We start from the raw sequence: 115343 nt of genomic DNA, 5'->3' as shown, positions 1-115343 counted from the left end.
ATCCCCGCCCGATTTGCCCGGCGCAACGCCGTCGAGCTCGCCGGCAAGGCCGCCGTGGCGCTCGCCGGGCGTCCGGTCGGCGTGGTGGCCGGAACCGCCCATGAGGCCATGCTGAAAAGCCTCTTTCCGACCCTGAAGGCGACGCCCTTTCCATCGCAGGACGAGATGCTCGCCGTTCTCAAGGACGGGACAGTGGATGCCGTCTTCTCCGATGGCCTGAGCCTGCCCTTCTGGACGGCGAGTGCGGCCGCCGAAGGCTGTTGCCGGCTTTTCGACGGTCCCTACGTGTCCGAACATTTTCTCGGCGAGGGCCTGTCGCTGATGATCCGCCCGGATGCGCCGCAGCTCGTCGGCGCGGTCGATTACGCCCTGGCGCGGCTGGCGTTGGAGGGGCGGCTGCAGGAACTCTATCTGCGCTATTTCCCGAACGGTCTCTACTGACGACGCCTTTTTTGCCGCCGGCCGCGGCCGTTCACTGGCTGGCCCAGATGATCCGCGCCATCCACTCGATCTCCGCCATGTCGAAACTGCGGTTGGGGTGATCGGGGTTCAGAGACATCAGCTCGATGGTGCGCGCACTCTGGCGCATCAGCACCTTGGCCATCACCTCGCCCTCGCGCGTCTTGACGACGATGCGGTCGCCGCGGCGCACTTGGGCGCCGGGCTCAACGATCAGCCGGTCGCCGTCCCGGTAGAGTGGCATCATCGAATCGCCCTGCACCTCGAGCGCGTAGACGCCCGGCCGCCGCGAGGCGGCCACCGGAAAATCCACCACGTCCCAGCCCTGGCCGGCGGGAAAGCCGCCATCGTCGAAAAAGCCGCCGGCGCCCGCCTGCGCAAAACCGAGCAGCGGAATGGAGCCGCTCTGCGGCGGAAAGGAGCCTTCCGGCAGGCTGGTCTGTTTCGACATGGCCGGCAGATAACCGAGGAACTGTTCGACCGATGCGCCGGTCGCTTCCAGCACCTTGGAGATCGATTCCGTCGAGGGCCAGCGCAACCGGCCGTCCGGGCCCAGCCGTTTCGACTTGTTGAACGAGGTGGGGTCGAGCCCCGCCTTGCGGGCAAGCCCGGAGGCCGTCAGCTGGTGACGTTCGGCAAGGGTGTCGATCGCTTTCCAGATCGTCTCATGCGACAACATGACGGTACGTTCCCCGGCATAGGGCCGGCTTCGGATTTCCAATATCGGGCCCGACATGCCGATCCGACCGGTCTATTGCCTCTTGAAGGCACGGGGTCGATCGGCCACGGCCACGCTGCGGGAGATGGGCAGAGGTTTCCGCGACATCTCTGTCGATATTTCTAATGAAAGGTCGTGGCGGAGTAAAGCGGAAAAAGGAATAAAATCCTTGATCCCGCCTGCATCAGACCAGCATCAGGCCACCAGCGCCATGTTGACCTTGCCGAGTTTGATCACCGCCTGTGTCCGGCTGTCGACATTCAGCTTCAAGAGGATCGCCGAGACATGCGCCTTGATCGTTGCCTCGGACACGCCGAGTTCATAGGCGATCTGCTTGTTCAACAGCCCTTCCGCCAGCATGGACAGCACCCGGCTCTGCTGCGGGGTCAGCGTCTTCAGCCGCTCCATCAGTTCGGCGACGGCCGGATCTTCTTCCGCGTCGCGCTCCACGCCGTCCGGCACCCAGACACCGCCTTCGAGCACCGTCTCGATCGCCTGGCGGATTTCGTCTAGCCCGGAGGATTTGGAGATGAAGCCGGAGGCGCCGAGTTCCAGTGCGCGGCGGATGGTCGATCCGTCATCGGTGGCGGAGACGATCATGATCGGCAGGCTGGCGAACTCGGCCCGGAGCGACATGAGGCCGGAAAAGCCGCTGACGCCCGGCATGGCAAGGTCGAGCAGCATCAGATCGGCTTCCGGATGAGTGGCGGCTGCGCTGCGCGCGGCCTCGAAGCTGCCAGCCTCGATGATCTCCGCATGGCCGGCAATATCGCCCAGCGCCTGGCGAAGGGCGCCGCGAAACAGCGGATGGTCGTCTGCAATGATGATTGTGATGGAATGCATGGCCACGCCCCCTCCCAAGAGCATAGTACGCTTTCTTACCCTCCCTTAGTCTTAATACTGCAGCGCTTGCGAAACAAGCATAAGTTTCAAGGCGCTTTGTGCCGTCAAAGCCGGTTGGGCGCCGGTGGCTCCTCGGCGCGGAACTCGTTGATGATGCCCATGAAGCGGCGCATGACCTGTTCCATGATGGAGAGCGATTTTTCGATCTCCGCATCGCTGGGCACGGTTGCAGACGGCGCGCCGGTGCCGAGCTTTTGTTCCAGCGCCTCGACACGTTTGGCGAGAAGGTCCAGTTCCTGCTCGAAGGCCTGCCGTTCGTCGGCGGCCATGCGGCAGGTGAGGCCACCATGCTCTTCGCGGCAGAAGCTGACGGCACCGGTCTTCTGGTCGAGACGGAGATAGCCGCTTTCCGTCTTTTCCAGCCGGAAGCGGTTGTCCTCGGTTGCCGGTGTCTCGGCGATCGCCGCCCCGGCCAGCAGGGTGCCGACGCAGGCCATTGTATAAATTCCTATCCGCATGTTGGTCTTCCTCCTCGTCTGTCCGCAAGCGGGCATGCCCGCCATGGACAATCCCTCGGCTTTGCGGCAAAGGCTCCTGCAGACGACATCCTGATCACGGACTTGGCCCATGCCTCAAACCCTATATAAGATCGTGCCGGAAGATTTGTGGCAGGCGGCGCGCGAAACGGGAATTTTTGACGGCGCACCGGTCGACCGGGCCGATGGCTTCATCCATTTTTCCACCGCAGACCAGGTGCGGGAGACCGCGGCTCGCCATTTTGCCGGTCAGGCTGGCCTGCTTCTGGTCGCCGTCGAAGCGGATGATCTGGGAGAGGCGCTTCGTTTCGAGGTGTCGCGCGGCGGCGCGCTCTTCCCGCATCTTTACGCCGCCCTTCCGCTCTCTGCCGTCCTGTGGGAAAAGCCGCTGCCGCTGTCTGAGACCGGCACCCACATTTTTCCGGAGCTCTGATCATGCCGATCTTTGATTTTGCCCGCCAGGCGCTTTTCCTGCTCGATCCGGAGACGGCGCATGGCGCATCGATCGCAGCGCTGAAATCCGGCCTCGTTCCCGCCTGCCCGGTGCGCCCGGACAAGCGTTTGGCCGTGACGGTCGCCGGTCTCGATTTTCCCAATCCGATCGGTCTGGCGGCGGGTTATGACAAGAATGCCGAAGTGCCGGAAGCCATGTTGCGGCTGGGTTTCGGGTTCACCGAAGTCGGCACGCTCACACCGAAACCGCAGGCCGGCAACCCGAAACCGCGCATCTTCCGGCTGGTGGAAGACAATGCCGTCATCAACCGGCTCGGTTTCAACAATGAAGGTCATGAGGCGGCCTTCCGCCGCCTGTCGGCGCTGAAGACCAAGGGCATTGTCGGCGTCAATATTGGCGCCAACAAGGATGCGGAGGATCGGATTGCCGATTACGTCACCGGCATCCGCCGCTTCTATGGCTTGGCCCGTTATTTCACCGTCAACATCTCCTCGCCGAATACGCCGGGCCTGCGCGATCTGCAGGCGCGCGAAAGCCTCGCCGCCCTCCTGTCCGCCGTCCTCGATGCGCGCCGGCAGGAAGGTGAAAAGGCCGGCCGTATGGTTCCGGTCTTCCTCAAGATCGCGCCGGACCTGACGGAGGAGGGGATGGATGATATCGCCGCCGAAGTGCTGGCCCATGATCTCGACGGCCTCATCGTCTCCAACACCACCTTGTCGCGCGCGGGTCTGAAGGATCAGGTGCAGGCTAAGGAGGCGGGCGGCCTGTCGGGCGCCCCGCTCTTTGCCCGCTCCACCGCCGTGCTCGCCCGCATGCGCAAGCGTATCGGGCCGAAGATGCCGATCATTGGTGTCGGTGGCGTCTCCTCAGCGGAAACCGCGCTTGAAAAGATCCGCGCCGGTGCCGACCTCGTGCAACTCTATTCCTGCATGGTCTATCGCGGCCCGGGGCTTGCCGGCGAAATCCTGAAGGGGCTGTCGTCCTCGCTCGATCGCCTCGGTGTCTCCTCTGTCACGGAGTTGCGGGATAGCAGCGTCAAAAAATGGGCTGCCGAGACGCTCTGAATTTTCGCGTTCACGCAAATGTGCGGCATTGCGTTGATCATTTCGCCACCTTTCCTCACTATATGTTACGAGGTGTAACGAAAAAGGAAGTGCCGAGATGAACGCACATTTCCAGTCCCAGCAGTTCAGCCTCCCGGGTGTAACGATCGCCTGCCTGCTCGCCGGCGTGGTTGCGCTCCGGCTTGCCATCTGGATCTTCGCCCCCGGCATCTGAGGCGGATCAAAAAAGCCTAGAGGCCGAATGTCGAGGCGGTCTTGCGCGGCAGAAGCAGCGCCAGAAATCCGCCGCGCATCAGCAGGAACAGGTTGAGGCTGATCCACAAGCCGGTATTGCCGAAAGCCGGCACCAGAAGCGCCAGGGAGGCGCAATAACCGGCAAGCGAGGCCAGCATCATGTTGCGCATCTCGCGTGACCAGGTCGCACCGATGAAGATCCCGTCCATGTGAAAGGCAAGCGCCCCGGTGATGCCCGTCAGCGCCGCAAGCGGCAGATAAAGGGCTGCCGTTTCCCGCACCGCGACAGACGTGCTGAGAACCGCGATCACCAACGGACCGATCAGCAGGAAGAGTGCCACCAGCGCCGCGCCCATACCCAGCGACCAGCCGCCCGTCAGCCTGAGCGCCCTGGCAAAACTTGGCCTGTCATTTGCGCCCACGGCACGGCCGGACAGTTGTTCGGCCGCCCCCGCCAGTCCGTCCAGGAAGAAGGACGCGATCATGAAGAGGTTCATGAGAACCGCATTGGCGGCCAGCGTCACCGCGCCCTCGCTGGAGCCGATCCGCGTCATCAGGGCAAAGGCGCCGTTCAGCACCAGCGAACGAATGAGGATGTCGCCGTTCAGCCGGAACAGGGCCGAGAGCTTGCGGCGGTCGAAGAGCTCCGTCCGGCTTGGCCGGTTGCCCCCGCGCATTCTCGGCAGGATGATGGTCAGGCCGGCGATCATGGCGATGAGTTCCGCGCCGGCCGTGCCGAGCGCGACACCGGTGATGCCGAGACCGAGCCAAAGGCCAAGAATCAGCGTCAGGATGATATTCGCACCGTTCAGCAGGATCTGCAGCTTCAGGCCGAGCACGCCTTGCCCGCGCCCCAGCACATAACCCAGCACGGTGAAATTGGCGAAGGTGGCGGGGCTGGTCAGCACCCGGACAGCAAAATAAGTCTGTGTCGCGGCAATCACGGCCGGGTCATCGCTCATCAGCGCCGGTGCGTAACGCCAGATCAGCGGGGCGAAAAGCAGCATGATCGCCCCCAGCCCGAAGGCGCCGATCAGCGAACGCAGGAACACCGCCTGCTCCTCGCGCCTGTCCTGCCGGCCGAAAGCCTGCGCCACCAGGCCGGTCGTCGCGGTGCGCAAAAAGCTCAGGCTGCCATAGAGGAGATCGAAGAGGATCGCGCCGATCGCAAGTCCCGCCAGTGCTGCGGGATCCCCCAACTGGCCGACGACCGCGGTATCCGTCAGGCCGAGCAGCGGCGTCGTGAGATAACCGAGCGTCATCGGCAAAGCGATGGACAGCACCAGCCGGTGTGTCACCCGGAAGGCCAGCGGGTTGGAGGAGAGATCGGACATCAACACTTCCAGGCGGGGCCGATCGGGTGTCGGATCGGATCCCGGAAAGTTCAGGCCGACATCCTGATCAGGCAGACAGAACCATGGCCCAGTAGGGCCGCCCGGTGGAGGGTGACAATGCCATGGCAACCCCGACCGAACGGTAGGAACCTAACATGTTTTCCAGATGTTTTGGCGAGTCGATCCAGGCCTTCACCGCCTCTTCCACCGACTTCTGGCCGCTGGCGATGTTTTCTGCCGCCGGCAGCGGCACGCCGTTGCGTTTCATCCGGGCGCCAAAATCGTCGCCGAGCCCGATCAGATGGGTCATCTGGTCCGCTTTTGCCATGCGCACCGCCTGTTCGGCCGCGGCCCGTCCGGTCGGCTGAGAGGCAGAGAGGCTTGAAAGCCCGTGTTTGGCCCTGAGCGCATTGACCAGCGGCAGGGCAGCGCGTGTATCGTCGGTGGCGCCATTGACCGAAACCGGCGGACGGAAGGTGGAACAGCCGGCAAGGCTCAAAAGCGCACCACCGGTCACGAGGAGAAAACCGCGCCGGGCTGTCGGAGAAGAAGGCAGGGTCATTAGCGTCTGAAACTGAACAGTCGAAGCAGGATGAAGGCGGGAATGACGATCATGGCGCCGGCAATCAGGTAATCGCCGACGGCGCCGAGCGCATTGAAACCGCGATGCCACAGATCGAGAATGAAATCGCGCAGGCCGTAGACGATGTCGAACGGTCTCAGGCCAAACACGGCCATCACGAAGCCGACGATCAGCGAGACGACGATGAGCTTGACGATCGTGCGCCCGGGCGTGTCGCCAAGCAGCCTGTTCATCTGGTCCGACATGCGGGTCCTTCCGTGGTTGATATGTGCTGAGACATAGTTTCCGCAAACCATGGCCGCAAGCAGCGTGCGCCGCCCTTGCGATAGAACTTGAGTTTTTTTGTGGCTTCGGTCAGAAGCGCAGAGCTCTTTCACTATAGAAGCCCATCTCAATCAGATGCCACCCATCCAGTTTTCGTCCGGCGACGTGATCGCCGACCGCCGCGCCGATTATGCCCGCATGCTCTCGGAAGCCGGCGATCATGCGGCCGCTGCCGAATTGTTCGAACAGGCGCTGGAGATCGTGCCCGGCTGGACGGCGGGCTGGGTGCTGCTCGGCGAGGCGCACCAGAAGGCAGGCCAGGTCCAACAGGCGATCGAGGCTTTTCGCCGGGTGGACGAACTGGACAAGACCGGCATTTTTGGCGCGCAACTGAAGCTCGCGCTGCTGGGCGCCGCACCGACGCCCGACACGCCGCCGTCGGCTTACGTCGAGGGCCTCTTCGATGATTATGCCGACCGGTTTGAGACCGCGCTTCTGGACAAGCTGAACTACAGCGTGCCGGAAAAGCTGTTCGCCATGGTTGGCCCGCATGCACCCTTTGGCCTGACCGTCGATCTCGGCTGCGGCACCGGCCTGTTCGGGGTCGAGGTGGCCGGATCCACCGGACGCCTCGAAGGCTTCGACCTCTCGGCCAACATGCTGGCCAAGGCCGAAGAGAAGGGACTTTACCACCATCTCGCCCAGGCGGATCTCAGCAGCGCTCTCACCACCGAGGCGCTGTTTGCGGAAGGACTGGCGAAGGCCCGCGCCGACCTCGTGTCGGCCGCCGATGTGCTGATGTATCTCGGCAGCCTGGACACGACCTTTGCGCTCGTTAGAGACCTCCTGAAACCGGGCGGCCTGTTTGCTTTCTCCGTCGAGGATGCAGGGGCGGCGGAGGAGGGCTACACGCTGCTCGCCTCTCTGCGTTATGCCCACACCGAAACCTATGTGCGGACCCTCTCGGCGGGCTTCGGTTTCGAGCTTGTGGACATGCGGAAAACCGACATTCGCATGGATGGCGGAAAAGTCGTTTACGGCATTCTGTTTCTTGCCCGCCTCGGGGGCTGAGCGGCAGTATTCTTGCCTTTTCGGTCAGGCATGCTGTCCCATCTTGATGAGGTTTGTTTTGCAGTGCACAATTGCCGCACAACAACACCGGGAAACGCGCTTGTCACAGAAAAAGACGCTCGGCTTCTACAGTGCCGACCCTTCGCAGCATACGTGGATCGAAGACAGCCAGGGCCTGCTCACCGGCGCGCTCGTTTCGGCGCTCGGCTTTTATCTGCTGAACCGTGTCGGCCTTCTGACGGGCGGCACGGCGGGCGTCGCCTTCCTGGTCCATTACGCCTTCAACATCTCGTTCGGCCTGCTGTTCTTCCTCGTCAACCTGCCGTTCTATTACCTCTCCTTCAAGCGCCTTGGGCTCGCCTTTTCGGCCAAGACCTTCATTGCCATTGGCCTCGTCTCGGTGATGACCGAGCTGGAAAACCGCTTTCTGCTGATTAATTACCTGCATCCCTTCTGGGGTGCGCTGATGGGCGGCCTGCTGCTGGGCTACGGTCTGCTCGCGCTCTACCGGCATCGGGCAAGCCTCGGCGGTGTCGGCATTCTGGCGATCTACATCCAGGAACGCTTCGGCATCCAGGCGGGCCTCATCCAGCTTGCCTTTGATACCTGCGTCATGGCATCAGCCTTCCTGGTTCTCGATTGGCAGATCGTCATCTGGTCGATCCTCGGGGCCGTGATCCTCAACCTGTTCCTGGCGATCAACCACCGCTCGGACCGTTACATCGTGGTGCGCTAATGGCCGATGCAAGCCCGCAAAAGACGCCGGTCGGTTTCTGGGCCTCGAGCTCGGATCGTCATTCGGTCCTGGAGGACATCCAGGGCGTGGTGGCCGGCTCCATGCTGGCGGCGCTCGGCGTGACGCTGCTTTCCTCCGCCCATCTCCTGATCGGCGGCACGGCCGGCCTCGGTTTCCTGCTGCGCTATTCGACCGGCCTCAGTTTCGGCGTCGTCTTCTTCCTGGTGAACCTGCCCTTCTACTGGGTGGCCTACAGGCGCCTGGGCCTGGCCTTCACGCTGAAAACCTTCATCACGGTGGCGCTGACCTCCTTCTTCACGGACGTCCTGCCGGGCCTGATCCCGATCGGCGACATCAACCCGCTGGTGGCGGCCCTCTTCGGCGGCCTGCTGATCGGCACCGGCATGCTGGCGCTCTTCCGCCACCGGGCAAGCCTCGGCGGTTTCGGCATCCTCGCGCTTTATCTGCAGGACAAGTTCGGCTGGCGCGCCGGCCTCGTGCAGCTGGCGCTTGATGGCGTGGTGCTGACCGTCTCCTTCTTCGTCGCCACGCCCTTCGTGATCGCCTGCTCGATCCTCGCGGCAGTGACGCTCAACTTGACGCTCGCCATCAACCACCGCACCGATCGGTATATCGTGCGGTAGCCTCTTCTTTTTCCCGTGGCTGCCATTACCTTGGCAGACGTGGAAACAAGCCTCGCCGATCACCCGACCTCAGCCCTGGATCTCCTGCCGCGACCGTTTCAGACATGGTTCGCGGACAAGGGCTGGGCGCCGCGTGCGCACCAGATGGAACTGCTCGCCCGCGCCACATCCGGCGAGAACATGCTGCTGATCGCGCCGACCGGGGCCGGCAAGACGCTGGCCGGTTTCCTGCCCTCGCTGACGGATCTCACCCGGCGCGGCAAGCTGCCGCCCGGTTCCGCCTTTGTCGGGGTGCACACGCTCTACATCTCGCCCTTGAAGGCGCTCGCCGTCGATATCGAGCGCAACCTGATGAAACCGGTGGCGGAAATGGGGCTGCCGGTCACGATCGAGAACCGCACCGGCGATACGCCGCAATCCAAACGCCAGCGCCAGAAGCTGAACCCGCCGGACATTCTCCTGACGACGCCGGAGCAGGTGGCGCTGTTGCTCGCCAACAAGGAGGCGGAACGTTTTTTCAAGGACCTCAAATATGTGGTGCTGGACGAGCTGCATTCGCTCGTCACCTCGAAGCGCGGCCACCTCCTGTCGCTCGGTCTGGCGCGACTGCGCAAACACGCACCGGGTCTGCGCACCATCGGCCTGTCGGCGACGGTCTCCGATCCGATGGATCTGCAGCGCTGGCTGGTTCCTCAGGGCGAATACCCCGCACCGCCAGCAGGTCTCGTGCATGTCACGGGCGGCGCGGCTCCCAATATCTCGATCATGCAGACAGAGCAGCGGCTGCCCTGGGCCGGCCATGTCGCGACCTATGCCATCCCTGCGGTCTACGAGGAGATCCGCAACCACAAGACCACGCTGATCTTCGTCAACACACGGTTCCAGGCCGAACTGCTCTTCCAGGAGCTCTGGACGATCAATGACGACAGCCTGCCGATCGCACTCCACCACGGCTCTCTCGATGCCGGCCAGCGCCGCAAGGTGGAGGCGGCGATGAGCGCCAACAGGCTGCGTGCCGTCGTTGCCACCTCGACGCTCGACATGGGGCTCGACTGGGGTGATGTCGATCTCGTGGTGCATGTCGGTGCGCCAAAAGGCGCCTCGCGGCTTGCCCAGCGTATCGGCCGTTCCAACCACCGTATGGACGAGCCCTCGAAGGCGATCCTGGTGCCTGCCAACCGGTTCGAGGTGATGGAGTGCCAGGCAGCACTCGATGCCAATTATATCGGTGCCCAGGACACCCCGCCGGTCGGCGAAGGCGCGCTCGATGTCCTGGCCCAGCACGTGCTCGGTATGGCCTGCGCCGAACCCTTTGATGCCCTGGCACTTTACGACGAGGTGACCAGCGCCTCGCCCTATGCCGATCTCTCCTGGGAGATGTTCGAACGCATCGTCGATTTCGTCGCGACCGGTGGTTATGCGCTGCGCACCTATGAACGTTACGCAAAAATCCGCAAAACGAAGGAGGGCCGCTGGCGGGTCTCCAATCCGCAAGTGGCCCAGCAATACCGGATGAACCTCGGCACGATTGTCGAGGCGACCGAACTGAATGTGCGGCTGGTAAAGCGCAACCAGCTGGGCTCCGTCGGTCGTGGCGGGATGTCGCTCGGCAAGGTCGAGGAATATTTTCTCGAACAGCTGGTGCAGGGCGATACCTTCCTGTTTTCCGGCAAGGTGCTGCGCTTCGAGGGCATCCGCGAAAACGAATGCCTGGTCACCAATGCCATCTCGCTCGATCCGAAAATCCCCGCCTATGCGGGGGGCAAATTTCCGCTCTCCACCTATCTCGCGGACCAGGTGCGCGCCATGCTGGCCGATCCCTCGCGCTGGCATGTATTGCCGGATCAGGTGCGCGACTGGCTGGCGATCCAGAAAGAGAAGTCGATGCTGCCGAAGCGCGACGAACTGCTGATCGAAACCTTTCCGCGCGGCAACCGCTTTTTTATGGTCGCCTACTGTTTCGAAGGACGGCTCGCGCACCAGACCCTCGGCATGCTGCTCACGCGCCGGCTGGAGCGGGCAGGGGCCAGGCCGCTCGGTTTCGTCGCCAATGATTATGCGCTTGCCATCTGGTCGCTGAACGATATGGGCCAGATGATCGACCGCGACCATCTCTCGCTGGGTGACCTGTTCGACGAGGACATGCTGGGTGATGATCTGGAGGCCTGGCTGGGCGAAAGTTTCATGCTGAAGCGCACCTTCCGTCAGTGTGCAGTGATTTCCGGCCTGATCGAACGCCGGCACCCGGGCAAGGAAAAGACCGGCCGGCAGGTCACGGTCTCGACCGATCTCATCTACGACGTGCTGCGCAGCCACGAACCGGACCATATCCTGCTCGAAGCGACGCGGCGGGATGCCGCATCGGGCCTTTTGGACATTGGCCGCCTCGGCGCTATGCTCAGGCGAATCAGGGGCCATGTGATTCACCGGGCGCTCGATCGGGTCTCGCCGCTCGCGGTGCCGGTCATGCTGGAAATCGGCCGCGAACCGGTGGCCGGCGAAGCGCAGGAGTTTGTGCTGGAAGAAGCGGCGGAAGACCTGATCTCCGAGGCGATGGGCAACCTTCCTTGAGAGCTTCAGGCTTCTCTGATAAATGTGAACAATGGAAAATTCGGTCCATCATCAAGCGATCTGGCGGGCATTGACGACGGTCAACGCACCCTTGCCTTTGCCGATCGATGCGGAAACTCTGCTGTCCTGTCTTCGTCTGGAAAACAGGGACCGGGTCTGGCGCCCACATGTGCGAGCCTTCTTTCGAGAGGTTGGCCTGAACATCATCGTGGATCTGGTTTTGGAAGGCGCTGTGGATTTTGATAGTCTCGCGCAGGCGCTCCGATTCTGGGATGCCGACGAGGATGGTGAAAATGCGCGATGGATCCGGGAAATGGCTGCCGTCCCAATGGCAGAGGTTGATGGATCTGACGCTGCAGGCCTTCGACTCCGTCATGCCTGAGGGAGGGCCGGCTCCGTTATGGACCTTCGGGGGAGGCACCGCGCTCGCCATCGATCTGCAGCATCGTATCAGTTACGATCTGGATGCCTTCGTCGATTCGGCAGGTGTGATCCAAAGCCTGGTGCCTGTGCGAAATGAGACGACCAGACGCATATGCTGGAACCCGGAAACCGGTCGTCCAGATTACAATTATCCGGGCCACTACCTGAAACTCATCGTCAAGGATATCGGCGAAATCGATTTTCTGGGCGCTTCGCCCATTCTGGCGGATGCGACCGTTCCATTTGCATTCGACGGCAGGATCATCAGCCGCGAAAGATCGGCGGAAGTGATTGCGAAGAAAATCTATCATCGGGGGACAACCTTCAAAAGCCGTGATCTCTTTGATCTTGCCGGCACCTATCTCGTCCTTCGCGATGAACTGGCGCATGCGGCCGCCTCGCCCTTCCTCACACCTGATGTCTATTCTCGTTTGCGGTTGCGGATCGAAACGCGCAAAGACGCTTTGGAAGAAGCGATGCACGAGGAAGTCAATCCAACGCCATTTGGCGAAAGCTACATCCACCGCACCTATGACCTTGCCATCGAGGCTTTGGAATTCATGGAATCCGGTGGAACTTCCGGGACGATTGGTAAGCAATGATGAACCACAGACTGGCGCTCGCCGCCGCAGACATCACCAGCCCGGTTGCCGGCGCGGAGATCCTCGTCAATGGCGTTGCGGCTCTGTGTGATCCGCTGGGCGCGCTGTATCTGCCGGACCATGAGTGCCTTGTCGTCTCCGACTTGCACCTGGAAAAGGGCGCCGCCTTTGCCCGCCGCGGCATGATGCTGCCACCGTATGATACGCTGGCGACCCTCAACCTTCTGTCCGCCGTCATCACCCGTTACGACCCACGAATGGTCATTTCGCTCGGCGACAATTTCCACGACCGGCGCGGTTCGGAACTGATGCCGGAGGCCTTTCGCAGCGTGATTGCGGCTCTGGCGCGCGGGCGCGACTGGATCTGGATCAACGGAAACCACGATCCGGATGGCATTTTCGATCTGCCCGGCCAGTCGGCGGATGAACTGGTGTTTTCCGGTCTCGTTTTCCGCCATGAACCGAGCCTGCTGCTTGGCAAGGGGGAGATTGCAGGCCACCTGCATCCGTCCGCCACCGTCTGCCGGCGCGGCAAATATGTTCGCCGCGCCTGTTTTGCCAGCGATGGCTCGCGGCTCGTCATGCCGGCTTTCGGCGTGCTGACCGGCGGTCTCGATCTCAAGCACAAGGCCATGCACGGCCTCTTCGACCGCGCCGACCTGATCGCCCACCTGCTCGGCCGCGACCGCATCTATTCGGTGCGGTTCAACAGCCTCATTGGTTGAACCGCTATCGCGGCAGTTTTGCAAAACCCTTCGCCAGGATCGGTCCCGTCGGACGGCCGGTCGGTGAACCGCCTGCCGGCTCCAGCGTGATCTCGTAGAGCTGTGCGTCACGCGGGCGCGGCAGGCTCGGCGGATCGAGCCGTGTGGAGCTTGCGCCATCGATGAGGCCGAGCGAGACCGGTCCCATATCCTTGCTCGGCAGCGTCCAGACTTGAAGCGTGCGGTCGGCGGGAAGACCGACATCGGTCAGCAGTCGCACGACGGCGCGCTCCGAGCCGAAATCTTCCACCACCGCCTGCACCTCGCCCGCCTCGTTCACCAGCACGGCGACGACCAGCGGTTCCACGCTCCGCATCAGGCTCCAGCCAAGCCCGATCGCCAGGAGAAGGCTTGCGGCAAGACCGCCGAAAGCCGAACGCCGCCAGAAGCGCAGCCGGTTGTCGTTGGCCGCGGGCGGCGGCTCCTCCGCGCGGTTCACCTTGGCCGGTGAAAGACGGGCTTCGATCCGCGGCCACAGATCCGGTGGCACAGGCACGGGCGCGGCCGTCATGTCGAGCGGCAGGAAACGGTCCTGCGCCCGGCCGATCGCCTGCTGAAGGGCGGGGTTGCGGTTCGCTTCCGCCTCCACCGCGGCCTGCTCCGCCGGGTCGAGAAGGCCCAGAACATATTCGTCCGCGATGGCTTCGAGGTCGTCAAAGATCATGCCATGCACTCCCGAAGCGAAGCCAGCCCGCGCCGGATCCAGCTTTTGGCGGTACCGAGCGGCAGGCTGAGACGTCCGGCAATTTCGCCATGGCTATAGCCGCCCACATAGGCCATCAGAATACCCCGGCGCCGGGTCTCCTCCAGCGCTTCCAGACACCGTCTCAGTCGTTGGTGGCTGTCGAGGGCCGTCCAGGCGCTCATGACGACCTCGGTCTGGTCCGCTTCCTGCAGCGTTTCCAGTGCGTCGCCATCCATCAGGTCTTCGCGTTTTCCGTCGCGCAAGATGTTGAGCGCGCGGTTGCGCACGATGGCATGGAGCCAGCCGCGCGCCGAACCGCGATCGGGACTGTATTGATGCGCCTTCTGCCAGATGGCGACGAAGGCATCCTGCACCACGTCCTCGGCTAGGTCGCGGCGGCGCACGATGCGTTCGGCAATCGCGATCAGCCGCCCGGCTTCCGCGTCGAAAATCCGCTTCAGCGCCTGCCGGTCGCCCTGCGCGACAGCGGAGATATCCGCTGCAAGCTCTTCTGTCGTCCTGTCTGCCGCGGCCAAGCCTGTCCTCCGGGTGGCGGTTCCTGCTTCTACTATGCGCGAGAGCCCCGATTGGATGCACTGGCTGACGCAGGACGAGAAATATTTCGCGCGTCTGCATCCAGAGCTGCCCGCTGCCGTGTCTTCAGATCAGGAGAGGCGTCGACACCGCTGCCGATCGCCATCCTGGAACCAGAAACGGGAGATATGACATGAGACTGATCGCATCCGCCCTCATCGCGTCCACCGCTTTGGCCGCGTCCGTCGCAACGGCATCTGCCGCACCGGTCGTCGGCCTCGTCGGCGATCGCATGCTGGTGATGTTCGACACCGACAAACCGGCCGTCACCGAAACCATGGAAGTGCAGGGTGTCACGCGCCTTGTCGGCATCGACCTTCGGCCCGCAAACAACATGCTGGTCGGTGTAACCGCCGACAACGTCATCGTCACGATCGATCCGGAAACCGGCAAGGCCACCGAAGTTGCCAGGATGGACAAGCCTCTGATGATGACCGACGCTCCGGTCGTCGTCGATTTCAACCCCGCCGCCGACCGCCTGCGTTACATGACCGGCACGACCAACCATCGTGTTCATCCCGAGACCGGTGCCGTCACGGTGGATGGCAGCCTCGCCTTCGAGGAGGGCGACATGCACAAGGGCGAGAAACCCAACATCGTGGCGGCTGCCTATCTGAATTCCTTCGGCAAGCCGGAAAAGACCGCGATGTACAACATCGACGCGACCATCGGCGGCCTGATCCAGCAGACCAAGCCGAACGACGGAACGCTGAAGGCGATCGGCAAGCTGGGTGGGGAAAAGATGGCGAAGACCTATGCCTTCGACATTGAGACCACCGCCGATGGCAAGAACACTGCCTGGCTGGTCGCCGACAATGCGCTGCACAGCGTCGATATCATGAGCGGCAAGGCGACGAAGGTGGCCGAGGTGACGGGCGCCCAGGGCCCGATCCGCGACATCGCCGTCCTGCCCTCGATGTAACGCTTGCGATGCGGAGCCGCTGTCCGGCGGCTCCGTGCCCTCAGTCCTGTTGCTGGCGCAGGACGCTGCTCGCACCCCGGCCGGTCAGGACGGTTCCCGCGGCAGGTTCATTCGCCGCGTTGCGGGAACCCTCCGGACTCGTCAGTTGTAGGCGACCGGCGCTACCGCCGTCATGTCCATCTTCGACTTTGCGATGGAAACGAACGTGTCCAGCGGGCAGGCGCCGTCCTGCACCTGTGCCTCGCAGCCCGGCAGGCTGACCGGTGACTGCAGCGGCGGAGCGCTGTCGGTGATTGGCGAGGCATTGCGGATCTGGTCGAGGCTGGGCGCCACGAAACCGAGCTTCACATAGACCTTGCCGTTCTCATCATGCAGGCGCTCGAAGGTCAGGGCACCGGTCGGCGGTGTTTCGTCATCCAGGTAAGGCGGGATCGTCCAGTGCAGGCCGAGGATCGCGGCGATTTCGGCCTGCTGCGTGTCGCTGCCCATCAGCAGCAGGAAGTTTGCGTTCGGCGGTCCGCCTTCGGGCGCCTTGTCCCGCGGGCCGGTGGCAAGCGCCAGCAGCAACTGGTTCAGGAAATTGGAGGCATCACGCTTGGCCAGATACGGCACGCGGTTGCCCACGTCGTATTTGACCTGCCGGAGTTCCGAGAGGCGGATGATGTCGGCGGCGGTCGGCGCCTGGCCGAACGCGATCTGATCGGCCGGAAAGCCGTTGGCATATTGCAGCAGGAACACCTGAACGGCGGTGCCGGCCTGTGCCAAGGGGCCCTTCACGGAGACGCTGGCCGGTTTATCGCCTTTGGCCTCCTTCACCTCGATCGTCCAGTCGCGCTTCTGCATGGAGCAGGAACTGTCCGGCGCATCGCAGCCCAGGATCGTGTCCATCTCCTGCATTAGGGGCTGGACCTTGGCCTTCATCGCATCGAAGCTGCCGCCGGCCGCCTCCAAGATGGCCGCCTTGGCGGTTGCGACATCAACTGCGCCGAGCGCCGTGTCCGAGGCCGCATAAAGCGGATCGACGTCGCCCTTGGTAAAGCCCACGGTCAGCTGGCAGCCCGCAAACATGGTCGAGAGGATCACATTGCCGGTATCGATCGTGCGTTGAATGGGACCATTCGCCCAACCGAACACCTGGCCTGCGGCCGGGCAGCCGGAGGCCGCGACGAGGCCTTTGGCCCGCAGCATGCCGATTTCCCAACGGGCGAGCTGTGCCGCCGCCTCGGCGCCGTGCGGCGTCAGTTGCCCATCGGCCGTATCCCATTTGGCCCAGGCCTTGGGCGACATCTTCTCCAGCTCTTTCATGCTCGTCTGCGGGCGAACGCCGTGCCGCATCAGGGCGATGTATTTGTCGCTGATCAGCGTTTCAGCCGAACTCGCTCCGGCAAGGAGACACGCGACAATGGCCAGCAGAACAGTCTTGAAACGCATGGCGTTAACCCGTCCAGATAAATGATATAACATTTACTAGCTGAGTTTTTTTGCCGCAAATGTGACGATTGATCCGGATAGGCGTCAGTCCTTGCGGAAGACGATGCTGGCGCCCCAGCCGGTCAGCACGGCAATCAGCACGCAGAACAGGCCATAGGCGATGGGTTTTTCGTGCGCGGCATCGGTGATTGCCTGTTCGAGACCGGTCTTGACGACGCGCAATGGCAGATCTTTCTGCAGGATCAGCTCGCCGCTCTTGAACAGATAGGCATGCACCACATGCACGCCGTCCGGCACGTTGGCGGGCAGCTTCACCGTTGCGCGAAACAGGCTGGGGCTGACGAAACGCACGCCGGCGGAATCGCGCTGGTAGAGGCCGTTGGAGAGCTTCAGCCGGCGATAGGCCTCGCGGAAATCCGCCACCGCCAGCGCATTGCCCACGTAACCGATCGGCGCCAGCGCCAGATGATCGATGCCGATCCCCATGCGGTTGAGCGACGAGGTCGCCTGGATGTCATCGATCGGCCGGGTGCTCGCAACCGAATAGGATTCCGGCACCTGTTCGAAGGTGACCGATTGGGTGTTCATCCAGATGCCGAACACCCGGTCCTTGCGCCGTACCGTGGTTTCGTTGCGCGGCCCCTCCAGCGTCACCACCACGTCGTATTGCCCGATCGCGAGGAACAGTTCGTCGGCATTGGTCAGCGCGCCGAAAATCGTCAGGTCGGCGCCGCGGAAATCCGAGGTGATCGCGATTTCGCTGGTCGAGGTGCCGATTTCCAGACCTTCCCTGACAGTCGGCACATCGCCGCTCAGCAACTGGGCGGTCGCGGGCGTGACACCGGCACAGAGGCAGACGAGAAGGCCGAGGGCGCGCAGCATCGTCATCATCAGGGGCCAAAACCTTCGATCGACAGCGAATAGAGGTCGGCGGGCGTGAGAACGAGGTCGATTGCCAGGCGCAGGCCAACCGCCAGCACCAAGAGGCCGAGAAGGGCGCGCAGCTGTTCGCCGCGCAGTTTCTGGCCGACGCGCACACCGTATTGCGCGCCGATCACGCCGGCCACCATCAGGATCGTCGCCAGCACGATATCGACGGAATAGTTCGTCGCCGCCTGCACCATGGTCGTGTAGGCGGTGACGAAAATGATCTGGAACAGCGAGGTTCCAACGACGACATTGGTCGGGATGCGCAAAAGATAGATCATCGCCGGCACCATGATGAAGCCGCCGCCGACACCCATGACGGAGGTGAGGATGCCGATGCCGAAACCGAGCGCGACCACGGGAATGGCGGAGAGATAGATCTTCGATTTTTTGAACCGCATCTTCAGCGGCAGCCGGTGCACCCAGTTGTGCTGGCCGGGCCGTTTCAGCGGCAGCGGCTGGTTCTTCGCCGCCCGGCGCATGGCGCGAATGCTTTCCGCCAGCATCAGGCTGCCGATCGTGCCGAGAAAGGCGACATAAAGCAGCGAGATCATCAGGTCCAGCTGGCCGACGCGGCGCAGCCAGGAGAAGATCCACACCCCGAGTGTGGCCCCCGCAATGCCGCCCACCAGAAGCACGCTGCCGAGCTTGAGGTCGAGCGTTCCGCGGCGGAAATGGCTGATCGCACCGGAGATCGAGGAGGCAACCACCTGGTTGGCGCCGGTTGCGACGGCGACCACCGGCGGGATGTTGTAGAAGATCAGAAGCGGCGTGATCAGGAAGCCACCGCCCACCCCGAACATGCCGGACAGAAAGCCAACGGCAGCCCCCATGCCGAGAATGATGAAGATGTTCACCGAAAGCTCAGCGATCGGCAGATAGACAGTCACGGGCGCCTCACGATCAGCAACAAGCTTTGCCGTTCCGGGAGGCTGCGGGCGGGGCAGGGCGTCCGTTGCGGCACATGAAATCAGTCCGCGGCCGATGGCCTGGCAGGGCCTCCGCCGAGACTAACCTCATGCGATGCGAGGGGGCCGTAGTCAATTCGGAAACGGCGTTGCGGCCGCTTTTTTCGCCGCAACGTCAACGCTTTCAGGCGCCCTTCGCCTGATTCTCTTCGAGAAGCTTGCGCACCAGCGGTTCGGTGATGTTGCCGTCTTCCGGAAGGCCGTTCTTTTTCTGGAATTCCTTGATGGCGGTAATCGTCTTTTTGCCCATCATGCCATCCGGCTGGCCGGCATCGTAACCACGCTTGTTGAGGATGGCCTGGATGTTGCGGATCGCCTTTTCCATGTCGATGCTGGCGGTCGTCTGGCCCTTGCTGACCCATTCGTCCGGCAGGTTGACGCTGTTGGCGCGGTCGTCGAGCGGCTGCGGTTTCCACATCTCCGCCTTCGCCTTGGCGCTCTGCAGCTGTTCGGGTTTCAGCGCATTCGCCACTTCGTCCCGCTTCTGGGCGGCGTCCTTGTCACCTTCCTTGGCGGCAACGGCGAACCACTTGTAGGACTCTTCCAGATTCTGCGCGGTGCCATTGCCGCGCGCATAAAGGATCGCGAGGTTGAACTGGCTGTCGGTAATCCCGTGATCGGCCGCCTTGGTGAACCACTCGACGGCGGCCTTGTAATTGGCAGACCCCGTGGCGCCGGAGGCATAAAGCACGGCCAGATTGTGCATGGAGCTGGCATTGCCGGCGCGGGCGGCTTCTTCGTAAAGCGCCATGGCCTTTGCCATGTCGCGTTCGACGCCGGTCCCTTTTTCGTAAAGGCTGCCGAGACGGTATTGCGCCGGCGCGAAACCGCGCTCGGCTGCAAGCTCGTACCAGCGGGCCGCTTCCTTCGGATCGGCGGTCACGCCGCGGCCTTCGGTGAAACGAGCACCGATTTCGAACAGCGCCTGCGGATCGCCCTTGGCGGCCGCATCGGAGAGCGATTTCGGCGTGATCGTTGCAGGAACCTTGATCGCATCGGCCATGGCCGGAGCGGCGGCTGCCGTCTCGCTGCTCTCACTGGATGCCGGCGCCTTGGCCAGTTCTTCCGGAACCGGTTCTGCCTGCGGCGGTTCGGTCTGCGCCGTTTCGGGCGCGGCGACCGGCGCCTGTTCCGGTTCGGCAGGTGCCGAGGCGGTTGTGGCGGCAACAACCGGCGTTTCGGACGTCGCGGTCTGCGCGACCGCCGTCTTGGGGGCGTCCAGCTTGGAGGAGGTCTGGTTCGAGGTGGAGACGGTTGCCGGGACCGGCTTGTCGCCACGGGTCAGCGTGCTGACGAGCGGCATTGCCATCAGCGCCAGCAGGATCGCCCCGACCGCCATCAGGATCGGTCGACGATGCCGGCCAAGCGCACCCTTGAGGCCAGAGGCGGGCGGCGCAACCTTGCCCTTCGTCCGGGTAGTCGTCTTGTCCTTGACGAGCGTATGCAGCGGGTCCGTTTCCTGGGCCGCGGCCTTGGCGGCACGCCGGGCTGCGGCAATATAATCGACCCGTTCGCCATCGGCGCTCTGGGCTGCGGGATTGGCTGCCTGGGTTGCCCGCACGCGCTCCAGGATCTTGCGCACGTCGGGCATGCCCGAACCGGGCTCCAGCAGGTCGTTTTCGTGTTCGCTCGGAAGAACGTCCGTCGGATCGATCGAAGGGGCCGGCTCCACGACGGAACGCGATGGTCGGGGCGCTTCGGCCTTGGGCTTCGGACGCAGGCGGTGTTTCAGGCCGGCCAGCAGCCCGGATTTTTCGTCTGCCGTGTCCACGGGTTCGGCGAAGGCCGGCGACAGCAGGTCGATGTTCGCAGTCGATTCCGCCAGGATGTCCTCGGTCGTGCGGGACGCCGTCGCCCGTTCGACGGGCGCCGAAGGGGCAACGAGCGGCGGACGGATGTCGCCGGCGGCCACATGCGCTTTCGGTGCCGCGGCGGTGCTGCCCAGCAGCGAGCCGCCACGCACGGTCATGTGGTCTTCCATCTTGTCCAGCCGCTCGGCAATCTTGACGAGCGTGCGGTGTACGCCGTCGAACGCCGCATGGGTGCGCTCCTCGGAGGAACGTGCCAGCTCCTCCAGATGGCGCAGATCCTCGGCCAGCCCGACGAGTTGTGCCGTGTCCGGGCCTGCGGCGCCGGCCTCACGCGGCGAGCGCGCATAGTTCTCGATCACCGCTTCCGCGGCATGGCGCGCGGCTTCCAGGATATATTCGTCGCTCGTCGCCATGTAGCTTTCGATCGAGGCGATCCGCTGATCGAGGCCGCCGGGAAGTGCTGCGGCCATGTCCGGGCGCGGTTCGCTCAGCAGCCCGGACAGATGGGCGATCTGCCGTTCGAGATTGATGATCGCCTGGTTGTCGCCCTGCGGTCCGCGCGCAGCCTCATCCAGCCGGGCGGCAATTTCGTCCAGCCGAACCTCAAGGCGCTCGAGACCGGCGTCGTCCGCAGGGACGGACATGGAAGAATGGCGCCCCAGGTCGTCGATGCGCCGGTTCAGTTCGTCCAGTCGTTCCCCCAGCCCTTCGCTTGTCTGTTCGTGGGCAAGCGCATCGATCTTGCGCGACAGATCGGCGATGTAACCGGTGAGATCCGCAGAGGGCATCTGGCCCATATGCGCGGCCAGCTCGTCCAGCCGCTCTTCGAGACGTTGCGCATCCTGCATGTGCGCAAGGCTGGCAATGCGGTCGGTCAGCGAGGTGAGGCGGTCTTCCAGCCGGCGCAGGGCGGCCTGCTCCTCGCTGTCCATGCCACGCGTCCGCGCGCCGGCGGCAACCGCCCGCGAGATCTCGTCCAGCCGCTGGTCGAGATGGGAAAACTGGTCGGCGAAAAGATCGTCCTGCTGTTGCGGACGGGCATTCAGCTCTTCCACCAGACCGGCAAGCGTGAGGATCTTGTCTTCCAGGGCCCGGATCGCCGGGCTGTCGGCCATGGTCCCCAGTTCCGCCTTGACGCCGTCGATGCGGTAAGCGAGGGCAATCAGCTCCTTCTGGATGCCGGCGGTGTCGAGGTCCTGGAAACGGTCTTCCAGTTCGGACCAGCGGGCTTCCATGCGGTGCACCGAATCGGCCGTTGCAAGGCCATCGATCAGGCGGCGCAGATCGTCGAGTTCGGCGCGCACCTCGGAAGCCCCCGACGGAGCGCGGCGGCTGAGCCCGTCGACGCCATGCGCCAGGCGCACCAGCTCCTCGCGCAATTCATGGGTCAGGTCGCGGTTCTTCGACAGTTCGCCGAAGGATGTCAGTTCGCTTCGCAGCGTGTTCATCTCGTGCGCGATGCTGCTGGAAATGTCGTGCTTCAGTTCGCGGCGCAGATCCTGCAGGGCCTGGGCCACATCCCTCACATCCGGCTCGCGCTGAAGCGGCGCACGTCGCGGCGGTTCGGAATAGGTGTCGCGGCTGATGGCGGGTTCGACAGGCATCCGTCTCGGTTCGGCGATCCGCGGTGCCACGGGCGGCGGTTCCGGCAGCCTGCGGTCCTGCGGTGCCATCTCGGCCAGCGGACGGCGGGCATCGCGGTCGCGCCCTTCCAGCATGCGTTGGCGCTGGCGGATTTCGTTCAGCGCATCGAGATCGGGATTGCCACGGCGGGGAGCTGGCGCGGGAGCCTGCACCTCGACGCGATGGTTGGCATCCGCCAGACGATCGGCAGCGGTGCGCTTCTCACGGCCCGAGGCTTTCAACAGACCCTCGATCCGGGCTTCCAGTCCCTCGATGGTGCGGTTGAGCGCATCAAGCGAAGACCGTTCACCGCTAGGGTTGGAATTGAGGCGTGATCCATTCATCGTCTTTGCTCGCTTCGGCTGCGCGATCCCGTGGGATGGTCCAAAAGGCCTGTCGGTTGCGGGGCGCCGCCGGTGTGTCTTTCGACTGCGTTCAAGGCCAGGACGGTGTCCGGCTTCTCGCTGCGAAAGGCGTTCGTTCAGTTCCCCTTGTGCCGAAGCGCGACGCACCACGGCTCGGTATTCACCTTTCGCGAAACGTAGTTAATACAGTGTTAACGTAAGGGAAGGTTTCGCGTGCACGGTGGTTGAGACGGCAAGTTTCGCGGGACGGTTCCGCTCGCAAAGAATCTACCCGATGCGCCGTTTTGACGGATTGACGTTTACGCGCACGTCAATATTTTGTAAGACTATGGATGCCGGTCCATCCGGCCGCTGATTTGGAGGAGTTCGCGAATGCCTGTCTACAAGGCCCCGGTCACCGATACCCTGTTCATATTGAAGGACGTGCTTGGCATCGAGCGCTACAATAATCTTCCCGGTTTTGCCGATGCAACGCCGGAAATGATCGAGGCGATCGCCTCCGAAGCCGCCCGCCTGTCCGAGGAAGTTCTCTTCCCCGTCAACTATTCCGGCGATCAGGAAGGCTGCGTGCGCGCCGACGATGGCTCCGTGAAGACCCCCAAGGGTTTTAAGGAAGCCTATGACGCCTATTGTGAGGGTGGCTGGATCGGCCTTGCCGTGCCGGAGGAGTTTGGCGGTCAGGGCCTGCCCTACACGCTGCATGCCGCCGTCGGCGAATATACCTCCGCCGCCAACATGTCGCTGATGATGTATCCGGGCCTCACCCAGGGCGCGATTGCCGCGATCCTCGTGCATGGCAGCCAGGAACAGAAGCAGACCTATCTGCCGAAGATGGTCGAAGGCAAATGGTCGGGCACGATGAACCTGACGGAGCCGCATTGCGGCACCGATCTTGGCCTCCTGCGCACCAAGGCCGTGCCGAACGGTGACGGCACCTACAAGATCTCCGGCCAGAAGATCTTCATCTCCGCCGGCGAACACGACATGACGGACAACATCGTCCATCTGGTGCTTGCCCGCATCGAAGGCGCGCCCGCCGGCACCAAGGGTATCTCGCTCTTCATCGTGCCGAAATTCATGGTCAACGAGGACGGTTCGCTCGGCGAACGCAACACGGTCGTCTGTGGTGCCATCGAGCACAAGATGGGCATTCACGGAAATGCCACCTGCGTGATGAATTATGACGAGGCGACCGGTTACCTGATCGGCGCGGAGAACAAGGGCTTGAACGCCATGTTCGTCATGATGAACGAGGCCCGCCTCGGCGTCGGCCTGCAGGGTCTCGCGATTGCCGAAGTGGCCTACCAGAACGCCGTCGCCTATGCCAAGGACCGCATCCAGGGCCGCTCGCTTTCCGGTCCCAAGGCGCCGGAAAAGGCTGCCGACCCGATCATCGTGCATCCCGATATCCGCCGCACGCTGATGACGATCAAGGCCTTCAACGAAGCCGGCCGCGCCTTCATGCTGTGGACGGCGCTGAAGTCCGATATCGCCCACCGTTCGTCCGATGCCGCCGAACGCCAGTCGGCGGACGATCTGCTCGGTCTCGCCACGCCGATCCTCAAGGGCGTGATGACCGACAAGGGGTTTGACCATGCGGTCATGGCCCAGCAGGTCTATGGCGGCCACGGTTACATCGAAGAATGGGGCATGAGCCAGTATGTCCGCGATGCCCGCATCGCGATGATCTACGAAGGCGCCAACGGCATCCAGGCGCTCGATCTCGTCGGCCGCAAGCTGGCGCTGAACGGCGGCCGCGCCGTCATGGCAGCTTTCAAGGAGATCGGCGATTTCTGCGAGGAGAACCGCGCCAACGAGCAGATGGCGCCTTATACCAAGGCGCTCAAGAAGGGCTTGAACGATCTGCAGGCCTCCACCATGTGGTTCATGCAGAATGCCATGGCCAAACCCGACAATGCCGGCGCCGGCTCGACCGATTACATGCACCTCTTCGGCCTCGTCATGCTGGGTTACATGTGGGCCAAGATGGCGAAATCCGCCCAGGACCTCATCGCCGCCGGTGACGAGCGCGCCAATTTCTTGAACACCAAGCTTGTCACGGCGCGTTTCTACATGGACAAGATCATGCCCGAGACGGCACTGCGCAAGACCCGCATCGAAGCGGGCAGCGACACGCTGATGGAACTGGCCGCCGAGGCGTTTTGATTGCGGCATTGATCGACAAAAGTTATATGTATGTATAACTTTTTCGGAGGTGGAAATGGCAACGTCAACTTTGCGCAATGTCGGAGGGTCCGTGATGATGACCATCCCCAAGGCCGTTCTCGAAGAACTGGGCCTTTCGGCAAATACCAAGGTCGATGTGTCTGCGGAAGCGGGGCGGCTGATTGCCGTGCCGCGTGCGCGGCCGAAATACACGCTGGATGAGCTTCTGGCGCAGTGTGATCCCAATGCGCCTCTGTCCGACGAGGAGCTTGAATGGATGAATGATCCGCCCGTTGGCCGGGAGATCATCTGATGGAGCGGGGCGAGATCTGGCATGTCGATCTCGAACCGATCAAGGGCCGTGAACAGGCCGGATCGCGCTACGTACTGATTGTAACGCAGAAGGCCTTCAACGATCTCGGCACGCCCATCATCGTGCCGGTCACGACTGGCGGGCAATTTGCCCGTTTTCAGGGTTTTGCTGTTTCGTTGTCGGGTGCTGGCACACGAAGCTCCGGCGTCATCCTGTGCAACCAGCTACGGTCCCTCGATCTCAAGGCGCGCGGTGCGCGTTTTGTAGAGAGGGTACCCGATTTCATTCTCGACGAAGTTCTGGCACGGGTCAGTACATTCTTCGAGTAGCGAACGAGAGAAAGAGGGCGCCCTGTGCGCCCAAGGGAGAGAGACAATGACCGAAGTCTATATCTACGATCACGTGCGCACGCCGCGCGGGCGCGGCAAGAAGGATGGTTCCCTGCACGAGGTTCCCTCTGTCCGTCTGGCTGCGAAAACGCTGGAAGCCATCCGCGACCGCAACGGGCTCGACACCGCAACCGTCGATGACATCATCATGGGCTGCGTCGATCCGGTAATGGATGCCGGCGCGGTCATCCCGAAGGCCGCGGCCTTCGAGGCCGGTTACTCCACCAAGGCGCCCGGCATGCAGATCTCGCGCTTCTGCGCGTCCGGCCTCGATGCCGTGAATTTCGGCGCCGGCAAGGTCATGGCCGGCTCCGATGACATCGTCATTGCCGGTGGTGTCGAAAGCATGTCGCGCGTCGGCATGGGCATGTCCGGCGGCTCCTGGTACATGGACCCCTCCGTCAACTTCCCCGGTTATTTCATGCCGCAGGGTGTCTCGGCCGATCTCATCGCCACGAAATATGGCTTCTCCCGTGATGACGTGGATGCCTACGCCGTGGAAAGCCAGAAGCGCGCAGCCCATGCCTGGGAGAATGGTTATTTCTCCAAATCCGTCATTCCGGTGAAGGACCAGAACGGGCTCACCATCCTCGACCGCGACGAACACATGCGGCCCGAGACGAACATGCAGTCGCTGGCTTCCCTCAATCCCTCCTTCCAGATGCCGGGTGAAATGGGCGGTTTCGAAGCCGTCGGCCTGCAGGCGCATCCGGAGGTCGAGCGCATCACCTATGTCCACCATGCCGGCAATTCCTCCGGTATCGTCGATGGCGCCGCTGCCGTTCTCCTCGGCTCGAAGGCCGGTGGGGAAGCCATGGGGCTGAAACCCCGCGCCCGCATCAAGGCTTTCACCAATATCGGCTCGGATCCGGCCCTCATGCTCACCGGCCCGGTGGATGTCACCGAAAAGCTCCTGAAGCGCACCGGCATGTCGTTGAAGGACATCGATCTCTTCGAACTGAACGAAGCCTTCGCTGCCGTCGTCCTGCGCTACATGCAGGCCTTCGACATCGACCACGCCAAGATGAACGTCAATGGCGGCGCGATTGCCATGGGCCATCCGCTGGGCGCCACCGGTGCCATGATCCTCGGCACAGTTCTCGACGAGCTGGAGCGGCGTGATCTCAACACCGCGCTCGTCACCCTCTGCATCGGCGCCGGCATGGGCACGGCAACGGTCATCGAACGCGTTTGAGGGTTAAAGGATATGGGCCACTGGCAACGCCATCTTGAAAGCAATCGCGAGCATGTTCGGCGAGAGCAGCAGATGGCGGAAGATTATCAGGATAGCCTTCGCGTCACTCCGAAAGAGCATTCGCGAAAATTGCGAGCCGAAAATCGTCTTCTCTTGACGGGGCTTGCAGTTGTTCTGGTCGTCACTGCCTTGGCCCTAACCTTCTACTGACGCTCCAAGATTTTCAGGGAAGAGGAATCCCATCATGAGCACCTACAAGAATTTCACCGTCGAAACCGATGCAGACGGCATTGCGCTCGTCACCTGGGACATGCCCGACAAGTCGATGAACGTCTTCACCGTCGAGGTGATGCAGGAAATCGATGCCATCGTTGATGCGACCGTCAAGGACGAGGCCGTCAAGGGCGTTGTCTTCACCTCCGGCAAGGCCGCCTTTTCCGGCGGCGCCGATCTCACCATGATCCGCGGCATGTTCGATCTCCTGCAGCAGGAACAGGCGAAGAACCCGGACACGGCGATGCAGACGCTGTTTACCGAAGCCGGGCGTATGACCTGGCTGTGGCGCAAGATCGAGACCAACGGTAAGCCCTGGGTTGCCGCCATCAACGGCGTGTGCATGGGTGGCGCGCTGGAACTGTCGCTCGCCTGCCATGGTCGTGTTGTCTCGAATGCCAAGTCGGTCAAGCTCGCTTTGCCGGAAGTGAAAGTGGGCATCTTCCCCGGCGCCGGCGGCACACAGCGTGTGGCGCGCCTCGCCAACACGCAGGATGCCCTGCAGATGATGACGACGGGCCAGTCGCTGGCGCCTGCCCGCGCCAAGGCCATGAACCTCGTGCATCAGGTGGTGGAACCCGACCAGCTGATTCCAGCCGCCAAGCAGATGATCAAGGACGGGCTGAAACCCGTCGCGCCCTGGGATGAAAAGGGCTTCAAGGTGCCGGGCGGCGGCATCTGGACCCCGGCTGCCGCGCAATTGTGGCCGGCAGCGCCGGCGATCCTGCGCCGCGAAACCGCCGGCAATTATCCGGGCGCGCTTGCCATTCTGAAATGTGTCTATGAAGGCCTGCAGCTGCCGTTTGATACGGCCTTGAAGGTCGAGCAGCGTTATTTCACCCAGGTCCTGCGCACCACCGAAGCCTTCTCGATGATCCGCTCGCTGTTCATCTCCATGCAGGAACTCGGCAAGGGCGCCCGCCGCCCGGCCGGCGTCGAGAAAAAGAAGCTGACGAAGATCGGTGTCGTCGGTGCCGGTTTCATGGGTGCTTCCATCGCCTATGTCACGGCAGCCGCCGGCATTGCGGTCTCTCTCATTGACCGTGACGAAGAAGCCGCCGCCAAGGGCAAGGCCGTTTCGGAAAAGCTGGTGGCCGATAGTGTCGGTAAGGGACGGATGACCAAGGAAGACGGCGAGAAGCTGCTCTCCCTCATCACCCCGACCGCCGATTACTCCACGCTTTCGGATGTCTCGCTCGTTGTCGAAGCCGTCTTCGAAGACCGTCAGGTCAAGAAGGACGTGATCGAGAAGGTCGAGGCGGTACTGCCGGAAGGCGCAATCTTCGCCTCCAACACCTCGACCCTGCCGATCACCGGGCTGGCCAAGAACTCCAAGCGTCCGAAGCAGTTCATCGGCGTGCATTTCTTCTCGCCAGTCGAAAAGATGATGCTGACGGAGGTGATCCTGGGCGAAGAGACCGGTGATGAGGCGCTGGCCGTGGCACTCGATTACGTCGCCCAGATCAAGAAAACGCCGATCGTCGTCAACGATACGCGCGGTTTCTATGTCAACCGCTGCGTCTTCCGCTATATCAACGAAGCCTATGACATGCTGATCGAAGGCGTGCCGGCGGTGATGATTGAGAACGCCGCCAAGATGGCCGGCATGCCGGTCGGCCCGCTGTCGCTCAACGATGAAGTGGCCGTCGATCTGTCCCAGAAGATCATGAAGGCCTCGATTGCCGATCTCGGCGAAACCTCGGTCAAGCCGGAGCATATGGCGCTGGTCGACAAGCTCGTGAACGATCTGGATCGCCGCGGCCGCAAGAACGGCAAGGGCTTTTACGAATATCCGGCCAAACCCGCCAAGAAGTTCCTGTGGCCGGGCCTGAAAGACCTCTACCCGCAGAAGCCGGCAGCGGACGTGGATGTGAACGTGCTGAAACAGCGCCTTCTCGTCACCATTGCGCTGGAAGCCGCCCGCACCATGGAAGAGGGCATTGTCACCGATCCGCGCGAGGCCGATGTCGGCTCCATCCTCGGTTTCGGTTTCGCGCCTTATACCGGCGGCACGCTGTCTTACATCGACGGCATGGGGGTCAAGACCTTCGTGGCGCTCTGCGAGACGCTGGCCGCGCAGTATGGCGATCACTTCAAGCCGACGCCGCTGCTCCTCGACATGGCCGCCAAGGGCGATACCTTCTACACGCGGTTTGACCCCTACGGCGCAGCCCAGAAGGCCGCGTGAGCCTCTGGCTTCTGTCTGCTCAACACATCAACAGGTCCCTTTTCGGGGCCTGTTTTGTTTGTGCGGTCCGGGCCTCACGGGGGGTGTTGAAGCTTGCTGTCCATGGTGTCGTTTAAATCTAACAATAGATCGGATAATTTTTCTTTGATCCTGTAATCAAAGGACGAATTTCCACTTTCGTTCATCTTGGCGACAGCAGGATATGTGTAGAAATAGGGTCAACATCAGGCGCTTCGGGGAGAGGCGACGGATGTCCCGCCATTTCAACGACACCCGAGGGTACAATCTTGAAGAAGTTTATTGCTGCGGCTGCTTTGGCAGCCATGCTGTTTCCTGCTGCCTCCTTTGCCGCCATGAAGACGATTGCTTTCCCGAGCGATGCGCCGGTGGCCAGCATTGCCTTCCCGGAAAGCTGGGGCCCGGAAGAAACCGATACCGGCATCCAGGCAACCTCGGATGACGATGCGATCTACATCTCGATCGATGTCGCCGAGGGCGAAGGCACCGACAAGGCTGTCGACGAAGTCATCGCCTTCCTGGAGAAGAACGGCGTGTCTATCGATCCGGCCACCCAGAAGCAGTCGGAAGACACGATCAACGGCATGAAGATGGCCAATTTCGACTGGTCCGGCAAGGATAAGGACGGCCCGGTCAGCATCGGCCTCTCGCTGGTGTCGCCGAAGCCGAACAAGCTGCTCCTCATCACCTATTGGGGCACGAAGGGGGAACAGGAAAAGCATGCCGAAACGCTCGGCCAGATCATCACCTCGCTGAAGCCGGCCAACTGATTTCAGAGTGATCGCATGACGAGAGAGCCGCCGGCCGCCCCGGCGGCTCTTTTCGTTTCTTGTTTGTCCTATGACGACCAGTCTTGATGACTAGGCAGGGTCGATCATGCTGACGACTCTGGCGACAATTTCGTCGATGGTGGATGCGTCCAGCGTATCGACAAGTTTGGCAGATTTTTGTTTCACCCGTTCCACGATGTCGAGCGCTCTTACCTGATTGCAGAGAGCGACACCGGTCGTTTTGTGCCCTGAAATATTGACGGCGAGCCCAACATTCCGGGTGAAGGCGCCGCCAGTCGTAATGGGCACTGTCAGGCACATGCCGACCATGTTGATTTCACGAGGCGTGATCACGACGCAGCGGTGATGATCCCTCATTTCATGGCCCACAACGGGATTGAGATCGACGATGAAAACATCACCCCGGTTCGGAATGTTGCTCCTGACCATCAGAACACTTCGTTGCCGACCGGCGAGCTGACATTCCAGGAGGCCGCGTCCTTATTGAGGTCTGCCATTTCATCTGCTCCTTCAAGCAGTTCGGCCAGCGCGTACCTTTTCTTCCCCTGCTTCGGCGTCGCCACCAAAGACCCGTTACTCACAGCCAGCGTCAACTCCGCGCCGACTTCGACACCGAGCATCTTCAGAAGTGCGGGGGGAATGCTGAATACCGTCGCGCCGCCCTGGCGGCGAATTTTCACTGTATTGCTCATCGGCACGCCTCATGTTGTGCTACAAAAATAGCACGCCGTCCACGTGAAGCAAGAGGCCCTGGTCCGCTGAACGATGTTGCTGCGTGTCGAAGGGATCTGTCCGCTCATCCCCCAAGGTCGTCATCCTCGGGCTCGACCCGAGGATCCACCGCCAGCGCTCAAGGCGAAAGCTTCCACAGCGAGGACAATTTCCAGCCTCCCCCCTCGCAAAATCAAACCCTTGCCGCCTTTCTCATCCCCGCAGCCAAAACCTGTGCAGATAATCGTCTCGCCTCCGCTGCCGGAGTGTTTCGCGAGACGGTCGCGGGCAGGCGGGGCCGGTGCCTCATGGGCTGTCGTAACGTGCGGCGGGCGCATGAGGAGGTGAAGACCATGGCGGCGCGAATGCCTGGCCTATCAAGTCCTCCCCGGGCAGCCATGTCCGGTTCGGTTCAGCCGTGCAAGCATCGCAAAACCGGTGTGCAGCAGGACGAGGTTTTCATCTGTAGGGGCAGGGATGCCCCGAAAAGACACCGAAGGCCACGCAAGGGCGGAGCCATTTCTGTTTCCACTCACGGGCATTCGCCCTTGCGTGGCTTCTCCTTGCACCCGCGGCGGCGTGGCCGTTGGCGGAGTTTCGGCATGTCGAAAATGGGATCGAACCGGAAAGGAGACGATGACATGACCATGAGCAAAGCAGAGCGTGACGCCTATTTCTGGCTCTACGAAAACGCACCTTACATCAACGGCCTGAGCCAGGGCCAGTTTGACCGCCTGCCGGAGGACGAGAAGAACCGGCACACCCAGATCATCCTGCAGGTTCCGGCAACCGTGCTCGGTTACTGGAAGACCTGTGATCTTTCGGTCTGCCGCCGCGCCCGGCAATGCCGCGGTTTTCTGTCGAAGGCGCAGCAAGAGACGGGCAACTACAACCGCGCTTATCCGCCCTGCGCGGGTCTGCATGGCCGCAATCAGCCGGAGATGCTGGAGGCGCTGGAACAGTGCGACCATCTCCTCGATGCCGAGGCGCGCCCGCTCCTCGGCAAACACAAATCCCGTGCGTAAGCGCTTACGATCCGAGGAGCAGCCGCGCGGCCAGCGGCACGATGATCGAGGTGGCGATTGCGTTCAGGGCCATGGCCATGCCGGCAAACAGACCGGCGGTCGGGTCCACGTCATAGGCGCGTGCGGTGCCGATGCCGTGCGAGGTCAACCCCACGGCAAAACCGCGGGCGGCATAATCGCGAATGCCCATCCGGTTCATCATCGGGGTGACGATCAAAGCACCGGTAATCCCGGTCAGGATCACCAGCACGGCGGTCAGCGACGGGTTGCCGCCCAGCGAGGACGAGATCGCCATCGCAACGCCTGCGGTCGCCGATTTCGGCAGGAACGAAATCAGCACGTCGCGGGGCAGGCCGACAAGCCAGCCGAGCACCATGACCGACAGCACGGCGACGAGGGATCCGACGGCAAGCGCCACCCCGATCGGTGCCAGCACCTTCTTCACCTCGTCCCACTGCAGGTAAAGCGGAACCGCGATCGCCACCGTCGCCGGCCCAAGCAGGAAATGCACGAACTGTGCGCCGGCAAAGAATTTTTCGTAAGGGATGTGGAAGACCGTCATCACGATCGACAGGACAATGATCGAGGTCATGACCGGATTGACGAGCGGGTTGCGTTTCAGCCGGACGGAGAGTTCCACCGCACCGATCCAGGTGCAGACGGTCAGCGTCAGCCAGATCAGCGGCGAGGTGGAGAGATAGACCCAGAGATCGACGGGACTGCGCATCAGGCTCCCCACTTCTTGTCGAAATAACGACGGGCGGCGATGAAGGTCCACACCGTGATGGCAAGGGTAACGGCGGCCGACACAACAAGCACGATGGCAATCGGCGCTGCCTCGCTTTTGAGGACGCCCCAGAGCGATACGACGCCGACGCCGGCCGGCACGAACAGCAGGCCGAGATTGGTCAGCAAGGTATTGGCGGCGGCCTCCACCTGCGGGAACGGCGCATGCCCGGCGCGGCGGCCGATCTGCAGCACGACGAACAGAAGAACGAGCCCGACCACCGGCCCAGGAACAGGGATTTTGCTCAAAAAGACAAGGCTTTCGCCAATGAGCTGGAACATCAGAAGGGTCGCGATACCGCGCAACATGACAGAGTCTCCAAGGATTGTCTTGTCAGACCCTAGACCATGGTGGCGCGCCGGTCACGGCCCTTCCGCTTCATTGCGAACAGGCCGGTGTCAGGTGCATAAGAAGCTGCAAAGGTTGCAATTTTCGGATAAGCAGATGGCTTGTTGCTGCGGAAGGAAAGGTCTGCAATGCGGAACCACCGCGAGACGGCGCGAAAGAGACATGAAGCCGCCGAACGACGCTTGAGAGCCCCGCATCTGGCGGAGCGGGATAACCGTTTTGTGCAACTGCTCTCGCGGCTGCCGGCGTTCCGCTCAACGACCGAGATGCCGACGCGGCGCGAACTGACGGTGGCCTACCTGCTCTCGCTGCTGATCGAGGCCGTGGCGGTGGTCATCCGGTTCGTCATCGATGATTACCTTCCGCCGGGTTTCCCCTATCTGACGTTTTTCCCCGCCGTCATCCTGACCGGTTTCTGTTTCGGCATTTACCCCGCCCTGATGAACACCGTCATCTCGGCGCTGATCGCCTGGTGGTGGTTCATCACGCCGGGTGAAAATTTTGCCCTGACATTGCAATCCCTGACGGCGCTGCTGTTCTTTTTTCTCGTGATCGCGATCGATCTCGGGCTTCTGCAGCTTCTTCTGGCGGCCTATGCGGTCCAGGTGCGAGCGCGCAAGGAACTGGCGAGCACGCTCCAGCTCCAGCAGCTGGTTTCGGAGGAAGTGGACCATCGGATGAAGAACCTGCTGGCGACCACCAGCGGCCTCATTTCGCTCTCCCAGCGTCACGCGACGACACCGAAGGAACTGGGAAACCAGCTCCGCCAGCGAATCCAGGCAATGGGGCATTCGATCAATCTGCTGAGAGGCTCCTTGCACGGCGGCAAGGCCGATATGCGCGAGGCGATCCTCGCGGCCCTCGAGCCGCTGGGACTGGCCGAAGGCGAAAGGCTGTGTTTCGAAGGGCCGAAGCTGAACCTGAACGGGTCCACGATCATTTCGCTCAGCCTGATCTGCCATGAACTCGGCACCAATGCGCTGAAATACGGCGCCTTGTCGGTCGAAGGCGGTCGCATCAAGGTGTCCTGGCGCAAGTTCAGGCCCGCCTCCGAGGCCGGGGAAGAAGAGGACGAGCTTATCGAACTCGTCTGGCAGGAAATGAATGGGCCAAGGGTGGAACCGCCAAGCCGTCAGGGATTCGGCACGGAGCTCGTCACGCGCATGGCCTCGAGCTTCGGCGGTGGACCAAGTGAGCTCGATTATGCGCCCGATGGGCTCGTCGTGCGCCTCTTCATGCAAAGCGACAGCGTGCTCGCCAGTTGATCCGCCGCGGACCAGGAAACGGGAACGGCGCCCGCAGGCGCCGTTGAAGCATCATTGATCGGGCAAGATCACCGTTTGCCCGAGGCTGCAACCTTGACCGGTGTGGCCGTGCCCGTAGAGCCGCCGGTCAGCCACTTGTCCCGTTCGCGCCAGAGGGCGGGCAACGCCAGCAGCGCGATGCAGGATACCGCAATGGCGGTCTTGGCGACCTCCGACAGTTCCGGCGTACGGCCGTCGAGATAGTAGACCGCGTAGACGATGCCGACGTGCCAGACATAGACGTACAGCGAATGACGGCCAAGCAGCTGCAGGAATTTCAGCGACAGGACCCAGATGATGGCATTGGCAATCCGGCGCACCCAGAGCGCCTTGTGTTTCGGGCCGGCAATGATCATCCAGGTGAGCAGTGTGGCAGCCGCGACGAAGTTGATCAGATAGACCGGACCAAAATCCGCGCGGATTTCCATCGTCGCAAACTTGCCGATCAGCTCCGCCGGCATCAGCCCGTGCGCCGTCAGGATGCGCAGCGGCAGGAAGAAGGCGCAGATCAGCGCGCTGATCGTCGGGATGAAGGTATTCTGCGGCGAGAAGATACGGCCCCATTCGATCCGGTTGAGCGAGGTCATCGCACCCAGCACAAGGCCCGAATAGAAGACGATCTGCCAGCCGAGCAGGTTGAAGGAGACGCGGATGCCCTGGTCGTCCGGCCGCATGAAGAACTGGTTGATCGGCTCGGTCACCAGTTTCTGCAGGCCAAGCTGGCCGGCCATCCAGAGGATCAGCGATCCGGCCATCACATGCGCCCATTTGCCGTCGATCACCAGCTTCACCAGCATCGGCGCAAAGAGCATGTAGATGATGTATTGCGGCAGGATGTCCATGAAGGTCGGCTGGAAGACGAAACTCGCAATGGCGGCGAGCCTCAGCGGGTCGTCGAAGGTGGTGTAACCCAGCCAGTTGTACCAGATGTAATAGGCGCCCGGCAGCACCATTTGCGCCGCCAGAACGCACAGCACGATGCCGATCGCGTAACGATAGAGTTCGAAGGCGCGCGAATAGATGGCATTGCGCCCGGCCTCGTAGCCGCCTTTCGCCATCTTGCGCACATAGACCATACCGATCAGGAGACCGGACAGGAACACGAATCCCTGGGCATCTTCCACGAAAGCCAGCTGGTTGTGGTTGACTTGGACAAGCCAATAACCGCCGGCAAAGATCAGGTGGTTGATGAGCATGAAAACGAGGAAATAACCTCGCATCCCATCAATCAGATCATAGCGTTTCATCGGTCACGTCTCCATCGCTCGGACCGATGGCGTGACGCCGGTCCGTTCGTTCGCCTCGCGGGGCAGGATTTTCCTTGGCCATCAACGCGGCTTAAGCGGGGCGGTTCCCGCAGCGCAGGCTCTGTTAAAGCCTAGACATTGTCAGAAACTTGTCGTGAACGACGGATGAACGGAGCGCTCGTTTATTCGGCGGCGGCCCTACGCAGATTGGCGGTCTGGGTGATATAGGCCCGCAAGGCGGCCGGTTTGACTGGCTTGTGCTGCACGCCAAGGCCATATTTTTCCGCCTCGCCACGCACTTCGGCACTTCGGTCCGCGGTGATCAGCAGGCCCGGTATGCTGCCGCCAAGATTGGCTCTCAGCTTCAGGATGGCCTCGATGCCGTTGCCATCGTCCAGGTGATAATCGGCAATCACAATGTCGGGAGCGGAGGTGCCGGCAGCGGCCATCCTGTCGATTGCCGCAACCGAATCGGCGCGTTCGACGGAACAGCCCCATCCGGTCAGCAGCAGCGCCATGCCGTCGAGGATCTGTGGTTCGTTGTCGATGCACAGCACACGAAGTCCCGAGAGAGGCTGCGGAACCGCCGTGCCCTTGGCGTCTGGCGAGCGTGTGCGTGGCGCGCCGGCATCGCGCGGCATGCGCACCCTGAAGATCGTGCCGCGGCCGGGCGTGGAGGCCAGTTCGACCGGATGGGAGAGCACACGCGAAATGCGGTCGACGATCGAGAGACCAAGGCCGAGACCGGAGGCGGTGCGGGCACCTTCGTCCAGCCGCGTGAATTCCTTGAAGACCGTCTTGAACTTGGATGAGGGAATGCCGATGCCGGAATCCACCACGTCGATCACTACCTCGCCGCCGCGCCGCCGCGCGCCGACCAGCACCTTGCCGCTGATCGTGTATTTGATCGCGTTCGACACGAGGTTCTGGACAAGACGGCGCAGCAGGTTGGGGTCTGTCTTGACCGACAGCGAGGTGGGCATGACCTTGAACTTGAGGTTTTTTTCCCGGGCGATCGGGGCGAAATCCGTTTCCACTCGCTGCAACAGCTCGCCAAGCGGAACGGAAACGACACGCGGCTTCATGGCGCCCGTGTCCAGACGGGAGATGTCGAGCACGGCGCCCAGGATGCTTTCGACCGATTCCAGCGCGGAATCGATGTTGCGGACCAGCTGGCGATTGTCCGAATCCCCGAGCCGCTCCACCAGCGAGGAGGAATAAAGGCGGGCGGCATTCAGCGGCTGGAGAATGTCGTGGCCCGCCGCCGCAAAAAACCGCGTCTTGCCGAGATTGGCCTCGTCTGCCGCTGCCCGGGCTTCGGCCAGCGCGCGGTTGACCCGCATCAGTTCCGCAGTGCGTTCCTCGACGCGCTGCTCGAGTGTTTCGTTTGCCTGCTCCAGCGCGCGGGCCGCCGCGACCCGTTCCGTCATGTCGGTGAAGGTGGCGACGATGCCATCGTCCGGCATGGTGTTGGATCGCACTTCGATGATCCTTTCGCCGCCGCGCAGCGCCAGCGAGAAGGGTGCGTCGAGCGTCTTGATCCGCGCGATCATCGCCTCGCCATCCTCTTCGGCAAGGTCGCCGCGGTCGGTCAGGATGCCGACGATGTCGCTCAAGGGGTAACCGACCTGGCCGACCTGTTCCGGCAGGTCGAGGAGATTGCGGAAACGGCGGTTCCAGATGGCGAGCCGGTCGGAACTGTCGAACACCGCTACACCCTGGTCCATCTGGGAAAGCGCCGTCTGCAGCATGTCCTGATTGTATTGCAGGGCTTCGCTGGCCTGATCGAGCAGCCAGGCGGTATCGGAGCTCGCATCCTCCGCCTTCTGCAGGATCAGCGACAGCACGAGGCGGGCGGAGGACGAGCCGATCGCGCTGCCGAGCAGCTGTTCGGAGAAATGGATGAGCGCCATGTCCGCGGCTTCCTCGTCGGACAAAGTGCGGCCGGCATTCCGTTCGTAATTGGCAAACGAGCGGCGCATCCGCTCTTCGCCGAGATAGCGGGCAATCGCCGTCTTCATGTCGCCGACGCTGACACGGGTCTTCCACCCGCGAGTGGCAAATTGCGAGCGCAGGTGCCGTTTGACGAAGATACCCGCCTGGATGCGTTCCACCGGTCGCGGATTGCGCGACAGTGACCCGATGACGAAGGCGAGGCCGTTGATGATGAGGCTGAGCAGGACGGCGTTGACGAGGGGATCGGCCTGTTCGCCTGAAAAAATGCCGGTGCCTGGAATGAGGAAGTCGAGGATGGTGGCGGCAAGCGCCGAATTGTTGGTGCCCCCGAGGCTCGGCAGGAACAGCAGATAGGCCCAGGCAATGAAGCCGAGCGCCATGCCGGCAATCGCGCCCCGTGCATTCGCCCGTCGCCAGAACAGGCCGCCGAGAAGCGGCGGGGCGATCTGTGCCACGGCGGCAAAGGAGAGCAGCCCGATGGAGGCGAGCCCCGTTTCGCTGTCGGCGCTGCGATAATAACCGTAGCCCAGCATCAGGACGATGAAGATCGCCGCCCGGCGGATGCGCAGCAGGTGCCGGGCAAAATCCGCACGGTGTCCGCCGGAGGTTGCGAGTTTCCGGCGCAGGAAGATCGGCATGAAGATGTCGTTCGACACCATGATCGACAGCGCCACCGATTCCACGATGACCATCGCGGTCGCCGCGGAAAAGCCGCCGATGAAGGTGATCAGCGAAATCAACGGCAGTGCGTTGCTGAGCGGCAGCTGCAGCACGTAAAGGTCCGCATTGCCGCTACCGCCGAACAGGATCAGGCCGGCGACCGCGATCGGCAGCACGAACAGGTTGATGGCGACCAGATAGAGCGGGAAGAGCCAGGCCGCCTTTTTCTGCTCGCTCTGGGTCCGGTTCTCCACCACCGTCACATGGAACTGCCGCGGCAGCATGATGATGGCAAAACCGGAGAGAAAGATCAGCAGCAGCCAGCGCGCAACCGGTGTTTCGTAATTCAGCGCGGAGGCGACGAGAAGGCTGTCCGATGCCTTGGTCCAGAGGTCGGCCGGGCCGTCGAAGATGAGGAAGACCACGGCAAGGCCGACGGTCAGGAGCGCCAGCAGCTTGACGACGGATTCCATGGCGACGGCGAGGATCAGGCCGTCCTGGTGTTCGGTCGCATCCGTATGCCGCGTTCCGAAGATGACGGCGAAACAGGCCATCATCAGCGTCACGATCAGCGCCAGATCAAGGAAGTAGAGATTGCCGCTGCCGATCCCGTAGGCGGTCGGATCGACCATGGCGGCAACGGAATCGGAGACCGCCTTCAGCTGCAGCGCGATGTAGGGAATGGAGCCGACGAGCGAGATGATCGCGACAAGCAGCGCGACCGCCGAATTCTTGCCGTAGCGGGCGGCGATGAAATCGGCCGGCGACGTGAGTTTTTCGGCCTTGGCAAGCTCGATGATGCGCCGCAGAAGTGGCATGCCGATGGTAAAGGCCAGCACCGGACCGATGTAGATGCCGAGAAATTCCAGCCCATGCGCGGAGGCAAGACCAACCCCGCCGAAATAGGTCCAGGAGGTGCAGTAGACGGCAAGCGACAGTGCGTAGACGACGGGCCTGCCCGCTTTCGGCACGCCAAAGCGCTTGCTCCTGCGGTCTCCGTAGCTTGCCACTGCAAACAGGAGGAGAATGTAGGCGCATGCCGAGAGCAATATGATCCAGCCAGGCAGCATCGCCCCTCCGCATCTGATCAGCGCCAGCCATCGTCGTCAGTTGATATCATAGGCGAATTGCGCCCGAATGGAAATCAACGAGGTCTCGGCAATAAGTTCAATAGGCGGCGTGGCGCGGGAAGAGCGGCAAGAGAAGTACGCCTTTCCAAGTCGTGCATTCTGGCTATATTAGCTTCATCTATGTCTTGTTCAGATTTGAGAAAGGATTTCCATGTCGATGGTCGCTGAATTTCGTTCGTTCATAGCCAAGGGCAACGTGATTGATCTCGCGGTCGGCATTATCATCGGTGGGGCGTTTACCGGCATCGTCAACTCGCTCGTCAACGACATCGTCATGCCGGTCGTTGGCGTCATCATCGGCGGTATCGATTTCTCGAACTACTTCCTCGCGCTGAACGACAAGGTGACCGCAACCACCCTGGCGGCGGCCAAGGAACAGGGTGCCGTGTTTGCTTATGGCAGCTTCATCACCGTGATCATCAATTTCGTGATCCTCGCCTGGATCATTTTCCTGATGGTGAAGCTGGTGAACCGCATTCGCCTCGCCGAGGAAAATAAGCCGGCAGACGCAACACCGGCACCGCCGCCGGCCGATGTGCAGCTGTTGACCGAGATCCGCGACCTGCTGAAAAGCCGCTGACGCCTTCGCGCATCCATCACCAAATCCGATCCGTCGCTCACCGAATGTCATGAGATTTCGGTGAGCGCTTGCGTTATGAGACCTCCAGATGGAGATCCCTTGAATGACCCTGATGGAAAGTCTCAGCGCCCGCGCGCTCGCCGCACCCCAGAGCGGTATTGTCGAACTCGTCAACTATGCGCGTGGCCGCCCGGGCCTCATCCCGCTGTGGGCCGGCGAGGGTGATCTTCCGAGCCCCGCCTTCATCAACCAGGCCACCAAGGATTCGCTGGATGCCGGTGAGACCTTCTACACCTGGCAACGCGGCCTGCCGGAACTGCGCGATGCGCTGTCGCGCTACTACCAGCGTCATTTCGGTGTCAGCCTGCCGCGCGAGCATTTTTTTGCCACCAGCTCCGGCATGCACGCGATCACGCTGTCCGTCCAGGCGCTGACGGCGCCGGGTGACGAGATCATCTATCTGACACCAAGCTGGCCGAACATCGTGGCTGCCATCGGCATTGCCGGTGCAAAGGCCGTGCCGGTGCCGGTGGATTTCGTCGGAGGCGGCTGGTCTCTGGATGTGGCGAAGATCGAAAGCGCGATCACGCCGAAGACCAAAGCCCTGTTCATCAACACGCCCTCCAACCCGACGGGCTGGACAGCCACGCAGGATGACCTGAAGGCAATCCTGGCACTTGCCCGCAAACACGGGCTTTGGATCATCGCCGACGAGATCTACGCGCTCTATTATTTCAATGGGCAGCGCGCACCGTCCTTCCTCGACATTCAGGAAGAGGGTGAGCGGATCATCTATGCCAATTCGTTCTCGAAGAACTGGTCGATGACCGGCTGGCGCGTCGGCTGGCTGGTGGCGCCGCCGGAAATCGGCCAGGTGCTGGAAAACCTCATCCAGTATTCGAGTTCCGGCCTCACGCCCTTCATGCAGCGCGGCGCGATTGCGGCGCTCGATCAGGGCGATGATTTCCTGCGATCCAATATCGAGCGTGCCCGCACCTCGCGTGATGTGCTGTGCGATGCGCTGATCGCCACCAACCGGGTGCAGACGCTGAAGCCGGATGGGGCGATCTATGCCTTCCTGAAGATCGACGGCATCGACGATCCCCGCAAGGCGGCCTTCGATATCGTCGACAAGACGCTGGTGGGGCTTGCACCCGGAAGTGCCTTCGGTCCGGGCGGCGGCGCCTTCCTCAGGGCCTGCTTCCTGCGCGATCCCGTCCAGATCAAGGAAGCGGCCGACCGGCTTTGCGACTACATCCTGAAGCTCTGAATGTGCTGACCTGCTCCAGGTTCGCTAAAATTCGACAGAAATCCGAAATTCTTTGTTTTCCTAAGGAACAACAATAGTTTAGCTAAAAGGCCCGCGGTAATTACTGGTGAAGGGGCTGCGTGTTTCGATCCTGCCAAGCAAGAATGGCAGGGAGCATGGACATGGCAGTTCTGGTGACGGGAGGCGCGGGCTATATCGGTAGCCACATGGTGTGGGCATTGCTGGATGCGGGCGAAGACGTCGTCGTGCTCGACCGGCTGTCCACCGGATTTCGCTGGGCGGTGCCGGATGCCGCCCGCTTCTATCTCGGCGATGTCGGCGATCTCGCCATGCTCGAGAAGATTTTTTCCGAAAACCACATCGACGCGATCCTGCATTTTGCCGGCTCGATCGTCGTTCCCCAGTCGGTCGCCAATCCGCTCGAATATTACGACAACAACACGGCAAAGACCGGTCTCCTGGCGGATGCCGCCATCAAGGCGGGCATCGAGCATTTCGTATTTTCCTCGACGGCCGCCGTTTATGGCGACCAGCCGGACGACGCGCCCGTGCGCGAAAATGCCCCGACCGTGCCGAAGAACCCCTATGGTCGCTCCAAGCTGATGTCGGAAATGATGCTGCGCGATGCGGCACGCGCGCACAAGTTCCGTTTCGTGGCGCTGCGTTATTTCAACGTGGCCGGTGCCGATCCCAAGGGCCGGACGGGTCTGTCGACGGAAGGCGCCACTCATCTGATCAAGATCGCCTGCGAGGCGGCTCTCGGAAAGCGTCCGTCGGTGGATGTCTTCGGCACCGATTATCCGACACCGGACGGCACCGGTATCCGCGACTACATCCATGTGAGCGATCTGGTGGAGGCGCATTTGATGGCGCTGTCCTATCTGCGCCGCGGCGGCGAACCGCTGATCGCCAATTGCGGTTATGGCCGGGGTTATTCGGTGCTGCAGGTGCTGCAGTCGGTCAAGCGCATCGAAGGCGGTGAGTTCGACATTCATTACGGCCCCCGGCGGCCGGGCGATGCGGCGGCGGTGATTGCCGATTCCACATTGGCGCGCCGGCTTCTCGGCTGGACCCCGAAACACGACAACCTCGATCACATCGTCTCGACGGCGCTGTCCTGGGAGCGGTCGCTGTCCGTGCGCGAGCATGGCGATCTCAGGGCGATCCACCGCAAGCTCGCCGCAAATTTCTGACGGCAGATATGAGACAAGAAAAGGGCGCCGGCTTGGTTCAGCCGGCGCCCTTGCGTCTGTTCAGCGATGATGTTCGAGGGGCCTCAGGCGACCATGCCCCAGTCGTCGGCGCCGCCGGTGCCGAACATCCGCTCGAGGTTCAGGAAGCAGATCATGCCGCTGTCATGGGCGATGAGGCCATCGGAAAAGGCCGTGCTGGAACCGGCGGCTGCCGGAACCGGCTGCAGGCGGCTTGCCGGAATGGTCATGATATCGGACACGCGGTCGACCAGCAGGCCAACCGTCATGCCGTTGATATCGGCAACGACGATGGCGGAGCGCTCGTTGACCTCGGTGTTGTGCATGCCGAGCTTCACGGCGAGATCAACGATCGGGATCACCGTGCCGCGCAGGTTCATCACGCCGATCACGTCGTAAGGGGCGTGCGGCAGCGGGGTTACCGGGGCCCAGCCGCGAATTTCTCGGATCGATGTCGTCCGGACACAGAATTCCTGGGAGTGCAGGCGAAACGCGATAATCTCCAGAAGTTCGTCACCACTCATCTGCACCGCATTCATTCAGATTTCCTCCCGTAGCGGGGTTGCGGACCTTGCTTGGCGCCGTGCGCGACTGTGACGGCAGAAGCCTGTGCGGGACTGGATCCCGTTTCATGGTTTTGCCGGGCCTGACGGCGCCTGAACGTCCATCATCCCTGCCGCACGGCCCGACGTCCATGCCGGAAACGATTGCGCAGCAAAGATGGCTGACGATCTCTTAATTCTACCGGCTGTTTATTAAATATTCCTTATGGAGAGCCCCCAACAATCTGCCACGCCGGGAGCCGGGGGCTGTGCCTTCCGCCGGGGCGAGGCGATGTCGGTTTCGGAATATCCCGAAAAAAACGCACAGCTGTGCAAATTACAAGGAACTGTCACGGAACGATCATTGGAGTGTCATTCAGTCTGCCTAGGGTCCAGCCGTTATTGCCGGCCCGGGAGCGGTCGGCCGTCCCAAATCCGGAGACAGACCCATGAACAGACGCGAATTCCTGGCGGCAGGCTCTGCCGTTGCAGCAGCCAGCGCCATCCCTTCCTTTGCCCTTGCCGATGACAAGACGATTCAGGTCTACAGCGGCTCGGACAACAACATCATCGACTTCTGGAACAACACGATCCGGCCCGCCTTCGAAAAGGCCAATCCGGGCCTCAAGCTCAAGCTCGCCGATGCCGGTGACGACAACGGCCTGCGCGCCATTGCCGACCGTGCGCTCGCCGCGCTGAAGAGCAAGGCCGATCCGCAGGCCGACATGTTCGAGAACTTCGATACGCGCCTGCCGGTTGGCGGCGTCGAGGCCGGCCTCTGGGTCTCCTTCTCGGCCGACAACGTACCGAGCTATGCCAAGATCAACCGCGCCGCGATCGACATGCCGCAGCAGCTGCCTTATCGCGGCTCTCAGGTCCTGCTCGCCTACGACAAGACCAAGCTCGACCCGAAGGACGCGCCGAAGACCTGGGAACAGCTGGTTGCCTGGGTCAAGAAGAACCCCGGCCAGTTCATCTACAACCGTCCGGACAAGGGCGGTTCCGGCGGCAACTTCGTCCGCCGCGCCATCCACGAAGTGAATGGCCGCGATCCGTCGAAATTCACCATCTCCAACTTCTCGGCCGATTATGCCGAAAAGTCGCTGACGCCGGCCTGGGCCGTGCTGAAGGACATGGCTCCTTTCCTGTATGAGAAGGGCGCCTATACCTCCGGCAACACGCAGTCGATCCAGCTCCTGTCGCAGGGCGTTGTCACCATGGTTCCGGTCTGGTCGGACCAGGTTCTGCAGGCCATGACGCAGGGCGTTCTGCCGGAAACGACGGGTCTCGTTCAGTTGACCGATCTGGCGCTCTGCGGCGGTTTTGCCCGTCTGACCGTCTTCGCAAACGGTGCCAACAAGGACGCGGCCCTGAAGCTCGCCGAGTTCCTGCTGACGAGCGAGATGCAGTCGGCCGTCATTACCCAGATCGGCGGTTTCCCGGGCGTGACCTGGGACAACGTCGCAGCCGACCTGCGCGAAAAGTACAAGGACGTCGTGCCGAACTCCATCCCGACCTTCCCGGGCGGCGACTGGAACGTGGCCATCAACGACGGCTGGTACCGCAACGTGGCGACCGGTCTCGCACGCGGCTGATCATGGCAGACACGGCAACCCTGTCCGCCGCAGGCGGATCCGAGCCGGCAATCGGGAGGGGGCTGAAAGGCCTCCTCCTTGTTGCCATTCCGGTCTTCCTGGTCGGCTGGCTGATCATCTACCCGATCTTTGCGGCGATCCTGTCGACCCTCTTCGTTGCGGGACCGGACGGCGTGCAGTTCAGCACGGCCTCCTACCAGTTCTTTTTCTCCGACCCCTATAGCCGCGCCAATCTGGCGCTGACGCTGTGGACCACCAGCATCTGTGCGGTGCTCCTGCTTCTCGTCGGCCTGCCGATTGCGCTTTATCTGCGCTTTTCCACCAGCCGCTTTGCTGACCTCGTGCAGAGCCTTGCGATCTTCCCGATGTTCGTGCCGTCGATCATCCTGTCCTATGCGCTGATCCGTACGATCGGCCCGAACGGCACGGTTGATATCCTTTTGAATGCGGTCGGACTGCCCAAGCTGCCGACGCCCTACCTCACACCCTGGGGGCCGGTGATCGGTTTGGTTTGGGACAACCTGCCGCTGACGGTGCTGATGCTGACGGCGGGGCTTGCCGGCATTTCCAGTCCGTCGATCGAAGCGGCGCGCGACGTGGGCGCCGGACCGATCCGGGTCTTCTGGTACATCATCCTGCCGCGCATGGGCAATTCCATTCTGGTCACGATCTCCTTCACCGTGCTCGGCATCTTTTCGTCCTTCACCCTGCCTTACGTGCTGGGGCCTGCCTCGCCGGAAATGATGGGGCCTTTCATGCTGCGCACCTTCAACGATCTCTACGATCCGCTGAACGCCAAGACCCAGGCCGTCATCTCCTTCGTCTTCTGTCTGTTTTTCGGCCTCTTTTATGTCTGGTCGATCGCCCGCAACCAGAGGAGTCAAAGCCGATGATCCGGAGCTATTCCTCCACCTCCGGCCGCTTCGACTGGATGGGGCTGGCCTTCGCCATCCTGCTCGTCATTGTTATTGCGGTGCCGCTTCTCGTCGTTTTTACCTGGGCCTTTACCGAGGTGTGGCGGTATCCCTCCGTGATCCCGCAGAAGTTCGGCCTGCGCTTCTGGGACCAGACCCTGTCGCGTGCTGATGTCTGGGAGGCGCTGTTCATCAGTCTGAGGCTCTCGGCAACGGTGACGGCGCTGTCCGCGCTGATCTGCCTGCCGGCGGCTTACGCCTTTGCGCGCATGAAATTTCCGGGCCGCGACCTGTTTTTCCTCTCCTTCCTCGCATCGCACGCCTTCCCGAAATTCGGCCTGCTGGTGGCGATTGCGGCGATCTTTCTGCAGCTGAACCTGATTGCCACCTTCTGGGGCGTGGTGCTGATCCAGCTGGTCGGCACGCTGATGCTGATGATCTGGATCCCGGTGGCGGCCTTCCAGGCGGTGGACCGGCGCATGGAGGAGGCCGCCCGCGACGTGGGTGCCGGACCCTTGCGCGTCTTCTGGTCGATCACGCTGCCACAGGCCGGCCCGACGATCTTTGCCGCGGTGCTGCTCACCTTCGTCTCGACCTTCTACGAAACGGAAGGCGCCTGGCTGATCGGTGCCCCGCAGATCCGCACCATGCCGGTGCTGATGATCAACTTCATCAACAATCAGGTCGTGGTCCAGTACGGCGCGGTGCTGTCCGTCATCCTCTGGGTCCCGTCCTTCATCGCCCTGATTTTTGCCCGCCGCGTGATCGGCACGGGCTCGTTCGCCAAAGGTTTCGGCGCCTGAACCGGCGCGCGTTTATGAAAGAGTAACATCATGGCCAGATTGAAAATCGAGAGCCTGCGCAAGTCCTTTGCAGCCACGACGGCAGTGGATGATTTTTCGCTCGACGTGGGCGACGGAGAACTGGTCTGCCTGCTGGGGCCCTCCGGATCGGGCAAGTCGACCATTTTGCGAATGATCGGCGGTTTCGAACAGCCGACCTCGGGCATGATCCGCATCGACGGTCAGGATGTGACGCGGCTGTCGCCGGAGCGTCGCCCGACGGGCATGGTCTTCCAGAGCCACGCCCTGTGGAGCCACATGAATGTCTTCAACAACATCGCCTTCGGCCTGAAACTGCGAAGCCTGTCGCGGGGCGAGATCCAGCGCAAGGTCGATCAGGCGCTGGAACTGGTCGGGCTTGCCGGTTACGGCCATCGCCAGACCTTCCAGCTTTCGGGCGGCCAGCAGCAGCGCGTGGCGCTTGCCCGCTCGCTCGTGCTGGAGCCGAAGATCCTGCTGCTCGATGAACCCTTTGCCAGCCTCGACCAGCACCTGCGCGAACGCCTGCGGGAAGAGGTGCGCGACATCCAGCAGCGGCTCGGCATCACGACGCTCTTCGTCACCCACGGGCAGGACGAGGCGCTCGCCATGGCGGACCGTATCGTGGTCTTACGCAACGGCCAGTGCGAGCAGGTCGACGCGCCGGACGTGCTTTACCGCAATCCGCAGACGGAGTTCGTGGCGGGTTTCATCGGCCAGATGAACTTCCTCTCTGCCAATGTGGAGGGAGGACGGTTCCGCCATCCCGATTTCACGCTCGACGTGGAGGTGCAGGATGGGCCCGCCGTGCTTGCCCTTCGGCCGGAAGCGCTTCGCCTTGAACCTTCCGATTCACCGGATGCGGCAGGTGTGACCCGTGCCACCGATTTCGGCAGCCATATCATGGTCGATGTCGAGCTTCGTGATGGCGCACGCCTGAAGGTCATGACGGCGCCGGACGCGCGCTGGCAGAAGGGGCAGACAGTGCGGCTTGCGGCATCGGCTTTCGCACTCTACCGGCAAAACCGGCTTCTCGCCCGCGGCGGCCTGCCGGTTGAAACGGTCGAGGGAAGATCCCGGCACGCGCTGGCCTGATGGATGAGGCCTTGGGGGCAGGGTCCGGGGTGACCCGGAGCCTGCTTAACCTTCGGCCTCGAACCCGGCAAGCAGCCAGGGATGCATGCCGCCATTCGAGGCCAGCACGTCACCGTTTTTCGTGATCGGGCCACCGGCAAATCCGGTGACGAGGCCACCGGCTTCGCGGATCAGCAGAACGGAGGCGCCGTAATCGTGCAGCGAAAGCCCGTCTTCGAAGAAACCGTCGAGGCGGCCGGCCGCGACATAAGCGAGTGAAAGCGCCGAGGAGCCAAGCCGCCGCACGCCCGCCGTATGGGCCATCAGGCGGCGAAGGGCATGGAAATACTGATCTTCGCTCACCGTCTTGACCTGGCCCGGAATGGGCAGGCCCGCGCCGATCAGCACATCCTCCACAACCGAGACCGGCTGGCAGGAAAGCCGCTCGCCATTGAGATAGGCGCCCTGTCCCTTCTCCGCGACGAACAACTCGTCCTGCATGGCATCATACACCACGCCGCAGGTGACCTCGTTTTGTTCAACGATCGCGATCGTCAGGCCGAAATGCGGGATGCCCCAGGCAAAGTTCGTCGTGCCGTCAATCGGGTCGATATAGATGCGTGGTGCATCCGCAGCGGCATCACGATTGCCCACGGCTTCCTCGCCGGTGATGGCGTGATCGGCAAAACTGTCGCGCAGACGGGAAACGATGGTCTGCTCCACCGCCACGTCGATCTCCGTCTGATAATCCCGCGGAGCCTTCGCCACCATTTCGCCGGCATAACGGCGTTTCAGCGAACGCCTGGCGAGTTCCCCACCTTCCAGCGCGGCCGCGGCCATCAGGATCAGACGTGCGGAAGCATCGGCGGGCAGACGAGGCGAAAAATCGGGGGAGAGCATAATGGGATGTCTTTTCGGATCTGCGGGGGAGAAGAATGATGGGAAGGATAGCCCGCAGCACTGCCCGATTTGTGCGACAGACTTGTGACGATGCTGGCTGAGGCGTCTTGCAGACCGCAATCGGTCGCGTTTGGACCAAGATGTTGAACAAAAACGTCCAAACGCCCTGTCAGGCGCGAAGCCGACGACGCGGCTAAATTGCTTGTTGATTTTTGAGAAATGGTGCTGCCGAGTGGGATTGAACCACCGACCTCTCCCTTACCAAGGGAGTGCTCTACCACTGAGCTACGGCAGCAGGTCGCGCTAGCAAATTTGTCTGCGCTGCGGTGAGCGGGCTTCTGCCATAGCTTATCGGGGAGTGCAAGCCGCAATTTGAACTTCTTTGCCGAAAGCGGTGAATTGTCTGGCCGCTTTGGGTTTTTGAAGGTTTCGGTTATGGAAGGGGCATGAGCGAATTGGACGAATCGAAGCAGGCCAAGGCGGAGCGCAAGGCGCGCCAGCAGGCGGAAGCGGAGCGGCGCAAGGCCCGCGCTGCCGAGAAGCTGCGCGAGAACCTGATGCGCCGCAAGCAGCAGTCGCGGGCAAGGCGGGCCGGCGAGGCGGATGCCACATCCGGTCTTCCCGCCGCACGAACGGACGAAACGGGCGAATGAAGGCCGCAAAAGCCTTGTGGTCCGGGCGTATTCAAATTGAAGTGGCGGGGGATATCGTCTAAGGACGCCATCTTTCGGGCATGAGAAGGAAAGGCGGGCAGATTAGCCCGTGGTCGTTGAATGGATCGCATCAAGATTTCCGGCGGTAACGAACTGCGCGGCATCATTCCGATTTCGGGCGCCAAGAATGCCGCCCTGCCGTTGATGATCGCTTCGCTTCTGACGAGCGACACGCTGACGCTCGAGAACGTGCCGCATCTGGCCGATGTCGAGGGGCTGATGCGCATCCTTGGCAATCATGGCGTCGATATTGCCGTCAACGGCCGCCGCGAGCGCCAGGAAGACGGGTATTCGCGCACCATCCATTTCACCTGCCGCACCATTGCCGATACGACCGCGCCTTACGAGCTTGTCTCGAAGATGCGGGCGAGCTTCTGGGTCATCGGCCCGCTTCTGGCGCGCGAGGGCCGCGCCCGTGTGTCGCTTCCCGGCGGCTGCGCCATCGGCACGCGCCCGGTCGATCTGTTTCTCGAAGGTCTTGCCGCACTCGGCGCCGAAATCGAGATCGATGGCGGTTACGTCAACGCCACGGCGCCGAAGGGCGGCCTGATCGGCAATCATTATCGCTTCCCGAAGGTCTCCGTCGGCGCCACCCATGTGATGATGATGGCGGCGACGCTCGCCAATGGCACGACGGTGATCGAAAACGCGGCGCGCGAGCCGGAAGTCGTCGATCTGGCCAACTGCCTGAATGCCATGGGGGCCAAGGTCTCCGGCGCCGGCACCAAGACGATCACGGTCGAGGGCGTCACCTCGCTCTCCGGTGCCCGTCACCGCGTGCTGCCGGATCGTATCGAGACCGGCACCTATGCCATGGCGGTTGCCATGACCGGTGGCGACGTGACGCTGGAGGGCACCGATGGTGCGCTTCTGGAAAACGCGCTGGACACGCTGCGTCAGGCCGGCGCCGAGATCACTGAGACGCCGAGCGGCCTGCGCGTGGTGCGCAATGGCAATGGCATCCAGCCGGTGGATGTGGTGACGGAACCCTTCCCGGGTTTTCCGACCGATCTGCAGGCGCAGTTCATGGCGCTGATGACGCGCTCCTCCGGCGTGTCCCACATCACCGAGACGATTTTCGAAAACCGCTTCATGCATGTGCAGGAACTGGCGCGTCTCGGCGCCCGCATCTCGCTCTCCGGCCAGATGGCGCGTGTCGAGGGTGTTTCCCGTCTGAAGGGCGCGCCGGTCATGGCGACCGATCTGCGCGCCTCGGTGTCGCTGGTCATCGCAGGTCTTGCCGCCGAGGGCGAGACTGTCGTCAACCGCGTCTATCATCTGGACCGTGGTTTCGAGCGGCTGGAAGAGAAGCTCACCCGCTGCGGCGCAATCGTTCAGCGCGTCAGTGAATGAGGCTCTGCTGTTGCGCGGTGCTTCCGGCCATCCTATCTCCATGACCTGACAAGCAAAGCCGCGCGGCCTGCGTGGGTGATGAGGACAAGATGGATCAGATGACGGAACTGAGGCTGCTGGCGCTGGATGCAGAGGATCTGAAGATCATCTCCGCGCATATGCAGGACAGCGTCTTCAAGCCGCAGGATATTGACTGGAGCGCCAAGCGCGGGCAGTTCTCGCTGGCGGTCAACCGCTTCGTCTGGGAAGCGGCAAGCCGTGGTGCCAAGGGTTATGAGCGCCGCCGGGCGGCTCTCGCTTTCAAGCGGGTTCTGGCCGTGCGCACGCTGGGTGTCGACCGGCGCAAGGCGGATGCCGTCTATTCGCTTCTCGCCATCCGGTTCGAGCAGAACGGCGAGGGGCCGGATGGCAGGATCGAGCTGACGTTGGCGGGAGGGGCGGCGATCAGCCTGGATGTGGAATGTATCGAGGTGCAGCTGGCCGATACCGGCGGCGCCTGGGAAACCAGCAACCGGCCGGAGCACGATTGACGGGCACCGGCTGCCGGATCGTCTGATCCGGCGGGGATGGTTTTTAGGAATGTGAGGGGACGGGTTTAGTGGCAATCTGGCTTGAGCAGACGTCGACGGATTTCGAGGCGCGTTTTGCCGCCTTCCTGACGACGAAGCGCGAAGTGTCCGAGGACGTCAATACGGTGGTGCGTGCCATCATCGAGGATGTGCGCGCCCGCGGTGATGCGGCGCTCATCGACTATTCGAAGAAATTCGACCGGGTGGATCTGTCCGAGGTCGGCATGCGGGTGACCGATGCCGAGATCGAGGCTGCCTTTGCCGCGGTGGAACTTTCCGTCATCGATGCGCTGACGCTTGCCGCCGAACGGATCGAACGCCACCACGCCCGGCAGATGCCGAAGGACGATATCTACGAGGATGCGATCGGCGTCGGGCTCGGTTCCCGCTGGACGGCGATCGAAGCCGTTGGCCTCTACGTGCCGGGCGGCACGGCGAGCTATCCGAGTTCTGTCTTGATGAATGCCGTGCCGGCGCGCGTCGCGGGTGTGGAACGCGTCGTGATGGTCTGCCCGGCCTCCGGCGGCGCGCTCAATCCGGCGGTGCTGGTGGCAGCCAAGATTGCCGGTGTGAGCGAAATCTACCGGATCGGCGGCGCCCAGGCCGTCGCAGCACTGGCTTATGGCACCGAAACGATTGCGCCGGTCTATAAGATCGTCGGCCCCGGCAATGCCTATGTCGCCGCCGCCAAACGCCAGGTGTTCGGCACGGTCGGCATCGACATGATCGCCGGTCCTTCGGAAGTGCTGGTGATTGCGGACGCGGAAAACGACCCGGACTGGCTGGCCGCGGACCTTCTGGCGCAGGCCGAACATGATGCGGGCGCACAATCCATCCTGATCACCACCGACCGGACGCTCGGCGAAGCGGTGGAGGCGGCCGTCGAGCGCCAGTTGAAGACGTTGTCGCGCTCTCAGACCGCCGCCGACAGCTGGCGGGATTTCGGCGCCATCATTCTGGTGGAGAGCCTTCAAGCCTCGCTGCCGCTCGCCAACCGCATTGCCGCCGAGCATCTGGAACTGGCGGTGGCCGATCCGGATGCGCTTTTGCCCGGTATCCGCAATGCCGGCGCGATCTTCATCGGCCGCCACACGCCGGAAGTGATCGGCGATTATGTCGGTGGCTCGAACCATGTGCTGCCGACGGCGCGCTCCGCCCGCTTTTCCTCCGGTCTGTCGGTGCTCGATTTCGTCAAGCGCACCTCGATCCTGAGGCTCGGCCCCGACCAGCTGAACGAATTGGGGCCGGCGGCCATCACGCTTGCCCATTCGGAAGGGCTCGATGCGCATGCGAGGTCCGTCTCCATCCGTCTGAACCAGGGGCGATGAGTGATGGCCAAGGGCGACTTCCGGCTGTGCGACGTGGTGCTGGACGACAGCATCGGCCGCTCGACGCCGGATGTCGAACATGAGCGCGCGGTGGCGATCTTCGACCTGATCGAGGAAAACCGCTTCGAGCCGGTGGGCCACGAGGGCGGGCCCTACAAGCTCAACATCTCGCTGGTCGAACAAAAGCTCGTCTTTTCGATCACCACCGAGGCCGGCGAGGCGGTAGCCACACATATCCTGTCGCTCACACCCTTCCGGCGGATCATCAAGGACTACTTCATGATCTGCGAGAGCTATTACGAGGCGATCCGCTCCTCGACGCCCTCGCAGATCGAAGCGATCGACATGGGCCGCCGCGGCATTCACAATGACGGATCGGAAACGCTGCAGGAACGGCTGAAGGGCAAGATCGCGATCGATTTCGATACGGCCCGCCGGCTGTTCACGCTCGTTTGTGTGCTCTATTGGCGGGGTTGAGCATGGAGGAGGGGCCGGCCGTCGATCTGAAGATTGCCAAACCCGGCGCCATCCTCTTTATGTGCGGCATGAATGCCATCCGCTCGCCAATGGCGGAGGTCATTGCAAAACGGCTTTTGCCACCCGATATCTACATCCAGTCGGCGGGGGTCCGCGCCGGCGATCCCGATCCCTTCGTTGATGTCGTTTTGCAGGAAGTCGGTTTGTCGCGGCCGAAAAAACACCAGCCGCGCACCTTAGACGAACTCGAGGATGATTATTTCGATGTGATCGTCACCCTGTCGCCCGAGGCGCATCACCAGGCGCTGGAACTCACCCGGTCGAATGCGGTGGAGGTCATCTACTGGCCGACCTTCGATCCGACGGTGGAGACGGGGACACGCGACCAGGTTCTCGACGCCTATCGCCGGGTCCGCGACGAGTTGTGGCGGCGCATCGAGGAGCGTTTCGGGCGGGCCCGCCTGCAGGGGCCGCAGACCGTGTGAAATCCGCGTTCCGGCGCTGAAATCCGGGCGCTTCGGGGCCATGAAGAATCGGCGCAAAGCGAGGTTCACAAATGGGCGGCAAACGTGTAGTTTCCGCGCACTTTTGCAAGGTTCGGGCCAAACTTGGCCTTGAACCCCAATCAACCACAGAAAGACAAGCTCTAGATGGCGAAAGAAGAAGTCCTTGAATTCCCGGGCGTCGTGACGGAATTGCTGCCGAATGCAACATTCCGCGTCAAGCTCGAAAACGAACATGAAATCATTGCCCATACGGCCGGCCGCATGCGCAAGAACCGTATCCGCGTTCTGGCGGGCGACAAGGTTCTGGTGGAAATGACCCCTTACGACCTGACCAAGGGCCGTATCACCTACCGCTTCAAATAAGCGGCTGACCGAAAGCGGCCCTTGCATCTTCCGCAGGCGCGCCTTGATAGGGTAACTCCATGTCCCGGGATCAAAAGCTCATCCTGGCCTCCGGTTCGCCGCGGCGCCTTGATCTCCTCAATCAGGTGGGGATCAGGCCGGCGCGGCTGATGCCGATGGACATCGACGAGACGCCGAAGAAATCGGAACATCCGCGTTCTCTCGCCCGCCGCCTTTCGACGGAGAAGGCCGAGGCCGCGTATGGCGCGATCAGCGGTGATCTGGCCTGGCGCAACAGCTATATCCTGTCGGCCGACACGGTGGTGGCCGTTGGCCGCCGCATTTTGTCGAAAACCGAATATATGGAAGAGGCTTCGGCCGCGCTGCATCTTCTCTCCGGGCGCGGCCACTGGGTCTATACCGGTGTCTGCCTTGTGACACCGGGCGGGCAGTTTCGCCAGAAGGTGGTGGAAACCAAGGTGCGCTTCAAGCGCCTCTCGACGCGCGAGATCGAGGCCTATCTCGCCTCCGACCAGTGGCGCGGCAAGGCCGGCGCCTATGCCATCCAGGGCATTGCAGGAAGTTTTGTGCAAAAGCTCGTCGGCTCCTACAGCAATGTCGTGGGCCTGCCGCTTTACGAAACCGCGCTGCTTCTGAACGGCGAAGGCTTCGATGTCGCGGCCCATTGGGCCGAGGGCTGAAGCCATGGCAGGAGATCCGATATCCCCCGGCGCGAAGGTCGCGCCGCTGCGCAAGGCAAGGCCTTGCCCGGAATGCGGCAAACCCTCGCAGCGCGACCATTATCCCTTCTGTTCCGATCGTTGCCGCACGCTGGACCTGTCGCGCTGGCTGAACGGGTCCTATGCCATTCCGGTCGCCGATGACGAAGCAAAGGCTGACCCGGCGGACGACTGAGCAGCCGTATCGTTTGGCGCAAACAGGAGAATGAGAATGGCCGCATTGAGCGGCTTTTTCTTTTAAGACCAATGGCTTGGCGGCATTTTTCACAGGACTGTCAAAAAAGTTCTCAAAGCCGCTTGCCATGTCCGAACAAGATGTTATAACCCCGCTCGCTCCCGGGGACATACCCCGGCGGCCTTCCAGCGGAAGGCCGGAAGGCTTCCACAAAGCCGAGATGCCCGGATAGCTCAGTTGGTAGAGCAGCGGATTGAAAATCCGCGTGTCGGTGGTTCAAATCCGCCTCCGGGCACCATTTACATCTTCCTCACGTTGCTTTTTCGTTTCTTCGGTTGCGGCCCATTGGGGGATTGTCTAGCATTTGGCTGGGCGAGACTATCTTCTTTCTGCAGATGGGGCGGGACATGACGGCTGAGGCACACGGGGATCAGGGCAATCTGCATGCGGAGGCGCGTGGCGCAGACCCATGGGATATTATTCCCCGGAATTTCCATTTCAACATCCGGGCCAATCGGAAGCGGCACTGGCTCGGGGATGATGTGGTCAAGACCGTCCTCATTGACAACCTGTCGATTTTCCTTCCCGAAGGCGAACGCTTTTTCATCCGTTCGCTGAAGCACTACACACCGCATCTGGAGGACAGGGCGCTGGCGGCGGAGATCAACGGTTATGCCGTGCAGGAGGCATTCCACACGCGTGAGCATGAGGAATACAATCTTGCCATGAAGGATCTCGGTTATGATGTCGATCTGATGGAGAAGCCGGTCGGACCGTCGCTCGGCATGGTCAAGATCCCGCTGCATCGGGTCTTGGCGACCTGCGCCATCGAGCACCTGACGGCAACCTTTTCGACGCAGACGCTTCGCCATCCCGATGTGCTGGACGAGGCTGCTCCCGCCTATCGTCGCCTCTGGGTCTGGCATGCACTGGAGGAGTTGGAGCACAAGGCGGTTGCCTATGACGTGCTGATGGCGGCCACCAAGGGCATGCCGGGCTGGAAGCGTTATCTGATGCGCATCACGGCGATGAACGCCAATATCGTGTCCTTCCTCTACATCTTCTTACGCAACGTGCCGATCTATCTGCGCACGGACCGCATCAAGCCCGGCTTTCGCTTCTGGTTTCGCTTCTTCTGGTTGACGATGATCGCGCCCGGCTACTGGCGCCGATGCCTGCCGATGATTGCGTATTATTATTGGCCCTGGTTCAATCCGCGCAACAGTGACGATGCGGATCTCATTCGCCGCGGGCGCGAGTGGCTGGAAAAGGAGTTGGAAGGATACTCGCCGACCAAACAGGCCACGGCATGAAACGATCAATCGCATGACCAGCCGCGTCTTTTCCAAAGTTCTCGCCATCATGGATCATGGTGGCTTCCCCAAGGTGCAGAAATGGGTGTGGCGCAACATCTACAATCTGCTGTCGCGCTTCTGGCGTGACGCGGATTGGCGCTTCATGAACTACGGTTACATGGCCCCAGGCGATGTCTTCCCGCTCAAGCCGGAGGATGAGCCGGAGCGCACCTTCATCGGTCTTTACCAGCAAGCCGTTGCGGGCCTTCCAGTGTCCGGAGCGCGTGTGCTGGAAGTAGGCTCCGGGCGGGGTGGCGGGTCGCGTTATATTGCCCGCTATCATGACCCTGCTTCCGTGACCGGTCTCGATTATTCTCCGGCCACTGTGCGGTTGGCCCGTCGGCTGAATTCAGACGCGCCGGCCCTGTCCTTCCAGGTGGGCGATGCGGAAACCCTGCCGTTCGCCGACGGAGAGTTCGACATCGTCGTCAATATCGAATCCTCGCATTGTTACGGTAATGTGGAGGCCTTCGCGCGCGAGGTCGGACGGGTCACGGCGCCCGGCGGCTGGTTCACCTTCGCCGACATGCGCGGCCGCGGCGCGTTGGCAGAACTCGACCGGCAACTTGCGGCGACAGGCATGGAACTAGTGGAGACACGCGACATCTCCGCCAATGTCGTGGCGGCGCTCGATGCCGCCGAGGCCCGCAAGCGGCAGCGCATCGAACGGTCCTGGTTCCTGCGCCGCTTCATGAGTGAGTTTTCCGGCTCGCAGGGCTCGATGCTCTACAAGGGTCTCTCGGCCGGTCAGGTTGTTTATGTCGCGAAGCGCTATCGAAAGGCGCCCTGAAGATCCTTGCTGACGACTGGCGACATCAAGCCATCTGCCGATGCCGCTCGACGGTCGGTCGACGAGAGCGTTCTCTACCAATCAGAGGCCAGTCAGAGCGACGCTGAGATTTCATCGCGTAAATCGGCTCGTTATGGTGCGGGTCTCGAAAACAGTATTTTAAGATAAACGTAGGTCTTCTTTTAATATAATACAGTATCATGTTGTTCGTGTGCTCGCATTGTTTCGCTTGTTGCTTCAATGCACTCAATTGGCTACCGTCTTGCGGGGAATACTTTCTGCGGGGCGGGTGCTGCAATGACGACGGATTCAAATAAAGGCCGCTTGGAGGCGGAAGCCCGCAGCACGGATGACTGGGAGATTGTTCCACGCAATCTCCACTTCAACATCCGTGCAAACCGGAAACGGCACTGGCTTGCCGACGATGTGATCAAAACCCTGCTGATCGATGGGCTGTCGATCTTCCTGCCCGAAGGAGAACGGTTTTTTATCCGCTCCCTCAAACATTACTCGTCCCTTCTCGAAGATCGGGCGCTCGCGGCGGAGATCAACGGTTATGCCGTGCAGGAGGCGTTCCACACGCGCGAGCACGAGGAATACAACAGGGCGCTTGCCGAACTCGGTTACGATGTCCCGGCCATGGAAAAGCAGATCGATACCACGATGGCGATGATCAAGAATCCGGTGCACCGGGTGTTCTTGACCTGCGCCATCGAGCATGTCACGGCGACCTTGTCCGTGCAGACGCTCCGCCATGCCGACATCCTGAAGGGGGCCGCGCCAGCCTACAAGCGTCTTTGGATGTGGCATGCGCTTGAAGAGATCGAGCACAAGGCAGTTGCCTATGACGTACTGATGTCGGCCACCAAGGGCATGCCGGGCTGGAAGCGTTATCTGATGCGCATCACGGCGATGAACAGCACGATAGCCTTTTTCCTCTACATCTTCCTGCGCAACGTGCCCATTTATCTGCGCGCGGACGGCATCAAACCAGGCCTTCGTTTCTGGTGCCGCTTCTTCTGGCTGACGATGGTTGCCCCGGGGACCTGGCGCCGCTGCGTGCCAATGTTGGCAGGCTATTATCTTCCATGGTTCAATCCGCGCAACAGTGACGATGTCAATCTGGTTCGCCGCGGCCGGGAATGGCTGGAAAAGGAACTCGAAGGGTATTCCTCCGAAGCTGGCCCAGCCGTCAGGCCGTCGCCCGCATGACCAGCAAAACCTTCTCGGCGTTCATCGCCGTCATGGAAAACAGCGTTTCTCCCAAGGTGCAGAAATGGGTTTGGCGCAACATCTACAATCTGCTGTCGCGTTTCTGGCGCGATGCGGACTGGCGTTTCATGAACTACGGTTATGTGGCGGCCGGTGATGCCTTTCCGCTGAAGCCGGAGGATGAGCCGGAACGTGCCTTCATCGGACTCTATCAGCAGGCGGTGGAAGGGCTTCCTCTGGCCGGCGCACGCGTGCTGGAGGTTGGTTCCGGCCGGGGTGGCGGGTCGCGTTACATTGCCCGTTATCATGAACCGGCGTCTGTCACCGGTCTCGATTATTCGCCCTCCACCGTGCGGCTGGCGCGCCGGCTGAACGCCGATACGAAGACCGTTGCCTTCGAAACGGGCGATGCCGAACGGTTGCCATTTGCCGAGTCCAGTTTCGATATCGTCGTGAATATCGAATCGTCACATTGTTACGGCGATGTCGAGGCCTTTGCGCGTGAAGTTGGCCGGGTCACGAAACCCGGTGGCTGGTTCACTTTCGCCGACATGCGCGGCCGCAATGCGGTCGCCGAACTGGACGCCCAGCTTGCCGCGTCCGGAATGGAACTGGTGGACCACCGCGATATTACGGCAAATGTGGTCGCGGCGCTGGATGCCGCCGAAGAACGCAAACGCCAGCGCCTTCGCCGATCCTGGATCACGCGCCGGTTCATGAGCGAGTTTTCCGGCTCGCAAGGATCGGTACTCTACAAGGGTCTGACCAGCGGCCACGTCGTGTATGTGGCGCGGCGTTACCGCAAAAAGGGCTGATCGGGCCGCCGAGGCGCTTGTTCCCGCAGCCACGCCTCAATCCCCTGCGCGGCGGCCTTGCCGGTGGCGAAGCAGGCGGTGAGCAGGTAGCCGCCGGTGGGGGCTTCCCAGTCGAGCATTTCGCCGGCGCAGAAGAGGCCGGGGCGGGCTTTCAGCATGAAGCGGCTGTCGAGGGCAGAGAAGCGGATGCCGCCGGCGGACGAGATCGCCACGGAACGGCTTTGGACGTATGACCACGAACGGCCCAACATGGGCATTGGCGGCATTACACCCGCTCAGAAACTGAAAATGGCCGCCTGAATTCTACCGCTGAGCCCCGTTAAAACGGGGAGGATTACCATCCAGCACCATACGGATGGCACGGTTGCGAACTTCAGGTAAAAACTTGTTCGTTGTCTTGCTCATGATGGCTCCACGTTCTCAGAAGTTGGAGCCTCCGGCAAACCCGCCGCGGTTCTGTTGATCATTACAATTGTCATTTCAAACCGGGTTTTCGAAATAAAGGGCTCACTCTGCCCATCCAGACGTTCCAACTCGGGTGATAGAGGACGAGTTCGATGCAAATTCATATTCACGTCAGGCCAAGCGCTGGACATCGGCACCCTGCTCTAAAGCAATCCTTAAAATATTCTTGACATTTTGCGTAAATTAATGCAAAAATCCTTATTTAATTACGGATTTTCAATTTAACGGAAATAAAAATTGTGATGGTCACGAAGAAAAGGATGAAGAGCTATGGGTTCCTCTCTCAATGTCCTGGCTCCGGTCCGCTATCCTTCGATTTTCAATAGTCCAAGAGGATCACGCCACAATATAATACGACGTAGATTTATACCTATGAACTACCTGTCGCCCAAAATAGAAGGGGTGACACTGTTTCCCCCAACACTGAACAGAATCGACCTTATCCACGGTTTTAATCGTATACCCCTCAACCCCAAGCCTTTTATCATAGGATTTGAATCGCATCTTCCACGCGGTTTTGGAGTTGAACGCTCATCATTTTTTGCGTTTATGCGACGGCAATTGTTAAGCGAGCGGTGTAGAGCCATCATTCCTATTTCAGAATATGCAAAACGCACCTTTTTAGCGCAACACGAGGGAACACCCGAGCACTCTGACCTTGCGTCGAAACTGATTGTCAGAATGCCCTCGATTATCGTTCCACAAGAGCTGCCGGTAAAAGAGCAATTGCTGCAGCCCCTTCGTCTACTGTTTGTGGGGAATCACTTTGCGAGGAAGGGGGGCTGCGTTGCGTTACGCTTAGCGCAGATGGCCTTGGCAGCAAGGATTCCTTTGGAAGTAGAGATTATCTCCAAGCTGGAGGTCGGACGGGTCTCGTGGACGGACCCCCTAGACAGCGACTTCTTCGATCCATATCGACCACTCCTAGATCTGCCGAACGTGCACTATCGGGGCGCGCTGCCCAACCGTCAGGTAATTGAAAAAGTAAGATCGTGTCACTTCGTGTTGCTTCCCACCTTCGGAGACAGCTTCGGGTACAGTGCGATTGAAGCACTTGTTAATGGAACGCCTGTCATCGCAACAACGCAATGTGCCCTTCCAGAATTTATAAAAGACAACGAAAATGGCATCATGCTCGACCTTCCGTTAAACGAGAAGGGTGAGTGGATATATTTGAATAGCCCCTTACGAGGATCCAAAATATTCCACCGGATTCATGCCGAAGAGGTGAACCGGTTAGCGGAGGAATCGCTTTTGCGCCTCGAGAAAATTTTGAACGATCCGCAAAGATTTCACGCAATGTGCAACAACGCTCACGCAACAGCGGTCAAACATTTTGACTCCCGAATTCATGATGAGTTCTGGGATTCCCTTTACGAGGACGCGATTCTGAAACCGGTGACGGCTTATGCAAGCGAGAGTATTTAGCGGTAACCAACAAGCGGATCGCTCTATCGGTTTTAGCAGGCAACTGACCGGACGGCTCTTTGAGTTTCACCTCACGATCCACCCCGCCCACCCCGCGAAATCAGAAAACGGAAGATCTCTGGCGCGCGGCTTGCCGCTGTAAACATCCTTCATATGTCCGAACGCGGTGCGGCGATTGTTCAGTCACGCTCCCTTTTCCCGCAGCCACGCCTCAATCCCCTGCGCGGCAGCCTTGCCGGTGGCGAAGCAGGCGGTGAGCAGGTAGCCGCCGGTGGGGGCTTCCCAGTCGAGCATTTCGCCGGCGCAGAAGAGGCCGGGGCGGGCTTTCAGCATGAAGCGGCTGTCGAGGGCGTCGAGGCGGATGCCGCCGGCGGATGAGATCGCTTCGGTGATGGGGCGCGGGCGAAGGAGCGGCAGCGGCAGTGCCTTGATGGCGTGAGCGAGACGGGTCGGGTTCTGTTGGGTGCCGGGGTCCAGGCATTCGCGCAGCAGGGCCGCTTTCACGCCATCGAGACCGGCCGCCTTGCGCAGCCGGTTGGACAGGCTCATTTTCGTCGGCAGGCGGGTGAATTGTTCGGTGAGCCTTGCAGCATCGCGTCCCGGCGCAAGATCGAGCAGCAGGTGGGCCGTGCCGTCGGCTGTTAGTCTATCGCGAAGCGCGCCGGCATGGGCGTAGACGAGGCTGCCCTCGATGCCGTGCCGGCTGATGACGAATTCGCCCTGGCGGCTGCCGGCATCGGACGTGGCCACCACGGATTTGACCGGTTCGCCGGCAAAACGCTCTCGGAACGTCTCGCTCCAGGCCACGTCGAAACCGCAATTGGCCGGGCGGAAATCGGCGATGTCTATGCCCTTGTCGCGCAACGGTTTCACCCAGGCGGCATCGGAACCGAGCTTTGGCCAGCTGGCTCCGCCGAAGGCCAGCAGCGTGGCATCGGCATGGCAACGGATCTCGCCCTCCGGCGTCGCGATCACGCTCTCTCCAGCCTCGCCAAAACCGACAAACCGATGGCGTGGACGCAGCGACGCACCGAGATCGTTCAGCCGCTTCAGCCAGGCGCGCAACAGCGGCGAGGCCTTCATCACGGTCGGGAACACACGTCCCGATGAACCGACGAAGGTTTCCGTCCCGAGCGATGCGGCCCAGTTGCGCACATCTGTGGGGGTGAAGGCATCAAGGGCCGCCGCGAGACGGTCATTTGCCGCGCCGAACCGGGTGCGAAACAACGAAAAATCTTCGGAATGGGTGATGTTGAGGCCGGATTTGCCGGCCAGCAGGAATTTGCGGCCGAAGGTCGGCATGGCCTCGCAGACGGTGACGGCGTGGCCTGTGAGAGCAAGCGTTTCCGCTGCCATCAGGCCCGCGGGACCGCCGCCGAGGATGAGCACGGTGCGGTCCGTCATCGATGGGGCCGCCCGTCAGGGGGTGATGCCAATAGCAGGCATCGGGCGTACCGGCCGCTGAAGGCGCCGCCGGTCGCCGTCACGAATGGAGAGGGCCCGATCAGGCCAGCCATTGCTGCACATACGGCCACACTTCAACGAGGCCGTGGTAGACCATGTTGAAGGTCACGTAGACGATGACCGCAAGGCCGAGATAGGCGATCCAGCGATGCTTGTGCAGCAGGCGTGCGACGAGGTTTGCCGCCAGGCCCATCAGCGCGATGGAGACCACGAGGCCGATGACGAGCACGCTCGTGTGTTCCTGCGCGGCACCGGCAACCGCCAAGACGTTGTCGAGCGACATCGAGACATCGGCGACCACGATCTGCGTTGCCGCCTGCAGGAAGGTCTTGTTGACCTTGGTCATCTCGCGGTCGGCTTCGCTCAGCGCATCTTCGGCCTCATGTTCGGCCGCGCGCAGTTCCACCCACATTTTCCAGCACACCCAGCCGAGTAGCAGGCCGCCGAGCAACTGCAGGCCGACAATGCCCAGCAGATAGGCTGTGGCCGTTGCAAAGATGATGCGCAGAACGGTCGCGGCAATGATGCCGACAAGGATCGCCTTCTTGCGCTGTTCCGTCGGAAGGCCAGCTGCGGCGAGACCGATCACGATCGCATTGTCACCGGCCAGAACGAGATCGATCGCAATGACCTGAAAAAATGCTGCGAGGCCCGCAGCCGTGAAGATTTCCATGATGATGTTACCTCTGCCGCCATCGCTGTTGTCCCGCAGCGGATGGCACCCTCAACGTGAAGCGGAAATCGCTTTAACGCGTCGCTACAGGCACTGAGCGGCGATTGGCAAGTAGAATTTTTACCCGGCAGATGCCGTCATTTTGCAAGGCGTGCCTTGAGCGCCGTCAGGATGTATTGCGCGAGCTTTTCGTAGTCCTCGTCGAAATGATGCCCGCCCTCGATGCCGAGAACCTCCACGCCGGATGCGGCGAGATCCTTGCAGGCCTCCTCGTCATCCTCCGTGCCATAGATGCACTGCACCCGTGCCGAATCGATCTGCTTCAGATCGACCGTCGGATCGCCCCCGTCGCCGCTTCCCTGGCCCCCCAGCCAGCCGGTGACGGAGATCTCGAATTCCGCGGAATGCGACAAGCCAAGCAGGCTGATCAGCGAAACCTTGCTGCGATCGGCCTCCGGCAGGCGGTTGAACGTCGAGGGCAGGATGTCCGCACCGAAGGAATAACCGACGAGCATGACGTTCTTGACGTTCCACTGTTTGCGGTAGGTGCGGATGATGCGGCTGAGATCTGCAGCGGTCTGGTCCGGTGTCTTCTTCGACCAGAAATAGCGCAGAGCATCGACGCCGACCACCGGAACGCCGTCGGCCTGCAACACGGCGCCCACCTCGCTGTCGATGTCGCGCCAGCCGCCATCACCGGAAAAGATGATCGCCATCGTGTCGAGTTTCGGTTTGGCTTCCAGAATTGTCAGAGGCAGGCCGAGCGGCGCGTCGTCGCTGCCTGCCGCATCGAGCTGGTCCGACAGCGCGGCGATGAGGGCGTCGTTGGCGTTGCCGTCCGCATCCTCGATATCGATGTCCGGGTGTTTGGCCTCAAGGTCCTTCACATGCTGGCGGCTTTGCGCGCTTGCCTGCTTGGTGAAGAGCACGCTCGCCGAAGCCGGCAGCGGCCCACCGGTCAGGCCGTAGGCGATGCCGTCAGCGGTCTGTTCCTTGTCGGCAGGCGTGCACAGCACCTTCGCCAGCTTGATGGAGGCATCCGGATCGACCGCAATCACCTGGCCGATCGTGGCCGGCGGGCTTTGTGCCAGCATGCCGAGTACGAAGGCACCGCCGGAGCCAATGCCGGCAACGATCGGAGAGCGATAGCTGCCGCTTCCGAGCGAGCGCTGAACCTGCTGGGCAAGCGACTCGATGTCGGAGATCATATAGATGCAGTCATCCTCGTCCTTGTCGAGCGAGGCGATGTAGGAGGGAAGGTCGATGCCGATGACGAGGGCACCCTTGGCGGCAAGCGCCTTGGCCTGTGCCTCTTCCGTGGTGTTCCAGCCATCGGCATCGGACAACAGGAAGATGTTCGATTTCACCTTGCCATCCGGCCGGATGATGTGCGGCGAGGGGATCATGCCGGTATCGAACTGCGGTGCGGCCTGCTGCGCCTCAACGCCGGTCGAAACAAGCACAAGTGCAAGGCAGGCGGATGCGGCCGTCAGGAAGCGTCTCATTTGCCGACCACCCCACGCACACCACCGCTGATCAGCAGCGTCACGTCCATCAATGCCAGAACGACGCCGGTGCCGCCGGCGACCGCCAGATACCGCGGCTGCCAATCGGGATGGAACTTCGATTTGAAGGCCCGGAGGCCGCGGAAGTTGTAAAATCTTTCGCCGTGTTCGAACAAGGTGCTTCCTATACGATCCCAGACCGGGGCGATTTCCCGCTTCGACATGCCCGAAAGCGGCGCCATCCCGAGATTGAAACTCTGGTATCCGGCATTTTTCAGGTGATCCAGCAGGCTGACGAAGAGAAAGTCCATGGCCCCGCGCGGTGCGTCGGCCGAAAAGCGCATCAGGTCCACGCTGGCTTCCGCTTTGCTATCGGTGATGAAGAGCGTGGCGAAAGCGACGACCCGGTTATCCTTCCGCAGCACGGCAACCGGCAGGGAAGAGACATAGGCCTCCTCGAAGGCGCCGAGCGAAAATCCCTTTTCGCGGGTCTGGTGCTGGGCAAGCCAGCCATCGGAAACGGCCTTCAGATCCGGGATTGCTGCCGGAACGTCTGAAGGCTCGAGGATGGCAAAGGACATGCCTTCGCGGACGCCCTTGTTGAGCGCCTGCCTGAGGGCGGCAAGCCGGCTGCCCTTCAACTCGAAGCCTTTGAGGTCCACAAGCGCCATCTCGCCCAGTTTGAAGGCGCGAAGACCGGCATCGGCGCAGAAGGACAGAAGTGCCGGCGATACCTGATAGAGAACGGGTCGACCACCGGCGCCGCGGGCCTGTTCGACAAAACGCCAGATGAGTTCGCCGATCTCGCCCGGATCCCCCACCGGATCACCAAGCGCGATCCAGGAGCGGCCCTGAACGCCGTACATGATGAAGGTCCGGCCACTGTCGGAGAACATCACGCGTTTGTCGCCCATGCGCACCAGGTTCGCATCGGCATTGTCCTGGCCGTTGAGGATGGCAACAGCCTTGTCGATATCCTCCTGCGTCACCGCCGGAGGTTGGCGGAAAGCCGGGCGCAGCAGGCTGAAAATCGCAATCGCGACCGCAAAGATGGCTGCGCCCAGCAGTGCGCGAAGGCTGCGTGGTGCTTCGCCGCCGAATTCGAACTGCCACCAGAGCTGGCGGCTGTATTCCACATCGCGGTAAACGAAGAGGAGAATGGCCGCGGCACCCGCAAGGATCACCAGCATCGCCATCACCCAAGGCAGGCTCAGCACCTGGCTGAACAGGGAGGCGGGGCGGCGGAAGCGTTGTGCGTTGAGAAGCAGTGCCAGAATGAAGACGCCGAGGAAGGCCGCCTCGCCCAGCGCTATGGCGCGCAGGAAGGCGAAAACAAAGGCGAGACCGGCAGCCACAAGCGCCGCCCACCACGCACCGTCCAGACGTTGGGCAAGCCCGCGCGAGGCAATCACGAGTGCAAGGCCGAGCAGGCTCGACAGGAAGTGAGCGCCTTCGACCACCGGAAGCGGCAGGACATTCGAGAGGAAATCGAGTTCCGTATCGGGCGTCGGCGTCACGCTGGAAAAGATCAGCATGGTGCCGAGCAGAAGCGCGAAGGCGGATAGAAGCGGCGGCGAGATCCGGGCAGCCACCGTGCCGATATCGCCCGCGATCGGATGGCGGGCAAGCGCGCGGGCTTCCGACAGGACGATCATGATGATCGCGATGGTCAGCGGCAGGACGTAATAGACCAGGCGGAACAGGACGAGGCTGCCGAGCAGGCGATCCAGACCGACAGTATCGCCGAGCGCCCCGATGATGACCGCTTCGAAGACGCCGAGCCCGGCCGGCACATGGCTGAGAACCCCAAGCCCAATGGCCGCTGAAAAGATGGTGAAGAAGGACAGCCAGCCGATGCTGTTTTCGGGCAACAGCACATAAAGGACGGATGCCGAGACCGCGATGTCGAAGGCCGTGATCAGAAACTGTCGCGACGAGGTCAGTGTATCCGGCAGGCGGATGCGGATGCCGAGCACCTGGAAGGAACGCCCTTCGCGCCCGACGAACAGCAGGCCCGCCAGAAGCAGCAGGACGATAACGGCGCCTGTCCGAAGCCAGAGGGTATCGATGCCGACGATGTCGGACAGCCGGGGGGCGGCAATCAGCGCGGCGATGGAACTGACGGCAAGCAGGCCAAGACCGAAGGCGAAGGTGACGAAGGCGATGACCCGTGCGACATCCTCCGGCGAAAGCCCGAGGCGGCTATAGGCGCGAAACCGGATGGCACCTCCGCTGAGAGCCCCAAAACCCGCTGTATTGCCGATCGCATAGGCGCTGAACGCCGTGATGGCGACCGGCACCTTCGGCAGCTTGCGGCCGATATAATCGAGCGCGTTCAGGTCGTAATAGACGAGCGAAGCAAAGCTCAGCGCCGTGAACAGGACCGCAAGTCCGATGGCCGAAAGACTGGTATCTGCGAGGGCGATGACGACGTCATCATAACGGACCTCGTTGGTCAGCTTGTAGACCGCGATGGCCATGACGCCGAAAACGGCAAGCATGGCAATGGAGGCGAGATAGACCCGAAAACGGGCAAGCCGGGAGAAAAATGATGTCTTGTGCGCGGCGCTGTCGGTGTGGAGTTCTGTGTCTTGCATGTGTCACCTGGCGGATTGACCCGATATAGCCACATTCGGTGACAGATGTTCAACCAATCGGGCCGCATTCCCTCTCGCCTAAACTTGGTCAAAAGTGCGGCGGCACCACCGGCCGAACGTAAGGCTTGTATGTGCGGAACGAAGGGGAGCGATCATCGCGCGTCGGGCGTCACCGTCTTGCTGCCTGGAAGGGATATCGCTGCAGCCCCGCAGAAATTCTAAAGAAAGTCGTTCAAATTCGAACAGTTCTCGGCTTGTCGCATCAGGATGGCGCACTGCATCCGCTGCCTGGAACCACGCGATCATGCGATGCTGATCGCGGCAAAATGCTTCATTAGAGGATCGCGTTTCGGTTGCGTCGCCGCTCGCCCTCGGCCAGCGAGATGAGCGCAACGCTGAAAAAAATCGCCAGTGCGATCAAGGCCGCTGTTAAGTGCAGAACAATCATTGTCCTTTTCTCCGAAACATCATGCTCGACACTTGCAAGCCTAGTCTGTTCGACTTGCTTCAAGCTTGCGTCCAAGTTTTTGTCATTGGAGCTATTTCAGGATCTGCGAAATCTCTGAACCCGGGATCGATCATTAACCTTCAGGCAAGGAATTAACCATACAAATGATCCTAGACGGCGAGATGGGGTGATCCGTACAGATCCCTCTCAGGCATGAAGCCGATGCGTCGTACCGGTTTCAGTCCGGTATCTCTTCCATGAAATTCCAGGTTAGCGGCTGGGAAAGACCAACCGGAAGCCCGCTTTGCCGCACGGCGAGCCGAGGCTCCCGCTCGGCGTCCAGAGCGTCCTGTCACCGGTCTTCCTGTGTGAACGGTCAGCCGTTCGAGCGGAACCACCGGCAATGCATGAACGACCTGCAAGCAAATAAGCATTGCAGACCGTGACGAGGGGTTCACGCCGATCAAAGATCGGCACTTCACTGGGGACGGGCTTTGGCTCAAGACATACCAACGGATCAGGCGCGAAAGGCACAGGCAAGCAGCCTGCGTGACCGGCTTGCATTCGCGGGTCTCGATGCCGATTGCTGCGACCTTCTTCGACGTTTTCGTCCGGCTCTCGAAGGCCGGCTGAAGGAGGGATTGCGCGACTTCTTCCAGCGCCTGCAGTCCTCGCCGGATGCCATGCGGCATTTCGAAAGCGATCTTCAGATTGACCGCCTGCACGATCTGCAGACCTCTCACTGGAGCGTCCTGACCGATGCCCGTTTCGATGCGCTTTACGCCGAGCGGGTGAAGGTCCTGTCCGATGCCGAAAGCCGCATGGGGCTCGATCCCCGCTGGCATATCGCCGGACATGCCGTGATGCTCGAGAACCTGATCGGCTGTCTCATTGAACAACTGATGTCGAAGTCGTTGCTGACGGGTGGCCGAAAGCGCGACAAGGAACTGGCGGACGCGATCCAGGCGGTCATTCGCCTGGTCATGGTCGATCTCGAGATTGCGGTTTCCCTGCGCATCAACGAACTGAGACTGAAGCAACAGCGGGCTCTTGCCGCACAGCGCGACAGTGACCAGGCGGAGGCGAACAATCTGTTCGGGCCCGTCGCGGCCCGTCTCGCCGACAAGGATCTCTCCGTCCGTATCGGCGGCGATCGCCCGGACGTTTACGGCGAACTGTCGAGCCTTCTCGATCAGGCACTGGACGCGATGAGCAGCGCGCTTCAGTCCGTCGCTGATCGGCTGGTGGCGGCCGAGGGGCTGGCGCAGACCGTGGCGCAGACCGGGCGCGAACTCGCTTCCGAAATCGAACAGTATTCGGCGGATGTCTCGGACGCCGCCTCCCAGATTGCCGAGCTTGCGGCGCGCGTTCAGAACAGCGCCACCGAAGCAGCCGAGGCCGAGAAGGCCGTCGCCACTGCACGCCGTTCGGCGCAGGAGAGCGGCGAAGTGGTCGGCAAGGCGATCAGCGCAATGGCCGATATCGAGGAATCCGCCGAGAAGATCGGCCAGATCATCGGCGTCATCGACGAAATCGCCTTCCAGACCAACCTCCTTGCGCTGAATGCCGGCATTGAGGCGGCCCGTGCCGGTGATTCCGGACGTGGTTTTGCGGTGGTGGCCCAGGAAGTGCGCGCGCTTGCCCAGCGCTCCGCCGAAGCGGCGCGCGAGATCAAGCAGTTGGTCACGGGCACGAAATCGCAGGTGGATGCCGGCGTGAAGATGGTTCATCGCACGCAGGACGCCATTGGCGGCATCGTAAACCAGGTGGCCGGCATCAACGAGACGGTGGCCGACATTTCCCGCGCCACCGATGACCAGGCCCAGTCGCTGGCGCGGGTCGCGGGCAGCATCCAGTCGCTCGACGCGCGGATGCTGACGAGCGCGCAGAAGTCACGCGGACTGAGTGCCCAGTCGGACGAGTTGCGCACGGTGATCCTGGAGCTTGGCCGCACGGTGCGCGAATTCCGCATTGCGCGGGAACGGGCAGAGGCGCCGGTCTGGCAGGCCAAGCCGAAGACGCCGGAACTGCGGACGGAGGAAGTGTCCTCCGACCTGCCGGGGATTGCGGACGAGGGCGCGTTTTTCATGCCGGCTCAGCTGGCCGCATTGGGGCGGTGAGCATGGCGGGGAAAACGGGATTGAGCATGAAATTCGTTGCGTTTGGCCTTTGTGGCCGAAACGGCAATGCGAACCACGAGGATTGAAGGAATGGCAAGCACGACTGCAGAGACGGGAAGCCTGAAGCTGGTTTCGGTCCTGGACCTCAATGAGGCTTCCGTGTTGCACGGCCAACTGACGAACATGCGCGGCAAGGACCTGTCGATCGATGCCTCCGGCGTCGAGCGTGTCGGGGTCCAGTGCGTCCAGGTTCTGATGGCAGCCGCGAATGCCTGGGAGGAGGACAAGAAGAAGTTCGTGTTCGACAAGGTTTCGGACGCGTTCGGAAAGTCCATGCAGCTTATTGGCATCAACATAGATCATCTGCTCGCTAAGGAGATTCAGCAGTGAAGAAAAAGATATTGACCGTCGACGATTCCAGGACGATCCGGAACATGCTTCTGGTGACCCTGAACAACGCCGGCTACGAGACGATCCAGGCCGAAGACGGTGTGGAAGGTCTGGAAGTCCTCGAAGAATGCAACCCCGATGTCATCGTCACCGACATCAACATGCCGCGCCTCGATGGCTTCGGTTTTATCGAAGGGGTTCGCCGCAATGACCGTTATCGCGCCGTTCCGATCCTCGTCCTGACGACGGAAAGCGATGCGGAAAAGAAGAACCGTGCGCGCCAGGCCGGTGCCACCGGCTGGATCGTCAAGCCTTTCGATCCTGCAAAACTGATTGATGCGATCGAGCGTGTAACCGCCTGAACCGGGAATTCCTGCGATGGATATGAACGAAATCAAAGAGATCTTCTTCCAGGAGTGCGAGGAGCAGCTCGCCGAACTGGAATCTGGTCTTCTCAAGCTCAATGACGGTGACCGTGACCCGGAAACGGTGAATGCCGTCTTCCGCGCTGTCCATTCGATCAAGGGCGGTGCCGGCGCGTTCGGGCTTGATGACCTGGTTTCGTTTGCCCACGTGTTCGAAACGACGCTCGACTGCGTCCGCTCGAACAAGCTGGAACCGACGCAGGACGTTCTGAAGGTGATGCTGAAGTCGGCCGACGTGTTGGCCGACCTTGTGGCGGCATCCCGCGATGGCGGCAGTGTCGAAGAAGGACGCACCCGTGGCCTCGTGAAAGAGCTTGAAGCGCTTGCACGTGGTGAACTCCCGTCCGGCGGGGCTGCCGCCGAGACGCCAAAGGCGGCCCCTGCAAAGGCTGCACCCAAGGCCGCTCCGGCACCGGCTGCGCCCCCCGTGGCTGCAGCGCCGCCGCCGACCGATGACAGCGGCTTCCAGCCGATCCCCTTTACGTTTGACGGCTTTGGTGAGGAAGAGCAGACCATCGAGCCGTCGACCTTCGAGGTCATCTTCAAGCCACGCCGCGAACTCTACGCCAAGGGCAACGAAGCCGCCCTGTTGCTGCGCGACCTGTCGCGCGTCGGCACGATGAGTATCAACTGCGACACGGACCAGCTTCCGCCCTTCGACAAGATGGATCCGGAAGAGGCCTATTTCACCTGGAAGATCCAGGTGAAGACGGACAAGGGCGAGCAGGACATCCGCACCGTCTTTGAATTCGCCGAATGGGACTGCGACCTCGATGTGAAGGTCGCCGAAAGCTCCGAGGAGGAGCTTCCGATGGTTCCGGTGCCCTTTGACCTGTCGGTCCTCGACGATGGCAGCGACGCCTCCGGGGAAGATCAGGACGCTTCCGACGAGAGTGCGGCCAATGACGCTGCCGCTGCCGTTGCCGCGGCTGAAACCGCCAGCAATGTCTCCAAGATGGCGGCTGCTGCCGCCCGTGCCGACAAGAAGGAAAGCCAGGCTGCTGCTGCAGCGGCGGCTGCCGCCAATGCCGCCAACGCTGCCAATGCAAGTGCTGGTCAGACCATCCGCGTCGATCTCGACCGCGTCGACCGTCTGATCAACCTCGTCGGCGAATTGGTCATCAACCAGGCGATGTTGTCGCAGAGTGTTATCGAAAATGACACGACAGGCACCTCGTCCATCAATATGGGTCTCGAGGAACTGCAGCAGCTGACCCGCGAGATCCAGGACTCGGTCATGGCGATCCGCGCGCAGCCGGTGAAGCCGGTCTTCCAGCGCATGTCGCGTATCGTTCGCGAAGTGGCCGACATGGTGGGCAAGTCCATCCGTCTGGTCACGGAAGGTGAAAACACCGAAGTCGACAAGACGGTCATCGACAAGCTGGCCGAGCCGCTGACGCACATGATCCGCAATGCCGTCGACCACGGCATCGAAAGCCCGGAAAAGCGTGAGGCCGCCGGCAAGAATCCGGAAGGCACGGTCAGGCTGACCGCAAAGCATCGTTCGGGCCGCATCGTCATCGAGCTGGTCGACGATGGTGCCGGTATCAACCGCGAGAAGGTGCGCCAGAAGGCGATCGACAACGACCTGATCCCGGCGGACGCCAACCTGTCGGACGAAGAGATCGACAACCTGATCTTTATGCCGGGCTTCTCCACCGCCGACAAGATTTCCGACATCTCCGGCCGCGGCGTCGGCATGGACGTGGTCAAGCGGTCGATCCAGGCCCTCGGCGGCCGCATCTCGATCAGCTCGCGGCCCGGCCAGGGTTCGACCTTCACCATGAGCCTGCCGCTGACGCTCGCCGTCCTCGACGGCATGGTGGTCACGGTTGCCGGCCAGACGCTGGTCGTGCCGCTGACGGCGATCGTCGAGACGCTGCAGCCGGAAGCCTCCTCGATCCATTCCTTCGGTGCCAACCAGCGCCTGATCTCGATCCGCAACTCCTTCTGCCCGCTGGTCGATGTCGGCCGCATCCTGAACTTCCGTTCGATGCAGGCCAACCCGGTCGAAGGCGTGGCGCTTCTCGTGGAATCGGAAGGTGGCGGCCAGCGTGCCTTGATGGTCGATGCCATCCAGGGCCAGCGGCAGGTCGTTATCAAGTCGCTTGAAGCAAACTACACCCACGTTCCGGGCATTGCCGCAGCAACCATTCTCGGCGACGGACGTGTGGCGCTCATCCTTGACGTGGACGCCGTGGTTTCGGCCTCGCGCGGCCAGTCGTTGAGGCAGGAAGGTGGAATGAAATCGGACATGTCATTGGCAGCAACGGGTTGATTGACGGGTAAAGTGTATGTCGTACGCCGTGAAAAATCTTGTTCAGGGAAGTCGGGAGCTCATTGCCTTCCGCATCGGGGACCAGGAATTTTGCGTCAACATCATGTCGGTCCGCGAAATCCGCGGCTGGACGAAGGCGACCGGGCTGCCGCATTCGCCCTCCTATGTCATGGGGGTGATCAATCTGCGCGGTGCGGTCCTGCCGATCGTCGACCTGTCGGCCCGTCTCGGCATGCGGCGTGCAGAACCGAGCCCGCGTCACGTGATCATCGTGGCGCAGGTGAGAAACCGCATCGTCGGCCTGCTCGTGGAAGCGGTTTCGGACATTCTGACCGTCACCGACGACAACATACAACCGGTACCGGAAGTCTCTTCAGATCTGGAAAAGCAATATGCGCGGGGCATTCTCGCGATCGACAAGCGAATGATCTGCCTCATCGAGCTCGATGCTCTGTTCCCTGATACCGAAAGCGAAGCTGCATGAAGCCTCTTGGCGCATTTGATGGCAGACAGTCACCGGACGAGGTTCTGGCGAGCGGAGAATATCCGCTCACCCGCCGCGACCTCACCGAAATTGCTGCCATGATCTATTCGGACGCAGGGATCTACCTGAACGAGACGAAGGCGTCGCTCGTCTACTCTCGCCTGTCGAAGCATATCCGCAATCTGGGACTTCGTGGCTTTCGCGAATATTGCGCGCTGGTGTCGTCCGCCGAAGGCGCACAGGCAAGACGTGAGATGTTGTCTCACCTGACCACCAACTTCACGCGCTTCTTTCGCGAAAATCACCACTTCGATCACCTGCGCGACGAGGTCCTTCCGGGACTGATCGCGCGCGCAAAGGCCGGCGGGCGTGTGCGCATCTGGTCGGCGGCCTGTTCCGATGGTCAGGAGCCTTATTCGATCGCCCTGACGGTCATGGCGCTTCTGCCGAACGCGGTCGATTATGATTTCCGCATCCTGGCAACGGACATCGATCCAAAGATCCTGGCTCAGGCGCGTGCCGGTATCTATGACGAGAACTCCCTGGAGACCGTCACGCCTGTCATGCGCAAGCAGTATTTCAAGGAGGTCGACGTCGGCGGTCGTCGCAAGTTCCAGATTGATGACAAGGTTAAGAAACTGATCACCTACAACGAATTGAACCTGATGGCCCAGTGGCCGTTCAAGGGCAATTTCGACGTGATATTCTGCCGGAATGTCGTGATCTACTTTGATGAACCGACCCAGATGAAGATCTGGTCGCGTTTTGCATCCCTGTTGCCCGAAGGTGGCCACCTTTACATCGGTCATTCGGAACGCGTGACCGGCGATGCTAAGAATCTTTTTGATAATATAGGAATAACCACCTACCGCTATACTGGCAAAAGCGCGGGGAGGAAAGCATGACCATGCCGGCACGTGTCCTAGTTGTGGATGACTCTCCGACGATGCGCGGGTTGATCACGGCCGTGCTCAACTCCGACCCGGAGGTCAGCGTCATCGGTCAGGCCGGTGATGCGCATGAAGCCCGTGCCGCGATCAAGGAACTCAATCCGGATGTCGTCACCCTCGATATCGAGATGCCGAACATGAACGGGCTGGAATTCCTTGAGAAGATCATGCGGCTTCGCCCGATGCCGGTCATCATGGTGTCGACCATGACGCACCAGGGCGCCAATGCAACGCTGGCAGCCCTTGAGATCGGGGCCTTCGATTGTGTCGGGAAACCGGTCCCCGGCGACGCACGGCCTTTCGGTGACCTGGCGGAGAAGGTGAAGGCTGCTGCCCGCTCGAACAGGGGGCGGTCACGCTCGGCCGTCGTGCCGCCTGTCGCGCCCACGGCGGATTACCGTGTCGGACGCAAGGTGGTGGCGATCGGCTCGTCCACCGGCGGTGTCGAGGCGTTGATCGCTGTCCTGCAGAAATTCCCGAAAAACTGCCCGCCGACAGTGATAACGCAACACATGCCGCCGACGTTTACGAAAAGTTTTGCTGAAAGGCTTAATCGTATCTGCGCCCCTGTGGTGCAGGAAGCAACGGACGGCGCGCGTTTGGAAATCGGTAAGATTTACCTCGCGCCGGGTGGCGACCGGCACCTCCAGGTGTCCAATCCGTCCGCTCCGTGCTGCCGGCTCATCGAACGCGACCCCGTCAACGGTCACCGGCCGTCGGTGGATGTCCTGTTTGATTCGGTGGCAGACCTGGCTGGACGAAATGCCGTTGGTGTCATTCTGACCGGTATGGGCCGGGATGGTGCTTCCGGCCTGCTCAAGATGCGGAGTGCGGGCGCACGCACCATTGGGCAGAATGAAAAAACATGCGTGGTCTATGGGATGCCGAGAGTCGCGCATGACATCGGTGCCGTCGAGCAGCAACTGCCGCTCAACGCCATCGGAGAAGAAATCCTGAAATTAACCGCCGCCCGAAAAGAAGGTACCGAATAAATGTCTCTCGCTGAAAAAATCAAAGTTCTGATCGTGGATGATCAGGTGACGAGCCGGCTGCTGCTCAGCGACGCCCTGACACAGCTCGGCTTCAAGCAGATCACCGCCGCAGGCGATGGCGAGCAGGGGATGAAGATCATGGCCGAGCAGCCTCATCATCTGGTCATCTCCGACTTCAACATGCCGAAGATGGATGGCCTCGGTCTCCTCCAGGCGGTTCGGACCAATCCCAACACGAAAAAAGCGGCCTTCATCATTCTGACGGCCCAGGGCGATCGCGCTCTGGTGCAGAAGGCGGCTCAGCTGGGCGCAAACAACGTCCTGGCAAAACCTTTCACGATCGAAAAGATGAAAGCTGCCATCGAGGCGGTATTCGGAGCGCTTAAATGAATCAGATGGCCGCAGCCAAGCGGATGAACATCATCCAAGGCGAATTTAAGGTTACGGATGATCCAGATGCAGTCATTACGACGATTCTGGGATCCTGCGTGGCTGCGTGCCTGAGAGATCCGGTGGCCGGGGTAGGGGGGATGAACCACTTCCTGCTGCCAGGCAACGGGCCGGGGGGCATGTCGGGCGGTGACATGTCCCGTTACGGTGTTCATTTGATGGAATTGTTGATCAACGGCATCTTGAAGCGCGGCGGACGGCGCGAGAGACTGGAAGCCAAAATCTTCGGCGGTGCCAAGACGATCGCAAGCTTTTCGAATGTCGGCGAGCAGAATGCGGCTTTCGCGACGGAATTCCTGAAGGATGAAGGCATCAAGATCGTTGGTGCCTCCACCGGGGGAGAGTTCGGTCGCAAGCTTGAATACTGGCCGGTCAGCGGTCGCGCGCGGACCTATCCACTAACGGGTGCAGAAACACAGAAGACGGTTGCTCTGGAGCAGCGTCCGGCGAAGCCGGCCAAACCGGTCGAAAGCTCAATCGAGTTCTTTTAGTAGAGGAAGCAATGACCGAACCTTATGTCCAGCCAGTGACTTACCTCGACGAAAAGTTGCCGGACGTGCTGATGCGCATCGTTTCCGAGCTGTACGACGTGGCCTATCTGATCGAGCGCGTGGAACCCCAGCTGCTGGAAATCGGTGGCACGTCTGTTCTGCAATCGCCGGACACGATGAAAGTGCTGCAGGGCATTGACCTTGCCGTGCAGAAGGCCCGCGGCCTTGCCGAATTCATCGATACGATCACGGCGACGATACCGGAAGACTGCATGGTCGATGTCTCGACCGCGCTCAACCTCGTGAAACTCGCCGACATGCACAAGGCCCTGAGCAAGGGCATGCGCCATGGTCATTCGCAGCCGCTGAGCAAGGCTGCGGGAGATTTCGACCTGTTCTGATATCGCGGCAAAGCCGTTTGACCCGTCATCACTGGCATCCCCAAGCGAAACGCTCGCACAAGCTTCGCAGTCTAGTTTGGGATTGGGCAAAAAGCCTCTATCCAGTGACGGTGCGGGAACAGAATGAATCTGTTAGCTCAATTCAACCAAGTTATGAAGAACTTAGGGTCGCTCGGGCAGACCAAGCTGCTGACTTTGGCAGGCGTTGGTGTCGTGTCCATGGCGATTGTCATCGCCGCGGCACTTTACGTCAACAAGCCTGCTTACGAGACGCTCTACGTCGGCCTTGAAACCTCCGACCTCAATCAGGTCAGCGCCGCTCTTGCAGAGGGTGGCATTGATTTTCAGGTGGGTCAGGACGGTTCAAGCATTCAGGTCCCGGTCGGAGCCACGAGCAGGGCCCGTCTGATGCTGGCCGAGCGTGGACTGCCGAACAGCAGCAATGCCGGTTATGAACTCTTCGATAACGTCGGATCGTTGGGCCTCACCTCCTTCATGCAGGAAGTGACACGCGTGCGCGCCCTGGAGGGCGAGATTGCCCGTTCCATCCAGCAGATCAGCGGCATTGCCGCCGCCCGCGTCCATATCGTGATGCCGGATGTCGGCAATTTCCGCCGTGCCGGCCAGAAGCCGACGGCCTCCGTGATGATCCGCGCCAGCAATGACGCAGGACGCAAGGCGGCGGCCTCGATCCGTCACCTCGTCGCCTCGGCCGTTCCGGGTCTTGAAGTCGATGACGTGACCATCCTGGATTCGACTGGCCAGCTTCTGGCGTCGGGTGACGAGTACGGCAACAGCAATCTCAGCCGCAGCCTGACGACCGTCCAGACCGTTCAAAAGGAAATCGAATCCAATATCGACAAGGCTCTGGCGCCTTTCCTCGGCATGGACAATTTCCGCTCGAGCGCGACGGCCTTGCTCAATCTGGATACCCAGCAGATCCAGGAGACCGTCTACGACCCCGAATCGCGCGTCGAACGGTCGGTCAAGGTCACGAAAGAGGCCCAGAAGTCGCAGCAGCGCCAGTCGGATACCGCCGCCACCGTGGAGCAGAATGTTCCGCAGGCCGCTCCCGAGGGCGGTGGCACCGGTCCTGAATCTTCCGACCAGAGCGACAAGAAGGAAGAGCAGACCAACTACGAGATCAATTCCAAGACCACCGCGACCACCCGCAACAGCTATCGTGTCGAAAAACTCTCGATCGCCGTCGTGGTCAATCGCGCCCGTGTCGCAAAGATGGTGGGCGAACCGGTCGACCAGGCCAAGATCGACGCCTATCTCGCCGAGATGCAGAAGATCGTCGCGACCGCCGCCGGCGTGAATACCGAGCGTGGCGACGTGGTCAATGTGACGGCCATGGACTTCCTGGAAAGCCAGCTGCTCGACGAAGCTGCCGCCTCGGGCCCCGGTGTCGGCGAGATCCTGACCCGCAATCTGGGTGGCATCATCAACTCGGCCGCCTTCATCCTGGTTGCCTTCCTCGTCATCTGGTTCGGTCTGCGCCCGGTCGTCCGCACGGTCGGCGGTGTCGCCGGCGGGTCCTCGGAAGTGGCTGCGGAAGCCGCCGGTCTCGAACTGCCGGACTTCTCGCCGACGGCCGCTGGCGCTGCGGCGCTTCCGGAGGGATTTGGTGCGGATTTCGGCGCGGATTTCGGCTTCGACGGTTCGAGCGATCTCTTCGGCGCCGAGGACGATCCGAACGGTGGCTTCAACCGCCGCGTCAAGGAAGGACCGGAAAAGCGTCTGGCCCGCATGGTCGAGATCTCCGAAGAACGCGCCGCGAAGATCCTGCGCAAATGGGCCGCAGATCGGGCCGCGTAAGATCAATATTAGTGAATATGAAAAAAAAGGCCGGCATCTGCCGGCCTTTTTGCTTTTCTTATGCTGAATCCAGGCGCAGCATGACAGGTGGCGGCTGTGGGCAAAACCGGGTTTATGGAGAACGAAGGTGCTAAAACCGACAAGTCTGTAGGAAAACGCAGCGGGGTTATGGCAATTCCTGGGCAGCTCCCTAAAATGGCCATGATTCGGACGGTCGTGGCGGCGGATCTGGGCAACAGGCTCAGACCATGACTGGAAGGCGGACTGGGGATCGGGCATGATGCCTTTTCCCCGATGGAGAGTGGGCTCGATGGAGTTGCATGGCGCAGACATGAAAGCTGGGAGCCGGCATTTCCTTGATGCAAATGCGTCGAAGACCGGCACGCGCGATCAGTTTCTACGTCGCCTCTCGATCAGTGGAACCGCCGGAAACACGCAGTCGGCCATGCGGCTTCTGACGGACTATGTCGGTGCCTCGCATTACCTTCTCGCCCGCTACGACCTGATCCAGGAGCAGGGCCTGAATTCCATCATAGCGTCGAATTGGCCGTTTGATCTCGTACGTCAGTTGAGCGAGGATCTTGCGCGCAGCTACGCCAAATCGACGGAGGTCGAGAAGTGCCTCACGATTCTGACGCCACAATTTGCCCTCCTGCCGGATAATGTCGATCTACCGGAAGATGTCAGCCGCCAGTATTGCGCCTTGAGTTTCTGCGCCGGCCGCATCCGCTATTCCGTCATGCTGCTGTTCCTGGAGGGCCTGATCCTGTCGCAGGAGCGATTACGAGAGGTCGGGCTGCTCGCCGGCTATGTCCTCAGCCTGGGAGAGGCGCGGGAGGCGCGGTCTGACCGAGACTTCGATCTTACCGATCGAGAACTGGAATGCCTCTTCTGGATTGCAGAAGGCAAAACAAGCGACGAAATCGCCGTCATCCTCGGCATCTCCCGCAACACCATCAACAATTACATTACCAGCGTCATGCGCAAGACGGCGACGAAAACGCGATCGGAAGCGATCGCCTACGCTGTTCGTAACAATCTGGTCTAGGATCGACATATGGCATCTTGGCAGGGACTGTTCGACACCGGTGAGACCGCAGGCGTCTTCCACAACATTGCTGCGCGTGCCTCCAGCCGCTCCGATATCTTTCCGAAACTCGTGTCTATGCAGAAGACGCTGCAGGCGCGCAATTTCGCGGTTCTTCGTATTGCGGGCGCGGGTTTGCCGAACAAGCGCAAGGTCGTCTGTGAACTCGACAACTGGGGTGCCGCGGCGATCGAAAACAGCCGGACGCTGCTGGATGCCTACGGCGAGATCTTCCTGCAGCATATCGAACTCTCGATCCTTCCGCTTGTCTGGGGCTCGGCGGAAAGCGAGATGCGGGGAACGAGCGCGGAAGTGCCCCCGATGGTTCTGACGCTGGAGGCGAAGAAACTGCCGTTTTCCGGCATCGCGTTCCCCGTGCGCCTCGGAGCCGTCGGCAACGGTTATGTCGCCTTTTCGGGCGGGCCGATGGCCATCTCGAGCGATGCGGTGATCGATCAGCATATCCGCAGCTGCCATATCATGATGGATCTTCTGGCGCTGGAGGAACGACGTACGGTGCCCGCGGAAACCTTGAGCGAACGCGAAGTCGCCTGCCTGCAATTGGCGGGGGATGGCCAGATCAGTGAAGAAATCGCCGAACGCCTCGGTCTGTCGGTTCACACGGTCAATGCCTATCTGGGCTCGGCGACGATCAAGCTGGATGCGGTCAACCGCATCCAGGCCATCGCCAAGGCCATTCGCCTCGGCTTTATTCACTGACAGAAAAGGCGTCCGGGCGGCGTTTCGGCCCGGACAACTGGCCGATCAACTGGCAAGAGCCGTCGGATATTTCACGTAGCGGGCTTCATGCAGGCTGCGCGACAGGAAGCGGGTGTTTTCCTCCGGATCGTCGGAGGCCTCCTGGAAGGAGATGTGATCGATCTCGAGACCGGCCGTCGTGTCGGCAAGCGTCAGGCGGGCATAGATCGAGACGCCGCGGGGTTTGATTTCCAGGTCCAGGATGACCTCCGGCACGGTGTTCCACTCAAGGCGGTAATCACCACCGCTGCCAAAGCTGATCGTGCCGGGATGGAAATACAGCTCCGCTGCGGACGAGACGAGATCCGCAATGCTGCTGTAGCATTCCAGCCGAAGAAGCGAGATGAGATCCGCCGCATCGAGCAGTCGAAGTTCCGTGGCTACCGGACTGATTGCTTCTGCCAAAATCTTTTCGCGCTCAAGTGAATAACTGCATTTTTTCATAATGTTCTAGCGTATCCGTCTCTTGGGCGCGCGCGCGGCGTACACCCTGTGAATCAGCTCAGCCACAGCCTTGTAAAAGGCTGGTGGAATCACACTATCCACTGAGACTTGCGCAAACATGGAGCGGGCCAGGGGAGGATCTTCGAAAACGGGGATCTGGTTGGCCTCGGCGATCTCGCGGATTTTCAGCGCAACGAGATCGGTTCCCTTGGCAACCACCACCGGAGCGTCGCTTTCCTCGCGCACATAACGCAAGGCAACCGCATAGTGGGTCGGATTGGCGATGATGAGCGTGGCGCGTGGAACGTTGTTCATCATGCGCTGGCGTGCGCGGCTGCGCATCAACGAACGCTGGCGCGATTTGACCACCGGGTCACCCATGGCCTGCTTGTTTTCGTCCTTCACCTCCTGCTTCGTCATCTTCAACTGGGTGTACCAGTGATGCCGGGTCCAGAAGAAGTCGGCCGTGGCCAGAACGGCTGTGGCCAGAACGATAACGACCATCATCTTCTTCATCGAATCGTAGAGCATCGCCGGGACGACCACCGGATCGGCAAACATCGCGTCCAGCGTATGGATGAAATCGCTGCGCATCGCGAAAAACATCACGACGCCGACGACCGCCACCTTGAAGATCGACTTGCCGAATTCCACCAGGCCCGGAACGCTGAAGATTCGTTCGAAACCCTTGACGGGAGACAGGCGGGAGAACTGCGGTCTTACCCGTTCGAGCACGAAGGACGGCATGTTCTGGGCAAAGGAGGAGCCGAGGCCGAAGACGGCAAACAGCAGCATGACCGGCAAAAGAAAAGCCGCCGCATCCCAACCGAGATGGACGGCGAGCGAAACCACGTCAGAGGCATTCTCAAGTTGCCACTGATCCGGTTTTTCAATGATGTCTTTGAGCGCTTCGCCAAGTTTGGCAATGCTGTTCGGCACGAAGAACAGCATGAAGAAATAGAAAGCAAGAGATGATGCAAACAGCGTCACCTCTTTTGAAAATGGAACATTACCCTTCTCGGCAGCATCCGAAAGTTTTTTGCCGGAAGGGTTTTCTGTTTTACTTTCTTTATCCTCGTCAGACAAGGCTTCATCCTTGTTCCAGGATGGCGGCGTCCCGCCTCCGGTGGTCTGTCACGAAGCCATCATGGCTTGCGTGGGTCTGGCGGCGCGGACGCCGCCAGACGAATTAGGCTGCTTCCGGAGACGTCTGGCCTTCGGTCGCGGCTTCCTTGAGCTGGATTTGCCCTGCATTGGCCAGTCGAATGGCCTCCTGCGCCACGGCTCTGCGGGCGATGGCCACTTCGCGCGGATTGGTCACCGCGTTGGTGGCGCCAAGATCGGCCTCGATCATGCGGCGCTGGCGTGGGCTGATGGCCGACAGCACACATTCCTTGATTTCGGGCGAGGCACCGCGCAGCGACATCGTGAGAATATCGGCCGCGATGTCGTTGAGCAGCATGACGCGGCTGCGCTGCGGCATGGCAAGCAGGTCTTCGAACAGGAAGATCTTCGGACGGACCTTCTTGACCGATTCCTTGCTGATCGTTTCGAGCGAGCTGAGCAACGTGTCGACCTGCGGCTTGTCCAGCTCGTTCATGAGCTCGGCCACCTTGTTCGAGCCGTTGGAGTTGCGCTCGGCCTCGATCAGTTCGATCAGTTCGATGACGCGATTCTCGATGATCTGCGCAGCCTTCGGGCTGACATCCTTCATGTTCACCGTACGGTTCATGATGTCCGCACGCTGGCTGTCGGGCAGCTGAAGAAGCAGCTTTGCACCGAAGGAGGACGGCAGCATCGAAAGGATATAGGCGATGGTCTGCGGATGTTCGCGCTGGAGGAACTGGCCGACGAACACCGGATCGGCGTCCTGGAGGCGGTCCCAGATGGAGGTCTCGTAAGCCTGGAAGGCGGTGCGGCGGCCAAGCAGGCCATCGACTTCTTCCGGGGTCAGGCCTTCTTCCAGAATGCTTTCGATGGCGCGGGCATTGTCCATAAGGCCTGCACCCTCGGTGAACAGGTCCTCGAATTCGTTGACCAGCTGCAGCAGCTCATCCGGTGGGATCTCACGCAGCGTCTGGGCCGACGCGATGATGGTCTGAAGTTCGCTCTGGGTGAAATATTTCAGCAACTTGCCCGCAACCCCCTTGCCCATGGCAAGGAGGACCGCTGCGGCTTTTTCAGCTTGGGATAACGGTTTCGTGGAAACTGCGCCTCCGAAATCGTCAAAGTCCATCATGGTCTTCCCTCACTGTACCTCATGGGATCAGATTTTCTTTGTGCTCAAAATTTCCGTCAGCTTCACGCCGAAGCGGGTATCGTCATTCTCGAGGACCGTGATTTCGCCCTTGGCAATACGGCGACCACTCACGCTGATTTCGACTGGCTCGCCGATCCGCTTGTCGAGCGCTATGATGGCGCCCTCCTGCAGATCCATCAGGCCTGCCACCTGCATCTTGCTGGTTCCCAGCACGATCTCGACCGTGATGGGAATATCCATGATCAGATCGAGATTGGACGTGAGCGCGCTGCCCGGTTCCGTCATCTCGGAGTGGCTGTCGCCACCGAAGCTTGAACCTCCAAAATCGCCGCCACCAAAATCACCGCCGCCGAAGTCACCGCCGCCGAAATCGGCCGTTTCGCCGAAGGCCGGAGCAGAACCCGAATCGCTTCCGAACTCTGCACCAAAATCAGCCATCCCGCCATCGGAGTCGGCCTTCAATACGCCGCGAAGATCATCGATCGCCTGATCCAGCTCGGCTTCATTGCCGGTCGCCGGGAACACATCGTCTTCATCAAGTGGGGTCTTCTTGGTTGCCATAGAGACATTATTCCTTTTGAAACTTGCGTCAGCCTGCCCATATGCGGCGGTGCAGAAATTCAGCCACTTACTTCATCAGATGGCGCAGCAATTCGTCCTCTGAGCTGACATTGTCTTTGACACGAACGGTATAGCGTTCGCCGGATCGTCCAAATTCGCAGGTGTACATGTCCTTGCCGTTGGCGCTCACCTGAACCCTGACGTCGGACTTGTCCTCGAACGCGATCACATCACCGGCCATGAGGCGCGAGACGGCGTTCAGAGTCATGCTTTGCAGACGGATGCGGGCCTCGAGCGTCACCTGCGAGCGGCGAACCTGCTCGGCGATCCGAGCCGCCCATTCCTGCTTTTGTTTGCCGGCCTGGCCCTTCGATTTGGGGGTGACCACCTTGGTCTTGAGCAGGGCCTTCTGCGGAATGACAAGCGCGATTTCGGAGGTGACCTTGCCGATCTCGATTGCCATGCGGATGGCCGCGCCGAATTCCGGGCGTCCTTCCTCATCCGGCGCAACACGATCCTTGCCGTTGTAGGGCCGCTCCAGCATGGCCTCGAAGCCGCCCGGTGCATTGACGCCGGACCGCAGCACGTTGGCGATCCGCTCGAACACCATCGTCGCCAGGTCGAGTTCGATGTCCGACAGCGGACGGTTCGGCGGCTGCTGCACCATGCTGGCTTCTGCACCCAGCATACGCTCCATCAGGCCGATCACGAAGGTATTGCCGCAGCCGAGCACGAAGTTCGGCGACCAGTTGCGCAGCGAACCGTTGACAAACGCAAAGTCGGGACCGAGTTCGCGCAGCAGGTCTTCCATCAGCCCGGACTGGAATCCGGTATAACTGACGTCGATGGAAAACCCGGTCTCGCTCTGGAAAACGTCGGGCAGGAATTCCGCGTAAAGCTGTCCGAATTCGCTGCAGATCTTCTCGACCGTTTTGTAGTCACCGAGCCCTCCGGTCAGCTTGGCAAGGAGTGCAAGGTCGATTGTCGGGCTGTTGTCAGTCTGTTCGGTCATCGCTTATGCCGCCTTTTCGCCGCCGCCGCCCGGGTTCATCATTTCCTGTTCGACCGAGTCGATCGACGGACGTTCGTAGCTGGAAATCGTCTTGCGTCCGTATTCGAGAGCCACCTGCGGCACCGAGCCGTTCATATAGGCGATCAGCGTCTGCTTCACGACGATATACAGGCGGTGCTGTTTCGTCCGCACGATCTTGATCTGCGAGCAGATCGGCGAGACCACGCAGTAGGACAGGAAGATCCCGAGCATGGTGCCGACAAGCGCCGCGCCGATGAGGCCGCCCAGCACTTCCGGCGATTCGTTGATCTTCGCCATGGCCTTGATGACGCCGAGAACGGCGGCGACGATACCGATTGCCGGAAATGCGTCGCCCATCGTCGAAAGCGCGTTGTAGGGCTTCATCTTGTCGTGCAGGATCGTCTCGATTTCTTCATCCATCAGCGCCTCGATCTCGTGGCTGCGTGCGTTGCCGATGATGATGAGACGCACATAGTCACAGATGAACGAGGTGAGTTCCTTGTTCTTCAGGACCGTCGGTGCCGTCTGGAAGATCGAGGATTCATCCGGATTGTCGATATGCGCTTCGATCTCGTTGCGCGACTTGGTGCGCAGGTCGCGCATCAGGGAATAGAGCACGCCGAGGACATCGAGATAGTTTCGCTCTTTCGGCACGGCATATTTGAATGCCTCACCCATCGCCTTTCCCGAATCCTTCACCACCTTCATCGGGTTCGCCATGATGAAGCTGCCGATGCCGGCACCACCGATGATCACGAGCTCGAACGGCTGCACGAGGACGTCCAGGTGTCCGCCCATCGCCATGAAGCCGCCGAGGACGCAGCCGAGCGTGATTACGAATCCGATAATGATAAACATCGCGTGCCTGTACCCTAGTTGTATCAGGTGCTTCCATTACCGGCACTGGCTTGCGTGAGGCTGGGTTACCGGTCGCTAAACAGCGTCCCCTGGTGGAACAGCCTCGCACAAGTCTCTCTGCCTATCACTGGCCGCAGGACGGATCTTGTCATCCGCGTTTTGGCGTTTGTGGCCCTCTTGTTTCGGGCGTCGCGCTGTCAGGTCAAAGACGGAGCTCGTTTACATGCAGTCTGGATTGTACGTCGGCATTTCCTCGCAGATCGCGCTGGAGCGCCGCCTCAACACCATCGCCGACAATATTGCGAACATGAACACCGTCGGCTTCCGGGCAACGGAGGTGAAGTTCGATGAGGTGCTGAGCAAAATCCGCACCGATCTCAATGCTAATGTCGCCTTCGTCAGCCAGGGGAACGATTATCTTTCCACACGCAGCGGTGCCTTGACGCAGACCGGCAACACGCTCGATTTCGCGATCAAGGGTGATGCCTGGTTCTCCATCGATACGCCGGCCGGTCAGGTTCTGACGCGGGACGGACGTTTCACGATGCGCGAAACCGGCGAGCTTGTCTCCAACATGGGTTATCCGGTGCTGGACGCTGGCGGAGCGCCGATCCAGCTGAACCGCGCAGGCGGCCCGCCGCAGGTCAGCGCCGATGGTCAGATCATGCAGGACGGCAATGTCGTCGCCACGCTCGGCCTTTATTCGGTCGACGTGTCGCAAGGTTACCTCCGCTACGAGAATGGCGGCGTGATCCCGACGGCGGAACCGCAGCCTGTGGTCGACAGCTTCAATGTCAGCGTCGTCCAGGGTTATCTCGAAGAATCCAACGTCAATGCCATCGGGGAAATGACGGAACTCATTCAGGTGAACCGCAACTTTGCCGCCATTTCCTCCCTGATGCGCGATACGGAAAGCTCGTTCAGCGACGCCATCAAGGTGCTCGGCGGATCATCGACCTGATCCGAAGGGTGATCCATGGATACCAATACGGCTGAAGGTTCCGGCAGTTCCAAGCTGGCGCAGATGGCGGATCTGGTCCGCCGCTTTAGTGATCCCAAGGTGACCGTTGCGCCCGGCGGCCACGTGCGTACCATTGCGGCCGGTCACTATACGGTCTCTGGTCTGTCGCGGCATGTCCGTCTCGGCGAATTTGTCGCTCATCGCAGCCCGACCGGTATTCACCTGGGCGAGGTCGTCCGGGTCGAGCCGGATATCATTTATGTCTGCCCCATCGAACCGGGCGAGCCGATTGGCATCGGCGATACCGTGATCCGCAAGGGAGCGTTCCGGGTCGCGCCCGACGACAGCTGGTGTGGCCGGACCATCAGCTCGCTCTGCGAACCGATCGACGGCAAGGGCCCCTTGCGCAATGGCCTGTCCAAGCGCTCGATCTCCAACACCGCGCCCCCCTCGATGACCCGTCAGCGGATCGAACACGGATTTGCCACCGGCGTCAGGGCGATCGACATCTTCTCGCCGCTCTGCCTCGGTCAGCGTCTCGGCATCTTTGCTGGGTCCGGCGTCGGCAAGTCCACGCTTCTGTCGATGGTCGCCCGCGCCGAAGCCTTCGACAAGGTCGTCATTTCGCTGGTCGGCGAACGCGGGCGCGAAGTGCGCGAATTCATCGAGGATACGCTCGGCGACAATCTCGAGAAATCGATCGTCGTCGTGGCGACGAGCGACGAAAGCCCGATGCTGCGCAAGATGGCGCCGCTGGTCGGCATCACCATTGCCGAGCACTTCCGCGACAAGGGCGAGAACGTGCTGTTCATCGCCGACAGCGTGACGCGTTTTGCGCATGCCATTCGCGAGGTCGCGGTTGCCTCCGGTGAGCCGCCGATCGCCCGCGGTTATCCGGCCTCCGTCTTCACCGAGCTTCCGCGCCTTCTCGAACGCGCCGGACCCGGTCCGGAGGGAACGGGAACCATCACGGCGATCATCTCGATCCTGGTCGATGGCGACAACCACAACGACCCGATCGCCGATTCGGCGCGCGGCATCCTGGATGGCCATATCGTGCTCGAACGCAGCCTGGCGGAGGAGGGGCGCTATCCGCCGATCAATCCTCTGTCGTCCATCTCGCGCCTTGCGCGCAAGGCCTGGACCGGCGACCAGGAAAAACTCGTCGCACGGCTGAAAGCACTGATCCATCGATATGAGGAAACAAGGGATCTTCGCCTGATTGGCGGTTACCGCGCCGGCAGCGATCCGGATCTCGACATGGCCATCAAGCAGGTCCCGATCATTTACGACGTGTTGAAACAGACACCCGGTGATCCTCTCTCGGGTGATGCCTACGGCGATCTTGCCAATGCCTTGAGAGCCGCAATGGCAGCACCCGGCGCCGGCAATGCGAGGCAGAAAGGATAGTTCGATGGCGGTAGACCTGGATGAACCGGCAAAGCCCGAGCGCACGAAGAAAACCAGGAAGGGGATCCTTGGCGACCGCATCGTCATGGGCACCGGTATTCTTTTGGCTGCAGCATCGGCCTTTTTCCCCTGGTACGTATTTTTCAACGAGGACAAATTCGGCATCCGCACCGTGCCCTTGGACCGGACGCGTGATTTGCCGGAAGGGCCGCCTCGCGCCGTCTTCAGCGTCTCGCCGCTGGCGCTGGTCGATGATGATGACGAGCACACACCCGGTCCGGCCCCGGATCCGCTCGACAACCTGACGACGGCAACCGTCTCCTCCATCGGCAAGGAGAACAAGGATACTGATCCAGGCCAGATCGAGCAGCCGTTTCCGGGCAAGAATACGTTCCGCCTGATGCATGTCGCCAATGGACGCGCCCTCATTGAGGACAGCTCCGGCATGTATATGGTGCGTATCGGCTCCATCCTGCCGGACAACAGTCGTCTGGCCACCATCGAACAACGTGAGGGACGCTGGGTCATCGTCACGTCGAATGGTGAAATATACCGTGATCAGACGGCGGAAAGCCGGTAAGTCTGACGCAAGATTACCGGCATAGGCTCCTCGTAGAAAATGGAGAGAAGCCTATGCAACCGATCCAACTTTTTGATCTTGCGTCGCGGCAGGCAGAATGGCTGTCCATCCGTCAGCAGGTCGTTGCTGGCAACATCGCCAACGCAAGCACGCCGGGCTTCAAGGCCAAGGACGTGACCCCCTTTGATGCCGTTCTGAATTCCGCCGGCCTGCGCATGACCCGGACCAATCCGGGTCACCTGACCGGGTCCGCGATCGACAGCCGGCTGGATGTCGATGTCGAGCAGGAAGAGCTCAACAACGAAATCGGCATCCAGGAATCCGGCAATACCGTTTCTCTTGCGCAGGAACTGCGCAAGACCGGCGAGATCAAGCGTCAGTATGAACTGAGTACCGGTCTCGTCAAATCCTTCCATCGCATGATGCTGATGACAGTGAAGAGATAAACCATGGATCCGCTTTCTGCCTCTTTGAAAATCGCCGGTTCGGGGATGGAAGCCCAGGCCACCCGCCTGCGCGTCGTCTCCGAAAACATCGCCAACGCCCGCACCACCGGCGATACGCCGGGTGCAGATCCCTATCGCCGCAAGACGATCACCTTTGGCGCCGAACTGGACAAGGTTTCGGGGGCTGATCTGGTCGGTGTGAAGAAGCTTGGGACCGACCAGACGAAATTCGTCGAGGAATATGATCCGGGTAACCCGGCGGCCGATGACAAGGGCATGGTCAAGATGCCGAACGTCAACATGCTGATCGAGATGGCTGACCTTCGCGAAGCCAACCGCAGCTACGAAGCCAATATCCAGACCATCAAGCAGACGCGCGAACTGATCGCTGCGACCATCGACCTCCTGAAGGCCTCCCAATGATCGATAACGTCCAGAACGTCAGCTCTCTTTCGCTCACCCGCGGCCTTGGCACCACGGCAACCGAATCCAGTCAGTCCATGACCGGTGCCGCCGAAAGCGCAGCATCGCAGAACTCTGCCATGTCCTTCGCCAATGTGCTGGGCAGCATGGCAACAGACGCCGTCGGCAGCCTGAAGATGGCGGAAACGAAGTCCTTCGAGGCCATCCAGGGCACGGCGAATACACGAGAAGTGGTCGACGCAATGCTCCAGGCCGAGCAGTCGCTGCAGACGGCCATCGCCTTCCGCGACAAGGTCGTGAATGCCTATCTCGAAATCACGAAAATGCAGATGTAACTGGTTTGAGGACGAAGATATGAGAGCGCTTTCAGTCGCAGCGACGGGCATGGATGCCCAGCAGACCAATCTTGAGGTCATCGCCAACAACATCGCCAACATCAACACCACCGGCTACAAGCGCGCCCGCGCCGAGTTCGCCGATCTTCTCTACCAGACGGAACGCGCCCAGGGCGTGCCGAACCGCGCCAACCAGGCGATCGTTCCGGAAGGCGCGAATATCGGCCTCGGCGTGCAGACGGCGGCCGTGCGCAACATCCACACCCAGGGCGAACTGGCCCAGACGGACAATACGCTCGACATGGCGATCGTCGGACGCGGCTGGTTCCAGGTCCAGTCTCCCGATGGCACGACGCTCTATTCCCGCGCCGGTTCGTTCAACACCAATGCCGATGGCCAGCTGGTGACGATCGACGGTTATGCCGTCGTTCCCAACATCACCTTCCCGGCCGACGTGACGGAGACGGTGATCAGCCGCACCGGTCAGGTCAGCGTGCGTGTCGGCACCGATACCGAGTTCCAGGAAGTCGGCCAGCTTACCCTCGCCAATTTCGTTAACGAAGCCGGGTTGAAGCCGCTCGGCGACAACCTGTTTCAGCAGACGGCGGCGTCCGGCGAGGCTATTGTAGCGGCGCCGGAAGATCCCGGGTTCGGCTACCTGAAGCAGGGTTACCTGGAATCCTCCAATGTCGATGCGGTCAAGGAAATCACCAACCTCATCTCGGCGCAGCGCGCCTACGAAATGAACTCGAAGGTGATCACCACAGCGGATGAAATGGCTTCGATTGTCAGCAAGAACCTGAAGTAACATGAAGGGGTGGCAGACATGATGTTTGGCCGGATATGCAGGACCTGGGGTAGGGCGCTTGCGCTTGTTGCGCCAATGGCCGCCTGTGCATGGGCGGGTTCCGCCCATGCGGAGATGGGCGTCGCCGTCGTGCCGAAACAGATCATCTATCCGGGCCAGGAAATCTCCGCCGCCTTTCTTCAGGAAGTCGACGTCACCAATCCAAATCTGGCCAGGGGATACGCAACCTCGATGGAAGAGGTGGAGGGCATGGTCAGCACGCGCACATTGTTGCCGGGCCGCACCATTCAGGTCTCGACACTGCGTGCTCCCTTCGCCGTCAAGCGCGGCTCAGCGGTCCGGCTGACCTTTTCGATCGGCAACATGATGATCTCGGCCTCCGGTACGCCTCTGGAAAACGCGGCGATCGGGGACGTGATCCGTGTCCGCAATACCGATTCTGGCGTGATCGTCTCCGGAACCGTCATGGGTGACGGAACGGTGCAGGTGATGGCAAAATGATGAAGCGAATACTGGCCGCGGCAGGCATCAGCCTCCTCTCCATCCTGTCGACCTGTGGGGTGTCTTTTGCCGATGCCTCGCGCATCAAGGATATCGCATCGCTCCAGGCCGGCCGGGACAACCAGCTGATCGGTTACGGTCTCGTCGTCGGCCTGCAGGGAACGGGCGACAGCCTGCGTTCCTCGCCCTTCACCGACCAGTCGATGCGCGCCATGTTGCAGAACCTCGGCATTTCGACCCAAGGCGGACAATCCAGCGCCAAGAACGTCGCGGCTGTGATGGTGACCGCCAACCTGCCACCCTTCGCAAGCCCCGGTAGCCGCATGGACGTGACCGTGAGCTCGCTTGGCGACTCCACGTCGCTGCGTGGCGGCACGCTGGTGATGACGTCTCTCTCCGGTGCCGATGGCCAGATCTATGCCGTGGCGCAAGGGTCGATCGTGGTTTCCGGCTTCAGCGCGCAGGGCCAGGCGGCCTCCGTGACGCAAGGGGTGACCACCGCCGGCCGCGTGCCGAATGGTGCCATCATCGAACGCGAACTGCCCTCCAAGTTCAAGGATTCGGTCAATCTGGTCCTGCAGTTGCGCAATCCTGATTTTTCCACCGCGGTGCGCATTTCCGATGTCGTCAACCGGTTTGCCGGCCAGCGGTATGGTTCGGCGATTGCCGAGGCGCGTGATTCCCAGGAAGTCATCATCCAGAAGCCGAAATCGGCGGATCTGACGCGGCTGATGGCGGAAATCGAAAACCTCGTCGTCGAAACGGATACGCCCGCCAAGGTGGTCGTCAACGAACGCACCGGCACGGTGGTGATCGGGGCCGACGTCAAGATATCCCGCGTCGCCGTCAGCTATGGCACCTTGACGGTGCAGGTCACCGAGACACCGCAGATCATCCAGCCGGAACCCTTTTCCGATGGCGTGACGGCGGTCCAGCCGCAGACCGACATCAGCGTGATGAAGGAGGGCAGCAATGTCGCCATCCTCAATGGGCCGGACCTGCGCACGCTTGTGGCGGGCCTGAACAGCATCGGCGTCAAGCCGGACGGCATCATCGCGATTCTGCAGGGCATCAAGTCCGCAGGCGCGCTTCAGGCGGAGCTTGTGATCCAATGACCGACATGATGGCGAAATCGAACCGGCAGGATGAAGCCGGCCGCAACCAGAGCAACCGCACGTTCCTCCGGCTCGCCGCAGCGGCGGCTCTGTTGTTATTGGTTCCGCAGGTGAATGCACAGCAGGCAAACCCCGCGCTGCCCAGCACCACGGCCGAGGATATCGAGAAGTTCTGCACGAACATTGCAGATACGGCCCGCGACCAGCGTTACCTCCTGCAGAAGCAGGAGCTCGAAAAGCTGCAGTCGGATGTCGACCAGCGCATCGTGCTGCTGGAGCAGCGCAAGGCGGAATACGAGGAATGGCTGAAGCGTCGCGACGACTTCATGGCCAAAGCCGAAGCCGGGCTGGTCGAGATCTACAAGACGATGAAGGCGGATGCCGCTGCCCCCCAGTTGCAGGAAATGCGGCCGGAACTGGCGGCCGCCATCATCATGAAATTACCGGCGCGCCAATCGGGCCTGATCCTCAGCGAGATGGACCCGAAAACGGCAGGCATGATCTCCATGATCATGTCGAGTGCTGCCGACCCGAAGACTTCGAAGGACCGTTCATGACCAAGCGCGCCCCCGCCCTGCTGGCCGTACTGATGCTTGCAGGCTGCCAGAGCCAGACCATCAAGGAAATCGGCAATGCGCCGTCCATGAGCCCGATCGGCAGCGGTCTGCAATATGCCCAGACGCCGCAGATGGGTCTTTATCCCAAGCAGCCGCGGCAGATGGCAAACGGTTATTCGTTGTGGAGCGACAGCCAGGCGGCCCTCTTCAAGGATGCCCGTGCTCTCAACGTCGGCGATATCCTCACGGTCGATATCCAGATCAACGACAAGGCCGACTTCGACAACGAAACGGACCGCAGCCGCACCAATTCCACCGGACTGTCGTGGGACGTGGGGGCGAGCATCCTCGGCTGGAACCCGTCGACAGACGGCGACCTGAGCACTGATTCCGACACGTCCACCAAGGGTAAGGGCTCCACCAAGCGTTCCGAAAAGCTCAATCTGCTCGTCGCTGCCGTTGTCACCGGCGTTCTGGAGAACGGCAATCTCCTGATCAGCGGCTCTCAGGAAGTGCGCGTCAACCACGAGATCCGCATCCTGAACGTCGCCGGTATCGTACGTCCGAAGGATGTCGATGCCGAAAACACGATTTCTTATGACCGGATCGCCGAAGCCCGCATCTCCTATGGTGGCCGCGGTCGCCTGATGGAGGTGCAGCAGCCGCCGGTCGGGCAGCAGGTGGTCGACCTGTTCTCGCCGTTCTGATGGCGGAGAGGGCGAAAGGATGACGCATGGCTGAAGAAACAGCAGAAGGCGGCCCGGAGAAAAAGAAGGGCGGACTGGTGATGACGATCGCCGGTGTTGCCATCGTCACGCTCGTCGGTGCAGGCGGTGGCTGGGTGCTGGGCGGCATGATCGCGCCCAAGCCGCCGGTCACCGAGGAGCCCGCCAAGCCGGAAGCGGCAGGCGCGCACGGAGAGAAGATGGAGGAGGGCCTCCCGCACATCTCCACCGAGGCGAATGGCGTCGTGCAACTGGAGCCGATCACCACCAACCTTGCCTATCCCTCCGACAGCTGGATCCGGCTGGAGGTCGCGCTTGCATTCAAGGGTCCGCCGGAACTGCCGCTTGCCGAGGAGATCCATCAGGACATCCTTGCCTACATGCGGACGGTTTCGTTGCAGCAGATCGAGGGCCCGCGCGGCTTTCAATATCTTAAGGACGACATTCAGGAACGTGTTGACCTGCGTTCTCAAGGCAAAGTATCGAAGGTGATGTTCAGAACCTTCGTGATCGAATGATTCGACTTTTTTCGCTGCTCGCCATTTTCGTAATGGTCCCGAGCCTTGCCCTTGCTCAGCAATCGCCGGCAGATCTTCTCAATCTGCCCGTCGATGGCTCGGCTGCAGCGTGGATCATCCGCACCTTCGGGCTTCTGACGATCCTGTCGATCGCGCCGGGTATCCTGGTGATGGTCACCAGTTTCCCGCGTTTCATCATTGCCTTCTCGATCCTGCGCACCGGCATGGGGCTTGCAACAGCCCCTTCCAACCTGGTGCTGATCTCGATGGCGCTGTTCATGACCTTCTACGTCATGTCGCCGACCTTCGACCGGTCCTGGAACGAGGGCGTGCAGCCGCTTTTGCGCAACGAGATTGACGAGGCAACCGCCGTCCAGCGGATCGCCGAGCCGTTCCGGACCTTCATGACCGCCAACACGCGCGACAAGGACCTGTCGCTGTTCGTCGAGATCGCGCAGGAACGCGGCCAATCCGTCGGCACGCCGGAGCTGGTCGATTACCGCGTCTTGATCCCGGCCTTCATGCTCTCGGAAATCCGCCGCGGTTTCGAGATCGGCTTCCTGATCGTCCTGCCTTTCCTGGTCATCGACATGATCGTCGCCGCCATCACCATGGCCATGGGCATGATGATGCTGCCGCCCACCTCCATTTCGCTCCCCTTCAAGATCCTGTTCTTCGTGTTGATCGACGGCTGGAACCTTTTGGTCGGAAGTCTCGTCCGATCGTTCAATTAAGAGGTTCCGTGTGATGGCGCGGACGGAACCCGTGCCGCTGCGCGATTTGAAGTCATCAAAAAAGGCCGGGGTCCTTCGACCGCCGGCCTTTTGAGTGTTACCGCGACGCGGTTCCTTCAGCGAACGCCGGGGACCGGCTGGAAGCTGTAGCCATACACACGGAACGTGGCATTCTGCTCGCCGATTGCAGCGCCGACATTGTAGGTCGCGCCGATCGGCCTTGTATGCGTCACGCCGATATCGTCCAGGATCGCCATGCGCTCCAGCGGCCGTCCAAGGAAGCTCGGCCACAGGTGATCGAGGCCGTAACCGGAAACGGAATCCTTGAAGCTGCCAATGCAGATCTTCAGCGCCCGCTTCGAAAACAGCGGGCACATGATCTCAACGAAACGTTCGTGGCGAACCCCGCCTTCCGGACGGCGGATCGTGAGCGGATGGTTCGGATGGCTGCCGGGTCCCTCCGACATCGCCGGCTGGCAAAGATCAAGGCCATGCTTGCGCGACAGGTGGAACATCAGGTTGATGTCCTGCCCGGAGACCATCAGGTCGTCATCGGGCAGCCAGATCCGCTCGTAATCCCAAAGCGGGCTGTCTTCGTAGAAAAGATCGGCGAGCAGCATGAACTTCCGCTTCTGCGGCAGATGCGCAAGATATTCCGCCGGTGCGGGCAGGAAGGGACGTTCCGTGCCGTAGAACCCGACGCAGAGATCCCAGCTGCGCTTGTTGTCCGGCAGGTTTTCCAGCCAGTGCCCATGAAGGGTCTGCGCATTGGCCGGCACGACGACCAGGTTCGGCCGCTGCGGCTTGTCGGGCGCGACAAGGAAATGGGCCCGTCGTTCCACACCCGCCGGGGTCGCCTTGACCGGATGCGCCGGATGCTCCGTGCGGGTCAGCATGAAGACGCCGGTGGTGCCGTTGATCGTGCCGCGACCGGCGAGGCTGGAGATTGCGCCGCCCGTCATCTGCGCGGCGTTGAAGATCACGCTCACGCCGCCTTCGTTGTTGACGAGGCAGAGATGGTTCTGAAACACGTGCCAGTAATCCACCGACGGGCTGAAGAAGTTGCCGACCCGACCCTCCGGTGCGAGCACGAGGAAGGGCGACATCAGTCCGATGTCGAGGCTCGTCAATTGCCAGAACGAACCTGCCAGATCGGCTTCGGAAACGGCCGGCGCAACGGCCCATTCGGCGGCCTGCGGCGCGGGAGTGTCAAGAATGGACATGTTCATCGGGTGTCCTGTTGAGTGATGGTGAGCGTCAGAGCGGCGTTTGTGTTTCGATAAAGAGTTTGTGCTGGCGTATGTCAGTGACGGCGCGAGACCCGGAAGGATTCGCCCTTCAGCGTCGTGACGGTCAACGCGTCCCCGTGCTCCTCGACCTCCACGAGATCCAGCATCTCGGTATCGGTCCAGTGGACGGCGGCACCGTCTTCGATCTGAACCCAACGACCGCACGCTTTGCCATTCATGAGCATGGTGAATTCGGGCGTGAAGGTGATCATCTGGCCCGACTCGGTCAGCCAGTCGCCAATGATGTCGGAGGTCGGTTCCATCGCGTCCGAGACTCTGAAAGTGGCATCAAAAAGCGCCAGTGCCGCTGTCATCAGTGCATTGGATGTGGGTGTCGGGGCAGGCTGCGTGTGCTCGGAGACCGCAACGGTGGCTTCGGCCGTCGAAGGCTTGTCCATGGCGCGCAACTTGGCTTCTGCTGCCATGACCATTTTGGCCAGGTAATTGCCACGCAGTGTCGTCTCGGAAAGCTTACGGCTCAGATAGTCCACCTTCATCAGGGCACTCTGAAGCTGCGTTTGCGGCGACGGGGCGTTTGTCGGTGATGTTACCGGTCGTATGGACCTGATCGCGATATCAACGATCCGCTCCACGCTTTTGGGATCGTGAATGGAGAAGCAGCACTTCTGCAGATAGTAGGCCATGAACTTTGCGCATCGCGCACGCACATCGTCAAAGACCGGGGCGAAGGCAAGCTCAACCTCGTCCAGCGAATGGATGGGTTGCGTTGCCAGTTCATATTCGCTGGATCCGAAGGTGAAGACCGGCTTGAAATAGAGCAGCGCTTCCATCCCGACGCCCGAGTTCGCAACGATGACGGACTGGCAGTTTTCGAGGTGTTGATGGACCGAGGCCTGCGAGACCACCACGCGGCTGAAGCGCGCTGTGAGCTTTTTCAAGGCATCGTCAACGACGGGAGACTCGCACAGCGGATGCCTTTTGACGACAAGCGTGATCCCGGTTCTCTCCGCAATCTCTGCCGCGCGGCCAAGCACGTCGAGGCAATCCAGACGATAGAACTGCGAGACGGGATCGCTCAGGACCTGAAGCGGAAAATAGACATACGGTGTGCGGACGTCGAAAGCCTGCAGCGTCTGTTTGTATTTCGATTCATTCTTCTCGCGAAGCTGGGTTCTGATCCGGTTGACGAACTCGATGCTGCTCGCCGCATTCATGCCGGCAACACCTTCGGCGTAGCGTTCCGGAAAGCGTGCAAACGAACTCCAGCCCGAATAACCGGTCTCGTCCACCGAATACCATCCGGCGATGGGGGTTTCCTTGATGCGCCAAATGTTCGGGCCGTCGCCATAGGAATGGTAGGACAACACGAAGCCACCGGCGGGCGCTTCACGCGGCAGGTCGTACATGCCGGGACCAATGCTGGACATGTGAATGGCCAAGGGCTTGGTGGCGAGGGCGCAGCAGAGCTGCGAAAACATCTGCCGGTTTCGTTCCCCATCCAGAGGCGACGACAGCCAGATCGGCGGAACTTCCAGCTCGACGGGAATAAGGGCCTGGCCTGCGGCCGGGGCAAAGGATGCGACCGGGTCTGAAGCAGTTCCGGCCTGCGCGGAGAAACTGGATCGCATTTTTGGGTTATCCATCGAACTCACCGACTCTGTCTCTTTAATCATCGTTTCGCGTCATCGCGTCAGTCTCAGCCGCATGGGGAGCTGTTCCCGACTTCGGATGCTTTTGATCGATGCACCGTCCCATCATCGAACCGCAGCCGTCTTCGGTTGAAACCATTCATCCTCTGCCGTCTGCTGTGGCAGACGTGGCAAGAAACGCGGCAGTTCGAAATCGCATCCGAAGAAATGCAGCCACAGACGCTCCATAACGTAGCCGTAGCAGGGGTGCGCCATGGTCGCGTTGTACAACTGCTTCAGAGCAGGCTCGGGCACGTCCTTGATCAGTTCATTGCGGACGGCAAACAGTGCCCCATAGGCGAAGACACCGAGCGAATGTGCCGCTGCCTTCTCCGCAATCTGCGGAAGGCCAGCACGATTGAGGAAATGCGCGGCGAGATTGCCGCCCTCCGGAAGATCGGGATGCAGTGTGCGATACGTGCTGCCGGTCCGAACCGCGCCTTCGTCAAAGAATTCGACCGGTGACCAGCTATGCAGGGAAAAGCGCTCTGGGCGGATGCGGAGACGGCCGTCCAGCCGGTTCTCGTATTCGCGCAGGAGGTGACGTGGCGGCACATCCAGATCATCCTTCCAGCACCACGAGAGCGGCTGAAGGTCGTCCCAGTGTCGCCAGATCCGCAGCAGTTCGAGAAAATCCGGGCTGTGGGGAAATGGATCGGCCTGCGCGTAGACGGTGAAGTCGCTGTCGTCCTTCACCTCCGTCATCATGTGGTAGAGATATGTCTCCGCCGCGCGACCGGTATTATGCCGTTGAATGATGTGGGAGGCCCTGCTGACAACGGCCGGAGCGGTGATCGCGTCTCCCTTGTTGTAGATATAGACCTCGAAATCATCGGGAATATCGACAATCCAGTCGACCGGCTCAAGATATCTGGCAAGAACGATCTTGTTCACAAATGATCTCCAATACGGCGCGCGATACCCTCGAAGAAAAGGAGCTGGCGGCAATCCGGACGTCGTATGCGCCAAGCATCAAATACAGAGAGCATAAGCCTATCGGGACGACTTTAGGCCGAGTAACTTGTGCCGGGCTGGCGCTCTTCGGCGTTTTCGGCACTGTTTGCTGCCGCGATCGCCCGCAACAGCCTCGCGAAAGCATAGCTCTCTAATCGCGAAGGGTGGATGGCGCCCTGATTGCGGCGCAAGGCAAGCCGCAAGGGAGACCAAGATGCTCGCACACTCGCCACTACTGTCGATCTGCGTGCCGACCTACAATCGCAGGCCGATGCTGGAACGCAACGTGCGTTTTCACCTGGAGGTGTTCCGCAAGCTGGGCATACCGTTCGAGATGGTGATCGTCGATGACCGCTCGACCGATGGAACCCACGAATTCCTGGAATCGCTGGCGGGGGTGCCGGAGATTTCGCACTTCCGGCGCGTGAAGAATTCCGGCTTCCTCAGCAATTACGGCTTTGCGATGCAGCGGGCCCGCGGCAAGTACGCACTGTTCCTCGGCGACGATGATCTGCTGATCCCGGAAAAGGTGATGGAATATCTGCGCCTGCTGGAGCAGGATCCGGCGCTCGGCATGATCCAGGCCCCGTGGATGCTGGTGGACGAACGCAATGGCGGGCGCGACATGCAGCCCTTCTACCATATCCCGGGCCCGCAGCGTTTCCGGCAGGGCGAGTTCCAGCAGATGCTGGAATTCATCCTGCAATATCATGTCTTTCCGGAATTCCTCATCATTCGGCGGGATGTCCTGGAAAAGACGATATCCAGCCTCGGTCCGTTCATCTTCTGGGCCTTCCTGTATACGACCCGCGCGCTTGGCAAGGCCGACATTCTGTTCCTCCCGGCGCCCTTTGCCCGCGTCACCGGCATTGCCGCCGATGAAAACGTGCAGCAGGGCAAGAAGGAGACGATGTTCCAGTGGGACACCTATCTTGGCGGGATCGAGTATCTTGCCTCGCATGCGAAGATTTCGAGCACGCTCGGAAATTCCGAGCGGCTGTCGTTCCACGAGCGCTTCATCCAGTTCATGCTGATCCGCAAATCGGTGGCGCTACGCCTGCACATCGCCTTCCGATACTGGCCGGAAGCCTACATCATGTATCACCGCATGGCCGCCTATCATCCGCAGCCGGCGCCGAAGGAAACCTTCGAACAGATCTGCACGCTGGCCGCCATCGTTACGGCGTTGACGGAAGCGTCCGGTTACAGCGGTGGCGAGGTCATTGTCGATCCGCTGGTCAACGACGAAGCGCTTCACCTGATCCCTGACCATCTGAAGACTGTGGTGGTACGTCAGCCGAGCGCGGGGCATCAGGGGCCGCGTGCCTGGCTGGTGATGCATCCGGAATTCGCAGGGCATGCAGCCGCGGGCGACGGCATCTTTGAACTGCGGCATTACATGGCACAGTTCAGCTGACGCGACATTTCCGCAGCGCGGATCGGTTGAAGGCGTCTTCCGCAAGGAGGGCGCCTTTTTCATGGGGCATGCGCGGGATCGGAAGACTGTCGCGTTGAAGCCGCCACAAAATGAAAAGACTGCCCGGCGAGCTCGCCGGGCAGTCTTTGTCAGGAAACCACAGCTGGATCGGATCTGTCTTACGTATTGTCGACCGTGTTTTCGATCAGGAAGGGCGTTGCGCGGTCCGGCAGGGCGGGAACGTCGATATGGTCCGGCCCCAGGCCCTGGCGTGCCCGCTCAGCCATCAGGTCATAGGCCTTTTCCAGATGCCGGCAGAAGCGTTCCGCGTCGAACAGCGGTTTGACCAGTCGGTTCTCCTCAAGGCGTGCCTTGAAGGGTTCGAGACGCTCGCGGTTCTGGTAGAACTCGACGGCCATGCGCAGATAGTCGTCTTCGCTCTCAGCGATCAACTCCGGCACGCCGATGGCACGCAGCAGGCTCTCCGAGACACGCGAGGCAAAGTGGCTGCCCTTCAGCGTCAGAACCGGCAGTCCCGCCCACAATTGCTCGGAGGTGGTCGTGTGGCCATTGTAGGGATAGGTGTCGAGGCCAAGATCGGCGAGGGTGAGGCGGGCCAGGTGCTCCTCGTAGGACACCACCTTGGTGAACACGATCCGCTTGGCTTCGATCCCCGCCGAGGTGAACCTGCGCAGCAGATTGTCGCGCGCCTCGTCTGCCTTGCACATCAGCCAGAGCACGCTGCCGGGAGTGGCCTTCAGGATGCGGACCCAGAGGTTGACATTGGCGAGCGAGATCTTTCGGGTTGCGTTGAACGAGCCGAAGACAAAGGCGTCCTCCGGCAGTCCGGCATTGGCGCGGGTGAAGAGGTCGCGCCTCGGCCGGTTGAACGGGTCGTTCGGCTGATAGCTTTCCGGCATCCGGCAGAACTTTTCCCAATAATGCGGCTTCGACTGATCGGGCAGCACATGGTGATCGCCGATGATGTAATCGAGATCGATATTGACCGTCGTGCCCGGGAAGCCGAGCCAGGCAACCTGGACCGGCGCTGCCTTGTGATTGAGAATGCCCGGGCGTCCGCCGCGTGTGTGACCCTTCATGTCGATCAGAATATCGATGTTGTGGTCTCGGATGGTCTGGGCCGCTGCTGCGTCATTGAGGTCGCGGATCGTGACGATCTTGCCCCATTTGCTGCGGTCCTGGTCGATCTCCGCCTTCAGGTGCCTGGGATCTGTATAGCAGAAGACGGTGACATCGTACTTTTCGCGGTCATGCAGGGACAGTACACCACCGGCCAGTTTCATCGTCGCATGGTCGTGCCAGAGGTCGGATGACAGGTAACCGATCCGCAACTTCTTGCTCCAGGCATGTGGTCTCGAATGGCGTTCCAGCTTGTTCGTCGCGGGATAGGCTTCCGGCTTGTAGCTGGCGATCTTGTTGAGCGCTTCGTCGGCCAGCCAATGCAGGTTGTAGAACGGCGCCTCCACCTTCATCATCTGGGCCGGGTTCTTCGCGAGCATCCGGTCGAGTTCCGGCTGCAGGCGCTCCATCTCCCAGTAGTTGTTGACTTCGCGCTGGAAGACCAGATGCGCCATGATGACGACAATGCTGCGCGGCAGCCGCTCCAGAAGATTGGCGACCGTTTCGCGGTCACGCGGGTTTTCCGGCGTGCCCGTCAGGAGCAGGAAGGCAAGGCTGTTGTGCTTGGAGTTGGAACTTGTGGATAACGCCGGCAAAAAGACACGGACCATGTCCTTTTCGCCGCGCTTCAGGAACAGCGAGGTGATGATGAAGGCCAGTTCCGGGTCGCGCCGTGCACGCTCCAGGAGCGGGCGCCCCAGACTGAGTGCCATTTCGTCCTGGCCCAGTTCGAAGTAGATCTTCATCGCGTCAGCGTAAAAGTCTTCCGCGCGCGAACCACCAAGCTCCGCCGCCAAAACATAAGTTTTGGCTGCATCTTCCTTGAAGCCGAGAGCAATCAGTGTTTTGGCAAGAAGAGCATAGGTTTTGACATCACGGGAGTGGTCGAGAAGCTTGTTCAGCGACGCGAGAGCCTCGGTATACTTGCCCTTGTGGAAACTCTTGGATGCACTCGAAAACAGGATTTGAGAGGTCAACGTCGGGCTCCAGAGCTAACTTTGCGGTCATCGAGCGGCACACAAGCCGCAGTCTGGCGGAGAGCATAGGGAGCGGAGCTTGTCCGAAACCGGTGTCGGAGCGTCGTTTACGAATCAGTGACCATTTCACTCGGTTTGTCCAGACGGATTTAAGGAATCCGCAATCATTCTCTGCGACTGTCACTCTCACATGACGGGTTTGGTTTCTGAGGCAAAACGGAACCGAGTGGGCATGAAGCCAGACGTCATTACCGGTTTTTGAAGCCCGGTATGTCCCCAACAGTACCAAAGTCAAACAAGGGACTATAACTATGACCAGTATTCTGACCAACTCCTCTGCAATCGCAGCACTTTCGACCCTGCGTTCCATCAACAGCGACATGGAAACGACGCAGAGCCGCATTTCTTCGGGCTACAAGGTCGAGACCGCAGCCGATAACGCAGCCTATTGGTCGATCGCTACCACCATGCGTTCCGACAACAAGGCTCTCGGTACCGTTCAGGACGCACTCGGCCTCGGCGCCGCCACCACCGATGTTGCTTACACGGCACTTGAGTCCTCGATCGACGTCGTAGACGAAATCAAGGCGAAGATCACCGCCGCTTCCGAGCCGGGCGTTGACAAGGACAAGATCCAGAAGGAAATCGATCAGCTGCAGGACCAGCTGGAGTCGATCGCCAAGTCGGCCTCCTTCTCGGGCGAAAACTGGGTTTACCACACCGCATCTGCCGGTGCTGGCACGCAGGCCATCGTTGGTGCCTTCAACCGCGACTCCGAAGGCAATGTCAGCCTGACGACGCTGGAATACGACACCAACAACTCCTCGCTCATCGAAGTCGACACGGCCGGCGCAAACGTCACCGACGGCACGGGCCTGCTGTCCAGCAACATGAGCTTTACGGATGCCGATGGCGCAACCGTTTCGCTGACCTACTCGGTCCTGTCGCTCGACATCAGCAACATGACGACCGGCGACCTGTCGAACGCGCTTTCGGGCGTTGACGCGGTCCTGCAGGACATGACGGACGCTGCCGCTGACGTTGGTGCGATCAACAGCCGTATCGACATGCAGACGGAATTCGTCTCCGACCTGATGGACTCCATCACGGAAGGCGTCGGCAAGCTGGTTGATGCCGACATGAACGAAGAGTCGACCCGCCTGAAGGCCCTGCAGACGCAGCAGCAGCTGGGTATCCAGGCTCTGTCGATCGCCAACAGCGACTCGTCGAACGTCCTGTCGCTCTTCCGTTAAGAGCAGGCTTCGCCAATCACATAGGACGTGCGTTCGCGCATGTCCGATCAATAGAACCCGCCAGCATCGCTGGCGGGTTTTTTCGCGTCATCTCTTGCCCGCGTCAGCGTCGAGCCATTGCTCGAATATCCGCCCTTTTGGGTCTTTCGTCAGTCTGCCGTGATCGCCGGCAAGTATCTGACCTCTCCATCTCGCCATTCTGTCTTTCGATTAAACTAATATGATATATTACGAATGTAGATTCGATTCCTGTCTACATTCATGTGGCGTGTGCGCGCGGATTCAATACGTCAGATGTCGCGTTTATGTCGGTTAATGACCTGAAAACGATACGGATGAGGGTCGTATATGACAGTTTTTTCTCCATTTGTGATTGAATCTCGGAAAGTTATACATAACAGGATCCATGTGCCTCCCGGTGATGACTCCGGCTAAATGAATTCTGAGAGTCTATCCTGTTTTAAGTTTCTGATCGATCTATATTTTTTTACTTTGCGGCCGTGTGTCTCGAGTCTTGTCGATGCAAAGAGTGCAATTGTTTCGGTCTGGTTACTGGGTTTTATCGAAATTTCATGGAATCGTCCGTCCCGTTTAAGGCAAAATTAATTGATAAGCCTGCATCTTCCAAGTTATAGGTGCATAGAAACAGCAAAGCGCCGTGGTTGCGAAGCGATTCGCAGCTCCTCATGGTGTCGAATGGAATGGCGTAGAGGGCGGGGCGATCGAAGCTCCGATAGCATGAAGCCCCTCGGCTGCGAGACTCGCGCGAGTCATGTTCAATCAAACCTTTGGTCCATCTGGACTTTATGATCGTCGGGACCGCTGAGCGGTTCGGAGGTCATGAGATCCGGGTTGGAGAGCGAAAAACGCTTCCGGTCTCGCGAGGAGAGTAACTCTCGGGAGAGCGTCGACAAGGGCATCGTAATCGCGAACTTTCCCGAACGAAGGGCTCACTAGATGACATCGATCGTCACCTCCCTCACTGTCAATCAGATCAAGTCCCTTTCCACCGCCTCGATTGCGGCTCTGAAGACGTCTGATATCGCGGCCTTGAGCACAACGCAGATCAAGGCGCTCAGCTCCACCCAGCTGGCAGCGTTTGAAACTGAAGATATTGCTGTTCTGAGCTCGAACCAGATTGCTGCGATTTCCACCAGCGCGGTTACCGGCTTGACGCTCGACCAGATGTCGGCCCTGTCGTCTAGCCAGATCGTTGGCCTCGGCATCGCTCAGGTCACCGCACTTTATGCAAGCCAGATCGAGATCTTGTCGTCGTCGCAGATTGAAGCGCTGACGACCGCTCAGATCGGCGCCTTGACGTCCGCGAAGCTCGCGGTTCTGTCGACAGACGATCTGGCTACGTTCACCACTGCTGAGATTGCAGCCATCAAGACGGCGGCTCTTACAGGCCTCACGAGTGATCAATTGACCTCGATGGCCTCGTCGCAGATCGCGGCCCTGACCAAGGCGCAGGTCGGTGTGCTTTCGACCGACAAGGTCGCGCTGCTGGCTTCCTCGCAGATCGAAGCCCTTACCTCCACCCAGCTCTCCGGCCTCAGCGTCAAGCAGATCGCCTCGGTCACGACCGCAGCACTCGCCGGCCTGACCTCGACGCAGATCGCAGCTCTGAGTTCGGTGCAGATCGGCGCCCTGACGACCGATCAGCTCGCCGCCCTGACATCCTCGCAGGTCGAAGCCCTGACGACGGCGCAGATCGGTGCCCTGACCTCGACGGACCTCGCCGCCCTCAGCTCGGAAGATATTGCGACCTTCTCCACTGCTGAACTTGCCGCCATCAAGACCAACGCTCTGAACGGCCTGTCCTCGGATGTGATCACCTCGCTGGTGTCCACCCAGATCGAGGCGCTGACAAAGGCCCAGATCACCGCGCTCGCAACCGACAAGGTCGCTCTCCTGGCCTCCAGCCAGGTCGAGGCACTGAGCTCCGTCCAGTTGTCCGGCCTGACGACCACCCAGGTCGGTGCGCTCACCACGGATGCGCTGGCTGGCCTCACCTCCACCCAGATCACCGCCCTGAGCTCTGTCCAGGTTGGCAGCCTCAGCACGGATCAGGTGGCCGCCCTGACGTCTTCGCAGATCGAAGCGCTGACATCGGTCCAGATCGGTGCCCTGGCTTCCAAGCATCTGGCCGCCATGGCGACCGAAGACATCGCAGCCTTCTCGACGGATGAGATTGCCGCCATCAAGACGGCTGCCCTGGCCGGCCTCACCTCCGATGCCATCACCTCGATGGCCTCCAGCCAGATCGCAGCGCTGACCAAGGCGCAGGTCGGCGTGCTCTCGACCGACAAGGTGGCCCTCCTGGCCTCCAGCCAGATCGAAGCCCTCAGCTCCGTTCAGCTCTCCGGTCTGACGACCCGACAGGTTGCGGCTCTGACGACCGCTTCGCTGGCCGGTCTCACCTCGACACAAATCTCGGCATTGAGCGCTGTCCAGGTTGGCAGCCTGACGACCGATCAGATCACGTCCCTGACGTCTTCGCAGGTCGAAGCTTTGACGACCACGCAGGTTGGCGCGCTGAGCTCCAGCCAGCTCGCCGCCCTGGCGACGGACGACATCGCAGCCTTCTCGACGGATGAGATTGCCGCCATCAAGACGGCAGCCCTGTCCGGCCTCACCTCAGATGCCATCACCTCGATGGCCTCCTCGCAGATCGCTGCCCTGACCAAGGCGCAGGTCGGTGTGCTTTCGACCGATAAGGTGGCGCTGCTCGCCTCCAGCCAGGTTGAGGCGCTGAGCTCGGTCCAGCTTTCCGGCCTGACGACCCGACAGGTTTCGGCTCTGACGACCGCTTCGCTTGCCGGCCTGACCTCGACGCAGATTGCGTCTCTGAGCTCTGCGCAGATCGGCGCCCTGACGACCGATCAGCTCGCCGCCCTGACATCCTCGCAGGTCGAAGCCCTGACGACGGCGCAGATCGGTGCCCTGACCTCGACTGACCTCGCCGCCCTCAGCTCGGAAGACATCGCGACCTTCTCCACTGCTGAACTCGCCGCCATCAAGACCAACGCTCTGAACGGTCTGTCCTCGGATGTGATCACCTCGCTGGTGTCCACCCAGATCGAGGCACTGACGAAGGCCCAGATCACCGCGCTCGAAACAGACAAGGTCGCTCTCCTGGCCTCCAGCCAGGTCGAGGCGCTGAGCTCCGTTCAGCTCTCCGGCCTGACGACCCGCCAGGTCGGTGCGCTCACCACGGATGCGCTGGCTGGCCTCACCTCCACCCAGATCACCGCCCTGAGCTCTGTCCAGGTTGGCAGCCTCAGCACGGATCAGGTCGCCGCCCTGACGTCTTCGCAGATCGAAGCGCTGACATCGGTCCAGATCGGTGCCCTGGCTTCCAAGCATCTGGCCGCCATGGCGACCGAAGACATCGCAGCCTTCTCGACGGATGAGATCGCCGCCATCAAGACGGCAGCCCTGTCCGGCCTCACCTCCGATGCCATCACCTCGATGGCCTCCTCGCAGATCGCAGCGCTGACCAAGGCGCAGGTCGGCGTGCTCTCCACCGACAAGGTGGCGCTGCTCGCCTCCTCGCAGATCGAAGCCCTCAGCTCCGTTCAGCTCTCCGGTCTCAGCGCCAGCCAGGTTGCCTCGGTGACAACCGCGGCACTCGCTGGTCTCACCTCGACCCAGATCTCGGCACTCTCGACCGTCCAGGTCGCAGCGCTGACGACGGATCAGCTTGCAGCCCTCAGCACTTCGCAGATCGAAGCCCTGACGACCGGCCAGGTCGGAGCGCTGACCTCAAGCGATCTCGCCGCTCTTACCTCTGAAGATATCGCGACCTTCTCCACCGGAGATCTGGCTGCGATCAAGACGGCGGCTCTTTCGGGTCTGTCTTCGGACGTCATCACCTCGCTGGTCTCTTCGCAGATCGAGGCACTGACGAAGGCCCAGGTTACCGCGCTTGAAACCGACAAGGTCGCTCTTCTGGCCTCCAGCCAGGTCGAGGCGCTGAGCTCCGTCCAGCTCTCCGGCCTGACGACCCGCCAGGTTTCGGCTCTGACGACCGCGGCGGTTGCCGGCCTCACCTCGACGCAGATTGCGGCCCTGAGCTCTGTCCAGGTTGGCAGCCTGAGCTCGGATCAGATCGCCGCCCTGACGTCTTCGCAGATCGAAGCCCTGACATCGGTCCAGATCGGTGCCCTGGCCTCCAAGCATCTGGCGGCCCTGGCGACGGAAGACATCGCAGCCTTCTCGACAGATGAGATTGCCGCCATCAAGACGGCAGCCCTGTCCGGTCTGACCTCGGATGCCATCACCTCCATGGCCTCCAGCCAGATCGCAGCGCTGACCAAGGCGCAGGTCAGTGTGCTCTCCACCGATAAGGTGGCGCTGCTCGCCTCCTCGCAGATCGAAGCCCTCAGCTCTGTCCAGCTCTCCGGTCTCAGCGCGAGCCAGGTGAGCGCGCTCAGCACGGATGCTCTGGCTGGTCTGACCTCGACGCAGATCTCGGCTCTCAGCTCTGTCCAGGTGGGCAGCCTGAGTTCGGAACAGATCGCCGCCCTGACGTCTTCGCAGATCGAAGCCCTGACATCGGTCCAGATCGGTGCCCTGGCCTCCAAGCATCTGGCCGCCATGGCGACCGAAGACATCGCAGCCTTCTCGACGGATGAGATCGCCGCCATCAAGACGGCAGCCCTGTCCGGCCTGACCTCGGATGCGATCACCTCCATGGCGACCTCGCAGATCGCGGCGCTCTCCAAGGCGCAGGTCGGTGTGCTGACAACGGACAAGGTCGCTCTCCTGGCCTCCAGCCAGATCGAAGCGCTCAGCTCCGTCCAGCTCTCCGGCCTCAGTGCGAACCAGATCGCCTCGGTAACAACTGCGGCGCTCGCGGGTCTCACCTCCACCCAGATCTCGGCACTCTCGACCGTTCAGGTCGCGGCGCTGACGACGGATCAGTTGGCTGGTCTCACCAGCTCTCAGATCGAGGCTCTGACCAGCGTTCAGGTGGGGGCTCTGGCTTCCAGCGACTTCGCGGCCCTGACCTCCGAGGATATCGCAACCTTCTCGACGGATGAGATCGCCGCCATCAAGACGGCCGCCCTGTCCGGTCTGACCTCGGATGCGATCACCTCCATGGCAACCTCGCAGATCGCGGCACTGACCAAGGCTCAGGTCGGCGTGCTGACAACGGACAAGGTGGCTCTCCTGGCATCCAGCCAGATCGAGGCACTGAGCTCTGTCCAGCTGTCGGGTCTGACGACCCGCCAGGTGAGTGCACTCACCACGGATGCCCTGGCCGGCCTGACCTCGACACAGATCTCGGCTCTGAGCTCTGTCCAGGTTGGCAGCCTGAGCACGGATCAGGTGGCCGCTCTGACATCCTCGCAGATCGAAGCCCTGACATCGGTCCAGATCGGTGCGCTGACCTCCAGCCAGCTCGCAGCCCTGGCGACGGACGACATCGCAGCCTTCTCGACGGATGAGATTGCCGCCATCAAGACGGCAGCCCTGTCCGGCCTGACGTCCGATGCGATCACCTCCATGGCTTCCAGCCAGATCGCAGCGCTGACCAAGGCGCAGGTCGGTGTTCTCTCCACCGACAAGGTGGCTCTCCTGGCCTCCAGCCAGGTTGAGGCACTGAGCTCGGTTCAGCTCTCTGGCCTGAGCACTCGCCAGGTCACGGCACTGACCACCGCCGCCCTTGCAGGGCTCAGCTCGACGCAGATCTCGGCCCTGAGCTCTGCGCAGGTGGGTAGCCTGACGAGCGACCAGATCACATCGCTGACGTCCTCTCAGGTCGAAGCGCTGACATCGGTCCAGATCGGCGCCCTGACCTCCAGCCAGCTGGCGGCCATGGCAACGGAAGACATCGCAGCCTTCTCGACGGATGAGATCGCCGCGATCAAGACGACAGCTCTGTCCGGTCTGACGTCCGATGCGATCACCTCGATGGCTTCCAGCCAGATCGCCGCGCTGTCCAAGGCGCAGGTCGGTGCGCTCTCGACTGACAAGGTGGCGCTCCTCGCTTCCTCGCAGATCGAAGCTCTCAGCTCCGTCCAGCTGTCTGGTCTGACGACCCGCCAGGTTTCTGCTCTGACGACGGCGGCAGTTGCCGGCCTGACCTCGACGCAGATCTCGGCCCTGAGCTCTGTCCAGGTGAGCAGCCTGACGACCGATCAGATCACGTCGCTCACGTCTTCTCAGCTCGAAGCCCTGACGTCGGTTCAGATCGGCGCCCTGACATCCAGCCAGCTCGCAGCCATGGCGACCGAAGACATCGCAGCCTTCTCGACGGATGAGATTGCCGCGATCAAGACGGCAGCCCTGTCCGGCCTGACCTCGGATGCCATCACCTCCATGGCTTCGTCGCAGATCGCGGCGCTGACCAAGGCTCAGGTGGGAGTGCTTGCGACCGATAAGGTAGCCCTGTTGGCTTCCAGCCAGGTCGAGGCGCTCAGCTCCGTCCAGCTGTCTGGTCTGACGACCCGCCAGGTGAGCGCGCTGACCACGGATGCCCTGGCCGGCCTGACTTCGACGCAGATCTCGGCTCTCAGCTCTGCCCAGGTGGGCAGCCTGAGTTCGGAACAGATCGCCGCCTTGACGTCTTCTCAGATCGAAGCTCTGACGACGACCCAGATCGGTGCCCTGACCTCCAGCCAGCTCGCAGCCATGGCCACCGACGACATCGCAGCCTTCACGACGGATGAGATTGCCGCCATCAAGACGGCAGCCCTGTCCGGCCTGACTTCGGATGCGATCACCTCCATGGCAACGTCGCAGATCGCGGCGCTGACCAAGGCTCAGGTCGGTGCACTTTCGACCGACAAGGTGGCGCTCCTGGCGTCCAGCCAGGTCGAGGCGCTCAGCTCCGTCCAACTGTCCGGCCTCAGCGCCAGCCAGGTGGCTTCGGTTACGACCGCGGCGGTGGCGGGTCTCACCTCCACCCAGATCTCGGCACTCTCGACCGTACAGGTTGCAGGGCTGACGACCGATCAGCTGGCAGCCTTCAGCACCTCGCAGATCGAGGCTCTGACGACCGGTCAGGTTTCGGCTCTGACATCGACGGATCTGGCGGCTCTGACATCGGAAGACATCGCGACCTTCTCCACCGGAGATCTGGCCGCGATCACGACGGCGGCTCTGGCTGGTCTGTCCTCGGATGTCATCACCTCGCTCGTCTCGACACAGCTCGAGGCGCTGACGAAGAACCAGGTGGCGGCACTCTCGACCGACAAGGTGGCCCTCCTGTCCTCCTCGCAGATCGAGGCTCTGAGCTCGACCCAGCTGGCCGGAATGACGGTTCGCCAGGTCGGCGCACTGACGACGGACGCTCTGGCTGGTCTGACCTCCACGCAGATCCCGGCACTGGCAGCTCTGCAGGTCGCCGCGATGAGCACGGATCAGATCACGGCCCTGTCTTCGTCGCAGGTCGAAGCGCTCACGAGCTCGCAGATCGCCTCTCTGAGCTCTGCCCAGATCGCCGCGATGGCAAGCGACGAGATCAAGACGTTCACGACAGCCGAAATCGCCGCCATCAGCACGGCAGCGATCGCAGGCCTCGCGACCGAGGATCTTGGGGCGCTCACGACGGATCAGCTGGATGCCTTCTCGGATGACCAGTTTTCCAAGTTCGATACTGATCAGGTTGCCGCTGCCATTGCGGTATACGCAGCGAACTAAGTAAAACATCCCGAAAGATCAACGGCGCGGAGCAATCCGCGCCGTTCTTTATTTTTCGACCCCTTGGCTTTCCTTTGACGGCCTCTTGTTCTGACAGCCGTCGCGAGTACTCCTCCAGCTTTGCGCAAGTTCAGCCTCGTAGTGTCCGGATCACGCAGGAATGCGTCACTCAAGCCACCGAGCACAGAAGGCGCCGTCGCAGGATGACCATGAACATCCAACCCCCTCAGCAGGCCTCTCCCCATACGGTTCAACTCGACCTGGCGCGGCAGCAGAAACTCTCTCTCATCGATGTGCTGCAGTTTGCCGATGAATTGACGCGTGCGGGCCAAGTTGCCGCTGCCGCCGAACTGTATAAGACCTGGGTGGCGTTCAACGACGACAATCCGCTGATCCACATCGCCTATTTCAACTACGGCGTCGCACTCGCCCAGGCCGGCGATCCCGCCGGCGCGGTGCAGGCCCTGCGCGCCTGCGTGAAGATCGATCCCGGCTTCGGTCCCGGCCACATCAACCTCGGGCGGCAACTCGAGGACAACGGCCTGATCCTCCAGGCCGTCCAGCAGTGGCAGAAATACGTCAACGAGACCAATCAGGTCACGCCGGACCGGGTGTCGCACAGGCAGATGGTGCTGCAGAACATCGGTCGCGTGCTTGAATCCGCAGACCAGATGGAAGAGGCGGAAAAGAACCTGATCGCCGCCTTCGAACTGCAGCCGACCCATCTGGAGAACGGCCAGCACTGGGCATCGCTGCGTCAGCGTCAGTGCAAGTGGCCGGTGCTTGCGCCCTCCAATCATGTGACGCAGCGGCAGATGCTGGATGCCATGTCGTCGCTCACTCTGAGCTGCTATTCGGACGACCCTTTGTTCCAGCTGGCCAAGGCCTACAAATACAACCGCTCCCTGATCGGAAGCCGACCCAATCTGGACCGCAGCGCGCGTGGGGTGGTCCGCCCCAAGATTGCCCAGGGCCAGCGCATCCGCGTCGGTTATCTGTCGTCCGATCTGCGCGATCATGCGGTCGGCTTCGCGCTTGTCGAAGTCCTGGAACTGCATGACAAGACGAAGATCGAGGTTTATGCCTATTACTGCGGCGAACGCCGCATCAATGATCCCACCCAGAACCGCATCAAGGCGGTCGTCGACGCCTGGCGCGACGTGGCGCAGATGACCGATGCTCAGGCGGCCGCACAGATCTGCGCCGACGAGATCGATGTTCTGATCGACGTGAACGGTTATACCAAGCACGCCCGTCCGAAGATCTTCTCGTATCGTCCGGCACCGGTGATCGTGAATTTCTGCGGTTATCCGGGATCGATGGGCAGCCCCTTCCACCAGTACATCATTGCGGACGATGTCATCATCCCGCCGGAAAACGAGATCTACTATTCCGAAAAGGTGCTGAGAATTCCGTGCAATCAGCCACTGGATCGCAAGCGCCTGATCGCCGCAACGCCAACCCGCGCCGAGGTGGGCCTGCCGGCGGACAAGTTCGTGTTCGCCTCCTTCAACGGCATGCAGAAAATCACCCCGTCGGTGTTCATGCGCTGGATGGCGATCCTGCAGCTGGCGCCCAACAGCATTCTCTGGCTCCTGACCGGAGGCGAGGATGTGGATCAGCGCCTGCGCGACATGGCAAAGCAGGCCGGCATCGAGCCGGATCGGCTCATCTTTGCCGCCAAGGCCGCCAATCCGCATCATCTGGCGCGCATTCCTCTGGCAGACCTTTTCCTCGACACGTTCCCCTATGGAGCGCATTCGACCGCCTCGGACTCGATCATGCAGGGACTTCCGGTCCTCACCATGCCGGGCAAGAGCTTCGCAGCCCGCTTCTGCGCGAGTGTCGTAACCGCCGCCGGTGCGCCGGAACTGCTGTGTTCGTCACCGGACGACTATGTTCGCAAGGCAGTCGGTTTTGCCAAGGACCCGAAGAGCCTGCGGGCCATTCGCGAGTCCCTCAAGCGGAAGCGGGAGACCTGCGTGCTGCGCGACATGCCGGCAACCGCACGCCGTCTCGAGGAGCTTTTCCACCAGATGCAGAGCGAGGCGGAGCGGGGCGAAACGCCGGTTCCGGACCTGTCCAATCTCGACATCTATTACGAGATCGGTGCTGACCTGGTGCTGGCTGGCACGGAGTGGGAGACGGAGGAGGCGCATCGCGCCCGTTATCGCGAGCGGCTTGCCGAGTGGGACGATTACATGCCGCTGGCGCCGGACAACAAGCTCTGGAACTGACGCTCAAAAAGGCCGCAACCCTCCGGGTTCAGCCTGTGGTTCTTCCTCAATGTCTCGGAGGTTTCCGAGCACAGGAAACCATCGGAACTCCCGTTGAAACAGCAGACGTGACCCGTTTGGCACCAGGATTGATGCGCCCCCTGCTGGGATCATTGGCCTGAAGCCAGCGGGACGGTTGGGCCGCCTCCGGGACCGGGCGGTAGCCCGAGAAATTCTCTCAATTCCTGGAGTGGAAAATGCTTGAGAAGTATCAATATTACGCAAACATCGTCGGTTCCGTCGACGAGACGATCGGAAAGATCGCGGATCTTCCCATTTCCAAGTGCTACGATACAAAATTCCTCGAGACAGTTTTTATTCCGAGCCTCGGCCTCAACGATGAGTATCTCGAACAGCAGCCGTCGGAACTGAGCCCCTATTTCGGAAAGGGTCTTCATCTCTGGCAATACCCGTCGCAGCTTGCACAGTATCTGGTCTGGCTTGCGCACAACGCCAAGGCAATCCGCCACTACACCGAGATCGGATGTCGCTGGGGTGGTACCTTCATTCTCATCAATGAATGGTTGAAGAAGATCGGCGCGCCGATCGAGTTCTCTCTCGCCATCGACCCGATTCCGCCGACTCCCTTCGTCGAAAAATATCGCGAAAGCTCATCGACCCCGGTTCACTACATCCAGGATTTCTCATCGTCCAAGTCGGTGATCGACTACCTGTCCGCGTTGCGGTCGGACATGGTCTTCATTGATGGCGATCACTCCATCCAGGGGGTCATGTTTGACCACCTGCTGGTACGCAATACTGCGCAGATCATTGTTCATCATGACATCGCGTCGCAAGCTTGCCCTGGCACGTCGCTCTTCTGGAGTTATGCAAAGCAGGCGGAAAATCACTTCGACAACTGGGAGTTCACGCAGCAATACGACTCTGTCGAAGGAAACTTCCTTGGCATTGGTGTTTTGAAGCGCAAAGGCGCCTGATCGCCGAGGGAGGTCCCGGCAGTGGCTGGGACCTTCCAAGAAAATCAGAAGGACGATCCATCGTCCTTCGTTCCGATATGCCGGCCAACGTGCCGTGCCAGCAGCGAAATTGGCGCCAAGCCGCCAGTCCACCTTCATTCAACCGAGGCCCCAATGGCTCCCGTAATTCTCGTCACTTTCGCAGGCCGGCAGAAGCGCATGGGTGTGCTGACGCAATATGTGCGTCGCGCGCTTGATCTTGGTGTGATCGACCAGTGGCATATCTGGGATTTCACCCGCTCCAGTGAAGATCACGCATGGGTAACGCGAGAATTCGGTCCGGTTCGGTTCATGGGATCGAAAGCGCCTTACCAGGAGGCGGGAAGCATCACGCGTCTTTCACCCTTCCGCGCCCGCGTCGGCATTACCAACGACCTTCACATCGGTGTCCTGCCGAATGATGATCAAGAGCATTTTTACGAGTTCGTCATCGGCGGATGGAACAATCAGGCCTCCGCGCTTCGCAAGAGCCCACGTGAGCAGCTGGGCCACCTGGACCGCAAGGATGTGCAAAATCTGTGGTCGCGCGTTACGCCTGGCATTCTGTCGCCGGGCACGGACAATTCGGTGGTGATGTGCCTGGCGGACGATGGAGCGCTTGAGCTCTCGGTCAATGATGTGCCGGTCGGCCGCTGGCCTGACCTTGTCGGACTGGCCGGTGCACGCGTGATGATCCGCGGCGGTTGGGGCGGTGATCTCGAATTGTGCGACACCAACGCGCCCATCCAGCGTTACGTCGGCAACCCGAACGAACAGATGCCATACTGGCAGGCCTATCATTATTACGCCAAGCGGCTCACGCAGTTCGCAGACACGCTCTTCCTGAAGTGCGATGACGATATCGTCTATCTCGACATTGATCGCCTGTCAGATTTCATAGAATTCCGACGCCGCAATCCGCATTATTTCGTGGTCTCTGCAAACGTCGTCAACAATGGCGTTTGCGCCTATCTGCAGCAGCAGGCCGGGCATCTGCCGGAGGGCGATCTCGGTGAATTCGAATACCCGCCGGGTGGTTTCGGGGGCAGTCTGTGGCAGAGCGGCGAGCGCGCCATCAAGCTGCACGAGTTCTTCCTTCAGTCGCAGACGAAGCATTTTCCGCTCTCGGCGAGTACGGTCGAATGGAACGAACGCCAGTCCATCAATTTCATCGCATGGCTTGGGCGGGACATCCTCCACATGGCGCTGGCGCAGGGGGATGATGAGCGGGTCATGACGGTGGATCTGCCGGCCTATCTGGGCAGGCCCTGTGCCATCTATTCGGAATTCACCGTCAGCCATCTGAGTTTCGGCCCGCAGGAGCGCGGTTTCGATTTTGATCCATTGGTGGACAGATACGAAGACCTGATGCGCGAAAAACTCGGCCTGTGAGCGGAAGGGGCCGAAAAGGCCCATCCCTCACACAGGATGCGCATGACCGGCAAGATAGGCGGCGACTTGCGCCGCCAGCTCTTCCGCCGTGCCGGCTGTCGTATCCAGACGCAGTTCGGGATGTTCCGGTGCCTCGTAGGGCGAGCTGACGCCGGTGAAGTTGGCAAGCTGCCCGGCAAAGGCCTTCTTGTAGAGCCCCTTGGGGTCACGTTCGGCACACACGCTGATCGGCGTGTCGATGAAGATCTCGATGAACTCGCCCTCCGGCATCATGGCGCGCGCCGTTTCGCGATCGGCTCTAAACGGTGAGATCAGGCAGACCAGCACGATCAGACCGGCGTCTGCCATCAACTTGGCCACTTCCGCCGTCCGGCGAATGTTTTCGACGCGGTCCTCTGCCGTAAAGCCGAGGTCCCTGTTGAGACCGTGACGCAGATTGTCGCCGTCGAGCATATAGGTGTGCCGGCCTTGCGCCGTCAGC

The 115343-nt window shown here is 61.2% G+C and carries 107 protein-coding genes, 2 tRNA genes and 1 pseudogene (2 of these 110 running past the window's edge); 73 read left to right on the top strand and 37 right to left on the bottom strand.

Features of this window, described 5'->3' with window-relative positions:
* Positions 1–441, top strand: partial view of a transporter substrate-binding domain-containing protein gene (locus OU993_RS04825; RefSeq protein ID WP_442792869.1) — the 3' portion only. The gene continues 411 nt to the left of window position 1, outside the view; the window shows 441 of its 852 coding nt (coding positions 412–852); the start codon falls outside the window, past its left edge; its stop codon occupies positions 439–441.
* A 31-nt stretch (positions 442–472) separates the two neighbouring features.
* Here OU993_RS04825 and OU993_RS04820 read toward each other — a convergent pair whose 3' ends face one another.
* From OU993_RS04820 to OU993_RS04810, 3 genes are all read right to left on the bottom strand, one after another.
* Positions 473–1138: a S24 family peptidase gene (locus OU993_RS04820; protein WP_268155106.1), complete on the bottom strand. Its 666-nt coding sequence runs from the start codon at positions 1136–1138 to the stop codon at positions 473–475.
* A gap of 234 nt (positions 1139–1372) precedes the next feature.
* Entirely contained in the window at positions 1373–2020 is a 648-nt protein-coding gene (locus tag OU993_RS04815; protein WP_268155105.1) for a response regulator, read from the bottom strand.
* A gap of 104 nt (positions 2021–2124) precedes the next feature.
* Complete coding sequence (locus OU993_RS04810) at positions 2125–2538, bottom strand: hypothetical protein (RefSeq protein ID WP_268155104.1); 414 nt, start codon at positions 2536–2538, stop codon at positions 2125–2127.
* 109 nt (positions 2539–2647) lie between these two features.
* On the opposite strand from OU993_RS04810, the gene OU993_RS04805 reads away from it, so the two are divergent.
* Positions 2648–2989: a DUF952 domain-containing protein gene (locus OU993_RS04805; RefSeq protein WP_268155103.1), complete on the top strand. Its 342-nt coding sequence runs from the start codon at positions 2648–2650 to the stop codon at positions 2987–2989.
* 2 nt (positions 2990–2991) lie between these two features.
* Positions 2992–4074: a quinone-dependent dihydroorotate dehydrogenase gene (locus tag OU993_RS04800; RefSeq protein WP_268155102.1), complete on the top strand. Its 1083-nt coding sequence runs from the start codon at positions 2992–2994 to the stop codon at positions 4072–4074.
* A gap of 230 nt (positions 4075–4304) precedes the next feature.
* Here the strand turns inward: OU993_RS04800 and OU993_RS04795 are convergent, their stop codons facing one another.
* The 3 genes from OU993_RS04795 to OU993_RS04785 all read right to left on the bottom strand — a co-directional run bounded on the left by OU993_RS04795 (position 4305) and on the right by OU993_RS04785 (position 6470).
* Entirely contained in the window at positions 4305–5645 is a 1341-nt protein-coding gene (locus tag OU993_RS04795; protein ID WP_442792868.1) for an MATE family efflux transporter, read from the bottom strand.
* A gap of 64 nt (positions 5646–5709) precedes the next feature.
* A complete protein-coding gene (locus tag OU993_RS04790; protein WP_442792928.1) occupies positions 5710–6198 on the bottom strand; it encodes a CAP domain-containing protein in 489 nt (162 codons plus the stop codon).
* Between the two features lie 5 nt (positions 6199–6203).
* Complete coding sequence (locus OU993_RS04785; protein WP_165215756.1) at positions 6204–6470, bottom strand: DUF6460 domain-containing protein; 267 nt, start codon at positions 6468–6470, stop codon at positions 6204–6206.
* A 154-nt stretch (positions 6471–6624) separates the two neighbouring features.
* Between OU993_RS04785 and OU993_RS04780 the strand changes: the two genes are divergently transcribed.
* From OU993_RS04780 to pdeM, 7 genes are all read left to right on the top strand, one after another.
* Positions 6625–7560 (top strand): class I SAM-dependent DNA methyltransferase, encoded by a 936-nt coding sequence (locus OU993_RS04780; RefSeq protein WP_268155098.1) that lies wholly within the window; start codon positions 6625–6627, stop codon positions 7558–7560.
* A 100-nt stretch (positions 7561–7660) separates the two neighbouring features.
* Positions 7661–8296 (top strand): YitT family protein, encoded by a 636-nt coding sequence (locus tag OU993_RS04775; protein WP_268155097.1) that lies wholly within the window; start codon positions 7661–7663, stop codon positions 8294–8296.
* Positions 8296–8940, top strand: coding sequence for a YitT family protein (locus OU993_RS04770; RefSeq protein ID WP_268155096.1), 645 nt, complete (start codon positions 8296–8298; stop codon positions 8938–8940). Before OU993_RS04775 ends, OU993_RS04770 begins: the two co-directional genes overlap by 1 nt.
* A gap of 39 nt (positions 8941–8979) precedes the next feature.
* The gene (locus tag OU993_RS04765; RefSeq protein WP_442792927.1) at positions 8980–11511 is read left to right on the top strand and encodes a ligase-associated DNA damage response DEXH box helicase; all 2532 of its coding nucleotides are present in this window, start codon (positions 8980–8982) and stop codon (positions 11509–11511) included.
* A 31-nt stretch (positions 11512–11542) separates the two neighbouring features.
* Complete coding sequence (locus OU993_RS04760) at positions 11543–11893, top strand: hypothetical protein (protein ID WP_268155095.1); 351 nt, start codon at positions 11543–11545, stop codon at positions 11891–11893.
* The gene (locus tag OU993_RS04755; protein ID WP_268155094.1) at positions 11853–12536 is read left to right on the top strand and encodes a nucleotidyl transferase AbiEii/AbiGii toxin family protein; all 684 of its coding nucleotides are present in this window, start codon (positions 11853–11855) and stop codon (positions 12534–12536) included. Before OU993_RS04760 ends, OU993_RS04755 begins: the two co-directional genes overlap by 41 nt.
* Positions 12536–13261, top strand: a complete 726-nt coding sequence (pdeM, locus tag OU993_RS04750; RefSeq protein WP_268157511.1) for a ligase-associated DNA damage response endonuclease PdeM — start codon at positions 12536–12538, stop codon at positions 13259–13261. Before OU993_RS04755 ends, pdeM begins: the two co-directional genes overlap by 1 nt.
* A gap of 4 nt (positions 13262–13265) precedes the next feature.
* On the opposite strand, the gene OU993_RS04745 is transcribed toward pdeM, so the two are convergent.
* Both OU993_RS04745 and OU993_RS04740 read right to left on the bottom strand, forming a co-directional pair.
* Positions 13266–13964 (bottom strand): anti-sigma factor, encoded by a 699-nt coding sequence (locus OU993_RS04745; protein ID WP_268155093.1) that lies wholly within the window; start codon positions 13962–13964, stop codon positions 13266–13268.
* Positions 13961–14521 (bottom strand): sigma-70 family RNA polymerase sigma factor, encoded by a 561-nt coding sequence (locus OU993_RS04740; RefSeq protein ID WP_268155092.1) that lies wholly within the window; start codon positions 14519–14521, stop codon positions 13961–13963. Before OU993_RS04740 ends, OU993_RS04745 begins: the two co-directional genes overlap by 4 nt.
* A gap of 191 nt (positions 14522–14712) precedes the next feature.
* Here OU993_RS04740 and OU993_RS04735 point away from each other — a divergent pair, with 191 nt between their 5' ends.
* Positions 14713–15501: a DUF4394 domain-containing protein gene (locus tag OU993_RS04735; RefSeq protein ID WP_268155091.1), complete on the top strand. Its 789-nt coding sequence runs from the start codon at positions 14713–14715 to the stop codon at positions 15499–15501.
* Between the two features lie 141 nt (positions 15502–15642).
* Here the strand turns inward: OU993_RS04735 and OU993_RS04730 are convergent, their stop codons facing one another.
* From OU993_RS04730 to OU993_RS04715, 4 genes are all read right to left on the bottom strand, one after another.
* Positions 15643–16932, bottom strand: coding sequence for a histidine-type phosphatase (locus OU993_RS04730; RefSeq protein ID WP_268155090.1), 1290 nt, complete (start codon positions 16930–16932; stop codon positions 15643–15645).
* An 84-nt stretch (positions 16933–17016) separates the two neighbouring features.
* On the bottom strand, positions 17017–17814 hold the full coding sequence (locus OU993_RS04725; protein WP_442792925.1) for a TIGR02186 family protein: 798 nt from the start codon (positions 17812–17814) through the stop codon (positions 17017–17019).
* Positions 17815–17822: 8 nt separating this feature from the next.
* Positions 17823–18749 carry a sulfite exporter TauE/SafE family protein gene (locus OU993_RS04720; RefSeq protein WP_268155088.1) on the bottom strand — a complete coding sequence of 309 codons (927 nt, stop codon included), beginning with the start codon at positions 18747–18749 and terminating at the stop codon, positions 17823–17825.
* 202 nt (positions 18750–18951) lie between these two features.
* Complete coding sequence (locus OU993_RS04715; RefSeq protein WP_268155087.1) at positions 18952–22605, bottom strand: peptidoglycan-binding protein; 3654 nt, start codon at positions 22603–22605, stop codon at positions 18952–18954.
* A 393-nt stretch (positions 22606–22998) separates the two neighbouring features.
* Here OU993_RS04715 and OU993_RS04710 point away from each other — a divergent pair, with 393 nt between their 5' ends.
* The 6 genes from OU993_RS04710 to OU993_RS04685 all read left to right on the top strand — a co-directional run bounded on the left by OU993_RS04710 (position 22999) and on the right by OU993_RS04685 (position 29938).
* On the top strand, positions 22999–24792 hold the full coding sequence (locus tag OU993_RS04710; protein WP_268155086.1) for an acyl-CoA dehydrogenase C-terminal domain-containing protein: 1794 nt from the start codon (positions 22999–23001) through the stop codon (positions 24790–24792).
* A 55-nt stretch (positions 24793–24847) separates the two neighbouring features.
* Positions 24848–25105 (top strand): AbrB/MazE/SpoVT family DNA-binding domain-containing protein, encoded by a 258-nt coding sequence (locus tag OU993_RS04705; protein WP_326493824.1) that lies wholly within the window; start codon positions 24848–24850, stop codon positions 25103–25105.
* Positions 25105–25434 (top strand): type II toxin-antitoxin system PemK/MazF family toxin, encoded by a 330-nt coding sequence (locus OU993_RS04700; protein ID WP_268155084.1) that lies wholly within the window; start codon positions 25105–25107, stop codon positions 25432–25434. The genes OU993_RS04705 and OU993_RS04700 overlap by 1 nt, the downstream gene beginning before the upstream one ends.
* A gap of 46 nt (positions 25435–25480) precedes the next feature.
* On the top strand, positions 25481–26689 hold the full coding sequence (locus tag OU993_RS04695; RefSeq protein ID WP_268155083.1) for an acetyl-CoA C-acetyltransferase: 1209 nt from the start codon (positions 25481–25483) through the stop codon (positions 26687–26689).
* A 244-nt stretch (positions 26690–26933) separates the two neighbouring features.
* Positions 26934–29150 (top strand): 3-hydroxyacyl-CoA dehydrogenase NAD-binding domain-containing protein, encoded by a 2217-nt coding sequence (locus OU993_RS04690; protein WP_268155081.1) that lies wholly within the window; start codon positions 26934–26936, stop codon positions 29148–29150.
* A 287-nt stretch (positions 29151–29437) separates the two neighbouring features.
* A complete protein-coding gene (locus OU993_RS04685) occupies positions 29438–29938 on the top strand; it encodes a histidine kinase (protein WP_268155080.1) in 501 nt (166 codons plus the stop codon).
* Between the two features lie 90 nt (positions 29939–30028).
* Here the strand turns inward: OU993_RS04685 and OU993_RS04680 are convergent, their stop codons facing one another.
* Entirely contained in the window at positions 30029–30388 is a 360-nt protein-coding gene (locus OU993_RS04680) for a type II toxin-antitoxin system PemK/MazF family toxin (RefSeq protein ID WP_268155079.1), read from the bottom strand.
* Positions 30388–30651 carry an AbrB/MazE/SpoVT family DNA-binding domain-containing protein gene (locus OU993_RS04675; protein WP_268155077.1) on the bottom strand — a complete coding sequence of 88 codons (264 nt, stop codon included), beginning with the start codon at positions 30649–30651 and terminating at the stop codon, positions 30388–30390. The genes OU993_RS04680 and OU993_RS04675 overlap by 1 nt, the downstream gene beginning before the upstream one ends.
* A gap of 660 nt (positions 30652–31311) precedes the next feature.
* Between OU993_RS04675 and OU993_RS04670 the strand changes: the two genes are divergently transcribed.
* A complete protein-coding gene (locus OU993_RS04670; protein WP_268155076.1) occupies positions 31312–31695 on the top strand; it encodes a hypothetical protein in 384 nt (127 codons plus the stop codon).
* A 4-nt stretch (positions 31696–31699) separates the two neighbouring features.
* Here OU993_RS04670 and OU993_RS04665 read toward each other — a convergent pair whose 3' ends face one another.
* Together OU993_RS04665 and OU993_RS04660 are read right to left on the bottom strand one after the other, a co-directional pair.
* Positions 31700–32422, bottom strand: coding sequence for an LrgB family protein (locus OU993_RS04665; RefSeq protein ID WP_268155075.1), 723 nt, complete (start codon positions 32420–32422; stop codon positions 31700–31702).
* Complete coding sequence (locus tag OU993_RS04660) at positions 32422–32790, bottom strand: CidA/LrgA family protein (RefSeq protein ID WP_268155074.1); 369 nt, start codon at positions 32788–32790, stop codon at positions 32422–32424. Before OU993_RS04660 ends, OU993_RS04665 begins: the two co-directional genes overlap by 1 nt.
* Positions 32791–32958: 168 nt before the next feature.
* Here OU993_RS04660 and OU993_RS04655 point away from each other — a divergent pair, with 168 nt between their 5' ends.
* A complete protein-coding gene (locus OU993_RS04655) occupies positions 32959–34095 on the top strand; it encodes a sensor histidine kinase (RefSeq protein WP_268155073.1) in 1137 nt (378 codons plus the stop codon).
* Positions 34096–34163: 68 nt separating this feature from the next.
* Here OU993_RS04655 and OU993_RS04650 read toward each other — a convergent pair whose 3' ends face one another.
* Positions 34164–35381 carry an OpgC family protein gene (locus OU993_RS04650; protein WP_268155072.1) on the bottom strand — a complete coding sequence of 406 codons (1218 nt, stop codon included), beginning with the start codon at positions 35379–35381 and terminating at the stop codon, positions 34164–34166.
* Between the two features lie 182 nt (positions 35382–35563).
* Positions 35564–39067: a PAS domain-containing hybrid sensor histidine kinase/response regulator gene (locus OU993_RS04645; RefSeq protein ID WP_268155071.1), complete on the bottom strand. Its 3504-nt coding sequence runs from the start codon at positions 39065–39067 to the stop codon at positions 35564–35566.
* 217 nt (positions 39068–39284) lie between these two features.
* Between OU993_RS04645 and mscL the strand changes: the two genes are divergently transcribed.
* The 3 genes from mscL to galE all read left to right on the top strand — a co-directional run bounded on the left by mscL (position 39285) and on the right by galE (position 42170).
* Positions 39285–39707: a large conductance mechanosensitive channel protein MscL gene (mscL, locus tag OU993_RS04640; protein ID WP_268157509.1), complete on the top strand. Its 423-nt coding sequence runs from the start codon at positions 39285–39287 to the stop codon at positions 39705–39707.
* A gap of 103 nt (positions 39708–39810) precedes the next feature.
* Positions 39811–40977: a pyridoxal phosphate-dependent aminotransferase gene (locus OU993_RS04635; RefSeq protein ID WP_268155070.1), complete on the top strand. Its 1167-nt coding sequence runs from the start codon at positions 39811–39813 to the stop codon at positions 40975–40977.
* Positions 40978–41138: 161 nt separating this feature from the next.
* Positions 41139–42170 (top strand): UDP-glucose 4-epimerase GalE, encoded by a 1032-nt coding sequence (galE, locus tag OU993_RS04630; RefSeq protein WP_268155069.1) that lies wholly within the window; start codon positions 41139–41141, stop codon positions 42168–42170.
* 83 nt (positions 42171–42253) lie between these two features.
* On the opposite strand, the gene OU993_RS04625 is transcribed toward galE, so the two are convergent.
* Entirely contained in the window at positions 42254–42727 is a 474-nt protein-coding gene (locus OU993_RS04625; RefSeq protein WP_165215716.1) for a chemotaxis protein CheW, read from the bottom strand.
* Between the two features lie 452 nt (positions 42728–43179).
* Between OU993_RS04625 and OU993_RS04620 the strand changes: the two genes are divergently transcribed.
* Genes OU993_RS04620 through OU993_RS04605 form a run of 4 tightly spaced genes read left to right on the top strand, consistent with a single transcriptional unit; the run spans position 43180 to position 47155 of the window.
* Positions 43180–44325 (top strand): extracellular solute-binding protein, encoded by a 1146-nt coding sequence (locus tag OU993_RS04620; RefSeq protein WP_268155068.1) that lies wholly within the window; start codon positions 43180–43182, stop codon positions 44323–44325.
* Between the two features lie 2 nt (positions 44326–44327).
* The gene (locus tag OU993_RS04615) at positions 44328–45218 is read left to right on the top strand and encodes an ABC transporter permease (RefSeq protein ID WP_268155067.1); all 891 of its coding nucleotides are present in this window, start codon (positions 44328–44330) and stop codon (positions 45216–45218) included.
* The gene (locus OU993_RS04610; RefSeq protein ID WP_268155066.1) at positions 45215–46042 is read left to right on the top strand and encodes an ABC transporter permease; all 828 of its coding nucleotides are present in this window, start codon (positions 45215–45217) and stop codon (positions 46040–46042) included. The genes OU993_RS04615 and OU993_RS04610 overlap by 4 nt, the downstream gene beginning before the upstream one ends.
* 30 nt (positions 46043–46072) lie before the next feature.
* Positions 46073–47155, top strand: a complete 1083-nt coding sequence (locus OU993_RS04605) for an ABC transporter ATP-binding protein (protein WP_268155065.1) — start codon at positions 46073–46075, stop codon at positions 47153–47155.
* A gap of 45 nt (positions 47156–47200) precedes the next feature.
* Here OU993_RS04605 and OU993_RS04600 read toward each other — a convergent pair whose 3' ends face one another.
* Positions 47201–48034, bottom strand: coding sequence for an inositol monophosphatase family protein (locus tag OU993_RS04600; RefSeq protein WP_268155064.1), 834 nt, complete (start codon positions 48032–48034; stop codon positions 47201–47203).
* Positions 48035–48254: 220 nt separating this feature from the next.
* Positions 48255–48329, bottom strand: a tRNA-Thr gene (locus OU993_RS04595).
* 151 nt (positions 48330–48480) lie between these two features.
* Between OU993_RS04595 and OU993_RS04590 the strand changes: the two genes are divergently transcribed.
* The 14 genes from OU993_RS04590 to OU993_RS04525 all read left to right on the top strand — a co-directional run bounded on the left by OU993_RS04590 (position 48481) and on the right by OU993_RS04525 (position 58409).
* Positions 48481–48687, top strand: coding sequence for a hypothetical protein (locus tag OU993_RS04590; RefSeq protein ID WP_268155063.1), 207 nt, complete (start codon positions 48481–48483; stop codon positions 48685–48687).
* Between the two features lie 120 nt (positions 48688–48807).
* A complete protein-coding gene (gene murA / locus OU993_RS04585) occupies positions 48808–50100 on the top strand; it encodes a UDP-N-acetylglucosamine 1-carboxyvinyltransferase (protein WP_268155062.1) in 1293 nt (430 codons plus the stop codon).
* Positions 50101–50198: 98 nt separating this feature from the next.
* On the top strand, positions 50199–50630 hold the full coding sequence (locus OU993_RS04580) for a DUF2948 family protein (RefSeq protein ID WP_268157508.1): 432 nt from the start codon (positions 50199–50201) through the stop codon (positions 50628–50630).
* A 68-nt stretch (positions 50631–50698) separates the two neighbouring features.
* The gene (gene hisD / locus OU993_RS04575; protein ID WP_268155061.1) at positions 50699–51997 is read left to right on the top strand and encodes a histidinol dehydrogenase; all 1299 of its coding nucleotides are present in this window, start codon (positions 50699–50701) and stop codon (positions 51995–51997) included.
* Between the two features lie 3 nt (positions 51998–52000).
* Complete coding sequence (locus OU993_RS04570; RefSeq protein ID WP_268155060.1) at positions 52001–52474, top strand: UPF0262 family protein; 474 nt, start codon at positions 52001–52003, stop codon at positions 52472–52474.
* A 2-nt stretch (positions 52475–52476) separates the two neighbouring features.
* The gene (locus tag OU993_RS04565; RefSeq protein WP_268155058.1) at positions 52477–52959 is read left to right on the top strand and encodes an arsenate-mycothiol transferase ArsC; all 483 of its coding nucleotides are present in this window, start codon (positions 52477–52479) and stop codon (positions 52957–52959) included.
* 165 nt (positions 52960–53124) lie between these two features.
* A complete protein-coding gene (gene infA, locus OU993_RS04560; RefSeq protein WP_004435948.1) occupies positions 53125–53343 on the top strand; it encodes a translation initiation factor IF-1 in 219 nt (72 codons plus the stop codon).
* A 59-nt stretch (positions 53344–53402) separates the two neighbouring features.
* A complete protein-coding gene (locus tag OU993_RS04555) occupies positions 53403–54023 on the top strand; it encodes a Maf-like protein (protein WP_268155057.1) in 621 nt (206 codons plus the stop codon).
* A gap of 4 nt (positions 54024–54027) precedes the next feature.
* Positions 54028–54237, top strand: coding sequence for a DNA gyrase inhibitor YacG (yacG, locus tag OU993_RS04550; RefSeq protein ID WP_268155056.1), 210 nt, complete (start codon positions 54028–54030; stop codon positions 54235–54237).
* A gap of 222 nt (positions 54238–54459) precedes the next feature.
* Positions 54460–54535 (top strand) — tRNA-Phe (locus OU993_RS04545).
* A gap of 109 nt (positions 54536–54644) precedes the next feature.
* Positions 54645–55550, top strand: coding sequence for a metal-dependent hydrolase (locus OU993_RS04540; protein WP_268155055.1), 906 nt, complete (start codon positions 54645–54647; stop codon positions 55548–55550).
* Between the two features lie 13 nt (positions 55551–55563).
* Positions 55564–56382 (top strand): class I SAM-dependent methyltransferase, encoded by an 819-nt coding sequence (locus OU993_RS04535; protein ID WP_268155054.1) that lies wholly within the window; start codon positions 55564–55566, stop codon positions 56380–56382.
* Positions 56383–56679: 297 nt separating this feature from the next.
* Positions 56680–57594 (top strand): metal-dependent hydrolase, encoded by a 915-nt coding sequence (locus OU993_RS04530; RefSeq protein WP_268155053.1) that lies wholly within the window; start codon positions 56680–56682, stop codon positions 57592–57594.
* The gene (locus tag OU993_RS04525; protein WP_268155052.1) at positions 57591–58409 is read left to right on the top strand and encodes a class I SAM-dependent methyltransferase; all 819 of its coding nucleotides are present in this window, start codon (positions 57591–57593) and stop codon (positions 58407–58409) included. The genes OU993_RS04530 and OU993_RS04525 overlap by 4 nt, the downstream gene beginning before the upstream one ends.
* On the opposite strand, the pseudogene OU993_RS04520 reads toward OU993_RS04525, so the two are convergent.
* Positions 58391–58618: pseudogene (locus OU993_RS04520) on the bottom strand (NAD(P)/FAD-dependent oxidoreductase); the annotation flags it as partial. The gene OU993_RS04525 and the pseudogene OU993_RS04520 sit on opposite strands and share 19 nt — an antisense overlap.
* A gap of 628 nt (positions 58619–59246) precedes the next feature.
* On the opposite strand from OU993_RS04520, the gene OU993_RS04515 reads away from it, so the two are divergent.
* On the top strand, positions 59247–60302 hold the full coding sequence (locus OU993_RS04515) for a glycosyltransferase family 4 protein (RefSeq protein WP_268155051.1): 1056 nt from the start codon (positions 59247–59249) through the stop codon (positions 60300–60302).
* A 183-nt stretch (positions 60303–60485) separates the two neighbouring features.
* Here the strand turns inward: OU993_RS04515 and OU993_RS04510 are convergent, their stop codons facing one another.
* The 4 genes from OU993_RS04510 to mprF form a co-directional block, all read right to left on the bottom strand.
* A complete protein-coding gene (locus tag OU993_RS04510) occupies positions 60486–61706 on the bottom strand; it encodes a TIGR03862 family flavoprotein (protein WP_268155050.1) in 1221 nt (406 codons plus the stop codon).
* A gap of 100 nt (positions 61707–61806) precedes the next feature.
* Complete coding sequence (locus tag OU993_RS04505; protein WP_268155048.1) at positions 61807–62439, bottom strand: TerC family protein; 633 nt, start codon at positions 62437–62439, stop codon at positions 61807–61809.
* Between the two features lie 137 nt (positions 62440–62576).
* On the bottom strand, positions 62577–63944 hold the full coding sequence (locus OU993_RS04500; RefSeq protein WP_268155047.1) for a virulence factor family protein: 1368 nt from the start codon (positions 63942–63944) through the stop codon (positions 62577–62579).
* The gene (gene mprF / locus OU993_RS04495) at positions 63941–66541 is read right to left on the bottom strand and encodes a bifunctional lysylphosphatidylglycerol flippase/synthetase MprF (protein WP_268155046.1); all 2601 of its coding nucleotides are present in this window, start codon (positions 66539–66541) and stop codon (positions 63941–63943) included. Before mprF ends, OU993_RS04500 begins: the two co-directional genes overlap by 4 nt.
* Before the next feature lie 942 nt (positions 66542–67483).
* Between mprF and OU993_RS04490 the strand changes: the two genes are divergently transcribed.
* The 13 genes from OU993_RS04490 (at position 67484) to visR (ending at position 79598) form a co-directional block, all read left to right on the top strand.
* Positions 67484–69109, top strand: a complete 1626-nt coding sequence (locus tag OU993_RS04490; RefSeq protein ID WP_268155045.1) for a globin-coupled sensor protein — start codon at positions 67484–67486, stop codon at positions 69107–69109.
* A gap of 90 nt (positions 69110–69199) precedes the next feature.
* Positions 69200–69499, top strand: coding sequence for an STAS domain-containing protein (locus OU993_RS04485; RefSeq protein WP_268155044.1), 300 nt, complete (start codon positions 69200–69202; stop codon positions 69497–69499).
* Positions 69496–69861, top strand: coding sequence for a response regulator (locus OU993_RS04480; protein ID WP_165215639.1), 366 nt, complete (start codon positions 69496–69498; stop codon positions 69859–69861). The genes OU993_RS04485 and OU993_RS04480 overlap by 4 nt, the downstream gene beginning before the upstream one ends.
* A gap of 16 nt (positions 69862–69877) precedes the next feature.
* The gene (locus OU993_RS04475; protein ID WP_268155043.1) at positions 69878–72202 is read left to right on the top strand and encodes a chemotaxis protein CheA; all 2325 of its coding nucleotides are present in this window, start codon (positions 69878–69880) and stop codon (positions 72200–72202) included.
* Positions 72203–72218: 16 nt separating this feature from the next.
* Positions 72219–72686: a chemotaxis protein CheW gene (locus tag OU993_RS04470; protein ID WP_268155042.1), complete on the top strand. Its 468-nt coding sequence runs from the start codon at positions 72219–72221 to the stop codon at positions 72684–72686.
* Positions 72683–73591: a protein-glutamate O-methyltransferase CheR gene (gene cheR, locus OU993_RS04465; RefSeq protein WP_268155041.1), complete on the top strand. Its 909-nt coding sequence runs from the start codon at positions 72683–72685 to the stop codon at positions 73589–73591. Before OU993_RS04470 ends, cheR begins: the two co-directional genes overlap by 4 nt.
* Positions 73588–74628, top strand: a complete 1041-nt coding sequence (gene cheB, locus OU993_RS04460; protein ID WP_268155040.1) for a protein-glutamate O-methylesterase CheB — start codon at positions 73588–73590, stop codon at positions 74626–74628. Before cheR ends, cheB begins: the two co-directional genes overlap by 4 nt.
* On the top strand, positions 74629–75018 hold the full coding sequence (locus OU993_RS04455) for a response regulator (RefSeq protein WP_062555336.1): 390 nt from the start codon (positions 74629–74631) through the stop codon (positions 75016–75018).
* Positions 75015–75569 carry a chemoreceptor glutamine deamidase CheD gene (cheD, locus tag OU993_RS04450; RefSeq protein WP_268155039.1) on the top strand — a complete coding sequence of 185 codons (555 nt, stop codon included), beginning with the start codon at positions 75015–75017 and terminating at the stop codon, positions 75567–75569. The genes OU993_RS04455 and cheD overlap by 4 nt, the downstream gene beginning before the upstream one ends.
* A gap of 11 nt (positions 75570–75580) precedes the next feature.
* A complete protein-coding gene (cheT, locus tag OU993_RS04445) occupies positions 75581–75970 on the top strand; it encodes a chemotaxis protein CheT (RefSeq protein WP_268155038.1) in 390 nt (129 codons plus the stop codon).
* Between the two features lie 123 nt (positions 75971–76093).
* Entirely contained in the window at positions 76094–77791 is a 1698-nt protein-coding gene (gene fliF / locus OU993_RS04440; RefSeq protein WP_268155037.1) for a flagellar basal-body MS-ring/collar protein FliF, read from the top strand.
* 331 nt (positions 77792–78122) lie between these two features.
* Positions 78123–78839: a transcriptional regulator VisN gene (visN, locus tag OU993_RS04435; RefSeq protein ID WP_268155035.1), complete on the top strand. Its 717-nt coding sequence runs from the start codon at positions 78123–78125 to the stop codon at positions 78837–78839.
* 9 nt (positions 78840–78848) lie between these two features.
* Positions 78849–79598: a transcriptional regulator VisR gene (gene visR / locus OU993_RS04430; RefSeq protein WP_268155034.1), complete on the top strand. Its 750-nt coding sequence runs from the start codon at positions 78849–78851 to the stop codon at positions 79596–79598.
* 45 nt (positions 79599–79643) lie between these two features.
* Here the strand turns inward: visR and OU993_RS04425 are convergent, their stop codons facing one another.
* The 6 genes from OU993_RS04425 to motA all read right to left on the bottom strand — a co-directional run bounded on the left by OU993_RS04425 (position 79644) and on the right by motA (position 84793).
* Positions 79644–80081 (bottom strand): hypothetical protein, encoded by a 438-nt coding sequence (locus tag OU993_RS04425; protein WP_268155033.1) that lies wholly within the window; start codon positions 80079–80081, stop codon positions 79644–79646.
* Positions 80082–80087: 6 nt separating this feature from the next.
* Complete coding sequence (gene flhB / locus OU993_RS04420; RefSeq protein WP_268155032.1) at positions 80088–81167, bottom strand: flagellar biosynthesis protein FlhB; 1080 nt, start codon at positions 81165–81167, stop codon at positions 80088–80090.
* A 103-nt stretch (positions 81168–81270) separates the two neighbouring features.
* Entirely contained in the window at positions 81271–82320 is a 1050-nt protein-coding gene (gene fliG, locus OU993_RS04415; protein WP_268155031.1) for a flagellar motor switch protein FliG, read from the bottom strand.
* A 27-nt stretch (positions 82321–82347) separates the two neighbouring features.
* Positions 82348–82902 carry a flagellar motor switch protein FliN gene (gene fliN / locus OU993_RS04410; protein WP_268155030.1) on the bottom strand — a complete coding sequence of 185 codons (555 nt, stop codon included), beginning with the start codon at positions 82900–82902 and terminating at the stop codon, positions 82348–82350.
* A 67-nt stretch (positions 82903–82969) separates the two neighbouring features.
* The gene (locus OU993_RS04405; protein ID WP_268155029.1) at positions 82970–83914 is read right to left on the bottom strand and encodes a FliM/FliN family flagellar motor switch protein; all 945 of its coding nucleotides are present in this window, start codon (positions 83912–83914) and stop codon (positions 82970–82972) included.
* A 3-nt stretch (positions 83915–83917) separates the two neighbouring features.
* Positions 83918–84793, bottom strand: a complete 876-nt coding sequence (gene motA, locus OU993_RS04400) for a flagellar motor stator protein MotA (protein WP_268155028.1) — start codon at positions 84791–84793, stop codon at positions 83918–83920.
* Positions 84794–85016: 223 nt separating this feature from the next.
* Here motA and flgF point away from each other — a divergent pair, with 223 nt between their 5' ends.
* Genes flgF through fliP form a run of 13 tightly spaced genes read left to right on the top strand, consistent with a single transcriptional unit; the run spans position 85017 to position 93906 of the window.
* A complete protein-coding gene (gene flgF, locus OU993_RS04395) occupies positions 85017–85754 on the top strand; it encodes a flagellar basal-body rod protein FlgF (protein ID WP_268155027.1) in 738 nt (245 codons plus the stop codon).
* A 15-nt stretch (positions 85755–85769) separates the two neighbouring features.
* On the top strand, positions 85770–87164 hold the full coding sequence (gene fliI, locus OU993_RS04390; RefSeq protein ID WP_268155026.1) for a flagellar protein export ATPase FliI: 1395 nt from the start codon (positions 85770–85772) through the stop codon (positions 87162–87164).
* Positions 87165–87168: 4 nt separating this feature from the next.
* The gene (locus OU993_RS04385) at positions 87169–87744 is read left to right on the top strand and encodes a flagellar protein (protein ID WP_268155025.1); all 576 of its coding nucleotides are present in this window, start codon (positions 87169–87171) and stop codon (positions 87742–87744) included.
* 53 nt (positions 87745–87797) lie between these two features.
* Positions 87798–88190 carry a flagellar basal body rod protein FlgB gene (flgB, locus tag OU993_RS04380; protein WP_268155024.1) on the top strand — a complete coding sequence of 131 codons (393 nt, stop codon included), beginning with the start codon at positions 87798–87800 and terminating at the stop codon, positions 88188–88190.
* Positions 88191–88193: 3 nt separating this feature from the next.
* Positions 88194–88613 (top strand): flagellar basal body rod protein FlgC, encoded by a 420-nt coding sequence (gene flgC, locus OU993_RS04375; protein WP_268155023.1) that lies wholly within the window; start codon positions 88194–88196, stop codon positions 88611–88613.
* Positions 88610–88948, top strand: a complete 339-nt coding sequence (locus OU993_RS04370; RefSeq protein WP_268155022.1) for a flagellar hook-basal body complex protein FliE — start codon at positions 88610–88612, stop codon at positions 88946–88948. The genes flgC and OU993_RS04370 overlap by 4 nt, the downstream gene beginning before the upstream one ends.
* A gap of 19 nt (positions 88949–88967) precedes the next feature.
* Positions 88968–89756 (top strand): flagellar basal-body rod protein FlgG, encoded by a 789-nt coding sequence (flgG, locus tag OU993_RS04365; RefSeq protein WP_268155021.1) that lies wholly within the window; start codon positions 88968–88970, stop codon positions 89754–89756.
* Positions 89757–89774: 18 nt separating this feature from the next.
* The gene (gene flgA, locus OU993_RS04360) at positions 89775–90257 is read left to right on the top strand and encodes a flagellar basal body P-ring formation chaperone FlgA (RefSeq protein WP_442792867.1); all 483 of its coding nucleotides are present in this window, start codon (positions 89775–89777) and stop codon (positions 90255–90257) included.
* Positions 90254–91372, top strand: coding sequence for a flagellar basal body P-ring protein FlgI (locus OU993_RS04355; protein WP_442792866.1), 1119 nt, complete (start codon positions 90254–90256; stop codon positions 91370–91372). Before flgA ends, OU993_RS04355 begins: the two co-directional genes overlap by 4 nt.
* A 5-nt stretch (positions 91373–91377) precedes the next feature.
* Positions 91378–91929, top strand: a complete 552-nt coding sequence (locus OU993_RS04350; protein WP_268157505.1) for a MotE family protein — start codon at positions 91378–91380, stop codon at positions 91927–91929.
* A complete protein-coding gene (gene flgH, locus OU993_RS04345; protein WP_268155019.1) occupies positions 91926–92636 on the top strand; it encodes a flagellar basal body L-ring protein FlgH in 711 nt (236 codons plus the stop codon). The genes OU993_RS04350 and flgH overlap by 4 nt, the downstream gene beginning before the upstream one ends.
* A gap of 26 nt (positions 92637–92662) precedes the next feature.
* Positions 92663–93172, top strand: a complete 510-nt coding sequence (locus tag OU993_RS04340; RefSeq protein WP_268155018.1) for a flagellar basal body-associated FliL family protein — start codon at positions 92663–92665, stop codon at positions 93170–93172.
* The gene (gene fliP, locus OU993_RS04335) at positions 93169–93906 is read left to right on the top strand and encodes a flagellar type III secretion system pore protein FliP (RefSeq protein ID WP_268155017.1); all 738 of its coding nucleotides are present in this window, start codon (positions 93169–93171) and stop codon (positions 93904–93906) included. The genes OU993_RS04340 and fliP overlap by 4 nt, the downstream gene beginning before the upstream one ends.
* A 116-nt stretch (positions 93907–94022) precedes the next feature.
* Here fliP and OU993_RS04330 read toward each other — a convergent pair whose 3' ends face one another.
* The 3 genes from OU993_RS04330 to OU993_RS04320 form a co-directional block, all read right to left on the bottom strand.
* Positions 94023–95129, bottom strand: coding sequence for a DUF707 domain-containing protein (locus OU993_RS04330; protein ID WP_268155016.1), 1107 nt, complete (start codon positions 95127–95129; stop codon positions 94023–94025).
* Between the two features lie 80 nt (positions 95130–95209).
* The gene (locus OU993_RS04325) at positions 95210–96784 is read right to left on the bottom strand and encodes a capsular polysaccharide export protein, LipB/KpsS family (protein WP_268155015.1); all 1575 of its coding nucleotides are present in this window, start codon (positions 96782–96784) and stop codon (positions 95210–95212) included.
* Positions 96785–96910: 126 nt separating this feature from the next.
* On the bottom strand, positions 96911–97738 hold the full coding sequence (locus tag OU993_RS04320; RefSeq protein WP_268155014.1) for a hypothetical protein: 828 nt from the start codon (positions 97736–97738) through the stop codon (positions 96911–96913).
* Positions 97739–98012: 274 nt separating this feature from the next.
* Between OU993_RS04320 and OU993_RS04315 the strand changes: the two genes are divergently transcribed.
* The gene (locus OU993_RS04315; RefSeq protein WP_268155013.1) at positions 98013–99215 is read left to right on the top strand and encodes a glycosyltransferase family 2 protein; all 1203 of its coding nucleotides are present in this window, start codon (positions 98013–98015) and stop codon (positions 99213–99215) included.
* A gap of 179 nt (positions 99216–99394) precedes the next feature.
* On the opposite strand, the gene OU993_RS04310 is transcribed toward OU993_RS04315, so the two are convergent.
* A complete protein-coding gene (locus OU993_RS04310; RefSeq protein WP_268155012.1) occupies positions 99395–101332 on the bottom strand; it encodes an O-linked N-acetylglucosamine transferase, SPINDLY family protein in 1938 nt (645 codons plus the stop codon).
* A gap of 311 nt (positions 101333–101643) precedes the next feature.
* Between OU993_RS04310 and OU993_RS04305 the strand changes: the two genes are divergently transcribed.
* The 5 genes from OU993_RS04305 (at position 101644) to OU993_RS04285 (ending at position 114862) form a co-directional block, all read left to right on the top strand.
* A complete protein-coding gene (locus OU993_RS04305; RefSeq protein ID WP_268155011.1) occupies positions 101644–102585 on the top strand; it encodes a flagellin N-terminal helical domain-containing protein in 942 nt (313 codons plus the stop codon).
* A 957-nt stretch (positions 102586–103542) separates the two neighbouring features.
* Positions 103543–110238 (top strand): beta strand repeat-containing protein, encoded by a 6696-nt coding sequence (locus OU993_RS04300; RefSeq protein ID WP_268155010.1) that lies wholly within the window; start codon positions 103543–103545, stop codon positions 110236–110238.
* A 203-nt stretch (positions 110239–110441) separates the two neighbouring features.
* Positions 110442–112475 carry an O-linked N-acetylglucosamine transferase, SPINDLY family protein gene (locus OU993_RS04295; RefSeq protein ID WP_442792865.1) on the top strand — a complete coding sequence of 678 codons (2034 nt, stop codon included), beginning with the start codon at positions 110442–110444 and terminating at the stop codon, positions 112473–112475.
* 236 nt (positions 112476–112711) lie between these two features.
* Positions 112712–113452 (top strand): hypothetical protein, encoded by a 741-nt coding sequence (locus tag OU993_RS04290; protein ID WP_268155008.1) that lies wholly within the window; start codon positions 112712–112714, stop codon positions 113450–113452.
* A 153-nt stretch (positions 113453–113605) separates the two neighbouring features.
* On the top strand, positions 113606–114862 hold the full coding sequence (locus OU993_RS04285; protein ID WP_268155007.1) for a hypothetical protein: 1257 nt from the start codon (positions 113606–113608) through the stop codon (positions 114860–114862).
* A gap of 27 nt (positions 114863–114889) precedes the next feature.
* Here OU993_RS04285 and cysN read toward each other — a convergent pair whose 3' ends face one another.
* On the bottom strand, positions 114890–115343 hold the 3' portion of the coding sequence (gene cysN, locus OU993_RS04280) for a sulfate adenylyltransferase subunit CysN (RefSeq protein WP_326493823.1). The gene runs 1424 nt beyond the window's last position; 454 of the gene's 1878 nt are visible here — the last part of the coding sequence; its start codon lies beyond the right edge, outside the window; it ends in the stop codon at positions 114890–114892.

Origin of the sequence: Rhizobium sp. SL86 (assembly GCF_026672545.1) — a bacterium.
Taxonomy (GTDB): Bacteria; Pseudomonadota; Alphaproteobacteria; order Rhizobiales; family Rhizobiaceae; genus Neorhizobium.
Note: the sequence above shows the minus strand (reverse complement) of the source record. Positions and strands in the feature narration are given on the sequence as shown.

Bases quoted from the DNA above. Each gene is read 5' to 3' on its own strand.
- OU993_RS04425 (WP_268155033.1), bottom strand. From the start codon at position 80,081: ATGAAAAAATGCAGTTATTCACTTGAGCGCGAAAAGATTTTGGCAGAA.
- cheD (WP_268155039.1), top strand. From the start codon at position 75,015: ATGAATCAGATGGCCGCAGCCAAGCGGATGAACATCATCCAAGGCGAA.
- fliF (WP_268155037.1), top strand. From the start codon at position 76,094: ATGAATCTGTTAGCTCAATTCAACCAAGTTATGAAGAACTTAGGGTCG.
- mscL (WP_268157509.1), top strand. From the start codon at position 39,285: ATGGTCGCTGAATTTCGTTCGTTCATAGCCAAGGGCAACGTGATTGAT.
- OU993_RS04785 (WP_165215756.1), bottom strand. From the start codon at position 6,470: ATGTCGGACCAGATGAACAGGCTGCTTGGCGACACGCCCGGGCGCACG.
- OU993_RS04780 (WP_268155098.1), top strand. From the start codon at position 6,625: ATGCCACCCATCCAGTTTTCGTCCGGCGACGTGATCGCCGACCGCCGC.
- OU993_RS04485 (WP_268155044.1), top strand. From the start codon at position 69,200: ATGGCAAGCACGACTGCAGAGACGGGAAGCCTGAAGCTGGTTTCGGTC.
- OU993_RS04300 (WP_268155010.1), top strand. From the start codon at position 103,543: ATGACATCGATCGTCACCTCCCTCACTGTCAATCAGATCAAGTCCCTT.
- fliG (WP_268155031.1), bottom strand. From the start codon at position 82,320: ATGATGGACTTTGACGATTTCGGAGGCGCAGTTTCCACGAAACCGTTA.
- pdeM (WP_268157511.1), top strand. From the start codon at position 12,536: ATGAACCACAGACTGGCGCTCGCCGCCGCAGACATCACCAGCCCGGTT.
- murA (WP_268155062.1), top strand. From the start codon at position 48,808: ATGGATCGCATCAAGATTTCCGGCGGTAACGAACTGCGCGGCATCATT.
- OU993_RS04385 (WP_268155025.1), top strand. From the start codon at position 87,169: ATGGCGGTAGACCTGGATGAACCGGCAAAGCCCGAGCGCACGAAGAAA.
- OU993_RS04470 (WP_268155042.1), top strand. From the start codon at position 72,219: ATGTCGTACGCCGTGAAAAATCTTGTTCAGGGAAGTCGGGAGCTCATT.
- OU993_RS04370 (WP_268155022.1), top strand. From the start codon at position 88,610: ATGATCGATAACGTCCAGAACGTCAGCTCTCTTTCGCTCACCCGCGGC.
- OU993_RS04295 (WP_442792865.1), top strand. From the start codon at position 110,442: ATGACCATGAACATCCAACCCCCTCAGCAGGCCTCTCCCCATACGGTT.
- OU993_RS04305 (WP_268155011.1), top strand. From the start codon at position 101,644: ATGACCAGTATTCTGACCAACTCCTCTGCAATCGCAGCACTTTCGACC.
- yacG (WP_268155056.1), top strand. From the start codon at position 54,028: ATGGCAGGAGATCCGATATCCCCCGGCGCGAAGGTCGCGCCGCTGCGC.
- OU993_RS04565 (WP_268155058.1), top strand. From the start codon at position 52,477: ATGGAGGAGGGGCCGGCCGTCGATCTGAAGATTGCCAAACCCGGCGCC.
- OU993_RS04505 (WP_268155048.1), bottom strand. From the start codon at position 62,439: ATGGAAATCTTCACGGCTGCGGGCCTCGCAGCATTTTTTCAGGTCATT.
- OU993_RS04690 (WP_268155081.1), top strand. From the start codon at position 26,934: ATGAGCACCTACAAGAATTTCACCGTCGAAACCGATGCAGACGGCATT.
- OU993_RS04535 (WP_268155054.1), top strand. From the start codon at position 55,564: ATGACCAGCCGCGTCTTTTCCAAAGTTCTCGCCATCATGGATCATGGT.
- OU993_RS04610 (WP_268155066.1), top strand. From the start codon at position 45,215: ATGATCCGGAGCTATTCCTCCACCTCCGGCCGCTTCGACTGGATGGGG.
- OU993_RS04665 (WP_268155075.1), bottom strand. From the start codon at position 32,422: ATGCGCAGTCCCGTCGATCTCTGGGTCTATCTCTCCACCTCGCCGCTG.
- motA (WP_268155028.1), bottom strand. From the start codon at position 84,793: ATGTTTATCATTATCGGATTCGTAATCACGCTCGGCTGCGTCCTCGGC.
- galE (WP_268155069.1), top strand. From the start codon at position 41,139: ATGGCAGTTCTGGTGACGGGAGGCGCGGGCTATATCGGTAGCCACATG.
- OU993_RS04540 (WP_268155055.1), top strand. From the start codon at position 54,645: ATGACGGCTGAGGCACACGGGGATCAGGGCAATCTGCATGCGGAGGCG.
- OU993_RS04515 (WP_268155051.1), top strand. From the start codon at position 59,247: ATGAACTACCTGTCGCCCAAAATAGAAGGGGTGACACTGTTTCCCCCA.
- OU993_RS04650 (WP_268155072.1), bottom strand. From the start codon at position 35,381: ATGAAACGCTATGATCTGATTGATGGGATGCGAGGTTATTTCCTCGTT.
- OU993_RS04620 (WP_268155068.1), top strand. From the start codon at position 43,180: ATGAACAGACGCGAATTCCTGGCGGCAGGCTCTGCCGTTGCAGCAGCC.
- OU993_RS04760 (WP_268155095.1), top strand. From the start codon at position 11,543: ATGGAAAATTCGGTCCATCATCAAGCGATCTGGCGGGCATTGACGACG.
- flgF (WP_268155027.1), top strand. From the start codon at position 85,017: ATGCAGTCTGGATTGTACGTCGGCATTTCCTCGCAGATCGCGCTGGAG.
- OU993_RS04580 (WP_268157508.1), top strand. From the start codon at position 50,199: ATGACGGAACTGAGGCTGCTGGCGCTGGATGCAGAGGATCTGAAGATC.
- OU993_RS04725 (WP_442792925.1), bottom strand. From the start codon at position 17,814: ATGCTGCGCGCCCTCGGCCTTCTCGTCTGCCTCTGTGCCGGTGTCACG.
- OU993_RS04330 (WP_268155016.1), bottom strand. From the start codon at position 95,129: ATGTCCATTCTTGACACTCCCGCGCCGCAGGCCGCCGAATGGGCCGTT.
- OU993_RS04645 (WP_268155071.1), bottom strand. From the start codon at position 39,067: ATGCTGCCTGGCTGGATCATATTGCTCTCGGCATGCGCCTACATTCTC.
- fliP (WP_268155017.1), top strand. From the start codon at position 93,169: ATGATTCGACTTTTTTCGCTGCTCGCCATTTTCGTAATGGTCCCGAGC.
- OU993_RS04710 (WP_268155086.1), top strand. From the start codon at position 22,999: ATGCCTGTCTACAAGGCCCCGGTCACCGATACCCTGTTCATATTGAAG.
- visR (WP_268155034.1), top strand. From the start codon at position 78,849: ATGGCATCTTGGCAGGGACTGTTCGACACCGGTGAGACCGCAGGCGTC.
- OU993_RS04660 (WP_268155074.1), bottom strand. From the start codon at position 32,790: ATGTTGCGCGGTATCGCGACCCTTCTGATGTTCCAGCTCATTGGCGAA.
- flgH (WP_268155019.1), top strand. From the start codon at position 91,926: ATGACCAAGCGCGCCCCCGCCCTGCTGGCCGTACTGATGCTTGCAGGC.
- OU993_RS04455 (WP_062555336.1), top strand. From the start codon at position 74,629: ATGTCTCTCGCTGAAAAAATCAAAGTTCTGATCGTGGATGATCAGGTG.
- OU993_RS04745 (WP_268155093.1), bottom strand. From the start codon at position 13,964: ATGATCTTTGACGACCTCGAAGCCATCGCGGACGAATATGTTCTGGGC.
- flgG (WP_268155021.1), top strand. From the start codon at position 88,968: ATGAGAGCGCTTTCAGTCGCAGCGACGGGCATGGATGCCCAGCAGACC.
- infA (WP_004435948.1), top strand. From the start codon at position 53,125: ATGGCGAAAGAAGAAGTCCTTGAATTCCCGGGCGTCGTGACGGAATTG.
- OU993_RS04730 (WP_268155090.1), bottom strand. From the start codon at position 16,932: ATGCGTTTCAAGACTGTTCTGCTGGCCATTGTCGCGTGTCTCCTTGCC.
- cheT (WP_268155038.1), top strand. From the start codon at position 75,581: ATGACCGAACCTTATGTCCAGCCAGTGACTTACCTCGACGAAAAGTTG.
- OU993_RS04600 (WP_268155064.1), bottom strand. From the start codon at position 48,034: ATGCTCTCCCCCGATTTTTCGCCTCGTCTGCCCGCCGATGCTTCCGCA.
- fliN (WP_268155030.1), bottom strand. From the start codon at position 82,902: ATGGCAACCAAGAAGACCCCACTTGATGAAGACGATGTGTTCCCGGCG.
- OU993_RS04605 (WP_268155065.1), top strand. From the start codon at position 46,073: ATGGCCAGATTGAAAATCGAGAGCCTGCGCAAGTCCTTTGCAGCCACG.
- OU993_RS04290 (WP_268155008.1), top strand. From the start codon at position 112,712: ATGCTTGAGAAGTATCAATATTACGCAAACATCGTCGGTTCCGTCGAC.
- OU993_RS04570 (WP_268155060.1), top strand. From the start codon at position 52,001: ATGGCCAAGGGCGACTTCCGGCTGTGCGACGTGGTGCTGGACGACAGC.
- OU993_RS04285 (WP_268155007.1), top strand. From the start codon at position 113,606: ATGGCTCCCGTAATTCTCGTCACTTTCGCAGGCCGGCAGAAGCGCATG.
- mprF (WP_268155046.1), bottom strand. From the start codon at position 66,541: ATGCAAGACACAGAACTCCACACCGACAGCGCCGCGCACAAGACATCA.
- OU993_RS04340 (WP_268155018.1), top strand. From the start codon at position 92,663: ATGGCTGAAGAAACAGCAGAAGGCGGCCCGGAGAAAAAGAAGGGCGGA.
- cheR (WP_268155041.1), top strand. From the start codon at position 72,683: ATGAAGCCTCTTGGCGCATTTGATGGCAGACAGTCACCGGACGAGGTT.
- OU993_RS04655 (WP_268155073.1), top strand. From the start codon at position 32,959: ATGCGGAACCACCGCGAGACGGCGCGAAAGAGACATGAAGCCGCCGAA.
- OU993_RS04530 (WP_268155053.1), top strand. From the start codon at position 56,680: ATGACGACGGATTCAAATAAAGGCCGCTTGGAGGCGGAAGCCCGCAGC.
- OU993_RS04700 (WP_268155084.1), top strand. From the start codon at position 25,105: ATGGAGCGGGGCGAGATCTGGCATGTCGATCTCGAACCGATCAAGGGC.
- OU993_RS04755 (WP_268155094.1), top strand. From the start codon at position 11,853: ATGGATCTGACGCTGCAGGCCTTCGACTCCGTCATGCCTGAGGGAGGG.
- OU993_RS04475 (WP_268155043.1), top strand. From the start codon at position 69,878: ATGGATATGAACGAAATCAAAGAGATCTTCTTCCAGGAGTGCGAGGAG.
- OU993_RS04590 (WP_268155063.1), top strand. From the start codon at position 48,481: ATGAGCGAATTGGACGAATCGAAGCAGGCCAAGGCGGAGCGCAAGGCG.
- OU993_RS04735 (WP_268155091.1), top strand. From the start codon at position 14,713: ATGAGACTGATCGCATCCGCCCTCATCGCGTCCACCGCTTTGGCCGCG.
- flgC (WP_268155023.1), top strand. From the start codon at position 88,194: ATGGATCCGCTTTCTGCCTCTTTGAAAATCGCCGGTTCGGGGATGGAA.
- OU993_RS04820 (WP_268155106.1), bottom strand. From the start codon at position 1,138: ATGTTGTCGCATGAGACGATCTGGAAAGCGATCGACACCCTTGCCGAA.
- OU993_RS04525 (WP_268155052.1), top strand. From the start codon at position 57,591: ATGACCAGCAAAACCTTCTCGGCGTTCATCGCCGTCATGGAAAACAGC.
- OU993_RS04770 (WP_268155096.1), top strand. From the start codon at position 8,296: ATGGCCGATGCAAGCCCGCAAAAGACGCCGGTCGGTTTCTGGGCCTCG.
- OU993_RS04625 (WP_165215716.1), bottom strand. From the start codon at position 42,727: ATGAATGCGGTGCAGATGAGTGGTGACGAACTTCTGGAGATTATCGCG.
- fliI (WP_268155026.1), top strand. From the start codon at position 85,770: ATGGATACCAATACGGCTGAAGGTTCCGGCAGTTCCAAGCTGGCGCAG.
- OU993_RS04810 (WP_268155104.1), bottom strand. From the start codon at position 2,538: ATGCGGATAGGAATTTATACAATGGCCTGCGTCGGCACCCTGCTGGCC.
- OU993_RS04715 (WP_268155087.1), bottom strand. From the start codon at position 22,605: ATGAATGGATCACGCCTCAATTCCAACCCTAGCGGTGAACGGTCTTCG.
- OU993_RS04705 (WP_326493824.1), top strand. From the start codon at position 24,848: ATGGCAACGTCAACTTTGCGCAATGTCGGAGGGTCCGTGATGATGACC.
- OU993_RS04695 (WP_268155083.1), top strand. From the start codon at position 25,481: ATGACCGAAGTCTATATCTACGATCACGTGCGCACGCCGCGCGGGCGC.
- OU993_RS04405 (WP_268155029.1), bottom strand. From the start codon at position 83,914: ATGACCGAACAGACTGACAACAGCCCGACAATCGACCTTGCACTCCTT.
- OU993_RS04555 (WP_268155057.1), top strand. From the start codon at position 53,403: ATGTCCCGGGATCAAAAGCTCATCCTGGCCTCCGGTTCGCCGCGGCGC.
- OU993_RS04800 (WP_268155102.1), top strand. From the start codon at position 2,992: ATGCCGATCTTTGATTTTGCCCGCCAGGCGCTTTTCCTGCTCGATCCG.
- OU993_RS04805 (WP_268155103.1), top strand. From the start codon at position 2,648: ATGCCTCAAACCCTATATAAGATCGTGCCGGAAGATTTGTGGCAGGCG.
- OU993_RS04815 (WP_268155105.1), bottom strand. From the start codon at position 2,020: ATGCATTCCATCACAATCATCATTGCAGACGACCATCCGCTGTTTCGC.
- OU993_RS04635 (WP_268155070.1), top strand. From the start codon at position 39,811: ATGACCCTGATGGAAAGTCTCAGCGCCCGCGCGCTCGCCGCACCCCAG.
- OU993_RS04350 (WP_268157505.1), top strand. From the start codon at position 91,378: ATGATGGCGAAATCGAACCGGCAGGATGAAGCCGGCCGCAACCAGAGC.
- OU993_RS04675 (WP_268155077.1), bottom strand. From the start codon at position 30,651: ATGAGCAATACAGTGAAAATTCGCCGCCAGGGCGGCGCGACGGTATTC.
- OU993_RS04500 (WP_268155047.1), bottom strand. From the start codon at position 63,944: ATGAGACGCTTCCTGACGGCCGCATCCGCCTGCCTTGCACTTGTGCTT.
- OU993_RS04510 (WP_268155050.1), bottom strand. From the start codon at position 61,706: ATGACGGACCGCACCGTGCTCATCCTCGGCGGCGGTCCCGCGGGCCTG.
- OU993_RS04615 (WP_268155067.1), top strand. From the start codon at position 44,328: ATGGCAGACACGGCAACCCTGTCCGCCGCAGGCGGATCCGAGCCGGCA.
- OU993_RS04315 (WP_268155013.1), top strand. From the start codon at position 98,013: ATGCTCGCACACTCGCCACTACTGTCGATCTGCGTGCCGACCTACAAT.
- cheB (WP_268155040.1), top strand. From the start codon at position 73,588: ATGACCATGCCGGCACGTGTCCTAGTTGTGGATGACTCTCCGACGATG.
- OU993_RS04680 (WP_268155079.1), bottom strand. From the start codon at position 30,388: ATGGTCAGGAGCAACATTCCGAACCGGGGTGATGTTTTCATCGTCGAT.
- flgA (WP_442792867.1), top strand. From the start codon at position 89,775: ATGATGTTTGGCCGGATATGCAGGACCTGGGGTAGGGCGCTTGCGCTT.
- OU993_RS04355 (WP_442792866.1), top strand. From the start codon at position 90,254: ATGATGAAGCGAATACTGGCCGCGGCAGGCATCAGCCTCCTCTCCATC.
- OU993_RS04670 (WP_268155076.1), top strand. From the start codon at position 31,312: ATGACCATGAGCAAAGCAGAGCGTGACGCCTATTTCTGGCTCTACGAA.
- flgB (WP_268155024.1), top strand. From the start codon at position 87,798: ATGCAACCGATCCAACTTTTTGATCTTGCGTCGCGGCAGGCAGAATGG.
- visN (WP_268155035.1), top strand. From the start codon at position 78,123: ATGAAAGCTGGGAGCCGGCATTTCCTTGATGCAAATGCGTCGAAGACC.
- OU993_RS04325 (WP_268155015.1), bottom strand. From the start codon at position 96,784: ATGCGATCCAGTTTCTCCGCGCAGGCCGGAACTGCTTCAGACCCGGTC.